This is a genomic window from Actinomadura sediminis (assembly GCF_042675525.1).
Taxonomy (GTDB): Bacteria; Actinomycetota; Actinomycetes; order Streptosporangiales; family Streptosporangiaceae; genus Spirillospora; species Spirillospora sediminis.
In genome coordinates this window covers 52,825-168,167 of sequence record NZ_JBHTJA010000003.1, presented here as the reverse complement: position 1 = coordinate 168,167, position 115,343 = coordinate 52,825, and the positions used below count along the sequence as shown (strand labels likewise).

General features: G+C 72.3%; 100 protein-coding genes and 2 tRNA genes (1 of these 102 running past the window's edge). 53 read left to right on the top strand and 49 right to left on the bottom strand.

The features are described from left to right. Positions 1 to 302, bottom strand: the start of a protein-coding gene (locus ACFQ11_RS03750; protein ID WP_378296342.1) for a hypothetical protein. Its footprint begins 688 nt before the window's first position; 302 of the gene's 990 nt are visible here — the first part of the coding sequence; it begins with the start codon at positions 300 to 302; the stop codon falls past the left edge of the window. Between the two features lie 228 nt (positions 303 to 530). After that, a complete protein-coding gene (locus ACFQ11_RS03745) occupies positions 531 to 929 on the bottom strand; it encodes an SgcJ/EcaC family oxidoreductase (RefSeq protein ID WP_378296341.1) in 399 nt (132 codons plus the stop codon). A 214-nt stretch (positions 930 to 1,143) separates the two neighbouring features. Between ACFQ11_RS03745 and ACFQ11_RS03740 the strand changes: the two genes are divergently transcribed. The 4 genes from ACFQ11_RS03740 to cydC all read left to right on the top strand — a co-directional run bounded on the left by ACFQ11_RS03740 (position 1,144) and on the right by cydC (position 7,232). Continuing rightward, positions 1,144 to 2,559 carry a cytochrome ubiquinol oxidase subunit I gene (locus tag ACFQ11_RS03740; RefSeq protein WP_378296340.1) on the top strand — a complete coding sequence of 472 codons (1,416 nt, stop codon included), beginning with the start codon at positions 1,144 to 1,146 and terminating at the stop codon, positions 2,557 to 2,559. 14 nt (positions 2,560 to 2,573) lie between these two features. Further along, positions 2,574 to 3,599, top strand: a complete 1,026-nt coding sequence (cydB, locus tag ACFQ11_RS03735) for a cytochrome d ubiquinol oxidase subunit II (protein ID WP_378296339.1) — start codon at positions 2,574 to 2,576, stop codon at positions 3,597 to 3,599. Further along, on the top strand, positions 3,596 to 5,251 hold the full coding sequence (gene cydD, locus ACFQ11_RS03730; RefSeq protein WP_378296337.1) for a thiol reductant ABC exporter subunit CydD: 1,656 nt from the start codon (positions 3,596 to 3,598) through the stop codon (positions 5,249 to 5,251). The genes cydB and cydD overlap by 4 nt, the downstream gene beginning before the upstream one ends. Before the next feature lie 115 nt (positions 5,252 to 5,366). Continuing rightward, entirely contained in the window at positions 5,367 to 7,232 is a 1,866-nt protein-coding gene (cydC, locus tag ACFQ11_RS03725) for a thiol reductant ABC exporter subunit CydC (protein WP_378296336.1), read from the top strand. Here cydC and ACFQ11_RS03720 read toward each other — a convergent pair. Both ACFQ11_RS03720 and ACFQ11_RS03715 read right to left on the bottom strand, forming a co-directional pair. Further along, a complete protein-coding gene (locus tag ACFQ11_RS03720; RefSeq protein ID WP_378296334.1) occupies positions 7,219 to 7,488 on the bottom strand; it encodes a hypothetical protein in 270 nt (89 codons plus the stop codon). The genes cydC and ACFQ11_RS03720 overlap by 14 nt on opposite strands. Before the next feature lie 44 nt (positions 7,489 to 7,532). Further along, on the bottom strand, positions 7,533 to 8,549 hold the full coding sequence (locus ACFQ11_RS03715; protein WP_378296333.1) for an Lrp/AsnC family transcriptional regulator: 1,017 nt from the start codon (positions 8,547 to 8,549) through the stop codon (positions 7,533 to 7,535). Between the two features lie 134 nt (positions 8,550 to 8,683). On the opposite strand from ACFQ11_RS03715, the gene ACFQ11_RS03710 reads away from it, so the two are divergent. From ACFQ11_RS03710 to ACFQ11_RS03625, 18 genes are all read left to right on the top strand, one after another. After that, positions 8,684 to 10,243, top strand: a complete 1,560-nt coding sequence (locus ACFQ11_RS03710) for an ABC transporter substrate-binding protein (RefSeq protein ID WP_378296332.1) — start codon at positions 8,684 to 8,686, stop codon at positions 10,241 to 10,243. Beyond that, a complete protein-coding gene (locus ACFQ11_RS03705; RefSeq protein ID WP_378296330.1) occupies positions 10,243 to 11,274 on the top strand; it encodes an ABC transporter permease in 1,032 nt (343 codons plus the stop codon). The genes ACFQ11_RS03710 and ACFQ11_RS03705 overlap by 1 nt, the downstream gene beginning before the upstream one ends. Beyond that, positions 11,271 to 13,112, top strand: a complete 1,842-nt coding sequence (locus ACFQ11_RS03700; RefSeq protein ID WP_378296329.1) for a dipeptide/oligopeptide/nickel ABC transporter permease/ATP-binding protein — start codon at positions 11,271 to 11,273, stop codon at positions 13,110 to 13,112. The genes ACFQ11_RS03705 and ACFQ11_RS03700 overlap by 4 nt, the downstream gene beginning before the upstream one ends. Beyond that, a complete protein-coding gene (locus tag ACFQ11_RS03695) occupies positions 13,109 to 13,918 on the top strand; it encodes an ATP-binding cassette domain-containing protein (protein ID WP_378296328.1) in 810 nt (269 codons plus the stop codon). Before ACFQ11_RS03700 ends, ACFQ11_RS03695 begins: the two co-directional genes overlap by 4 nt. Next, the gene (locus ACFQ11_RS03690) at positions 13,915 to 15,177 is read left to right on the top strand and encodes an amidohydrolase (RefSeq protein WP_378296327.1); all 1,263 of its coding nucleotides are present in this window, start codon (positions 13,915 to 13,917) and stop codon (positions 15,175 to 15,177) included. Before ACFQ11_RS03695 ends, ACFQ11_RS03690 begins: the two co-directional genes overlap by 4 nt. Further along, positions 15,174 to 16,736 carry an amidohydrolase gene (locus ACFQ11_RS03685; RefSeq protein WP_378296326.1) on the top strand — a complete coding sequence of 521 codons (1,563 nt, stop codon included), beginning with the start codon at positions 15,174 to 15,176 and terminating at the stop codon, positions 16,734 to 16,736. The genes ACFQ11_RS03690 and ACFQ11_RS03685 overlap by 4 nt, the downstream gene beginning before the upstream one ends. A 574-nt stretch (positions 16,737 to 17,310) precedes the next feature. Continuing rightward, the gene (locus tag ACFQ11_RS03680) at positions 17,311 to 18,756 is read left to right on the top strand and encodes an iron-containing redox enzyme family protein (protein ID WP_378296325.1); all 1,446 of its coding nucleotides are present in this window, start codon (positions 17,311 to 17,313) and stop codon (positions 18,754 to 18,756) included. A 141-nt stretch (positions 18,757 to 18,897) separates the two neighbouring features. Continuing rightward, positions 18,898 to 19,281 carry a Rieske (2Fe-2S) protein gene (locus tag ACFQ11_RS03675; protein ID WP_378296324.1) on the top strand — a complete coding sequence of 128 codons (384 nt, stop codon included), beginning with the start codon at positions 18,898 to 18,900 and terminating at the stop codon, positions 19,279 to 19,281. Between the two features lie 32 nt (positions 19,282 to 19,313). Next, positions 19,314 to 20,393, top strand: a complete 1,080-nt coding sequence (locus ACFQ11_RS03670) for a 50S ribosomal protein L11 methyltransferase (protein WP_378296323.1) — start codon at positions 19,314 to 19,316, stop codon at positions 20,391 to 20,393. Then, entirely contained in the window at positions 20,390 to 21,793 is a 1,404-nt protein-coding gene (locus ACFQ11_RS03665; protein ID WP_378296322.1) for an iron-containing redox enzyme family protein, read from the top strand. The genes ACFQ11_RS03670 and ACFQ11_RS03665 overlap by 4 nt, the downstream gene beginning before the upstream one ends. Continuing rightward, entirely contained in the window at positions 21,786 to 22,880 is a 1,095-nt protein-coding gene (locus ACFQ11_RS03660; protein ID WP_378296321.1) for a serine/threonine protein kinase, read from the top strand. The genes ACFQ11_RS03665 and ACFQ11_RS03660 overlap by 8 nt, the downstream gene beginning before the upstream one ends. A gap of 27 nt (positions 22,881 to 22,907) precedes the next feature. Beyond that, positions 22,908 to 24,161 carry an ATP-grasp domain-containing protein gene (locus tag ACFQ11_RS03655; RefSeq protein WP_378296320.1) on the top strand — a complete coding sequence of 418 codons (1,254 nt, stop codon included), beginning with the start codon at positions 22,908 to 22,910 and terminating at the stop codon, positions 24,159 to 24,161. Beyond that, on the top strand, positions 24,158 to 25,402 hold the full coding sequence (locus ACFQ11_RS03650; RefSeq protein WP_378296319.1) for an MFS transporter: 1,245 nt from the start codon (positions 24,158 to 24,160) through the stop codon (positions 25,400 to 25,402). The genes ACFQ11_RS03655 and ACFQ11_RS03650 overlap by 4 nt, the downstream gene beginning before the upstream one ends. A gap of 32 nt (positions 25,403 to 25,434) precedes the next feature. After that, positions 25,435 to 26,694 (top strand): ATP-grasp domain-containing protein, encoded by a 1,260-nt coding sequence (locus ACFQ11_RS03645; RefSeq protein ID WP_378296318.1) that lies wholly within the window; start codon positions 25,435 to 25,437, stop codon positions 26,692 to 26,694. Then, entirely contained in the window at positions 26,694 to 27,968 is a 1,275-nt protein-coding gene (locus ACFQ11_RS03640; RefSeq protein WP_378296317.1) for a hypothetical protein, read from the top strand. Before ACFQ11_RS03645 ends, ACFQ11_RS03640 begins: the two co-directional genes overlap by 1 nt. 442 nt (positions 27,969 to 28,410) lie before the next feature. Continuing rightward, positions 28,411 to 28,677 carry a hypothetical protein gene (locus ACFQ11_RS03635; RefSeq protein WP_378296315.1) on the top strand — a complete coding sequence of 89 codons (267 nt, stop codon included), beginning with the start codon at positions 28,411 to 28,413 and terminating at the stop codon, positions 28,675 to 28,677. 161 nt (positions 28,678 to 28,838) lie between these two features. Beyond that, the gene (locus tag ACFQ11_RS03630) at positions 28,839 to 29,249 is read left to right on the top strand and encodes a hypothetical protein (protein ID WP_378296314.1); all 411 of its coding nucleotides are present in this window, start codon (positions 28,839 to 28,841) and stop codon (positions 29,247 to 29,249) included. A 211-nt stretch (positions 29,250 to 29,460) separates the two neighbouring features. Further along, positions 29,461 to 29,889 carry a hypothetical protein gene (locus ACFQ11_RS03625; protein ID WP_378296313.1) on the top strand — a complete coding sequence of 143 codons (429 nt, stop codon included), beginning with the start codon at positions 29,461 to 29,463 and terminating at the stop codon, positions 29,887 to 29,889. A 378-nt stretch (positions 29,890 to 30,267) separates the two neighbouring features. Here ACFQ11_RS03625 and ACFQ11_RS03620 read toward each other — a convergent pair. Together ACFQ11_RS03620 and ACFQ11_RS03615 are read right to left on the bottom strand one after the other, a co-directional pair. Beyond that, positions 30,268 to 30,340: transfer RNA gene (locus ACFQ11_RS03620), tRNA-Ala, on the bottom strand. A gap of 245 nt (positions 30,341 to 30,585) precedes the next feature. Further along, positions 30,586 to 30,705, bottom strand: a complete 120-nt coding sequence (locus ACFQ11_RS03615; protein WP_211238580.1) for a DLW-39 family protein — start codon at positions 30,703 to 30,705, stop codon at positions 30,586 to 30,588. 246 nt (positions 30,706 to 30,951) lie between these two features. Between ACFQ11_RS03615 and ACFQ11_RS03610 the strand changes: the two genes are divergently transcribed. Then, entirely contained in the window at positions 30,952 to 32,724 is a 1,773-nt protein-coding gene (locus tag ACFQ11_RS03610; RefSeq protein WP_378296371.1) for a M64 family metallopeptidase, read from the top strand. A 46-nt stretch (positions 32,725 to 32,770) separates the two neighbouring features. On the opposite strand, the gene ACFQ11_RS03605 is transcribed toward ACFQ11_RS03610, so the two are convergent. The 4 genes from ACFQ11_RS03605 to ACFQ11_RS03590 all read right to left on the bottom strand — a co-directional run bounded on the left by ACFQ11_RS03605 (position 32,771) and on the right by ACFQ11_RS03590 (position 36,609). Continuing rightward, on the bottom strand, positions 32,771 to 33,694 hold the full coding sequence (locus ACFQ11_RS03605) for a DMT family transporter (protein WP_378296312.1): 924 nt from the start codon (positions 33,692 to 33,694) through the stop codon (positions 32,771 to 32,773). A 47-nt stretch (positions 33,695 to 33,741) separates the two neighbouring features. Beyond that, entirely contained in the window at positions 33,742 to 34,665 is a 924-nt protein-coding gene (locus ACFQ11_RS03600; protein WP_378296311.1) for a helix-turn-helix transcriptional regulator, read from the bottom strand. Positions 34,666 to 34,765: 100 nt separating this feature from the next. Continuing rightward, entirely contained in the window at positions 34,766 to 34,999 is a 234-nt protein-coding gene (locus ACFQ11_RS03595) for a hypothetical protein (RefSeq protein WP_378296310.1), read from the bottom strand. A gap of 890 nt (positions 35,000 to 35,889) precedes the next feature. Continuing rightward, positions 35,890 to 36,609, bottom strand: a complete 720-nt coding sequence (locus ACFQ11_RS03590; protein WP_378296309.1) for a bleomycin resistance protein — start codon at positions 36,607 to 36,609, stop codon at positions 35,890 to 35,892. 91 nt (positions 36,610 to 36,700) lie between these two features. Here ACFQ11_RS03590 and ACFQ11_RS03585 point away from each other — a divergent pair, with 91 nt between their 5' ends. After that, positions 36,701 to 37,063 carry an ADP-ribosylation/crystallin J1 gene (locus ACFQ11_RS03585; RefSeq protein ID WP_378296308.1) on the top strand — a complete coding sequence of 121 codons (363 nt, stop codon included), beginning with the start codon at positions 36,701 to 36,703 and terminating at the stop codon, positions 37,061 to 37,063. Then, positions 37,056 to 38,462: a HEAT repeat domain-containing protein gene (locus ACFQ11_RS03580; RefSeq protein ID WP_378296307.1), complete on the top strand. Its 1,407-nt coding sequence runs from the start codon at positions 37,056 to 37,058 to the stop codon at positions 38,460 to 38,462. Before ACFQ11_RS03585 ends, ACFQ11_RS03580 begins: the two co-directional genes overlap by 8 nt. Before the next feature lie 275 nt (positions 38,463 to 38,737). Here ACFQ11_RS03580 and ACFQ11_RS03575 read toward each other — a convergent pair whose 3' ends face one another. From ACFQ11_RS03575 to dnaA, 12 genes are all read right to left on the bottom strand, one after another. After that, positions 38,738 to 39,400, bottom strand: a complete 663-nt coding sequence (locus tag ACFQ11_RS03575; RefSeq protein ID WP_378296306.1) for a potassium channel family protein — start codon at positions 39,398 to 39,400, stop codon at positions 38,738 to 38,740. Further along, positions 39,393 to 40,778: a TrkH family potassium uptake protein gene (locus ACFQ11_RS03570; protein WP_378296305.1), complete on the bottom strand. Its 1,386-nt coding sequence runs from the start codon at positions 40,776 to 40,778 to the stop codon at positions 39,393 to 39,395. Before ACFQ11_RS03570 ends, ACFQ11_RS03575 begins: the two co-directional genes overlap by 8 nt. Before the next feature lie 116 nt (positions 40,779 to 40,894). Then, the gene (locus ACFQ11_RS03565) at positions 40,895 to 42,247 is read right to left on the bottom strand and encodes a TrkH family potassium uptake protein (protein WP_378296304.1); all 1,353 of its coding nucleotides are present in this window, start codon (positions 42,245 to 42,247) and stop codon (positions 40,895 to 40,897) included. A 210-nt stretch (positions 42,248 to 42,457) separates the two neighbouring features. Then, positions 42,458 to 42,534 (bottom strand) — tRNA-Ile (locus tag ACFQ11_RS03560). 101 nt (positions 42,535 to 42,635) lie between these two features. Further along, positions 42,636 to 43,715, bottom strand: a complete 1,080-nt coding sequence (locus ACFQ11_RS03555) for a DUF3566 domain-containing protein (protein ID WP_378296303.1) — start codon at positions 43,713 to 43,715, stop codon at positions 42,636 to 42,638. A 42-nt stretch (positions 43,716 to 43,757) separates the two neighbouring features. After that, entirely contained in the window at positions 43,758 to 46,253 is a 2,496-nt protein-coding gene (gyrA, locus tag ACFQ11_RS03550; protein ID WP_378296370.1) for a DNA gyrase subunit A, read from the bottom strand. A 94-nt stretch (positions 46,254 to 46,347) separates the two neighbouring features. After that, positions 46,348 to 48,297: a DNA topoisomerase (ATP-hydrolyzing) subunit B gene (gene gyrB, locus ACFQ11_RS03545; RefSeq protein ID WP_378296302.1), complete on the bottom strand. Its 1,950-nt coding sequence runs from the start codon at positions 48,295 to 48,297 to the stop codon at positions 46,348 to 46,350. Between the two features lie 352 nt (positions 48,298 to 48,649). After that, complete coding sequence (locus ACFQ11_RS03540; protein WP_378296301.1) at positions 48,650 to 49,216, bottom strand: DciA family protein; 567 nt, start codon at positions 49,214 to 49,216, stop codon at positions 48,650 to 48,652. Between the two features lie 175 nt (positions 49,217 to 49,391). Then, a complete protein-coding gene (gene recF / locus ACFQ11_RS03535; RefSeq protein WP_378296300.1) occupies positions 49,392 to 50,516 on the bottom strand; it encodes a DNA replication/repair protein RecF in 1,125 nt (374 codons plus the stop codon). Positions 50,517 to 51,034: 518 nt separating this feature from the next. After that, positions 51,035 to 51,955 carry a phosphogluconate dehydrogenase (NAD(+)-dependent, decarboxylating) gene (gene gnd / locus ACFQ11_RS03530; protein WP_378296299.1) on the bottom strand — a complete coding sequence of 307 codons (921 nt, stop codon included), beginning with the start codon at positions 51,953 to 51,955 and terminating at the stop codon, positions 51,035 to 51,037. 112 nt (positions 51,956 to 52,067) lie between these two features. Beyond that, complete coding sequence (gene dnaN / locus ACFQ11_RS03525; protein ID WP_378296298.1) at positions 52,068 to 53,210, bottom strand: DNA polymerase III subunit beta; 1,143 nt, start codon at positions 53,208 to 53,210, stop codon at positions 52,068 to 52,070. 661 nt (positions 53,211 to 53,871) lie between these two features. Then, entirely contained in the window at positions 53,872 to 56,073 is a 2,202-nt protein-coding gene (dnaA, locus tag ACFQ11_RS03520) for a chromosomal replication initiator protein DnaA (RefSeq protein ID WP_378296297.1), read from the bottom strand. Between the two features lie 730 nt (positions 56,074 to 56,803). Here dnaA and rpmH point away from each other — a divergent pair. From rpmH to ACFQ11_RS03495, 5 genes are read left to right on the top strand one after another with little or no spacing between them, the layout of a single operon-like run. Next, positions 56,804 to 56,941: a 50S ribosomal protein L34 gene (rpmH, locus tag ACFQ11_RS03515; RefSeq protein ID WP_075899517.1), complete on the top strand. Its 138-nt coding sequence runs from the start codon at positions 56,804 to 56,806 to the stop codon at positions 56,939 to 56,941. 12 nt (positions 56,942 to 56,953) lie between these two features. Beyond that, the gene (gene rnpA / locus ACFQ11_RS03510) at positions 56,954 to 57,310 is read left to right on the top strand and encodes a ribonuclease P protein component (RefSeq protein WP_378296296.1); all 357 of its coding nucleotides are present in this window, start codon (positions 56,954 to 56,956) and stop codon (positions 57,308 to 57,310) included. Continuing rightward, positions 57,307 to 57,666, top strand: a complete 360-nt coding sequence (gene yidD, locus ACFQ11_RS03505) for a membrane protein insertion efficiency factor YidD (RefSeq protein WP_378296295.1) — start codon at positions 57,307 to 57,309, stop codon at positions 57,664 to 57,666. Before rnpA ends, yidD begins: the two co-directional genes overlap by 4 nt. Continuing rightward, positions 57,659 to 58,657, top strand: coding sequence for a membrane protein insertase YidC (yidC, locus tag ACFQ11_RS03500; RefSeq protein ID WP_378296294.1), 999 nt, complete (start codon positions 57,659 to 57,661; stop codon positions 58,655 to 58,657). The genes yidD and yidC overlap by 8 nt, the downstream gene beginning before the upstream one ends. 36 nt (positions 58,658 to 58,693) lie before the next feature. Then, positions 58,694 to 59,179, top strand: coding sequence for a Jag family protein (locus ACFQ11_RS03495; RefSeq protein WP_378296293.1), 486 nt, complete (start codon positions 58,694 to 58,696; stop codon positions 59,177 to 59,179). 166 nt (positions 59,180 to 59,345) lie between these two features. Here the strand turns inward: ACFQ11_RS03495 and ACFQ11_RS03490 are convergent, their stop codons facing one another. Next, on the bottom strand, positions 59,346 to 59,840 hold the full coding sequence (locus tag ACFQ11_RS03490) for a DUF6458 family protein (protein ID WP_378296292.1): 495 nt from the start codon (positions 59,838 to 59,840) through the stop codon (positions 59,346 to 59,348). 170 nt (positions 59,841 to 60,010) lie between these two features. Between ACFQ11_RS03490 and rsmG the strand changes: the two genes are divergently transcribed. The 3 genes from rsmG to ACFQ11_RS03475 all read left to right on the top strand — a co-directional run bounded on the left by rsmG (position 60,011) and on the right by ACFQ11_RS03475 (position 62,753). Beyond that, positions 60,011 to 60,679, top strand: coding sequence for a 16S rRNA (guanine(527)-N(7))-methyltransferase RsmG (gene rsmG / locus ACFQ11_RS03485; RefSeq protein ID WP_378296291.1), 669 nt, complete (start codon positions 60,011 to 60,013; stop codon positions 60,677 to 60,679). Between the two features lie 206 nt (positions 60,680 to 60,885). Further along, positions 60,886 to 61,764: a ParA family protein gene (locus ACFQ11_RS03480; RefSeq protein WP_378296290.1), complete on the top strand. Its 879-nt coding sequence runs from the start codon at positions 60,886 to 60,888 to the stop codon at positions 61,762 to 61,764. Continuing rightward, entirely contained in the window at positions 61,761 to 62,753 is a 993-nt protein-coding gene (locus ACFQ11_RS03475) for a ParB/RepB/Spo0J family partition protein (protein WP_378296289.1), read from the top strand. The genes ACFQ11_RS03480 and ACFQ11_RS03475 overlap by 4 nt, the downstream gene beginning before the upstream one ends. 1,694 nt (positions 62,754 to 64,447) lie before the next feature. Here the strand turns inward: ACFQ11_RS03475 and ACFQ11_RS03470 are convergent. Continuing rightward, entirely contained in the window at positions 64,448 to 65,389 is a 942-nt protein-coding gene (locus ACFQ11_RS03470) for a D-alanine--D-alanine ligase family protein (protein WP_378296288.1), read from the bottom strand. Between the two features lie 10 nt (positions 65,390 to 65,399). Continuing rightward, positions 65,400 to 66,686 carry an aminotransferase-like domain-containing protein gene (locus ACFQ11_RS03465; RefSeq protein WP_449193541.1) on the bottom strand — a complete coding sequence of 429 codons (1,287 nt, stop codon included), beginning with the start codon at positions 66,684 to 66,686 and terminating at the stop codon, positions 65,400 to 65,402. A 183-nt stretch (positions 66,687 to 66,869) separates the two neighbouring features. Here ACFQ11_RS03465 and ACFQ11_RS03460 point away from each other — a divergent pair, with 183 nt between their 5' ends. Next, positions 66,870 to 67,487 carry a GNAT family N-acetyltransferase gene (locus ACFQ11_RS03460; RefSeq protein WP_378296287.1) on the top strand — a complete coding sequence of 206 codons (618 nt, stop codon included), beginning with the start codon at positions 66,870 to 66,872 and terminating at the stop codon, positions 67,485 to 67,487. Here ACFQ11_RS03460 and ACFQ11_RS03455 read toward each other — a convergent pair. From ACFQ11_RS03455 to trxB, 3 genes are all read right to left on the bottom strand, one after another. Beyond that, on the bottom strand, positions 67,484 to 68,089 hold the full coding sequence (locus ACFQ11_RS03455; RefSeq protein ID WP_378296286.1) for a hypothetical protein: 606 nt from the start codon (positions 68,087 to 68,089) through the stop codon (positions 67,484 to 67,486). The genes ACFQ11_RS03460 and ACFQ11_RS03455 overlap by 4 nt on opposite strands. A gap of 96 nt (positions 68,090 to 68,185) precedes the next feature. After that, positions 68,186 to 68,512, bottom strand: coding sequence for a thioredoxin (gene trxA, locus ACFQ11_RS03450; protein WP_378296285.1), 327 nt, complete (start codon positions 68,510 to 68,512; stop codon positions 68,186 to 68,188). Positions 68,513 to 68,578: 66 nt separating this feature from the next. Continuing rightward, positions 68,579 to 69,532 carry a thioredoxin-disulfide reductase gene (gene trxB / locus ACFQ11_RS03445; protein WP_378296284.1) on the bottom strand — a complete coding sequence of 318 codons (954 nt, stop codon included), beginning with the start codon at positions 69,530 to 69,532 and terminating at the stop codon, positions 68,579 to 68,581. 125 nt (positions 69,533 to 69,657) lie between these two features. On the opposite strand from trxB, the gene ACFQ11_RS03440 reads away from it, so the two are divergent. Next, a complete protein-coding gene (locus ACFQ11_RS03440) occupies positions 69,658 to 70,230 on the top strand; it encodes a dienelactone hydrolase family protein (protein ID WP_378296283.1) in 573 nt (190 codons plus the stop codon). A gap of 119 nt (positions 70,231 to 70,349) precedes the next feature. On the opposite strand, the gene ACFQ11_RS03435 is transcribed toward ACFQ11_RS03440, so the two are convergent. The 6 genes from ACFQ11_RS03435 to ACFQ11_RS03410 form a co-directional block, all read right to left on the bottom strand. Beyond that, entirely contained in the window at positions 70,350 to 71,132 is a 783-nt protein-coding gene (locus ACFQ11_RS03435) for an anti-sigma factor family protein (protein WP_378296282.1), read from the bottom strand. Next, entirely contained in the window at positions 71,129 to 71,752 is a 624-nt protein-coding gene (gene sigM, locus ACFQ11_RS03430) for an RNA polymerase sigma factor SigM (RefSeq protein WP_378296281.1), read from the bottom strand. The genes ACFQ11_RS03435 and sigM overlap by 4 nt, the downstream gene beginning before the upstream one ends. Before the next feature lie 177 nt (positions 71,753 to 71,929). Continuing rightward, the gene (locus ACFQ11_RS03425) at positions 71,930 to 73,591 is read right to left on the bottom strand and encodes a protein kinase family protein (protein WP_378296280.1); all 1,662 of its coding nucleotides are present in this window, start codon (positions 73,589 to 73,591) and stop codon (positions 71,930 to 71,932) included. A 206-nt stretch (positions 73,592 to 73,797) separates the two neighbouring features. Beyond that, positions 73,798 to 75,534, bottom strand: a complete 1,737-nt coding sequence (gene murJ, locus ACFQ11_RS03420) for a murein biosynthesis integral membrane protein MurJ (RefSeq protein ID WP_378296279.1) — start codon at positions 75,532 to 75,534, stop codon at positions 73,798 to 73,800. Between the two features lie 805 nt (positions 75,535 to 76,339). After that, positions 76,340 to 78,745 carry a DUF6049 family protein gene (locus tag ACFQ11_RS03415; protein ID WP_378296278.1) on the bottom strand — a complete coding sequence of 802 codons (2,406 nt, stop codon included), beginning with the start codon at positions 78,743 to 78,745 and terminating at the stop codon, positions 76,340 to 76,342. Positions 78,746 to 78,930: 185 nt separating this feature from the next. Continuing rightward, the gene (locus ACFQ11_RS03410) at positions 78,931 to 79,533 is read right to left on the bottom strand and encodes an aminoacyl-tRNA deacylase (protein WP_378296277.1); all 603 of its coding nucleotides are present in this window, start codon (positions 79,531 to 79,533) and stop codon (positions 78,931 to 78,933) included. Between the two features lie 420 nt (positions 79,534 to 79,953). Between ACFQ11_RS03410 and ACFQ11_RS03405 the strand changes: the two genes are divergently transcribed. Further along, entirely contained in the window at positions 79,954 to 81,480 is a 1,527-nt protein-coding gene (locus ACFQ11_RS03405) for a CCA tRNA nucleotidyltransferase (RefSeq protein ID WP_378296368.1), read from the top strand. Continuing rightward, a complete protein-coding gene (locus ACFQ11_RS03400) occupies positions 81,477 to 82,805 on the top strand; it encodes an adenosylmethionine--8-amino-7-oxononanoate transaminase (protein WP_378296276.1) in 1,329 nt (442 codons plus the stop codon). Before ACFQ11_RS03405 ends, ACFQ11_RS03400 begins: the two co-directional genes overlap by 4 nt. A gap of 25 nt (positions 82,806 to 82,830) precedes the next feature. Here ACFQ11_RS03400 and ACFQ11_RS03395 read toward each other — a convergent pair whose 3' ends face one another. From ACFQ11_RS03395 to ACFQ11_RS03380, 4 genes are all read right to left on the bottom strand, one after another. After that, positions 82,831 to 84,120, bottom strand: coding sequence for an MFS transporter (locus ACFQ11_RS03395; RefSeq protein ID WP_378296275.1), 1,290 nt, complete (start codon positions 84,118 to 84,120; stop codon positions 82,831 to 82,833). A gap of 56 nt (positions 84,121 to 84,176) precedes the next feature. After that, entirely contained in the window at positions 84,177 to 85,958 is a 1,782-nt protein-coding gene (locus ACFQ11_RS03390; RefSeq protein ID WP_378296274.1) for an ABC transporter substrate-binding protein, read from the bottom strand. Between the two features lie 185 nt (positions 85,959 to 86,143). Next, positions 86,144 to 87,223, bottom strand: coding sequence for an inositol-3-phosphate synthase (locus ACFQ11_RS03385; protein WP_378296273.1), 1,080 nt, complete (start codon positions 87,221 to 87,223; stop codon positions 86,144 to 86,146). 72 nt (positions 87,224 to 87,295) lie between these two features. Beyond that, the gene (locus tag ACFQ11_RS03380) at positions 87,296 to 87,916 is read right to left on the bottom strand and encodes a PadR family transcriptional regulator (RefSeq protein WP_378296272.1); all 621 of its coding nucleotides are present in this window, start codon (positions 87,914 to 87,916) and stop codon (positions 87,296 to 87,298) included. Positions 87,917 to 89,488: 1,572 nt separating this feature from the next. On the opposite strand from ACFQ11_RS03380, the gene ACFQ11_RS03375 reads away from it, so the two are divergent. The 4 genes from ACFQ11_RS03375 to ACFQ11_RS03360 all read left to right on the top strand — a co-directional run bounded on the left by ACFQ11_RS03375 (position 89,489) and on the right by ACFQ11_RS03360 (position 97,414). Continuing rightward, positions 89,489 to 92,059: a transglycosylase domain-containing protein gene (locus tag ACFQ11_RS03375; protein ID WP_378296271.1), complete on the top strand. Its 2,571-nt coding sequence runs from the start codon at positions 89,489 to 89,491 to the stop codon at positions 92,057 to 92,059. A gap of 873 nt (positions 92,060 to 92,932) precedes the next feature. Next, positions 92,933 to 95,155, top strand: coding sequence for a transglycosylase domain-containing protein (locus tag ACFQ11_RS03370; protein WP_378296270.1), 2,223 nt, complete (start codon positions 92,933 to 92,935; stop codon positions 95,153 to 95,155). 173 nt (positions 95,156 to 95,328) lie between these two features. Then, positions 95,329 to 96,771 carry a glycosyltransferase family 87 protein gene (locus ACFQ11_RS03365; protein WP_378296269.1) on the top strand — a complete coding sequence of 481 codons (1,443 nt, stop codon included), beginning with the start codon at positions 95,329 to 95,331 and terminating at the stop codon, positions 96,769 to 96,771. A gap of 175 nt (positions 96,772 to 96,946) precedes the next feature. After that, a complete protein-coding gene (locus ACFQ11_RS03360; protein WP_378296268.1) occupies positions 96,947 to 97,414 on the top strand; it encodes a barstar family protein in 468 nt (155 codons plus the stop codon). A gap of 9 nt (positions 97,415 to 97,423) precedes the next feature. On the opposite strand, the gene ACFQ11_RS03355 is transcribed toward ACFQ11_RS03360, so the two are convergent. From ACFQ11_RS03355 to ACFQ11_RS03345, 3 genes are all read right to left on the bottom strand, one after another. Beyond that, a complete protein-coding gene (locus tag ACFQ11_RS03355; protein ID WP_378296267.1) occupies positions 97,424 to 97,798 on the bottom strand; it encodes a DUF4190 domain-containing protein in 375 nt (124 codons plus the stop codon). A 190-nt stretch (positions 97,799 to 97,988) separates the two neighbouring features. Continuing rightward, positions 97,989 to 98,759: a deoxyribonuclease IV gene (locus ACFQ11_RS03350; protein ID WP_378296266.1), complete on the bottom strand. Its 771-nt coding sequence runs from the start codon at positions 98,757 to 98,759 to the stop codon at positions 97,989 to 97,991. A 256-nt stretch (positions 98,760 to 99,015) separates the two neighbouring features. Then, positions 99,016 to 99,342, bottom strand: coding sequence for a hypothetical protein (locus ACFQ11_RS03345; RefSeq protein ID WP_378296265.1), 327 nt, complete (start codon positions 99,340 to 99,342; stop codon positions 99,016 to 99,018). Positions 99,343 to 99,547: 205 nt separating this feature from the next. Between ACFQ11_RS03345 and ACFQ11_RS03340 the strand changes: the two genes are divergently transcribed. The 6 genes from ACFQ11_RS03340 to ACFQ11_RS03315 all read left to right on the top strand — a co-directional run bounded on the left by ACFQ11_RS03340 (position 99,548) and on the right by ACFQ11_RS03315 (position 102,687). After that, on the top strand, positions 99,548 to 99,748 hold the full coding sequence (locus ACFQ11_RS03340) for a hypothetical protein (RefSeq protein WP_378296264.1): 201 nt from the start codon (positions 99,548 to 99,550) through the stop codon (positions 99,746 to 99,748). A gap of 240 nt (positions 99,749 to 99,988) precedes the next feature. Further along, positions 99,989 to 100,279, top strand: coding sequence for a 30S ribosomal protein S6 (rpsF, locus tag ACFQ11_RS03335; RefSeq protein WP_378296263.1), 291 nt, complete (start codon positions 99,989 to 99,991; stop codon positions 100,277 to 100,279). Positions 100,280 to 100,319: 40 nt separating this feature from the next. After that, positions 100,320 to 100,880, top strand: a complete 561-nt coding sequence (locus ACFQ11_RS03330) for a single-stranded DNA-binding protein (protein WP_378296262.1) — start codon at positions 100,320 to 100,322, stop codon at positions 100,878 to 100,880. A 140-nt stretch (positions 100,881 to 101,020) separates the two neighbouring features. Continuing rightward, positions 101,021 to 101,257 (top strand): 30S ribosomal protein S18, encoded by a 237-nt coding sequence (gene rpsR / locus ACFQ11_RS03325; RefSeq protein ID WP_026403973.1) that lies wholly within the window; start codon positions 101,021 to 101,023, stop codon positions 101,255 to 101,257. Between the two features lie 19 nt (positions 101,258 to 101,276). Then, entirely contained in the window at positions 101,277 to 101,723 is a 447-nt protein-coding gene (gene rplI, locus ACFQ11_RS03320; protein ID WP_378296261.1) for a 50S ribosomal protein L9, read from the top strand. A gap of 274 nt (positions 101,724 to 101,997) precedes the next feature. Further along, positions 101,998 to 102,687, top strand: coding sequence for a peptidoglycan recognition protein family protein (locus ACFQ11_RS03315; RefSeq protein ID WP_378296259.1), 690 nt, complete (start codon positions 101,998 to 102,000; stop codon positions 102,685 to 102,687). 9 nt (positions 102,688 to 102,696) lie between these two features. On the opposite strand, the gene ACFQ11_RS03310 is transcribed toward ACFQ11_RS03315, so the two are convergent. Together ACFQ11_RS03310 and ACFQ11_RS03305 are read right to left on the bottom strand one after the other, a co-directional pair. After that, positions 102,697 to 102,897 carry a hypothetical protein gene (locus ACFQ11_RS03310; protein WP_378296258.1) on the bottom strand — a complete coding sequence of 67 codons (201 nt, stop codon included), beginning with the start codon at positions 102,895 to 102,897 and terminating at the stop codon, positions 102,697 to 102,699. A 92-nt stretch (positions 102,898 to 102,989) separates the two neighbouring features. Beyond that, positions 102,990 to 104,312 carry an MATE family efflux transporter gene (locus tag ACFQ11_RS03305; protein WP_378296257.1) on the bottom strand — a complete coding sequence of 441 codons (1,323 nt, stop codon included), beginning with the start codon at positions 104,310 to 104,312 and terminating at the stop codon, positions 102,990 to 102,992. 337 nt (positions 104,313 to 104,649) lie between these two features. Between ACFQ11_RS03305 and dnaB the strand changes: the two genes are divergently transcribed. Next, entirely contained in the window at positions 104,650 to 106,866 is a 2,217-nt protein-coding gene (dnaB, locus tag ACFQ11_RS03300; RefSeq protein WP_378296256.1) for a replicative DNA helicase, read from the top strand. A 16-nt stretch (positions 106,867 to 106,882) separates the two neighbouring features. Here dnaB and ACFQ11_RS03295 read toward each other — a convergent pair whose 3' ends face one another. Next, complete coding sequence (locus ACFQ11_RS03295; protein WP_378296255.1) at positions 106,883 to 107,440, bottom strand: TetR/AcrR family transcriptional regulator; 558 nt, start codon at positions 107,438 to 107,440, stop codon at positions 106,883 to 106,885. Positions 107,441 to 107,504: 64 nt separating this feature from the next. Here ACFQ11_RS03295 and ACFQ11_RS03290 point away from each other — a divergent pair, with 64 nt between their 5' ends. From ACFQ11_RS03290 to ACFQ11_RS03280, 3 genes are all read left to right on the top strand, one after another. Next, positions 107,505 to 108,467, top strand: a complete 963-nt coding sequence (locus ACFQ11_RS03290) for a DsbA family protein (RefSeq protein WP_378296254.1) — start codon at positions 107,505 to 107,507, stop codon at positions 108,465 to 108,467. 56 nt (positions 108,468 to 108,523) lie between these two features. Next, positions 108,524 to 109,102, top strand: coding sequence for a TetR/AcrR family transcriptional regulator (locus ACFQ11_RS03285; protein WP_378296253.1), 579 nt, complete (start codon positions 108,524 to 108,526; stop codon positions 109,100 to 109,102). 71 nt (positions 109,103 to 109,173) lie between these two features. Beyond that, positions 109,174 to 109,956 (top strand): oxidoreductase, encoded by a 783-nt coding sequence (locus ACFQ11_RS03280; protein ID WP_378296251.1) that lies wholly within the window; start codon positions 109,174 to 109,176, stop codon positions 109,954 to 109,956. 53 nt (positions 109,957 to 110,009) lie between these two features. Here the strand turns inward: ACFQ11_RS03280 and ACFQ11_RS03275 are convergent, their stop codons facing one another. Next, complete coding sequence (locus ACFQ11_RS03275) at positions 110,010 to 111,356, bottom strand: FtsX-like permease family protein (RefSeq protein WP_378296250.1); 1,347 nt, start codon at positions 111,354 to 111,356, stop codon at positions 110,010 to 110,012. Continuing rightward, positions 111,356 to 112,153: an ABC transporter ATP-binding protein gene (locus ACFQ11_RS03270; RefSeq protein WP_378296248.1), complete on the bottom strand. Its 798-nt coding sequence runs from the start codon at positions 112,151 to 112,153 to the stop codon at positions 111,356 to 111,358. Before ACFQ11_RS03270 ends, ACFQ11_RS03275 begins: the two co-directional genes overlap by 1 nt. Before the next feature lie 357 nt (positions 112,154 to 112,510). Here ACFQ11_RS03270 and ACFQ11_RS03265 point away from each other — a divergent pair, with 357 nt between their 5' ends. Together ACFQ11_RS03265 and ACFQ11_RS03260 are read left to right on the top strand one after the other, a co-directional pair. Beyond that, a complete protein-coding gene (locus ACFQ11_RS03265) occupies positions 112,511 to 113,119 on the top strand; it encodes a DUF2975 domain-containing protein (protein WP_378296247.1) in 609 nt (202 codons plus the stop codon). Continuing rightward, positions 113,119 to 113,340, top strand: coding sequence for a helix-turn-helix domain-containing protein (locus ACFQ11_RS03260; protein ID WP_378296245.1), 222 nt, complete (start codon positions 113,119 to 113,121; stop codon positions 113,338 to 113,340). The genes ACFQ11_RS03265 and ACFQ11_RS03260 overlap by 1 nt, the downstream gene beginning before the upstream one ends. Before the next feature lie 2 nt (positions 113,341 to 113,342). Here ACFQ11_RS03260 and ACFQ11_RS03255 read toward each other — a convergent pair whose 3' ends face one another. The 3 genes from ACFQ11_RS03255 to ACFQ11_RS03245 are packed head-to-tail and all read right to left on the bottom strand — an operon-like array spanning position 113,343 to position 115,281. Further along, complete coding sequence (locus ACFQ11_RS03255; RefSeq protein ID WP_378296244.1) at positions 113,343 to 114,233, bottom strand: LLM class flavin-dependent oxidoreductase; 891 nt, start codon at positions 114,231 to 114,233, stop codon at positions 113,343 to 113,345. 33 nt (positions 114,234 to 114,266) lie between these two features. Further along, entirely contained in the window at positions 114,267 to 114,770 is a 504-nt protein-coding gene (locus ACFQ11_RS03250) for a GNAT family N-acetyltransferase (protein ID WP_378296243.1), read from the bottom strand. Between the two features lie 55 nt (positions 114,771 to 114,825). Further along, positions 114,826 to 115,281 (bottom strand): MarR family winged helix-turn-helix transcriptional regulator, encoded by a 456-nt coding sequence (locus ACFQ11_RS03245; RefSeq protein WP_378296242.1) that lies wholly within the window; start codon positions 115,279 to 115,281, stop codon positions 114,826 to 114,828. Between the last annotated feature and the right edge of the window lie 62 nt (positions 115,282 to 115,343).

Here is a 115,343-nt window from a genome sequence, read left to right as displayed (position 1 = left end):
ATCTGGGGCACCTGGACCGGCGTGCCCGCGGGCACGCCCGGGATGAAGCTCTCGCAGTCGGGTTCCGCGGGGAGGCAGCGGATCTCCGCGATGTTGCGCATGGTGCCGCGGTCCGGCTGGTCGTAGTTCCACACCCCCAGGTACCGGTCCGCGCCCGATGCCGGCGCGGCGGCGGCCGGAACCGCCGCGCCCCAGGTCACCGCCGCTCCGAGGGCGAGCGCCGCCACGACCGGCAGCGGCCCGCGTCCGGGCTCCCGCGCTCCGCGCGTCGCGTCCGCATGATCGGTCCCTGCTGGGTCCATGCCGTTGGTCATGCACCTGAGAGACGGCGCGTGACCGCGACTGTGACACCCATCCTCGCGGTGTGATCCACTGCACACCGTCCGGCCTGGACTCGGTGTCAGGGCGGCAGGCCGAGGAAGGCGTGGAGGACGAGGTCGCCGTTCGCGGCCGGGCGAAGCTCCACGGGATCGGGGAGGCGCGCGCCGAAGCCCCCGCACCTCTCCGGGCGGGGACTCGGCTTCGGGGTTTCAGTCGGTCTTGACCTGCGTGTTCTGGCACGCGTGGAGGAGCCAGCGCCCGTCCTCGCCCTTCGTCATGACGTAGAGGGGCGCGCCCTCCGTGTCACCGTCCGGCGAGTGGTAGACCTGCCGGACCTTCACGGCGGCCACGTCGGGGCGGAGGAACTGGACGTGGACGGCCTCATAGGTGACGGGGCCCTCGAAAACGGCGTTCGGCAGGACGGCGCGGGTGAACTCGGCGATCGCGTCGAAGCCGATCAGGACCTTGCCGTGCGCGGTCGTCCACAGGGCGTCGGGGTGGAACAGCTTCAGGAAACCCTCGGCGTCCTTGGCCTGCTGGGCGCGCTCGACGGTGGCCACGATCTCGTGGATGGCGTTGATGTCCGCGGTCGCGGTCTCGGTGCTCATGGGGTCCACTCTGCGACCTGGACCTTAGTTGAGGTCAACCCGCGCCGTCCGTACGTGATCAAGGTCATGCGCCGTCCGGGCGAAGGTGATCCGGATAACGACGACAGGTAGTACTACGGCCCGTAGTATGTCGTACGGGACGTAGTACTACAGCTTGTAGTAGATAGCCGGGGAGGCCCGCGCATGAGGACGTTCGGCCGGGAGCAGGGTGGCCATGGACACGGTTGACATCGCACGGTGGCAGTTCGGGATCACGACCGTCTACCACTTCCTGTTCGTCCCGCTGTCCATCGGGCTCGTCGCGCTCGTCGCGGGGATGCAGACGGCGTGGGTGCGGACGGGCAAGACCGAGTACCTGCGGGCGACGAAGTTCTGGGGCAAGCTCTTCCTGATCAACTTCGCGATGGGGATCGTGACGGGGATCGTGCAGGAGTTCCAGTTCGGCATGAACTGGTCCGCCTACTCCCGGTTCGTCGGGGACGTCTTCGGCGCGCCGCTCGCGATCGAGGGGCTGCTCGCCTTCTTCTTCGAGTCGACGTTCCTCGGCCTGTGGATCTTCGGCTGGGACCGGCTGCCGAAGAAGATCCACCTGGCCTGCATCTGGATGGTGTCGTTCGGGACGATCCTGTCCGCGTTCTTCATCCTCGCCGCGAACTCCTGGATGCAGAACCCCGTCGGCTACCGCATCGACGAGGCGTCCGGACGCGCCGAGCTCACCGACTTCTGGGCCGTCCTCACGAACCCGATGCACCTGACCGCGTTCCCGCACACGATCGCGGCGTCGTTCGTCACCGCCGGGATGTTCGTCGCCGGGGTCAGCGCCTGGCACCTGATGCGCCGCAAGAACGTCGAGGTGTTCCGGCCGTCGCTGCGGATGGCGCTCGTCGTCACCGCGGTCGCGTCGATCGCCGTCGCGATCAGCGGCGACATGCTGGGCAAGGTCGTCACCGAGCACCAGCCGATGAAGATGGCCGCCGCCGAAGGGCTGTACGAGACCCAGACCGGGGCGCCGTTCTCGCCGTTCAGCGTCCGGACGCCCGACGGGACCGAGGAGATCGTCGGATTCGAAGTGCCCGGGGTGCTGTCGTTCCTCGCCACCGGCAGCATCGACGGCGAGGTCCGGGGCATCGACGACCTCCAGGCCGCCGCCGAGGCCGAACACGGCGCGGGCGACTACACCCCGAACGTCCCGGTCACGTACTGGACGTTCCGGATGATGGTCTACATCGGGATGGCCACCGCCGGCCTGTCGCTGCTCGGCCTGTGGCTGACCCGCCGGGGCCGCCTCCCCGCCGGCCCGTGGACGTGGCGGATCGCGATGCTGTCGCTCACGCTGCCGTTCGTCGCCAGCTCCGCCGGGTGGGTGTTCACCGAGATGGGACGCCAGCCCTGGTCGGTGTACGGGCTGATGCAGACCTCGCAGAGCGTCTCGCCGGGCGTGTCCGCCGGGTCGATGCTGATCTCCGTCGGCGCGCTGACCGCGCTGTACGCCGTCCTGTTCGTCATCGAGGTGAAGCTGCTCGCCAAGTACGCGAAGGCGGGGCCGCCCACCGAGGACGAGGTGGCGCCGCCGTCCGAGGACGGCGACGGCGACCACGACGAAGAACGCGCGCTCGCGTTCGCCTACTGAAAGGGCCCGCCGTCATGGACCTGACGACCGCCTGGTTCCTGATCATCGCGTTCCTGTGGATCGGCTACTTCTTCCTGGAGGGCTTCGACTTCGGCGTCGGCATGCTGCTGCCGGTGCTGGGCCGCGACGACGTCCGCCGCCGCGTCGTGATCAACACGATCGGCCCGGTGTGGGACGGCAACGAGGTGTGGTTCATCGTCGCGGGCGCGTCGATGTTCGCCGCGTTCCCCGAGTGGTACGCCACCCTGTTCAGCGGCTTCTACCTGCCGCTCCTGCTCATCCTGCTCGCGCTGATCGTGCGCGGCGTCGCGTTCGAGTACCGCGGCAAGCGGGAGGACGCCCGGTGGCGCGCCCGCTGGGACCGCGCGATCTTCTGGGGCAGCGTCATCCCCGCGTTCCTGTGGGGCGTCGCGTTCGCGAACATCGTCCGGGGCGTCCCGCTGGACGCCGACCACGAGTACGCCGGGACGCTCCTCGACCTCCTCAACCCGTACGCGCTGCTCGGCGGGCTGACGACGCTCACCCTGTTCGTGCTGCACGGGGCGGTGTTCGTCGCGCTGAAGACGACCGGGACCGTCCGGACGCACGCCCGGCGCGTCGCGCGCGTCGCCGCCGTCGCCGCGCTCGTCGCCGCCGCCGCGTTCCTGCTGGTCACGCAGACGCAGTACGGCAAGTCGTGGACGTGGCTCGCGGTCGCGGGCGCGCTCGCCGGACTCGCCGGGGCCGCCGCCGCGAACGCGCGGGGCCGCGAGGGCTGGGCGTTCATCGGGACCGGGACGGCCGTCGTGCTCACCTTCGTGACCCTGTTCGGCTCGGTGTTCCCCGACGTCATGCCGTCCACGATCGCCGCCGCGAACAGCCTCACCACGCAGAACGCGGCGTCCAGCGGCTACACCCTCGAGATCATGACGTGGGTCGCGCTGGTGTTCACCCCGATCGTGATGATCTACCAGGGCTGGACGTACTGGGTGTTCCGCAAGCGGATCGGCACCGCGCAGATCCCGGCGAAGCCCGCGAAGCGGAAGAGCCCGGTCGGATGAAGCCGCTCGACCCGCGCCTGCTGCGCCACGCCCGCACCACCCGCGTGTTCCTCGTCGCGTCGGCCGTCCTCGGCACCGCGACCGCCGGGCTGGTCATCGCGCAGGCGACGCTGCTCGCCGACATGATCGCCCGCACGTTCCTCGGGTCCGCGGACCTGCGCGACCTGCGCACCCCGATGCTGCTGCTCCTCGCGGTCGTCGCGGGCCGCGCCGCCGTCGCGTGGCTCCAGGAGGTCGCGGCGCACCGGTCGTCCGCCGCCGTGAAGTCGCAGCTCCGGAGCCGTCTGCTGGAGCACGCGACCCGGCTCGGGCCCCGCTGGCTGTCGGGCGAGCGCAGCGGCGAGCTGGCGACGCTCGCGACGCGCGGCGTCGACGCCCTCGACGGGTACTTCGCCCGCTACCTGCCGCAGCTGATCCTCGCCGTGACGGTGCCGCTGGCCGTGGGCGCGCGCATCCTGCTCGGCGACTGGGTCTCCGCGGTGATCATCGCGTTGACCGTCCCGCTGATCCCGGTCTTCGCGATCCTGGTGGGCCTCGCGACGCAGTGGAAGATGAACCGGCAGTGGCGCACCCTCTCGCTGCTGTCCGCGCACTTCCTGGACGTCGTCGCGGGGCTGCCGACGCTGAAGGTGTTCGGCCGTGCGAAGGCGCAGGCCGAGGGCATCCGCGAGGTCACCGGCCGGTACCGCAGGGCCACGATGTCGACGCTGCGGATCGCGTTCGTGTCGGCGATGGTCCTCGAACTCCTCTCGACGCTGTCCGTCGCGCTCGTGGCCGTGTCGATCGGCCTGCGGCTCGTCGAGGGCGGAATGGCGTTCGAGACCGCGCTGCTGATCCTGATCCTCGCGCCCGAGGCGTACTTCCCGCTCCGCCAGGTCGGCGCCCAGTACCACGCGAGCGTCGAGGGCCTCACCGCCGCCGGACGCATCTTCGAGGTCCTCGAGACCCCGCTCCCGGAGACCGGCGCGGACACCCGCGTCCCGGACGTCCGCCGCGCCACCATCCGGCTCGACGGCGTCACCGTCGCCTACCCGGGACGCGAGGCGCCCGCCCTCGACGCCTTCACGCTCACGGTCCACCCGGGGGAGACGGTCGCGCTCGCGGGCCCGAGCGGTTCCGGGAAGTCGACGCTGCTGAACGTCCTCCTCGGCTTCGCGCGGCCCGACGCGGGACGCGTCCTCGTCGACTGGGCCGACCTCGCCGACCTCGACCCGGACGCGTGGCGGCGGCACCTCGCGTGGGTGCCGCAGCGCCCGCACCTGTTCGCCGGGACGATCGCCGCGAACATCCGGCTCGGCGACCCGGACGCCTCCGACGCGGCCGTGCGGGACGCCGCCCGCGCCGCGAACGTCCTCGAGTTCGCCGACGACCTCCCCCGCGGCCTCGACACCCCGATCGGCGAACGCGGCGCGGGCCTGTCGGCGGGACAGCGGCAGCGCGTCGCGCTCGCCCGCGCCTTCCTGCGCGACGCCCCCCTGCTCCTCCTGGACGAACCGACCTCGGGCCTCGACGCGGAGAGCGAGGCCGCCGTCATCGAGGCCGTCCGCCGCCTCACCGCCGACCGCACGGTCGTCCTCGTCGCCCACCGCCCGGCCCTCGCGGCCCTCGCCGACCGGGTCGTGCACGTTGAACCGGCGGAGGTGGCGGCGTGAACGCCCGAGAACGCAAGCCCCCGACCCCGGCGAGCCGCCGCCCCGCCCGGGGCCATCGCATCACCGCCCTGGCCGGTGCTCGGCCAGGTCTCCTCGAAGACGTGCAGGGGGCGGCATGAGGACGGAAGCGACCGCTCGGCAGACGAGCACTCCCCACCCACCTTGGGGGGCCGGCCCCGAACCGATCGCCGAGCCCGCGGACGAAGCGGAAGCCGGACCTGTGGAAAAGTCGTCGGGTCGGCCGATCCTCCGGCTCATCAGGCTCACGCGGCCCGTCCGGGGGCGGTTGCTGGTCTCCCTGGTGTTCGGGGTGCTCGCCCTCGGCAGCGGGGTCGCGCTGATGGGGACGTCGGCGTGGCTGATCTCGCGGGCGGCGCAGCACCCGCCCGTCCTGATGCTGATGGTCGCGATCGTGGCGGTGCGGGCGTTCGGGATCGGGCGCGGCGTGTTCCGGTACGTGGAGCGGCTCGCCGGGCACGACGCCACGTTCCGGATCCTCGCGGACCTGCGGGCCCGCGTGTACGAGCGGCTGGAGCGGCTCGCGCCGGCGGGGCTGCCCGCGTTCCGGGGCGGCGACCTGCTCGCGCGGCTCGTCGACGACGTCGACGCCGTCCAGGACCTCTACCTGCGGACGCTGCTGCCGTGCGCGGTCGCGGCGGTCGTCGGCGGCGCCTCGGTCGGGGTGGCGTGGGCGATCCTGCCCGCCGCCGGGGCGGTGCTGCTGGCGGCGCTGCTGGCGGCCGGGGTCGCGGCGCCGTGGGTGTCGGCGGCGGTCGCGCGGCGGGCCGAGCGGCGGACGGCCGACCTGCGGGGCGAGCTGGCCACGCACGTCGTCGACACGCTGCACGGGGCGCCCGAGCTGATCGCGTACGGCGCGGCGCCCGCGCGGCTCGCGGAGGCCGCGCGGATCGACCGGGAGTTCACCCGCGCGACGGCCCGGTCCGCGGGCACGGCCGGGCTGGGCGCGGCGCTGTCGGCGCTCGGGGGCGGGCTCGCCGTGTGGGGCGGGCTCGCGACCGGGGTCCCGGCGGTGCGGGACGGGTCACTCGACGGGGTGCTGCTCGCGGTGGTGGTGCTGCTGCCGCTCGCGGCGTTCGAGGTCGTCAACGGGCTGCCGCTCGCGGCGCAGTACCTGGAGCGGGTGCGGGCGTCGGCGGCGCGGGTGTTCGCCGTCCTGGACGGGCCCGAGCCCGTGCGGGACCCGGACGACCCGGCCCGGCTCCCGGAGGCGCCCCACACGGTCCAGATCACGGACCTGCGCGCGCGCTGGACGCCCGACGGGCCGTGGGCGCTCGACGGGGTGTCGCTCGACCTCCCGCCCGGCCGCCGCGTCGCGGTGGTGGGCCCCAGCGGTTCGGGCAAGACGACGCTGGCGTCCGTGCTCCTGCGCTTCCTCGAACCGGCGGACGGACGCGTGACGCTGAACGGCACGGACGTCCGCGACCTCGCCGGGGACGACCTGCGCACCGTCGTCGGGCTGTGCGCGCAGGACGCGCACCTGTTCGACTCGACGATCGGGGAGAACGTGCGGCTGGCGCGGCGCTCGGCGACCAACGCGGAGATCCGGGACGCGCTCCGCCGCGCGCGCCTCCTCGACTGGGTGGACGCGCTGCCGTCCGGTCTCGACACGCGGGTCGGGGAGCACGGCGCGCAGGTGTCGGGCGGCCAGCGGCAGCGGATCGCGCTCGCCCGCGCGCTGCTGGCCGACTTCCCGATCCTGCTCCTGGACGAGCCCGCGGAGCACCTCGACACCGGGACGGCCGACGCCCTCACCGCCGACCTCCTGGAGGCCACGGCCGGACGGACGACGCTGCTCGTCACGCACCGGCTCGCGGGTCTGGACGCCGTGGACGAGATCGTCGTGCTCGACCGGGGCCGGATCGCCGACCGCGGCACGCACGCCGAGCTGGCGGCCCGCCCGGGGCTCTACCGGACGATGTGGGACCGCGAAAGCACCGCCCCGGCGATCAGCGTGCCCTGACGGGGGCCGGCGCGAGGCGGTCGATCTCCCGGGCGGGCGCCTCGACCATGGCGTCGAACGCGGGCACGCCGTAGCGGCGGCGCAGCGGGCCGTAGACGTCCTTGCGCGCCGCCTCCCGCAGCATCTCGCTCAGCGTCTCGTGCGGGACGGCCCGGCCGTGCGACAGTTCCTCGTGCGAGTGGCGGGCGAGGCGCAGCAGCTCCGGGTGCGGGGCCGATTCCGACAGGATCATGCGGGTGGCGTCAGCGGGCTCCATGCGGCCGAGTGCAATCCCGCCGCCGGTGACCGTCCCCCGCGCCGTCAGGCATGGTTTCCGCGGATGTCCATGGTCACCTGGCCGATGCTGCGGCCCTGTTCGTCGACCAGGCGGCCCATCCGCTTCACCCATTTCAGCGTCACCGACTGCTCGACGATGCCGATCTCCGGGAAGCGCGCGGCGATCCGCGTCTGGAACGCGGCGAGGTCCTCCAGGCCGTGGCCCCAGATGTTCGCCATCAGGTTCGCGCGGCCGAAGACCGAGCAGACGAGCCGCACCTCGCGCATCCCGGAGAGCACGGTGGCGACGTCGTCGCGCCGCGCCGGGGGGACGTCCAGCCACAGCATCCCGGTCACGTTCCAGCCGGTCAGCCGGTGGGCGACCTCGCAGCGGAGCACGGCCCGCGCGCTGGAGATCATCCCGGTGAGGGCGCGGCGCACCCGGGCCTCGGACATGCCGAGCCCGGCGGCCAGGGACGCGACGGAGCGGCGGCCGTCCGCGCCGAGCGCGACCATGACGTTCACCTCGTCGTCGCGGAGCTTGCCCGGCTCGTGGTCGGGGCCGTCGCCGCGGCCGCCGCGGTGCCCCATCAGGTCGCGGCGCTGGTCCTGGCTGAGGGAGTCCAGCCGCCACCGGCTGCCCTCGGTGTACAGGCGGTGGCACAGGTGGGTGCGGGTGAACGTCACCCCGTCGATCTTGCCGATCCGCTCGAGGACGTACGTGCCGATGTGCGCGACGCTCAGCCCGCTGACGGTGAGCAGCAGGTCGCGGTTGCCGGTGGTCTGCTCGACGCTGATCGACAGCGGGTCCCGCGCGATCCGGGCGGCGATGCGCTCGTGCTCCCCGGGCACGCAGCCGACCTCGACCAGCGCGAACGCCGCGTACGGGACCTGGGACGGGCCCGCGTAGCAGGTCACCCACGCCTCCCCGGCGGCGCTGAGCCGGGCCCAGCGGCGGGAGAGGGTGGCGGCGTCGACGCCGAGGGGACGGGCGAGGCGCGACCACGGCGCGCGGGGATCGTGCTGGAGCGCGTTCACCAGCGCCAGGTCGAGCTCATCCATCCCGCGGATCCGTGCACGTCAGGGGGGTTTCACGCGACATTCCTGCAATCTAGCCGATTGTTCGCGGCAGGTTTGATCCTTGGACACCAGCGCTCCCAGCCGGCCCCCGGCTCCGTTCGTCCAGGGAGAAGTCCATGTCTCGTTCCCGCCCCGCACTCGCGTCCGCCGCCCTCGCGGTGTCGGCCGTCCTCGCCGCCGGCTGCACGACCTCCGGGGGCACGTCCGAGGGCGCCGCCGACGACGCGTTCCGCTTCGCGGTGACGTCGGACGCCCACACGTTCGACCCCGCGAAGGGCAACGCGGCCACCGACTACACGTTCGCGCGGATGCGGTTCGCGAACCTCGTCTACCGCGATTCCGACAACTCGGTCGTCCCGGGCCTCGCGGAGAAGTGGGAGGCCACCCCGGAGTCGGCGACGTTCACGCTGCGCGACGGGCTGACCTGCTCGGACGGCGCCCCGCTGACGGCCTCGACGGTCGCGGCGTCGCTGCGCCGGTTCGCCGACCCGAAGACGGGCGCGTCGCAGGCGCCGCTGGTGTTCGGGCCCGGCGCGAAGGTCGACGTGACGGCCGACGACGCCGCCCGAACCGTCACGATCAAGCTGGACGGGCCGTGGTCGGACCTCGTGCCCGCGCTGTCGCTGACCGGCGCCGGGATCGTGTGCGAGCCCGGCCTGAAGGACCCGAAGGGCCTCGACCAGGGCACCGTGAAGGGCGCGGGCTCCGGCCCGTACGAGCTGACCGACCTGCAGCGCGGCCGCTCCTACACGTTCGAGCTGCGCGACGACTTCGAGGCGTTCGCCGAGTACAAGGTCGCGGAGAAGCCCGAGGGCGAGCGGGCCGAGACGGTGAAGCTGACGATCGTCTCCAACGAGAGCACCGCCGCGAACCAGCTCAGCACCGGCGCGCTCGACTACGCGGCGTTCACCGGCCCGGACGTCGCCCGCTTCGCGGGCGGCGGCTACGAGGTGCACCCGGCGCCGCTGCTCCGGATGTTCCTGGTGTTCAACCAGCGCGAGGGCCGCCCCGGGACGGACGAGAAGTTCCGCAGGGCCGTCGCGCAGGCCGTCGACCCCGCCGCGTTCAACAAGGTGTTCGGCGGCCGGGGCGAGGTCATGAAGAGCTGGAGCGACAGCACCAGCCCCTTCGCCAACACCGACGCTGCGCTGATCACGAAGACGGACCCGGCGGCCGCGAAGAAGGTGCTGGACGGCGTCAAGATCAAGCTCAACGGGACGAACGGGGTCGCGGGCGGCTCCGGCAACACCTACGTCCAGGAGGCGCTGCGCGCGGCCGGCGCGGACGTCGAGCTGCGCAACGTCGACAACGCGACGTGGGCGACGGAGGTCCTCGGCGGCAAGGGCGACTGGGACGTCACCGTGATGGCCCACCTGAACTTCTCCGGGACGCTCACGTCCGGCGCGCTCCTGCTGACCGGCCCGCCGCCGCCCGAGGGCCGCAACTTCGGCGCGATCGAGAACGAAGGGCTCGTCGACGGGCTGGTCGCGGCCATGTCCACCACCGACGAGAACGCCAAGAAGAAGTCGTGGGCCGAGGCGCAGAAGGCCGCTCTGGAGCGCGTGGACGTCGTGCCGCTGTCGACCGTGCCGGTGTCGTTCGTCTACGGCGAGCGGGGCGACGCCTACCTCGTGAACGGCACCAACGACCCGGCGACCTTCCGGATCAAGGGCTGATGACGGACGCGACCCTCGTCGGCGAGGAACAGGACCCGGCGGGCCCGGCCCCCGAGGCGGGCCGCCGGGGGCCGGCCGTCAACCCGTGGCTCGGGTTCGCCGCGCGGCGGCTCGTCGGGATCGCGGGGGTGCTCGCCACCCTCGTCGGCGCGACGTTCCTGATGGTGCAGCTCATCCCGGGCGACCCGGCGCGCGCGCTGGCCGGGACGGGCGCGACCGGCGCGGAGGTCGAGCGGATCCGGCACGAGCTGGGCCTCGACCGGTCGATCCCCGAGCAGTTCGTCTCGTACGTGAACGGCCTCCTGCGCTTCGACCTCGGGACGTCCTTCCAGACCGGCGAATCGGTCGCGGACGTCATCGCGGGGCGGATGCCGTTCACCGCGCAGCTCGCGTTCCTCGCCATCGCGATCGTGATCGTGCTGTCGGTCCCGCTCGGGATGGCCGTCGCGATCGCGACCCGGGGCGGACGGCGGGCGCGGCTCGACACCGCGTTCACGTTCGGCACCGGGACGCTGGGCGCGACGCCCGAGTACGTCATCGGCACCCTGCTCGTGCTGGTCTTCGCGATCACGCTGGGGCTGCTCCCGGCGGCGGGCGCCGCGTCGCCGTCGTCCCTGATCCTGCCGGTCCTCGCGATCGCGATCGGGCCGACGTGCGTCCTCGCCCGGATCGTCCGCCGGGAGACCGCGGTCGTCCTCGACCAGGACTACATGCGGACGGCGCGGGGCCGCCGCCTGCCGCCGCTGTCGCTGTACGCGCGGCACGCGCTGCCGAACCTGCTGACCAGCACCCTCACGATGGGCGGGCTGACGCTGACGTCGCTGCTCGGCGGCACGGTGATCGTGGAGAGCGTGTTCGCGTGGCCGGGCATGGGCAGCCGCGTCGTCGAGGCGATCATCAACCGCGACTACCCGGTCATCCAGGGGACGGTGCTCGTCCTCGGCATCATCGCCGCGCTGGTCAACCTGCTCATCGACACGCTGCTCGGGCTGCTGGACCCGCGCACGCTCACCGCGAGGAGCACCTCATGATCCGCCGCTCGAAGGGGCTGACGGCCGGGCTCACCGGGCTCGGGCTGATCGCCGTCCTCGCCGTCGTCGCGCCGCCGGTCTGGGGCGACGACGCGACCGCGCTGTCCGGCGCGGCCCGGCAGGGCGCGTCCGGGGAGCACTGGCTCGGGACGGACGCGCTCGGCCGGGACGTCTTCGCCCGCACGCTCGTCGCGACCCGGCTCACGCTCGTCATGACCGTGCTCGCCACCGCGATCGCCGGGACCCTCGGCGTCCTCATCGGCACCGCCGTGTGGGTCGCGGGCCGGCGCGTCCGGGAGATCGGGCTGCGGCTGATCGACGTCATGGTGTCGTACCCGGCCGTGATCCTCGCGCTCGCCGTCGCGACGATCCTCGGCGCGGGCACCGTCGCGTCCGTCATCGCCATCGGGGTCGCGTGGTCGCCCGCCTTCGCGCGGCTGACCGCGAACCTCGCCGCGTCCGTCGCCGGGCGCGACTTCGTCGCGTCCGCGCGGCTGCTCGGCGTCCCGCCGCACCGGGTGCTGACCCGGCACCTGCTGCCGAACATCGCCGAGCCGCTGCTGGTGCTGCTGTCGGTCGCGTTCGCCGGGACGCTCACCGCGCTGTCGGGCCTGTCGTTCATCGGGCTCGGCGTGCAGTCCCCGTCGTACGACTGGGGCCTGCTGCTGAACACCGGCCTGGAAGCGCTCTACACGAACCCGGCCGAGGCGCTCGGCCCCGCGGTCGCGATCACGCTGACGGGCGTGTTCGCCGGGTTCGTCGGGGACGGGCTGGCCGCGGGCGCCGACCCGCGCCGCGGCCGCAACGCCGCCGTCCGCGGGCGGGGCGCGGCCCCCGCGCGGGGGCCGGAACCGGCGCCGGTCCCGGACGACGCCCTCCTCGTCGTCGACGACCTGCGCGTGTCCGCCGGGGACGTCGACCTCGTCGCGGGCGTGTCGTTCCACGTGCGGCCCGGCGAGATCGTCGGCGTCGTCGGGGAGTCGGGCTCCGGCAAGAGCCTCACCGCGATGGCCGCCGCCCGGCTGCTGCCCGACACCGTGCACGCCGACGCCCGCACCCTGCGGCTGGACGACCTCGACCTGCTGGGCCGCACGTCCCCCGACCGGCTCGCCACCGAGATCGGCGTCGTCTACCAGGACCCGACGGCGTCGTTCAACCCGGCGCTGCGCGTCGGCGGGCAGCTCACCGAGGTGCTCCGCCGCCACCGCGGGCTCGGCCGGGCGGAGGCCCGCGCGCGCGCCGAACAGGCCCTGAAGGACGTCCACATCACCCGTCCGGCGGCACGCCTCAAGCAGCACCCGCACGAACTGTCCGGCGGGATGCGGCAGCGCGCGATGATCGCGTCCGCGCTGCTCACCGGGCCGCGGCTGCTGATCGCCGACGAACCCACCACCGCCCTCGACGTCACCGTGCAGGCCGAGATCCTCGACCTGCTCCGCGACGTGAACAGGCGCGACGGCACCGCGATGCTGTTCATCTCGCACGACATCGGCGTCATCGCGTCCCTGTGCCACCGCGTGCTGGTGATGTACGCGGGGCGGATCGTCGAGGAGATCCCCGTCGCCGAGCTCCGCGCCGGACGCGCCCGCCACCCCTACACGCGCGCGCTGCTCGCCGCGACGCCCCGCCTCGACACCGAGCCGGGGGAGCCGCTCGCGACGATCCCCGGACGACCGCCCGCGCCCGCCGACCGTCCCGCCGGGTGCGCGTTCGCGTCCCGCTGCGGGCACGTCCGGCCGGAGTGCGCGGACGTCCCGCCCGCGTTCGTCCCCCTCGGCGACCTGCACGGCGCCGCCTGCCACGCAGTCGAGGACGTCCCCACGGAGCGTGCCCGATGACCGTACCGCCGCCGACCGGCCCCCCGCCGACCGAGACCGCCCCCGCCCCCGTCCTGGCCGCCGACGAGGTCACGGTCGTGTTCGGGCACGGGCGCCGCGCCCAGACCGTCCTCGATAACGTGAGCGTCGCCGTGCCGAAGGGCACCACGCTCGGGCTCGTCGGCGAGTCCGGCTCCGGCAAGTCGACGCTGGCGAAGGCCATGGTCGGCCTCGTCCGCCCGCGCTCCGGGCGGATCCTCCTGGACGGGCGGGACGTGTCCGGCCTGCGCGGCTCGAAGCTCACCGAGGTGCGCCGCCGCGTCCAGCTGATCTCCCAGGACCCGAACTCCTCCCTCAACCCCCGGATGCGGATCGGCCGGGCCCTCGCCGAGGCGATCGACCCGCGCCGCGCCCGCGCCGACCGGGCCGCGATCGCCCGCGGCCTGGAGATGGTCGCGCTGGACGCCGACGCCGCCGACCGGTACCCGCACGAGTTCTCCGGCGGGCAGCGGCAGCGCATCGCGATCGCCCGCGCGCTCGTCGCCGAACCCGACATCGTCGTCGCCGACGAGATCACCTCCGCGCTGGACTGCTCCGTCCAGGCCGAGGTGCTCAACCTGCTCGCCGGCCTGCGCGCCCGGCTCGGGCTGACGATGCTGTTCATCTCCCACGACCTCGCCGTCGTCCGGCACGTCAGCGACGCCGTCGCCGTCATGCGGCACGGCGTCATCGTCGAGCAGGGCCGGATCTACGACGCGCCCGCCCACCCCTACACGCGGCGGCTGCTCGCCAGCGCGCCGTCCCTCCCCGCGAAGGAGCCCAGTTGACCAGCCGAGCGACGGAGCAGACCCGCGAGATCCTCAGCGACTTCGCCGAGCACGCGCCCGCGCTCGGCGAGCTGTACCGCGACCTGCACGCCCACCCCGAGCCCGGGTGGCAGGAGCAGCGGACCGCCGGCGTCGTCGCCGCCCGCCTGCACGCCGCCGGGTACAAGGTCGTCGAGGGGGTCGGCGGCACCGGCGTCGTCGGCGAGCTGCGCAACGGCGACGGACCCGTCGTGCTCGTCCGCGCCGACATGGACGCCCTGCCCGTCACCGAGCGGACCGGCCTCCCCTACGCCAGCACCATCGACGGCGTCATGCACGCGTGCGGCCACGACATGCACGTCGCGTGCCTCACCGGGACCGCCGAGGCGCTCGCCCGCGCCCGGTCGCGCTGGTCGGGCACGCTGCTGGTCGTCGGGCAGCCCGCCGAGGAGCTGGGGGAGGGCGCCGCGGCGATGGTCCGCGACCCCGCGTGGGCGGGCTTCGCCCGCCCGGACGTCGTCCTCGGCCAGCACGTCGGCCCGTTCCCGGCCGGCGCGATCGTCCACCGGCCGGGGCTGATCATGTCGGCCGCGACGACCGTGGACGTCCGGCTGTTCGGCCGCGGCGGGCACGGTTCGGCCCCCGAGCGGTGCGTCGACCCGATCGTCATCGCCGCGCACCTGATCACCCGCCTGCAGACGATCGTGTCCCGCGAGGTGTCGCCGCGCGAGTCGGTCGTCGTGACCGCCGGGCAGGTCCACGCGGGCACCGCCGCCAACGTCATCCCCGACGAGGCCCGCGTCTCGCTGAACTTCCGCGTCCAGTCGGAACGGGCCCGCGAGCAGGTCCTGTCCGCGATCCGCCGCATCGCCGAGGCCGAGTGCGCCGCCGCGGGCGCCCCGCGGCCGCCCGAGTTCACCGTGTCGAGCGAGTTCCCGCTGACCCTGAACGACGCCGACGCGGACGCGCGCGTCTCGTCCGTCCACACCGAGCTGTTCGGCGCGGAGGCGGTGCTGGAGCACGGCCCGATGATGGGCAGCGAGGACTTCTCCGTGTTCGGCGACGCCGAGCACAACGGCGGCACGGCCGTCCCCACGAACTTCTGGTTCTTCGGCGGCACCTCCTGGGACGACTGGAACCGCGCGGCCGGCGAGACGCCGGAGGAGAAGCTCGCGGACCTCCCCGGCAACCACAGCGCCCTGTTCGCGCCCGACCCCGACCCGACCATCCAGGTCGGCACGACCGCCCTGACCGCCGCCGCCCTGGCCTACCTCGCATGACCGCCGACACGATTCTCCGCGGCCGCGTCGTCACGCTGGACGACCGCGTGCCGTTCGCCGAGGCGGTCGCCGTCCGCGCCGGGCGGGTCCTCGCCGTCGGCACCGCGTCCGACCTGGACGGCCTGCGCGGCCCCGGCACCCGGACGGTCGACGTCGACGGGTGCGTCCTGCCCGGGTTCGTCGAGGCCCACGGCCACTTCCTCGGCGACGCGACCGTGCAGAGCGGGCACCTCGTGGACATCCGGCCGGTCACCCTCCCGGACGCCGGCGCCGTGGTCGCCGCGATCCGGGAGGCCGTCGCGGCGCGCCCGGTCGCCGTCTGCAACGGATGGGAGCCCCTCCTCCACCGCGGCCTGCCGGAACCGACGCTGGAGTGGCTCGACGGCGTCGCCCCGCACGTCCCGCTGATCATCATGCACAACTCGGGACACTCCGCGTACTTCAATACGAGGGCGATGGACCTCGCCGGGCTGAGCGGCCGCACCCCGGACCCGTCCGGCGGGTACTTCGGCCGCACCCCCGCCGGCGACCTGGACGGTTCCGCGTTCGAGCCCGCCGCGATCGGCCTCGTCACCGCGCCGCTCCGCGCGGCCGTCGCCGACCCAGCGCCCGCGCTGCTCGCGCAGAGCGCCCGCGTCAACGCGCGCGGCGTCACGATGATGAGCGAGATGGCGTTCGACCCGGCGTCGCGGCCGCACCTGCGGGACGTCCCGCTGACCACCCGGCTGCGGCTCTACGAGGTGTCGACCCCGGCGCTGCGCAGCGACGTCGAACCCGGCGCGGGCGACGACATGGTCCGCCAGGTCGGCATCAAGACGTGGGCGGACGGCTCGCCCTGGACCGGCAACCTCGCCGCGTCCTTCCCCTACCGTTCGGGACCGTTCCAACCGCACCACGACCCCAACTACGGCGCCGCCGACCTGCTGGAGATCTCCCGCGCGTACCACTCCGCCGGGTGGCAGCTCGCCTGCCACGCCAACGGCGACGCGGCCGTGCAGCAGGTCCTCGACGTGTGGGAGGAGATGCTGGGCGGCACGCCCGCAGAGGCGCCGCGCCTGCGCATCGAGCACGCCAGCGCGATGCGGCCCGACCAGTTCGAACGCGCCCACGCGATGGGCGTCACGTGCAGCCTCTTCCCCGACCACATCTACTACTGGGGCGAGGTCCTGGACGACCTGTTCGGCGCGGACGTCGCGCACCGCTGGGCGCCCATCGGCACCGCGCTGCGCACCGGCATGCGCGTCTCCCTGCACAACGACTCGCCCGTCACCCCGGTGAGCCCGCTGCACAACATCGGCGTCGCCGCCACCCGGCTGTCCCGGCGCGGCCGGGCGTTCGGGGTCGACGAGCGCGTCTCCGTCGCGCAGGCGCTCCGCGCCCAGACGATCGACGCCGCGTGGCAGCTCCGCGCCGACGACGTCACGGGGTCCCTGACGCCCGGCAAGTACGCGGACCTCGTCGTCGTCTCCGCCGACCCGCTGCGGACGCCCCCGGAGGAGATCGAGGGCATCACCGTGCGGGAGACGTACCTCGCGGGGGAGCGGGTCTTCACCGCCTGACCTGGAAAAGGGTCCTCATTATGGTCGGACCGTAATGAGGCCGCATAGCGGGCCCGACCGCCGATCCCGGGCGGACTCGCGCGTCCCTTGTCCGCATCCGGACAGCGATCCGGACGACCGACACCCGGACCGGACGGCCGAACGCGCGCCCGCGCGCCCCCGTGCGCCGCACGCGGCGGCCGTCCGTCCGGACCGCTCCGCCGGGCCCTCCGCCATCGGCCTCCGAGGTCAGGCCGACGATCCGGCGCCGCGCCCCGCGCGCGGCGCCGCACCGCCCCGCCGCCCCTTGCCGAACGGGGCGGAACCGTCAAGAGGCACGCGGGCGATGCGGACGTCGTGCGGTCCGTCACACTCCGTTCATTGATCACCCGGAAGACCGCTGTTAACGTTCCGGCCGACCGGTGAATTGGTCTTTCACGACGAGGTGAGGGGGCCACTGCGGTGATCAATGTCTTATAGGTTCGCCGACCACGCAAATCGAGAACCGTTTGATGCACCCCGGGCCGACACAATCGCCCTCCGCACACCTTTCACTACACCCACCCACGCGTAGTCAGGTGAACGGTACAAATAAATGACTATCCAATCTCAGGTCACCCCTGCCGGAGAACGGGCCGGCGGAACCCTGGGAGAGCGGCTCCTCGCGTTCGCGCGCGACCCGCTGTTCCGCGGTGACGCCCGGGTCCTGCACGCCCCCAACCCGTACCGCCGGGCGCTCGCCCCCGGCACCCTCGCCGCCGGCGACTTCGCCCGGCCGCTCACCGCCGCGGCGCCGTCCGCGCACCGCTCCCTCGCCGCGCACCGGCTGCTCGGCACCTTCTACGAGGCCGAGACCGTCCTGCTCCCCGAACAGGGGCTCGCCGCGCTGCACGACGACTTCGACCGCTTCTACGGCGAGGACCTGCGCGAACTCCGCGAAAGCTCGCTGTCCGAACTGGAACGCCTCGCGTTCGGGGGCCTCGCCGGCGCCGTCGACGTCAGCGGCGCCGACACCGTCGAGGTCCTGGACTCCTACTTCCGGCACGTCGTCGCCGAGGCCGCGACCGGCCCGTCCCCCGCGCTCGCCGCCGTCGCCGCCGCCCACGACCGCCGGACCGCCGCCGACCTGTACGTGGTGCAGCTCGCCCTGGACGGCCTCACCGAGGCGTCCGCGATGTCGCGCAACCTCGCCGGCGCGTACGGCCCCGAGCAGTCCGCCCTGTTCAAGATCTTCATCGACGAATTCGGGTACGGCGTCCACGACGCGAAGCACACCACGATCTTCGCCAAGCTGCTGCGCAGCCGCGCCATGGCGACCCATGTGCACGCGTACTGGAACTTCTATCTCGCCGGGCCGCTCGCCACGAACAACTATTACTACTACCTCTCCCGCGACCACGCTAAATTCTTCCGGTACGCCGGCGCGGTAACGTACGCGGAAGCCGTTTTCGCCCCCGGATTCGTCGAAATGGTCAAGGTCTTCCGCGATATCTTCGGCGACGCGGTCGACCTGCACTACTGCGACGAGCACGCGCACATCGACGAGCACCACGGCCGCATCACCCGCGACCAGGTCCTGCTCGCCCTCGCCGAGCGGCACGGCCCCCGCGTCGTCCCCGAACTGCTCCGCGGCGTCGCCGAGGCCCGGCTCGTCGGCGGCTGGTTCGAGGAGGACACCGCCGCGCAGATCCGCTGGTCCGACGACCTCACCCGGCACCGCGACCTCGCGGCGGACGCCCGCACCGCGCGCGGCGCCGAACCGGACCGGATCGTCCTGACCCCGGACGCCCCCTTCGGCACCCGCACCCGCGACGCCGACGTCGTCCTGGAGATGACCGCCGGGGAAGCCGACCTCGTCGCCACCCCGACCGGGCCGCCCGAACGGCTCGCGCGCGGCGACGTGCTCCTCGTCCCCGCCGGGCGCCTCCACGGCCTGCGCGCCGCGACCCCCGAGGCCGTCTGCCTCGCCCACCCCGTCGAACCCCCCGCCGACCCCACCGCCGCACCACCCGCCGCACCGCCCGCCGACCAGGACGGATGACCCGCCACGCTCCCCCGCGCGCCTGAGAGCGCGCCGACTCCCGTTCCCACCCGCGCCCGGACGGGCGGCGGATCGCGCGCGCCCGCGCCCCGCCCGCGACCCGCCCGCCTCCGCGCGCGCCGACCTTCCGAAGAGGAGCCGATGGCCCGCGTCATCGTCATCGACCTGAGCCGGCACAACACCCTCTACGTCGGCCACGACCGGTACTTCGTCCTGCGCGCGGGCGGCCCGCCGCTGCTCGTCCGCGACCACTGCCCCCACCGCGGCGGCCCGCTGTCCCTCGCCCGCCCGACCCCGGACGGGCGGCGGCTCGCCTGCCCGTGGCACGGCACCCGGGTCGGCGTCGCCGCGCTCCGCCGCGGCTGCCTCCCGATGGTCCGCACCGGCGACGAGGCCGTCGTCGTCCTCCCCGACGGCACGGCGGACGACACGCCCGTGTCCGTCCTGCACAAGGAGGTCCTCGCGAACCTCCCGCCCGGCACCGGCGACCCCGAGACGACCGGCCGGGAGCCCGCATGCCGCTGACACCGTCCACCCCCAGCCCGGGAGGCCAGGCCGTGACCCTCACCCGTGACACCGCGCCCGCCCAGGACGCCGTCCCCGCGTTCGACGTCGCCGAGTTCCTCGCCTGGGGAAGCGACCTCCACGACCAGGGCCGCTACGAGGACGCCGCGCGCGCCTACCGGCTGATCCTCGGCGTCGACCGGCACAACCAGGAGGCGCTGCTCGGCCACAACCGGGCCGTCCGGCACGCCGTGCCGCGCTGGCACTGGGAGATGCTGCACGACGAGGAGCGCGCCGAACGCTACGACCACGCGATCCGGCGTGCCGTCACCGCGAACCCGGACGCGCTCGTCCTCGACATCGGCGCCGGGTCCGGGCTGCTCGCGATGATGGCCGCGCGCGCCGGAGCCCGCGGCGTCGTCGCGTGCGAGGGCCAGCCGTCCGTCGCCGAGACCGCCGTCGAGGTCGTCCGCACCGCCGGATACGACGACACGGTCCGCGTCGTCCCGAAGATGTCGACCCGGATGACCGTCCCCGGCGACCTGCCGCGCCGCGCCGACCTGCTCGTCACCGAGATCGTCGACTGCGGGCTGCTCGGCGAGGGCATCCTCGGCACCATCGCGCACGCCCGCGAGCACCTGCTCGCCCCGGACGCCACGATCATGCCGTACCGGGCCCGCGTGTACGCGCAGCTCGTCGAGAGCGTCCCCCTGCACCGCAAGAACCACGTCGGCAAGCTCCACGGATTCGACCTCGCGCCGTTCAACCGGCTGTCGACCCTCGAGTACTTCGACTCCCGGCTGCACCGCCACGAGCACCGCACCCTGTCCGAGCCGCTGCGGGTCTTCGACTTCGACTTCCGCACCGCCGACGCGTCCCCGCAGCGCACCGAACTGCGCGTCCGCCCCACCTCCGCCGGGCGGCTGCACGCGATCGCGTTCTGGTTCGAGATGGACCTCGTGCCCGGCGTCACGCTCACGAACGCGCCCGGCGTCGAGTCGCACTGGAAGCAGGCGATCCAGTGCCTCCCCGTCCCGCCGCTCGTCCAGCCCGGCGACCCCGTCGCGGTCACCGCGCTGCACGACGGACGGCACGTCCGCTTCGAGGTCGCGCCCGCCGAGGAGACCGCATGACGATCACCGACACCGCGCAGTCGTCCGCGCTCGCCGCCTACTGCGCGCAGCCGATCTTCCAGCCCGGACCGGACGTCTACATCACCGGCAACCCGTACCGGCGGCCGATCGGCCCGATCGACGCCCTCGCCGGCCGCACCGCCCCCGCCGCCCTCGCGGAGTTCCTCGGACCCGGCCAGCTCGCCGCCGGGCGGATCCTGTGCAACGCCTACGAGAGCGACATGATCCTCCTCCCGGCGGCCGGGCTCGCCACCGCCAAGGACGACTTCGACCTCTTCTACGGCGACGAGGTGCGCCGGCTCCGCGACGCCGTCCGTCCCGGACTGGAACGCTACGCGTTCTCGTTCCTCGACGACGCCGTCCCCGCCCCGCCCGTCCGGACCCTCGACGACCTGCAGGAGTACTTCCTCGCCGAGGTCGGCGGCGCGGGCGCCCCGGCGGACGCGTCCGGCGTGAACCCCGCCGTGGACGCGTCCGCGCCGGTCGGCGGCACGATGCGCGCGATCGTCGAGTGCCGGCACCCCGAGGAGGCCGCGGGCCTGCACCTCATCCAGCTCGCGCTGGACGCGCTGACCGAGGCGTCCGCGATGGCCCGCAACCTCGGCGGGTCCTACGGCACCGAGCAGTCCGAACTCTTCAAGATCTTCAACGACGAGTTCGGGTACGGCGTCTACGGCGCCAAGCACAGCACGATCTTCAAGGAGATGCTCGCCAGCGTCGGCCTCCGCACCGACCTGCACGCCTACTGGAACTTCTACCTCACCAGCTCCCTCATCGGCGTCAACTACTTCAACTGGCTCACCGAGGACCATCGCGGGATGTTCCGCTACATGGCGGCGGTGACCTACCTGGAGTGGCTGTTCGCCCAGGGCTTCGCCGACACCGGCGCCATGCTCCGCGCCGTCTACGGCGACCGCGTGGACGCCAAGTACTGCGACGAGCACGCCCACATCGACGTCCACCACGGGCGCATGACCTACGAGAACCTCCTCCTCGGGCTGGCGCGCGCGCACGGCGAACTCGTCATCCCCGAACTCGTGCGCGGCATCGAGGACACGAAACTCCTCCTCCGCCTCGGCGACGACGACTTCCGCGCCCAGATCGCGTGGGCCGACACCCTCGACGCCCACACCGACCCCCCGATCGCCGCACGCGACGACGCGTCCGTCACCACCCTGCGCCCGGACGACCCGTTCACCACCGGCGTCCACGACACCGACCGGCTCATCGAGGTCGAAGACGGCGCCGTCCACGTGTACGCGTGGGCCACCGACCACCCCCACCTGCTGGAGAAGGGCGACGTCCTGCACGTCCCCGCGCACCGCCTGCACGGCCTCAAGGCCGTCTCACCCCGCGCCCGCGTGGCCGCCCGGACCGCCGAAAGGAGCCACGATGCCTGAATCGTCGCCCGTCTCGTCCTACAACGAGTGGGACCCGCTCGAGGAGGTCATCGTCGGCGTCGTCGACGGCGCCGCCGTCCCGCCCTGGCACCCCGCGATCGAGGCGACCGTCCCGCCCGAGGCGTGGGACTTCTACCGGCGCAACGGCGGCGGCCCCTTCCCGCCCGACCAGGTCGACGCCGCCCGCGACGAACTCGACGGGTTCGCCGCGATCCTCGAGGCCGAGGGCGTCACCGTCCGGCGGCCCGACCCCGTCGACCAGTCCGCCGCGTTCGGCACCGCCGACTGGTCGTCCACCGGCGGCTCCTCCCACACCTTCCCCCGCGACATCGCCCTCGTCGCCGGCGACCAGATCGTCGAGGCCACCATGGGCTGGCGGTCCTACTACTTCGCCACCCACCCCTTCCGGACGATCTTCAAGGACTACTTCCGGCGCGGCGCCCGCTGGGTCGCCGCCCCGAAACCCCAGCTCACGGACGCGTCCTACAACCCCGGCTACGCCGCCGCGAAACCCGCCGCGCCCGACCCCGCGAACCCGTTCCCGCCCGAGACGTCCGTCATCACCGAGTTCGAGCCGATCGTGGACGCCGGCGACTTCATGCGCTTCGGCCGCGACATCCTCGTCCAGCGCAGCCACGTCACGAACCACTTCGGCATCGACTGGGTGCGCCGCCTCCTCGGCGACGAGTTCCGCGTCCACGAGGTCGCGTTCCTCGACGACCACCCGATGCACCTCAACGCCACGTTCGTCCCGCTGCGGCCCGGGCGCGTCCTCATCAACCCCGAGCGGGTGCCCGAACTGCCGGAGATGTTCGCCGACTGGGACGTCCTCGTCTGCCCCGAACCCGCCATCCCCGCCGACCAGACGATGTACTTCTGCAGCCGCTGGATCGCGATGAACACCCTGATGCTCGACCAGGACCGCATCTTCGTCGAGGCCCAGGAGACCGAACTCATCCGGCTCCTCGAGAAAGAGGGGTTCACCCCCATCCCCGTGCCCTTCCGCACGGTCAACACCTTCGGCGGCGGCTTCCACTGCGCGACCTTGGACGTCCGCCGCCGCGGCTCCCTCGAGGACTACTTCTAGCCCACGTGATCCGACAATGAGGTTCGTATGACACAGGACAGCGGGGAGCGTCCGCTCCTGCTTCTGATAGCGAGCAGTTACTCGGTGTACCGCGCCTACATCCTGGAGTCGGTGTCGGCCCGGTACCGGCTGTGGCTGCTGAACCCGGCGCCGCCCACCTGGGAGGACCCCTACATCGCCGGGCACACCGTCGTCGACTGCCTCGACCTCGACAAGCTCACCGCGGCGGCGAGGGACGTGGCGCGCGACCACGAGGTCGCGGGCGTGTTCTGCTACGACGAGGTCTACATCGAGACGTCCGCGCACCTGTCGGCCGCGCTCGGCTTCCCCGTCCTGGACCCGGACGCCGTCGCGCGGTGCCGCGACAAGAGCGCGACCCGCACGGCGCTGCGGGCGGCGGGACTGCCGCAGCCCGCGTCCCTCGCCGTCTCCACCCTGGACGACGCGCGCGCGTTCGCCGACCGCGTCGGCTACCCCGTCATCCTCAAACCCCGCAACCTCGGCGGCAGCATGGGCGTCCGCAAGGTGCACGGGCCGGACGAACTGGACGCGGCGTTCGCGCTGACCGACGGCGTCCGGATGGGCGGCATCCGGCAGTTCGACGACTACGTGCTCGTCGAGGAGTTCCTCGAGGGACCCGAGATCGCGGTCGAATGCGTCCTCCACCGCGGCACCTGCACGCCGCTGATCATCGCCCGGAAGGTCCTCGGGGACGGCCGGATGGCGTTCGAGGAGATCGGCCACGACGTCGACGCGGCCGACCCGCTGCTGCACGACCCGGACCTGCGGGACGCGCTGCGGCGGGCGCACGACGCCGTCGGGTTCACCGACGGGTACACGCACATCGAGTTCAAGCTCACCCCCGACGGGCCGCAGGTCATCGAGATCAACGTGCGGCTCGGCGGCGGGATGATCCCCTACCTCGGGCGGCTCACCTCCGGGGTGGACGCGCCGCTCGCGGCCGCCGACGTCGTCGCGGGCCGCGCGCCGACCGTCGTGTTCCGCGGGCCGCCGCGCGCCGCGTCCATCCGGTTCGGGTACCCGGCGCACGACATGGAGATCACGTCGGCGGCGGCCCGCGAGGAGCTCGTCCGCCCGCCGATCACGGAGATCCGGGTGGCCGTCGAACCCGGCATGCGGATACGGCTCCCACCGTACGGCCTGGCCCGCAGCGGCTACGTCATCGCCGTCGGCGACACGCTCGACGAGACCGCCGCCGCCGTGACCGACGCCGACCGGTTCTTCGCCTTCACCGGAACCCCGCTGGAGCCGGCGCAGTGAGCACGCCCGGGAACGCCGCGCCGCCGACGATCATCGCCACGCTGCGGCAGATGAACGGCACGGTCCGGGTCCTCGTCCTCGGCAACCTGATCAGCAACCTCGCCGCGTTCCTCAACGCGTTCCTGGTGCTGTACCTGACGGACCGCGGATTCTCCGCCTGGCAGGCCGGGGTCGTGCTGACCGCGCTGATGATCGGCCGGATCTCCGGGTCCGCGGTCGGCGGCGCCGCCGCCGACCGGTTCGGCTACCGGCGCGTCATCATCGGGTCGATGGCCGGCACCGCCGTGCTGACCGCCGGGCTCGTGCACATCCCCAACATGTGGGTGGGCGCCGCCGTCGCCGCCGGGGCCGGGATGACCGCGCAGGCGTACCGTCCGGCGGCGATGGCGTGGGTCGTCGAGCTGACACCGAAGGACCGGCACGTCATGGTCTTCGCGGTGCTGCGGCTGACGTTCAACGTGGGCGCGACGCTCGGGCCGCTCGGCGCCGCGCTGCTCCTCGCGTACGCGTCCTACGACGCCCTGTTCTACGTCGACGCTGCGACGTCCCTGGCGTTCGGGATCGTCGCCTACCTGGTGCTGAAGGGCGACCCCGAACCCGGCGGCGGCGACGACGCGGCGGGCGGGCGCACCGGATACCGGCAGGTCGCCGCCGACCGGCGGTTCATGCTGGTCGTCCTCGGCCTCTTCCTCACCGCCGTCGCCTACATCCAGGGGTCGGCCGCCCTCCCCCTGTACGTGACGGGCAACGGGCACGGCGAGCAGGTGTACGCGATCCTGCTCACCGTCAACGGCGCCATCGTGATCGTGTTCGAGGTGCTGCTGTCGAAATGGACGCAGCGGCTCCCGATCGGGCTGCCGATGACGATCGGGATGGCCGTCCTCGGCATCGGCCACCTGATCTACGCCGGGCCGACACCCGTCGCCGTCCTCGTGCTCGCGACCGTCGTGTGGACGTTCGGGGAGGTCATCGCCGCACCGTCGATGATGGCCTACCCCGGACTGATCGCCCCGCCCGCCCTGCGGGCCCGCTACATCGCCGCCGCGGCCGTCCCCCAGCAGGCCGGCTACGCCCTCGGCCCGATCATCGGCGTCGCCGCGTGGCAGGCCTGGGGCGCCGGGGTCTGGGTGCTGACCGGAGCGTGCGGCCTGGCCGCCGCGGCGTGCGTCGCCGCGGGCGCCGGCACCGGGCGCCGCCGTCCCGCCGCCGAGGAACCCGCGCTCGCCCCGGCCGCCGAATGACCGACACATCAACCGAACGAAGGTGGAACTCCATGGACAAGCCGGTCGTCGCGATCGTCCGCCCCTTCACCTCGGCGGCGATGGTCGCCCCCGCGCTGCGCCGGGCGGGCTTCAGCCCGGTCGCCGTCATGGACTACGCGGGCCCGTCCCTCGGGCCGCTGCACTCCTCGCACGACCCCGCCGAGTACGACGCCGTCATCAACCACCACGGCGACATCGACGCGACCATCGCCCGGCTCGGCGCGCTGAAGCCCATCGCGGTGATCCCCGGCGTCGAGGCGGCGCTGCAGGAGGCGCAGCGCCTGTCCGACGCGCTCGCCCCCGAATACTCCAACGACCCCGCGCTCGTGGACGCCCGCCGCCACAAGTACCTGATGCACCGGGCCCTCGCCGACGCCGGCCTGCCCGTCCCCAAGCAGATCTGCACCACCGACCCGGCCGAGGTCGCCGCCTGGATCGACCGCGAGGGACTCGCCGGCCGCGACCTGGTGATCAAGCCGCCGACCAGCGCGGGCACCGTCGGGGTGAGCCGCGCGCCCGGCGGCGAGGGCTGGCGCGAACGGTTCGACGCGATGCTCGGCACCCGCGACAAGCTCGACGTCGTCGCCGAGGAGGTGCTCGTCCAGGAGCAGCTCACCGGCGTCGAGTACGCCATCGACACCGTCAGCCACGACGGGCGGCACTCCATCACCGACATCATCAAGTACCGGCGGGTGCCGTACGGCGAGGGCATCGCGGTGTACGACTCCGTCGAATGGCTCCCCTACGACACCGACGCGTACGGCGAGCTGATCGAATACGGGCTCGGCGCGCTCGACGCCGTCGGGCTGCGGAACTGGGCCGCCCACACCGAGATCATGATGACCCCGGACGGGCCGCGGCTGCTGGAGGTCAACGCGCGCCTCGCCGGCGCCGGCAACCCCGCCGTCACCGAGATCGCCACCGGCGAGAGCCAGGTCACCCGCATCGTCGACGTGTGCCGCGGCCTCGGCCCCAAACTGCCGCCCGGCTACACGCTGCACCGCAACGTCATGGCCGTGTTCCTGATGTCGCACTCCACCGGGATCGTCCGCAACGCCGAGATCTACGACGCGGCCCGCGACCTGCCCAGCTACCACTCGCCCGTCCACCTCGTGAAGACCGGCGACCACGTCGACGCCAGCACCGACCTGTTCGCCAGCATGACGATGGGCTACATCATCCTCGCCCACGAGGACTCCGCGCAGGTCCACGCCGACCGGGAGGCCATCCGCGCCATCGAGCGGGACCTCGACGTCGAGGCCGACGCCTGATGGTCACCCGGAAGTACCTCGACGCCTGCGCCGCCGACCCCGCCCTCCGCACCGTCATGGCGTCCGCGGAACTCCCCGAACCGCTCGCCGCGGCCTGGGGGAAGCACCTGCTGCCCCGCCCGATGTTCTGCGACGAGGCGGAGATCCGCGGCGCCGCCGACGACCTGTCCGCGCTCTTCCGCCTGCTCACGTCCCTGCCCGACCGCCTGTTCGGCGGGGACGTCCGCGCGTTCTGCGCCGCGCTCGGCATGGACGAACGACGCATCGACATCATGACCCGCTTCTCCGGCGAACCCATCCTCTACGGACGCGCCGACCTCTACCACGACGGATCGGGCTACCGGCTGATGGAGTTCAACGTCGGCAGCGAACTCGGCGGCGTCGACATCAGCGAGGTCAACCGCCCCCTCCTCGCCACCCCGCCGTTCCGCGCGTTCGCCGAGGACCACGGCCTCACGCACGTCGGCACCCCCGCGGCGATCGCACGCCAGTTCGTCCGGGCCACCGGCAAGGACGCCCCGGTCGTCGCGACGCTCGAAGGCGTCGGCGGGATCGCGGCGTACGAGACGCTGCACCGCTCGTTCCAGGACGCGATGCGCCGCCACGGCATCGACCTCGTCTACGGCGAGGTCGACCAGGTGCAGACCCGCAACGGCCGCCTGTACCTGCACGGCAAGCCCATCGACCTCGTCCTGCGCTACTACAGCTCGAACCAGATCGCGCGCGACGACCGCAACGAGCGTCCCGCCGAAACGGTGCAGCGCGCCCACGAGGACGGCCGGGTCGTCCTGTGGACCCCCGTCAGCAACGGCATGTTCGGCTACAAGAGCTGCCTCGCCATGCTCTCCGAATGCGACCTGCCCCCCGGCGACCGGGCCCTCGTCGACCGCGTCCTGCCCTGGACCCGCCGCCTCACCCCCGAGCTCGCCGACCGTGTCCGCGCCGAACGGGAGACCACCATCCTGAAGCCGATCGCGGGCCTGTCCGGCCACGGCGTCCGCGCGGGCTGGGACCAGGACGACCGCGAATGGGCCGACACCGTCACCGAATGCCTCCGCGAGCCGTACATCGCGCAGCGCCGCATCGTCCCGAACCGCGAACCCGTCCTGGACCCCGCCACCGGCGAGAGCACCGACTGGTCCGCGGTCTGGGGCGTCTTCGCGTTCCCGGACGGCTACGGCGGCGCGTTCTGCCGAGCCGTCCCCGACGGCGGCGACTCCGTCGTCAACTTCGGCGCCACCGGCGCCCGCGTCACGCCCGTCTTGCACCACTGACCCCTCGCCCGGGGTCGCCCGCACCGACCCCGGGCACCACGGAACCGCACCCCGCGCCCCCGATCGGCGTCCGCACGTCCCGTCGGCGCCGGAAGGACGACTTTTCCGGAAGGATCGCGTCACGACATCGGCGGGCGGGAGATGGTCTAGGTGACGGTGGGCTGGCGTTGGCTGATCGGGACGCTCTCTCTCGCAGCGGCAGGAGCCACGTGGGGTTTCTTGGGAAACAGCTACGAACCTGGTGACAGCGCGATCGGCACCGGCATCATGGGCGCCGTCCTGGGACTCGTGCTGGGGGCCGGAAGTGATGCGGTCGGTTACGTGAGAAGCCGAACTGAAGCCGACCGAGACGGCGACACGTAGAGAATTTGCCTCTTGGCAGAAACTCGACCGCTCGCCATAATTCCGGTAAACGGCGGGAGGAGCCGCCATGTGGGCCGGCATGCAAATCGCGCTCATCGGCGTGATCGGGGTCGGGGCGCTCGGCATGGCCGCCCTGGACCTGTACAGAGCATCCCCCAGACGCCGCGGCTGGAAGCCCGCGGGCGCCCTGGCCCTCATCGCCGGCGGCCTGTGGTACCTGCTCTGCTTCACCTCGATCGTCTTCTTCGACGCGTCTTTCATAGCGGCACCACCAGAACAACTGGCGCTCGGGATACTGCTCTCCCTGACGTTCTACGGGTGGAAAACGTGGTCGCGCAGGAAATAGCAGCGACCCCGTTTTACCTGAAGTCTTCATAGCGACGCGAAGGAAGATCCCCCTTGCCGCAGTATGGGAGATCTATGGGGCGCACGGCCACGTCAAGGGCATTGACCTGCCCATGGGCCGATGTTGGACTGAAGACGGACCCATTCGACGGGGGGATGACGATGGCATTGGGAGAGCAACTGGGACAGGACTCAGGGCAGGTCACGGGGACACGGGTCCTACCGCCGACCGAGCAGGGCGAAGCGCGGGTCGAGGTCTCCTTCGAGGCCCGGGGCCGACTCCTCGACGGTGACGCCGTCGACATCGGGACGTACGTGTCGGTCCTGGGACCGGACGGCGTCCTGCGCGGCAAGGGCCAGGGCTGCACGACGACCACGGACGGCGCGACCGCCACCTGGGAAGGCCAGGGTGTCGGCAGGCTCATGAGCGACGGAGCGACCTCCTTCCGAGGCTCGATCTTCTATCGGACGACGTCGCGGGAACTGTCCCGCCTGAACGGAGTCGCCGCCGTGTTCGAGCACGAAACGGACGCGAGCGGCAAGACCGAGTCCAAGGTCTTCGAGTGGAAGTGACCGAACCGGCGACGCGCGGCGCCCGCCCGGCGGACGCTGCGCGCCCGATGGCCGGACGTTGAGCTACCGGAACGTCCCTGGGAAGCTACGCGCCCCGGCTTCGCCCCTTCAACACCCCGATCAGTCGCCGGGCCGGCGGCACCGTCCAGTGGCCTGGGGTCGGCCCGCATTAGGTGGATATGCTCCTCTAGAGCGAGTTGAATGAGGACGGATGCCCACGCACGAATGGACCCTCGCCCAAGACCCCCACGGTCGAGGCGGGCGGCGCAGAAGCACAAGGGCGCTCATCATCGCCACGATCATCTTGAGCGTCACCGGATTGATCGTCGTGCTCGGTCTGCTCGGCCCGGCACGCTCCGGCGAGGAAACGCCCCGGCTCGGCGCCAAGTCCTACGATGTCCAGGTCGACTGCCAGGTGAACACCGCCGGGGGAACCGGGACGGTCACGATCAGCGGCACCATCAAGGGCGATTCCTCCCGCTTCAAGGTGACCGTTGAGGTACTCGATGCCGCGACCAAGGAGCGCATCGGGCAGCGAACGTTCGATGTCCGCGACACCACGACGTTCAGTGGCACAACGGCGGCCCAAGCACCGGTAGGACCGGCGGGCATCGAGTGCCGAATCACAAAGGTGGTCTAAGAGAGGTCCTTGTGGCTTTGGCCTTGACCTGCCGCGAACAGGCCAGGCTGCATCCCGGTGAGAATGCCCCGCATCGAGAGCGGTGACGAGCTGCCGCGCCGCCTCGGCGACTTCGGTGTCGCGGTCTTGCATCAACCGACGTGCCACTACAGCCTCGGCGCGAACGGCCCGATGGGCCGAACGTTCCCACTCCACTTTCGGCGCGTAACCGGCCGAGTCCGGGAAGGCGGCTGCGGCCCGGCTCCAAGCTCGACACCGAACGGGATCAAGGCGGCCAGTGCCTCGGACGGCGACGGGGCGCGGCCGGTGCCGATGGCCTCATCGCGTTGATTGCACGAACGCCCTCGTCCTGACTCGGGACGGGGGCGCCTTCGCAGGTGGAGCCTAGGGGATTCGAACCCCTGACACCCGGCTTGCAAAGCCGGTGCTCTACCAACTGAGCTAAGGCCCCTCGGGCACCGGGCGTCGGCGTGCGCCGACGGTGGTCCGGGCACCGGACGGGAACGATCGTACACCGTGGTTCGGGGCGGCCCGACGGGACGATCGGGGGCGTGCGCCATCGCCGACGCGGGGGAGCGCCGGGTCAGGGCAGCGTGATGTGCGGCGCGCTCGGCGCCGGCCGCGACGGTGGTCCCGGCGAGACCGAGACGGACGCGTCCGCATCGTTCACGCCGGGGCCGGGTGTCGCCGGCGGTGTCAGCTGTCGGACGACGTGGCCTCGGTCCACAGGTCCAGCTCGGCGCGGTCCTGCTGCAGCCGGCGCCAGACAGCGAAGCCGCCGAGAGCAACAACAGCGAGAATGAGCAGCTTCTTCACGGTGGGGACCCCTTCACCTCGACTATGAGCCCTTCCCGGAGAACGAGCGGACGCTGTCGGCCGTCCCCCAGGCTCTCCGCAGCCTAGCAACCGATCCCCGGCGTTCCGCACCCACTCGCCGTTATCGGACCGAACGTCCAACCGAGGGAGCGGTCGGTACGGGACAAAAGTGGATCTTGGGGCGATAATCGCGGGGCATGCAGCTTGATCATCCGGGGGCCGAACCGAGGAGGTCCGAACGTGTCGATGAGGGTGAGGGGCGCGCTGGGCGCGGCCGTGCTCGCCGGCGTGACGCTGGTTCCGGCGCCCGCGCACGCCGCGGTGGAGCCGAAGGTGGTGCCGGTGCAGGTGACGGGTGATCCGTCCGCCCGGTTCAACCTGGTGATCCTCGGCGACGGCTACACGGAGGCCGACATGCCCGAGTTCCGGGCGCACATCGCCGAGCACCTGAACGACCTGTGGACGATCGAGCCGTTCAAGTCGTACCGCAGCTACTTCAACGTGTACGCGGTCGAGACGCCGTCGCGGGACTCGGGTGTGAGCTGCGACCCCGACGTGTCGTCCGCGCGGAAGGACACGCCGCTGAGCATGGCGTTCTGGAGCGGCTGCAAGGAGGACGGCATCCAGCGGCTGCTCGTGATGGACCAGGGCGCGGCCGAACGGTACGCGGACATGGTGCCGGGGACGTCCGAGGGCAACCGGCAGATCCTCGCGCTGGCCAACAGCGACACCTACGGCGGGGCGGGCGGCAGGTACGCGACGGCGTCGGGCGGGAACGCCATGTCGGCGCTCATCGCACCGCACGAGCTCGGGCATTCGCTGGGCGGGCTGCAGGACGAGTACGACTACTACTACCGGGGCGTTCCGGGCGGGACGTACGAGGGGACGGAGCCCGCGTCGGTGCATCACACGCTGCTCACCGAGCAGGAGATGCGGGCGCAGAAGAAGAAGTGGTGGCGCTGGCTGGGGGAGCCGAGCGAGTCCGGGGGCGTCATCGGGCGTTACGAGGGCGGGCTGTACTCGGGCAAGGGCGTGTGGAGGCCCAGCGAGCACTCGCTGATGAAGACGCTCGGGTACTACTTCGACCAGGTGGCGCGGGAGCGGATGACGCAGCGGATCTCCGCGAAGGTCGACCTGATCCAGGGGCACGCGCCGACGAACGCGCCGGTGGGCGGGGACCGCGTCCTGTGGGTCGAGACCCTGCACCCGGTGGACCACCGGCTGTCGATCACGTGGACGGTCGACGGGCGGGTCGTGGGGCGCGGGCCCGACCTCGATCTCGCGAAGCTGAAGCGGAAGGGGACGTACACGGTCGAGGTGACCGTGACGGACCCGACCGAGTTCGTCCGCGACCCGGCCGTACGCGGGTCCGAGGCGCTCACCCAGACGCGCACCTGGACGGTGGACGGGCGGGCGAAGACGCCCCACGACGGGGTGCGGCCGCGGTTCACGGGCTCGACGCCGACCGACCGTCCGGTGGGCGCGGAGTCGATCGTGTACGTGGAGACGACCCATCCGGCGCGGAAGTCGCCCAAGGTGCGCTGGGAGCTGGACGGACGCGCGGTGCGCGGGGGCGCGCGGGACATCGACCTCGCCCGGTTCCGGCTGCGTGAAGGAGCGCACCGGCTGGTGGCGCGGGTCGGCTCCGACCGGCTCGCGTGGACGATCGACGCGGAGCGGCCGACGGCGTCGGTCGAACTGTCGGAGGCGGCGGCTCATCGGGGCGGGCGGACACCGGAGTACGTGTTCGACGGCCCGTTCAGGATGCGGCTGACCGGCGCGGACGACCGACCGGGCGCGGTCGTGACGGAGTTCCGGGTGGACGGCGACGGCTGGTTCAACTACTTCGGCTGGCCGACGGACTCCGACGCCCCGTGGCTCTTCACCGAGAACGGCACCGTGATCGACGGGCTGACGTACGGGAAGCTCGGGAAGGGACGGCACACCATCGAGTACCGCGCCATCGACCCGGCGGGCAACATCGGCGAGCCGCGCGAGTTCGTCGTCACGCTGCGGTGACGAGCGTCGCGCCGGGTCGTCACCGGCCCGGCGCGACGATCGAGGGTCAGGCCGGGTCGGCGGTCTCCGTCCGGGCGGGCAGGGGCGCCCCGGGGGCGGGCGCGTCCGGGGGGCCGGCCGGCCGGCGGGCGGTCGCGAGGACGGAGCCGGCGAGGATGAGGACGAACGACGCCAGGATCGTCCCGGTGAGGGGCTCGCCGAGGAACAGGACGCCCGCGGCGACGGCGACCGCCGGGTTCACGTACGTGAACACCATGCCGCGGGACGTGCCGACCTCGCGGATCAGCTCGAAGAACACCGTGAACGCGAGGGCGGTGCAGACCAGGCCGAGCGCGACCAGGGCGGCGAGGACGCGCCCGCTCGGGAGCCGCGCGGGCAGCGTGGCGGCCGCCGGGCCGGCGTAGATCAGCGCCGCGATGCCGAGCGAGGACGCCGAGAGTTGCAGGCTCGGGACGTCCTGCAGGTAGCGCAGCGCGACCATCGGGGCGATCGCGTAGCCGAGCGCGACCAGCATGACCTCGCCGATCGCCCAGGCGCTGCCGCCCTCCAGGTGCGGGGCGGCGAGCACCGCGACACCCGCGAGCCCGACCAGCAGCCCCGCCCACCGGGCGGGCCCGAGGCGTTCGGCGTCCCCGGTGCAGCGGGCGAGCACCACCCCGACGATCGGGACCGCGGCGATGAGCAGTCCCGTCATCGAGCTGGTCAGGTGCCGCTCGGCGTCCGACAGCAGCGCCCACGGCCCGAGGATCTCCAGTGCCGTGAACGCCAGCAGCGGACGCCAGTGCCGCCGCGCCGCGCCGAAACCGCCCGACCGGTACGCGAGCGGCAGCAGCACGGCGGCGCCCAGCGCCGTCCGCGCGAACACCACCACGGCCACCGAGACCTCGTCGACCGCCACCTTGATGAACAGGTACGGAATGCCCCACAGCACGCACATCAGGGCGAACAGCACCCAACCGCGGCGACTCACCACGACCCTCCACATCCGTCGTTCGCCCGGAAGGCCCGGGCACAGGTTCAGGATGCGGCGCGGCGGACGGTCGCGTCTTGAACGCTGTTGCGGTAGGCGCCGGGCGTGACCCCGAGGACGCGGCGGAACCAGCGGGTGAGGTGCGCCTGGTCGGCGAACCCGACGAGCGCGGCGGCGTCCGCCGGACGGTGCCCCGCGTCCAGCAGGGCGCGGGCCCGCGACACCCGGTGCTGCGCCAGCCACGCGTACGGCGGCATGCCCATGACGTCGCGGAACGCGCGCAGCGCCTGGTAGCGCGACAGGCCGAGGTCGGCGGCGACCTCCGCCAGGGACGGCGGACGGGCCAGCTCGTCGGCGAGCCGCTCGGCGAGGCTCCGCGCGATCCGCGCGGCCCCGGGCCCCGGGCGTCCGGGACCGCCACCGCCGCCCGGCGGGACCGCGTGGCGCCGGACGAGCGCGCCGAACACCTCCAGGATCCGGGACTCGGCCTCCAGCGGGTCCTCGCCCGCGCGCAGGGCCCGATGGGCCAGCCGCAGCGCGTCACCGAGCACCGGGTCGTCGATGATCGGGCCGCGGAAGTGCGGCTCCGCGGTCCCCGGTACGACCGCCCGGAGCAGCTCGGCGGCCGGGTACAGGGCGAGGTACGCGAACCCTTCCGGCTGCGCCGGACCGCCGGTGTGCGCCTCTCCCGGTTCGATCACGACGACACTGCCCGCCGCGGAGTAGACCCGCTCGCCCCGGTACCGCATCGTCTCGACGCCGTCGACCGTCACGCCGATGGCGTACTCGTCGTGGACGTGCGGCGCGTAATGCCGCCTTCCGATTCGCGCGGTCAGCAGGTCGAGCGGCCCGCCCTGCACGCCGTGGACCCGCGTCCAGCTCACCCGGTCGGGCCGCTTCCCCGCGGCGGCGCCGTCGTCCGGCCCTCCGGGGTCCGCCCTGCGGCCGTCGCGCCGTCCGTCCTCGTGCACGGTCGCCGGTGACCGATCGGGCCGATCCCCTGTTCGTGCGGCCCCGCCGGCCCGCCGAGCCCGCTCCGCCGTTCCGTGGCCGGGGGCCGCCGGTGACGCGTCAGGCGGAGAAGACGGTCCGGAGCCGCCAGCGGTCCTGGTCACGGCCCAGCTCCGCGACGGCCACCCCCTCGGCGCCGCTGACGCGGACCCGGTAGACCCGTCCGTCGCCCGGCGCCCCGTACGTCTTCAGCACCTCCTCCACCGCATAGCGCGCTCCCCGCCACTCGTACCCGGTGAGCCGTCCGGCCGGGTCGTGCTCGGCTCGGACCGGCTCGTTCAGCAAGTGCCCCATGGGTCCGGGACCCTATCACGCGCTCGAACACATGTTCGCAGGTCAGTGCCGTGATGTCGCGCGTCCCCGCGCGCCGTCCGGCGTCACCTTCAGGCCGCATCGGCATCCCCCTTCCCCTTCCGTCCCAGCGTTCGCCGGGCGCGTCCGGGCCGGGGCCGCGCCCGTCCGCCCGGCCCCGACCGGTGCGGCGGTCGGCCCGACGTCCCGGCGCGGCGGCGTCCCCCCGGCATGTCGGCCATCTCCGTGCGCCTGTCATGGGCGAGCCCGGTCCCCTTCTGCGTGCCGCGCCATCGAGCCATGCCCCCAGCGAACCATCGACGGGTCACATAGGCCCCTCATCCACAAACTGTGGATAACTTCCCGCTCGGCCGACCCCGCCCGCGACCAGGGGATGTGGACATCTTCTCCACAGGAAATCCCCAGGCAGGAGGCGGTTTCCCGAGCCCGCCGGGGACTTGGCGGCTCATCTTCACAGCCGTCCAGATGACCGCATTCCCACACTCGCTGTCCACAGCCTGTGGATAACTCTCGTGCACACCCTGGGGATTTCCCGGCGTCTCGCCGTCCACCATTCTTCCCCAGCACTGTCCCCAACCCAAGGGTCGGCCGTCCACAGCGTGGATAACGCTCTCACCTCGATGAACGACACTTGATGACTCGTTGTGACCGGCCAGTTGCACAGGCTGTGGACAAACTCGTTCCACAGGTGCTCCGGTTCGGTGGACAACGTCGTCCACCGATAATCCCCAGGTCTGTCCCCAACTCGCGGCCGCCACGCGGGGCCTGCCGATCTCTTCCGGCATCCGGCAGGCGCACCGCCCGAGGCAACGCGACGAGCGGGGACGGCGGATTCCGCGGCCGCATGTCGGCGCCGCCCGCGCGGTCCGGGGTCAGAGGTCGGACGCGTCCAGGGACGACCCCAGGTCTTCCAGCCGGACCAGTTCGTCTTTCAGGGTGGCGCGTTGCGCGTCGGTGAGCGGTACCGCGCGCGCTTGGGCCAGGAGTGTGCGAGTGCGTTCGCGGTCGTCGAGGTGTAGCGCCATGTCGGCGCGCAGGGTGAGGGCCTTGACGCGTTCGGGCGCCGACAACGGTTCGTCGCCGGCGAGCAGCTTGTCGAGGACTCTGGCGGCTCCTTTGTGGTCCTCCTTGGAGTCGCCCAGGAGAACGGCCATGTGGAGGGCCTTCGCGACGGGCTCGGTGGGGACGGGCGAGTGCTCCAGGTCGTCCGAGATCTGCCGGCCGATGCGGAGTTGCACGCCGTCGGGGTCGGCGAGAAGGAACTGCCGCATGCCGTACGACATGTCCTTCAGGACGCTGATCCGGGGCAGGCCACGCGTCGGGATGCGACCCAAAGCCTCTTTAAGGCCGCTGCGGAACGACTCGTAGAGGACGTCCACGTCGTCGGTGACGACGTAGCACATGTGCATGGACGCGGACGGGTCGTGCTTCTTCCAGCCGTAGAACTGGAGGTCGATGTCCCCGTGGCGTACGGAGAGGTACGGGTTCGGGCGGGTCTGCCAGGAGACCTGCTCGAAACCCAGCGCCCGGTAGAACTCCCATGTGGCGCCGATCGAGCGGCACGGAAAGATCGGGATCGTTTTCTGGCCCATGCGGGCGAGCGTAAGCCGGTCACAGACGACTCGTCAAACTTGATTAGCTAATTCGGTTGGCCGCGGCCCGCCCCGCGGACAGACTCGGGGAATGAGCACGTTGACGCTGTGGCGGCCGGTCGGCCCCGCCGAGCTCGAACTGGTACGCGCCTCGGGCCGGCGTGCGTGGCCGCCGCGTCTGCCGGATCAGCCCATCTTCTATCCCGTCCTCAACGAGGAGTACGCCGTCAAGATCGCGCGGGACTGGAACGTCCCGGCGCACGGATCCGGATACGTGACGCGGTTCGCGGTGGACGCCGCGTTCGCCGAGCGTTACCCCGTCCGGCAGGTCGGTGGACGGACGATCCTGGAACTGTGGGTGCCCGCGGAGGAGCTCGCCGAGTTCAACGCCCACATCGTCGGCCGGATCGAGGTCGTCCACGAGTTCCGGGCGGGTGGGGGCGACGGTGCGTGAGCTGGTCCGGGCGGTCGACGAGCGGCGCCGGGGCGCCGGGCAGGAACTGGCGGGGTACGTCCTGGACGCCGCGGCCGGGCCGCCCGAGGCGGCCGAGCGGGTGCTGGACGGCCTTGCCGAGGCCACGCCGAGAACGTGGCTGCGGCTGGACGCGGCGCTGCGGTCCTGGTGGGCGTACGGACGTTCCGGCCGGTACGACACGGGCGCCCTGGGCACGCTGGTCGCGGCGTGTTCCGGGGACGGACGGCGGCGGGAGGAGGCCCTGGCGCGGGCGTGCATGAAGACCGATCGGCGGCTGCTGCCGATCCTCGTGATCCGGACGGCCGACTGGGTGCGTCCGGTCAGGGAGCGGGCGCAGGACGTTCTGGCGCGCGCGCTGGCCGAACCGCCGACGCTCACAGCCGTCGGTGTCGCGCTGGAGATGCGCGACTGGAGCCGTGGGGGACACGCCGTCGAGGTGATGAGCGAGGCCCTGCGAAACGTGCCCGGCGCGCGTGCGGCTACGCACCGCCCTACGCGCCGTCTTGCGTACGACCTATGGCACGAAAACGAGGCCCTGCATGAGGACGTCGTCAGAGGGGCCTTGACCGAGACAGACCCGGTGTCACGGCTCCGCTGTGCGGAGCACGTCGCCCAGTCGCAGGACGTCGCCGCACTGCAACGGCTCTTGGAATCGAAGTCCGTTCCCGTTCAGGTCGTCGCGCTCACCGAGTTGGTAAAGCTCGGACGCCCGGAGCACGGGCTGCCGTTCCTGACGGCGGGTTCGTCACCGCTGCGCGCGACCGCGCAGTGGGCCGCGCGGCGCGCCGGCGTGGACCCGGCCGTCCGCTACCGGGAGATGGACGACGCCGGGGCGCGCGGCCGGGTCGCGGGCCTCGGCGAATGCGGGGCCGCCGAGGATCTCGAGCTGATCGAGCCGTATCTCGGGCACGAGCGTCCGCGCGTGCGCGCCGAGGCCGTCCGCGCGTTCCACCGGCTCGGCGGGTCGGCGTCGCGGCTCGCGCCCATGTTCACCGATCCCGCACCGGTCGTCGTCCGTGCCGTGACGCGGGTCCTGCGCGGGGAGCGCGTCATGCCCGACAGGCGGTTGCGCCTCCTCCTGGCCGACCCCGGACGTCCCCGCCATGTGCGGCGTGCGGCGCTCGCGCTGTCGGCGGCGCGGGGTTCCTGGCCGCGGGTGGAGGCCGATCTCCTGCTGCTGCTCTCCGACGATCCGGAGCTCGCCGCGCCGGCGCGGAGCGACCTCGGCGCGTGGCTGCGCACGGAGGCCGCGCGGACCTACGGCGTCCCGTCGCCCGAGCGTCGCCGACGCGTCCGGGAGCTGATCGAGGCGGCGGCCCCGATCCTGGGGGACGATCGCGCCCGGACGGTGCGCTGGTACCTCGGCCTCGGCAGGTGAACGCGAATGTCCACAGGTTGTGGATAACCGTCGTCCCCAGGGGTGGACGACCGGTGACCCAGCGTCGTCCACCGATCTCCACAGGCCCTCCGTGCTGGGGAAACGCTTGTTCTCGCTGGTCGGAGGACTGCGCACACTTCTCGTCCACAAGTTGTGGATAACATGCTCCACACCCCTGGGGACGGCGCCGTCCCCAGGGCCGTCCCCAGGAAATCCCCAGGATCACGGTTCTCCCCACCCGCCGCCACCGGCCACACCGGCGGACGGACGGGACGTCAGGTCCGTTCGGCGAAACTCTCGACCTTCGCGATCGGGCCGGCCACCAGGATCACGTCGCTGTACTGCAGGACGGTGTCCGCCGTCGCGTACGTGAACTGTTCGCCCGGCGACTTCACGCACACGACGGTGACGCCGTGCCGGGACCGCAGGCGCGTCTCCCCCAGGGGCACGCCCTCGATGTCCTGGGGCGGGTGCGTCTTCACCAGCGCGAAGTCGTCGTCGATCTCGACGTAGTCGAGCATGCGGCCGCTGACGAGGTGCGCGACGCGCTCCCCCATGTCGTGCTCGGGCAGCACGATGTGGTGGGCGCCGATCCGTTCGAGGATGCGCTTGTGCTGATGCGTGACGGCCTTCGCCCAGATGTTGTCCACACCCAGCTCGACCAGGTGCGACGTCGACAGGATGCTGGCCTCGAGGTCGCCGCCGATCGCGACGACGCCGCGGTAGAACTCACCGACGCCGAGTTCGCGCAGGGCGTCGATGTCGGTGGAGTCGGCGGCGGCGATGTGCGTCAGCCGTCCCGACAGCGCCTGGACGACTTTGGGCCGGTGATCGATCGCGAGCACCTCGGTGCCGCGCTCGGCCAGTTCGAGCGAGAGCGCGGTGCCGAAACGGCCGAGGCCGATCACGACGACGGGGTCTCTTCTGCTGTCAGCCAACGATGGGTCGCTCCTCCGGTAGTTCGTAACGCCGGACGCGCCTGCGCAGCGCGAGCGCGGTGCCCAGGGTGAGCGGGCCGATGCGCCCGACGAACATCAGGACGATCAAGAGCACGTGTCCGGCCGCCGGGAGGTCGGCGGTGATCCCGGCGGACAGTCCCACGGTGCCGAACGCCGACACCACCTCGAACAGGACCCGGTCGAGGGAGTGGTCGGTGAGGATCATCAGGGTGACGGTGGCGGCCGCGACGAACCCCACGGCCAGCAGCACGATGCTCATCGCCTGCCGCTGCGTCCCGACGGGCAGCCGCCGGTTCCCCACGTTGACGTGCACGTCCCCGCGCATCTCCGCCCACAGGACGAACGCCAGCAGCCCGAACGTCGTCACCTTGATCCCGCCCGCGGTGCCCGCGCTCCCGCCGCCGATGAACATCAGCACGTCCGTCACCAGCCAGCTCTCCGGCCGCATCGCGGACGTGTCGATGTTGTTGAAACCGGCGGTGCGCGGCATCACCGCCATGACGAACCCGGCGAGCCATCGGGAGGGCCGCGGGAGCGAGCCCAGAGTGTCCTCGTTGTTCCATTCGAGTGCCGTGAGCACCAGCGTCCCGCCGACGAGCAGGACGGCGGACGTCGTGACGGTGACGCGGGTCAGGATCGACCACGAGCGGGGGCGCCGCCACCGGCGCGCCAGCTCGAACCATACCGGGAAGCCCAGCCCGCCGACGATGATCGCCGCACAGATCGGGAGGCAGATCCAGGGGTCGGTCACGAACCGCATGAGGCTGTCGGACCACAGCGCGAAGCCGGCGTTGTTGAACGCGGACACCGAGTGGAAGACGCCCAGGTAGGCGGCGCGTCCCAGCGGTTCGCCGTATCCGAACGCGAACCGGGCGGTCAGCAGTACCGCGATGACCGATTCGCAGCTCAGGCTGAACACGACGATGTTCCGCACAACGCGGCGTACGTCCGTCATCTGCAACGTCTTCGTCTCCGCCTGGGCCGCCATGCGCGCGCGCAGCCCAACCCGTCCGGACAGGAGGATCGCGAAGAGGGTCGCGAGGGTCATCAGGCCGAATCCGCCGACCTGGATCAGGCACAGGATGACGATCTCGCCGAACGTCGACCAGTGGGCCGGGGTGTCCACGGTGATCAGGCCGGTCACGCACACCGCGGACGTCGCGGTGAACACGGCGTCCAGGAGGTCGGCCCGCCCGGGGCCCTGGCGGGCGGCCGGGAGCGCCAGCAGCAGCGTCCCCACAAGGATCGTCGCCCCGAACCCGGTGACGACGACCTGGGCCGGATGCTGGAACCGCTCCAGCAGCACCGTCCCCCAGGGCGTGAGCCCACGCCGCCGCAACCGAACCCGCCCGACCACGTCCTTCTCTCCTCGCCGACCATGTCAAGGGCCGACAAATCGGGATACGGCCCGGCATGTGAAGGTACCGGCAAAACCCCCGTGTCAGAGCCACCCCGCCCCGGCGTCCGGAGGCGTCAACCCACGATGGGCCGCTCCTCGGGGAGTTCGTACCGCCTCGTGCGCTTGCGAAGCGCCAGCGCCGTCGCCAATGTCAGCGGGCCGATACGGCCGACGAACATCAGCACGACCAGCATCACCTCGCCCGACAGCGGCAGATCCCCCGTGATGCCCGTGGACAGTCCCACCGTCGCGCACGCCGACACCACCTCGAACAGCACCCGGTCGAGGGAGTAGTCCGTCAGCGCCATGAGCACGATCGTCGCGACCGTCATGAGCCCGGCGCTCAGCAGGACGATCGCCATCGCCTGCCGCGGCGTCCCGACCGGCAGCCGCCGGTTCCCCACGTTGACGTGCGCGTCTCCCCGCATCTCCGCCCACAGGACGAACGCCAGCAGCCCGAACGTCGTCACCTTGATCCCGCCCGCGGTGCCCGCGCTTCCGCCGCCGATGAACATCAGCACGTCCGTCATCAGCCAGCTCTCCGGCCGCATCGCGGACGTGTCCACGCTGTTGAACCCGCCGCTGCGGGGCATCACCGACAACACGATCCCCGCCAGCCACCGCGTCGGCCGCGGACGCGTCCCCAGCGTGTCCGGGTTGTTCCACTCGAGCGCGGTGAGGACGAACGCCCCGAGGACGAACAGGACGGTCGTCGTCCCGACGGTGACGCGCGTCAGGATCGACCACGAGCGGGGACGCCGCCACCGGCGCGCCAGCTCGAACACCACCGGGAAGCCGAGCCCGCCGATCACGACGGCCGCGCAGATCGGGATGCAGATCCACGGGTCGCCGACGAACCCGGAGATGCTGTCCGGCCACAGCGTCAGTCCCGCGTTGTTGAACGCCGACACCGCGTGGAACGCGCCGAGATAGGCGGCGCGCCCCCACGACTCCCCGTAGCCCAGCGCGAGACGGCACGCCAGCACGACCGCGACCACGGCCTCGCACGTCAGGCTGAACAGCACGACGTTCCGCACGACGCGGCGCACGTCCGTCATCTGCAGCGTCTTCGTCTCGACCTGGGCCGCCATGCGCGCGCGCAGCCCCACCCGTCCGGACAGCAGGATCCCGAACAGCGTCGCCACCGTCATCAGCCCGAGGCCGCCGACCTGCATCAGCCCCATGATCACGAGTTCGCCGAACAGGGACCAGTGCGTGCCGGTGTCCTGGGTGATCAGCCCGGTGAGGCACACCGCGGTCGTCGCGGTGAACAGCGCGTCGATCGGGTCGGCCGCGGGCTCGTCGGCGGTGGCGTGCGGCACCGACAGCAGCGCCGCCCCGATCAGGATGGTGACCCCGAACCCGGTGACGACGACCTGCGCCGGATGCTGGAACCGCTCCAGCAGGGCGGCACCGCGCGGCTTCAACCGTCCGCCCCCGCCGAGCCCGCGCCGGGACGACCGCCGGCCCGCTGCCGGGCGCGGACCGCCTGATCAGTCCGGCATGCCACCACAGAACGCACGCGCCGACCGTACCGGCAATCCGCACGTGCCCGGTTCGATTTCGCCCCGGACGCCCCGCTCGGCCGTCCGGAACGCGAAAACCCCCCACCGGACCCGGCGGGGGGTTCTTCGTGCTGGTGGGCCTAGGTGGACTTGAACCACCGGCCTCATCCTTATCAGGGATGCGCTCTAACCGACTGAGCTATAGGCCCGCACTGCGGCCGTCCTTGGCGGCGCAACGAGAGATTACCCCATATGGAGCGGCAACCGGAAATCGATAACGGACGGCCGCGGCGGAGCGGGCGCGCTGGGGCTACTCGGCCTCCTTGAGGGTCACCTCGACGCCGCCCACGAGATCCGCGGTGAGGTTATAGATCACCGACCCGACCGTGGACAGGGCCGTGATGAGCAGGACGTTCAGGGCGCCCACCAGCACCGTGTAGCCGAAGATGCGGAAGAACGAGAACCAGCTCGCGGAGTCGACGCCGGTGGTCGAGCCGTCGTCGCCCTCGGTGAGGCTGTTGATCGTGTCGCTGAGCGCGTCGAACACGCCGAGGCCGGACAGGATCACGTACAGGACCACGACGGCGACCAGCAGGACCACGAAGCAGACCAGCGACAGGACGAAGCTGAACTTCATCACCGACCACGGCTCGAGCCGGGCGAGCTGAAGCTGCGCCTTGCGGGCCGGCTTCCCGTCGCCCTTCCCGTCGCCCTTGCCGCCGGGCTTGCCGGACGCGCCGCGCTGCGTCGCCGCCGTGGCCGGACGGTCGCGCAGGACGGTGCCCGCGAACCCGCCGCCCGCCGCCCCGGAGCCGGACGGCGGCGCCTGCGAGCCCGCAGGGACGGACGCGGCAGACGCGGCCGTCGGCGCCGGCCGGGGCGAGGGGGCGGGCTGCTCGGTGCGGCCCGCGGAGACGGACGAGGCGGGCTCGGCGGGCTTGGCCCAGTCCGAGCCCCCGGACGAACCCGACGACGAACCCGACGAGGCGGACGAGGCGCTCGACGGGGTCTTCGAGGTCTTCGCCCCGGACGTCCCCTTGGAGTTCGACGCGCCGGGAGCGTCCTTCGCGGCGCCCTTGGCCGCCGCCGACCCCTTCGAGGCGGACGAACCCGTCGAGGAGTTCGCGCCCTTGGAGTTCGCCGACCCGTCCCCGGAGGCGTCGACGACCGTGTCGTCGGCCGACGCCGCCGGACCGGACCCGGCTTCGGGCTCGTCCTCGACCTTGGCCAGGTCGGTCCGGGTCTCCTCGACCGACCCGCCGGCGTCGGCCTTCGTCTCGTCGCGGCCCGGCTTCGCGGAGGCGGCCGCGGCGACCGTCCTGCCGCCGCCGGGCTTCTTCGCGCTCCCCTTGCCGGAGCCGCCCTTGTTCTCGCCGGGCTCGGTGCTCACGTGTCGTCCTCCTGGCCTAGCGGCGGGACGAGACCGGCTCCGTTACTCGTCCTCGCCACTCTCGGCTTCCTCTGCGTCATCCATGGACTCTACGTTCCTCGCGATGGCCACGACGCTGTCCCCGTCGGCGAGGTTCATCAACCGCACGCCCATGGTCTGCCTGCCGGACTGCTTGATCTCGGCGGCGGTGGTGCGGATGACGCCGCCGTTGGACGTCATCGCGAACACCTCGTCGTCCGGGCCGACCATGAGGGCCCCTACCAACGTGCCGCGCGCCTCAACGATCTTAGCGGTGAGGACTCCCTTACCCCCACGTCCTTGCAGCGGATACTGGTCGACCGGCGTCCGCTTCGCGTAGCCGCCCTCCGTGGCGACCAGGACGTCCTGCGCGCTGCCCTGCGTGACCAGCATGTTGAGGACCTCCTGGTCCTCCTCGAACCGCATGCCGATCACGCCGGACGTCGCGCGGCCCATCGGGCGCAGCGAGTCGTCGTCGGCGCGGAACCGGATCGCCTGCGCGCCGGTCGACACCATGAGCAGGTGGTCGTCGGACGACACGAGCCGCGCCGCGATCACCTCGTCGTCGTCCACCAGGTTGATCGCGATGATGCCGCCGGTGCGGGGCGAGTCGAAGTCGCGCAGCGCGGTCTTCTTGACGCGGCCCTTCTTGGTGGCGAGCACGAGGTAGGGCGCCACGTCGTAGTCGCGCAGGTCCATGACCTGGGCGATGTGCTCGTCCGGCTGGAACGCCAGCAGGTTCGCGACGTGCTGCCCGCGCGAGTCGCGGCCGGCGTCCGGCAGTTCGTACGCCTTCGCCCGGTACACGCGGCCCTTGTTGGTGAAGAACAGGATCCAGTGGTGCGTCGTGGTGACGAAGAACTGGTCGACGATGTCGTCCTGCTTCAGCTGCGCGCCGCGCACGCCCTTCCCGCCGCGCTTCTGCGCCCGGTACAGGTCGGTGCGGGTGCGCTTCGCGTAACCGCCGCGGGTGATGGTGACGACGACGCCCTCTTCGGCGATCAGGTCCTCGTAGGAGACGTCGCCGTCGAACGGGATGATCTGGGTGCGGCGCTCGTCGCCGAACTTCTCGACGATCGGATCGAGCTCCTCGCCGACGATCCGGCGCTGCCGCTCGGGGGAGCCGAGGATGTCGTTGTAGTCGGCGATCTCCGCCATGAGCTTGTCGTACTCGTCGGTGATCTGCTGGCGTTCCAGGGCGGCGAGCTTGCGGAGCTGCATGTCCAGGATCGCCTGCGCCTGGATCTCGTCGATCTCCAGCAGGTTCATCAGGCCGCGCTGCGCCTCCGACGCGGACGGCGACCGGCGGATCAGCGCGATGACCTCGTCGATGCGGTCGAGGGCCTTCAGCAGGGCGCGCAGGATGTGGGCGCGCTCCTCCGCCTTGCGCAGCAGGAACCGGGTGCGGCGGACGATGACGTCGATCTGGTGCGCGACCCAGTGCCGGACGAACTGGTCGAGACGGAGCGTGCGGGGAACCCCGTCGACGAGCGCGAGCATGTTCGCGCCGAACGTCTCCTGCAGTTGCGTGTGCTTGTACAGGTTGTTGAGGACGACCTTCGCTACCGCGTCCCGCTTGAGGACGATCACGAGCCGCTGGCCCGTCCGCCCGGACGTCTCGTCGCGGACGTCCGCGATGCCGTCCAGCTTCCCGTCCTTGACCCCGTCGGCGATCTTGAGGGCGAGGTTGTCGGGGTTGACCTGGTAGGGGAGTTCGGTGACGACGAGGCAGGTGCGGCCCTGGATCTCCTCGACCTCGACGACCGCGCGCATCGTGATCGAGCCGCGGCCGGTGCGGTACGCCTCCTCGATGCCCTTGCGGCCGACGATCAGCGCGGCGGTGGGGAAGTCGGGGCCCTTGATCCGCTCGATCAGCGCCTCGAGCAGCTCCTCGTCGGACGCGCCGTAGTTGTCCAGGTACCACCGGACGCCGGCGGCGACCTCCCGCAGGTTGTGCGGCGGGATGTTCGTCGCCATCCCCACCGCGATTCCCGCGGACCCGTTCACCAGCAGGTTCGGGTACCGCGACGGCAGGACGTCCGGTTCCTGCGAGCGGCCGTCGTAGTTCGGGGTGAAGTCGACGGTCTCCTTGTCGATGTCGCGCAGCAGCTCCATCGCCAGGGGCGCCATCCGGCACTCGGTGTACCGCATGGCCGCGGCCGGGTCGTTGCCGCGCGAGCCGAAGTTCCCGTTGCCGTCCACCAGCGGGTACCGCATCGACCACGGCTGCGCCAGCCGCACCAGCGCGTCGTAGATGGCCGAGTCGCCGTGCGGGTGGTAGTTCCCCATGACGTCCCCGACGACGCGCGCGCACTTGAAGTACCCGCGGTCGGGGCGGTACCCGCCGTCGTACATCGCGTACAGGACGCGGCGGTGCACCGGCTTGAGCCCGTCGCGGACCTCGGGAAGCGCGCGCGCGACGATGACCGACATCGCGTAGTCGAGATAGCTCTTCTGCATCTCGACCTGAATGTCGACAGGTTCGATCCGTTCGCCCGGGTGGCCGCCCGCCGTGGTCATGTCCGTCACTTAGCTGACCTCTTCTGCTTGAAGGGAAGGAAGTACGTTCGCCGCTACGGTTCGGGCCGCTGGGAGCCCGGCCCGTCCCCGGACCTCAGATGTCGAGGAAGCGCACGTCCTTGGCGTTGCGCTGGATGAACTCGCGGCGCGGTTCGACTTCCTCGCCCATGAGCACGCTGAACAGCTCGTCCGCCTGGGCCGCGTCGTCGAGCTGCACCTGCAGGAGCACCCGGTTCTCGGGGTTCATCGTGGTGTCCCACAGTTCGTTGGCGTTCATCTCGCCGAGACCCTTGAACCGCTGCACCAGGTCGCGGGGGCGCGGGTCGCGCTTGCCGGCGGCGATGCCCGCCTCGATGACGGCGTCGCGCTCGGCGTCGGAGAACGCGTAGTCGACCTCGTTCCCCCGGGAATCCCACTTGATCTTGTAGAGCGGCGGCTGCGACAGGTACACGTGGCCGGCCTCGATCAGCGGCTTCATGAACCGGAACAGCAGCGTCATCAGCAGCGTGTTGATGTGGTGGCCGTCGACGTCCGCGTCCGACATCAGGATGATCTTGTGGTAGCGGAGCCGGGAGATGTCGAACTCGTCGTGCACGCCGGTGCCCAGCGCCGTGATGATCGCCTGGACCTCGTTGTTCTTGAGGATCTTGTCGATCCGCGCCTTCTCGACGTTCAGGATCTTTCCGCGGATCGGGAGGATCGCCTGGAACTGGACGGCGCGGCCGCCCTTCGCCGAGCCGCCCGCCGAGTCGCCCTCGACGATGTACAGCTCCGACTGGGCCGGGTCCGTGGACTGGCAGTCCGACAGCTTGCCGGGCAGCGACGTCGTCTCCAGCAGGCTCTTGCGGCGCGTCAGATCCCGCGCCTGCCTCGCCGCGACCCGCGCGCGCGCCGCCTGCGACGCCTTGTTGATGATCTCCTTGGCCTCGCCCGGGTTCTCCTCGAACCAGTCGCGGAGATACACGTTGCAGGCCCGCTGGACGAACGACTTCGCCTCGGTGTTCCCGAGCTTCGTCTTCGTCTGCCCCTCGAACTGCGGGTCGGCGAGCTTGATCGAGATGATCGCGGTGAGACCCTCGCGGACGTCCTCACCGGTCAGGTTGTCGTCCTTGTCGCGCAGCAGCCCCTTGTCGCGGGCGTACCGGTTGACGATCGTGGTGAGCGACGCGCGGAACCCCTCCTCGTGGGTGCCGCCCTCCGCCGTGTTGATCGTGTTCGCGAAGGTGTGGACCGACTCGGCGTACGACGAGTTCCACTGCATGGCGATCTCGACCGACATGCCCTCGGTGTGGTCCTCGAAGTAGACGACCGACTCGTGGACCGCCTCCTTGCGGGCGTTGATGTAGCGGACGAAGTCCTCGATGCCGCCGTCGTAGTGGTACCGGACGACGCGCGGTTCGCCGTCCCCGTCCCCGTTCGCGTGGTCGGCGCGCTCGTCCCGCAGGGTGATCGACAGCCCGCGGTTCAGGAACGCCATCTCCTGCATGCGCCGCGACAGCGTCTCGAAGTTCCACTCGGTGGTCTCGAAGATGTCCGGGTCGGGCCAGAAGGTGATGCGGGTGCCCGTCTCCGACGTCTCCTCGCCCCTGCGCAGCTCCGTCTCCGGGCCCTGCCACGTGTACGACTGCCGCCAGACATACCCGTCGGTGCGCACCTCCGCCTCGAGCCTGGTGGACAGCGCGTTCACCACCGCGGAGCCGACGCCGTGCAGGCCGCCGGACACCGCGTAGGACTTGCCGTCGAACTTGCCGCCCGCGTGCAGCGTGGTCAGCACCAGCTCGATGGCCGGCCGCTTCTCCACCGGGTGCTCGCCGACCGGGATGCCGCGCCCGTTGTCGAGCACGCTCACGCCGCCGTCGTCCAGCAGCGTCACCACGATCTCGTCGGCGTAGCCCGCGAGGGCCTCGTCGACCGAGTTGTCCACGATCTCGTAGACCAGGTGGTGGAGGCCGCGCTCACCCGTGGAGCCGATGTACATGCCCGGGCGTTTGCGCACCGCCTCGAGACCTTCAAGGACAGTGATCGAACTAGCGTCGTACGCCAAAGGAGATCCTCCTGCCGGGGATGTCTGCCGCCCCGCGTCCGGAGGGAGCGCGGTGTGCCCCGTAACACACATGAGGGCGCCCCTGTGCTCTGCTCACACCTGGTCAGAGCCCCGGGCACCCCACGGCGGCGCAGCATCCTGTACCCGATGTCATTCTACCGGGTCGCACGGCGAAAAGTGGCACTCACGCGGCGCTGTGTGCGCGTGTGGCGGCCGAGTGGAACCGGAGGCACATCCCCCCATGGATCTGGGGTAGTTCTTTGGCCTACGGCGCGCTCGTCGCCGAACTCGTCGCCCTGCATCCCGAACAGATGTTCTCACCCGGCACTGACAAGGTCGGCGGTTCCGGGCCTCAGCGGGCGCGCCACGCCCCGCCGCGCCGCGGACCCGACGACGGGCCGACCACCTTCACCCGCCGGACCGTCCCGTGGCCCAGCTCCTGGTTGAGCCGCCGCACGAGGTTCGACGACAGCAGCCGTAGCTGCGTCGCCCACGTCGCCGAGTCCGCGGCGATCGTCAGCTCGCCGTCCTCGAAGTGCTCCGGCCGGGTGTGCTCGGCCAGCTCGGGCCCCACGATCCCCGCCCAGTTGCCGAACACGCCCCCCACCGCCGCGCGCTGCTCCCAGCCGCGGGTCGCCAGCAGGTCGCGGATCGCGGCCCCGAACTGCTTCGGGTCCCCGCCGCGCCCCGGGTCCCGGCTCCGCACCGGCAGGCCGCCGCCCTTGCGCCGGTTCTTGTGCCCGGGGAGGGTGCCCCGCTTCAGCGCGTCCGCCTTCGCCTGCGCCAGCGCCTCCCGCGCCAGCTCGATCCCCGACTTCCCGGACGCGGCCGGCGGATCGGCGGGACGCGCCGAATCGTCCCCGCCGCCGGGCGTGTCGGCGGCGTCGGCGCCGTCCACATCCTGTGGATCCTCGCTCATGTCACCCTCCTCCCCACAGCCTGTGGACGACCATTCTGACCCCACCCCACGACACCTCCGCGGCCCGAGCCCCAGGACACCCACGGCGCAGCGCCACCACGAGGCAGCGGCGGGCACCCGTTGCGCGGGCCGTCGCCGAACGAACGGCCACCGTGCGGGACGGCGTTCGTGGACGTCACTCGCGGACGACTTGGCCGTCCGTCACGGCGAACGTCGCGCCCGTCAGTTCCTCCGGCACGTCGGCGGGCACGGCCGCGGTGATCAGGACCTGTTCGGCCTGCGCGACCATCTCGGCGAGGCGGCTGCGGCGCCCCGCGTCCAGTTCGGCGAAGACGTCGTCGAGGATCAGCACCGGGTCGTCGCCGTCCGCCCGCAACAGGTCGAACGCGGCGAGCCGCAGCCCCAGCGCGAACGACCAGGACTCGCCGTGGCTCGCGTAGCCCCGGGCGGGCAGGTCCCCCAGCCGCAGGACGAGCTCGTCCCGATGAGGCCCCACGAGACTGACGCCCCGTTCGAGTTCCTGCTTCCGCGTGTCCGCCGCGGCCGCGAGAAGCTGCTCGGCGAGTTTTCCACGATCTGTGGACAACTCGGCGTCGCCCAGCGAGCTCCGGTACCGCAGATCCGCGGCGCCGCCGCCCGGGGCGAGGGCCTCGTACGCGCGCGCGACGAGCGGCCGGAGCGCACCCACGAGGTCGAGCCGCGCGGCCAGCAGCTCGGCGCCGGTCCGGGCGAGGTGCGAGTCCCACACGTCCAGGGTCGCGAGGACCTCCGGGCCCGGCGCACGCCGGTGCGCCGCCGCCGACTTGAGCAGGGCGTTGCGCTGCTTGAGCACCCGGTCGTAGTCGGACCGGACCCCCGCGAAGCGCGGCGCGCGCGCGGTCAGCAGCTCGTCCATGAACCGGCGGCGCTCCCCCGGGTCCCCCTTGACGAGCGTGAGGTCCTCGGGGGCGAACAGCACGGTCCGGACCATCCCCAGGATCTCGCGCGGCCGGGGGACGGGCGACCGGTTCAACCGCGCCCGGTTCGCCTTCCCGGGGTTGATCTCCAGCTCGATGAGGGCCTTGCGGTCGTCCTTCACCGCGCCGACGCGGACGATCGCGCGCGGCGCGCCGTGCCGGACGAGCGGCGCGTCCGTCGAGGCCCGGTGGCTCCCGTGCGACGCGACGTACCCGACGGCCTCGACCAGGTTCGTCTTGCCCTGGCCGTTCGGCCCCACGAACGCGGTGACCCCCGGCTCGAGCGCGACCTCGGCGGTCGCGTACGAGCGGAAGTCCTGCAGCGAAAGGTGGGCGACGTGCACGGAACATGAGCGTAGAGCCTCCCGCCCCCTGCCCTGCCCACGCCGCCGGACGGTACATGCCCTGGACGCCCGCTCCACCGCGCACGAAAACCACAAGCTGTGGACAACTCGCACCTGCTGTGGCCCCACTGGTCCCCGGCCCACGCGCCCGCCCACGTCCCGAGGATCACCATGCAGCGCGCGTACCGGGCCGTGGGCTTGTCGGGCCATCTGCGCGCGGGGGCGTCCGCGCCGTCCACACGCCGCGCCGTCCGCGCCGTGGGGAGCCCCGGGCCGTCCGCGCCGCGCCGTGGGCGTACCGGGCAGTCCATGCGGGGCCATCTGCGCGCTGGGCCGTCCGCACGCCGTTGGGCGTTCGGGTGGGGGCGGGCGCCGCCCGCTCCGGGGGGCCGACCCCGCTTCGAGTGTCGAGGGTCGTCCCCCGGGGGTGCTGGAAATCCACGGGGTGTGGATAACCGCCGCCGAGGCGGTCGGGGCGCGGCCTCGGGGGCGGGGGCGGGGGTGCTGCCCGCGGCGCGTCAGACGGCGGGCGGGGGCACGTCGGCGCCGGGGGAGTCGGCGCCCTTGGCCGACTCGACGGCGTGGCCGCCGAACTGGTTGCGCAGGGCGGCGACGACGCGCATGGCGGGGGAGTCGTCCTGGCGGGAGGCGAAGCGGGCGAAGAGGGACGCGCTGATCGCGGGCAGCGGGACGGCGTGGTCGACGGCGGCCTGGACGGTCCAGCGGCCCTCGCCGGAGTCGTTCGCGTAGCCGCGGATGTCGTCGAGCTCGGGGTCCTCGGCGAGCGCGCGGTTCATCAGGTCGAGCAGCCACGACCGGATGACCGTGCCCTCCTGCCAGCTCCGGAACGTCTCGGGCACGTTCGTCACGACGTCGCTGGCCTCGATCAGCTCGTAGCCCTCGCCGAAGGCCTGCATCATCGCGTACTCGATGCCGTTGTGGACCATCTTCACGAAGTGGCCCGCGCCGACCTTGCCGGAGTGGACGAACCCGAACTCGCCCTCGGGCTTGAGCGTCTCGAAGATCGGCATGAGGCGGCGGACGTGCTCCTCTTCGCCGCCGACCATGAGCGCGTAGCCGTTCTCGAGGCCCCACACGCCGCCGCTGACGCCGCAGTCGATGAACCCGATGCCCTTGGCCGCGAGCTCCTCGCCGTGCTTCTGGTCGTCCACATAGTGTGAATTGCCGCCGTCGACGACGATGTCGCCCTCGTCGAGGATCTCGCCGAGGCCGTTGATCGTGTCCTGGGTGGGGCGGCCGGCGGGCACCATCACCCACACGGCGCGCGGCGGGGACAGCCGCTCGGCGAGCTCCCGCAGCGAGCCGACGTCGCTCAGCGCGGGATCGCGGTCGTAGCCGACGACCGTGTGACCGCCGCGGCGCAGCCGCTCGGCCATGTTGCCGCCCATCTTGCCCAGGCCGATGATGCCCAGCTCCATGTTCACTCCCCTGTGCTCGTCTGCGCGCGCGCCGGTCGGGACGCGCGCCGATCCGCGAGGGCGGCTCCCCCGCGGATCGTCCGTCCCCCCTGTGATGCCCGTGAACCGATCCTTACCCGGACAGACGCACCGGCATGATCAGGTAACGGTAGTTCGGGTTCGCGCCCTCCTCCGGCGGCTTGCCGGTGAGCACGGCGGGCTTGGTCGGGGTCGTGAACGACAGCCGGGCGACGTCCGAGCCGATCGCCGACAGGCCCTCCTGCAGGAACCCGGGGTTGAAGGCGATGTCGATGTCCTCGCCGTCCAGGTTGGCCTCCAGCGCCTCGACGGCCTGCGCCTCGTCGCCCGTCCCGGCCTCGAGAACGACCTCGCCCTGGCGGAACGACAGCCGGACGGGCGTGTTCCGCTCGGCGACGAGCGAGACGCGCTTCACGGCCTCGATGAACGGCGCCGTGTGGATCTCGGCGTGCCCCGCGTACTCGCTCGGCAGCAGCGACCGGTACTTGACGAAGTCGCCGTCGAGCAGCCGGGACGTGGTGCGGCGGCCGCCGCCCGCGAACCCGATCATGCCGTCGCCGGCGCCGGACGTGCCGCCGAGCGCGATCGACACCTCGGCGCCGGACGTCAGCGACTTGGCGGTGTCGGCGAGCGTCTTGGCCGGGACGAGCGCGACGGCGGAGAAGTCGGGGCGCTCGGGCTTCCAGTGCAGCTCGCGAACGGCGAGGCGGTACCGGTCGGTGGACGCGAGCGTGACGGTCTCGCCCTCGATCTCGACGCGGACGCCGGTGAGCATCGGGATCGTGTCGTCCTTGCCCGCGGCGATCGCGACCTGGGCGACGGCGGCGGCGAACTCGTCGCTGCCGACGGAGCCCGCGGCGGGGGGCATCTCCGGCAGGGTCGGGTAGTCCTCCACGGGCATGGTGAGGAGTGTGAACTTCGCGCTGCCGCAGCGCACCATCACCTTCGCCCCGTCGGTGGTGATCTCCACAGGGTGGGGAGGAAGGTTGCGGCTGATCTCGGCGAGCAGCCGGCCCGACACGAGGACGGTCCCGGCCTCCTCGACGTCGATGTCGGTGGAGACCTGTGCGGAGACCTCGTAGTCGAACGCCGAGAGCCGCAGCCGGTCCTCGTTGCCCTCACCCCCGGCCTCGATGTGCATGCCCGCCAGGACCGGGACCGGTGGACGGGGCGGCAGCGTGCGTGCCGTCCAGGCCACGGCGTCGGCGAGGGCGTCTCTGTCGATGCGGAACTTCAAGGGGACCCGCCTCCTGCAGGTGTCGGACAACGGTTCGGTGCGAGCACCTCGGTCCGGGCTCTCGGGGCGCGTTTTCCCCAGGCCCGAAGTTGAGGTGAATCTTTTCTTGGGTAGAGAACAGGTGTGGTCTTAGTAGTAGGGGCTGTGGACAGTGTGGACAGAGGCCATCGTCCCAGGTGAGGCCCCGTATTTTTGTCCACGGGCGGGCTGTGTACGAGCTGTGGAGGACGAGGGCCCCCTGTGGAGGGCGATTCTGTGCCCACAGGCCGTCCCCAGGTCATCCACCGGTTATCCACGAGTTTTCCACGGGTTCTCCACCCTGGTCGGGTGGATCCGGCGGGACGGGTGAGGCGGCGGCTCGTTCGTCCACCGTTCGTCCCCAGGTCGTCCCCAGCTTTTCCACTGGTTTTCCCCAAGAGGCGGGCGCCGGTGCACGGCCCGTCCACAGTCGTCCACACTTCGTCCTCAGGTTTTCCACGGGTTGTCCACGGGGTTATCCACCAAAATCCCCAGGGTTTTCCACAACCTGTGAGTAGCTGCTTCCGTTTTGCCGAGAGGGCGGAAAATGTCGTTTCTGTTCCGCCCGTCGGCTGTGGACGACGGGAACGGCGGTCGTCCACAGTCCCGGAGAGGGAGTTTTCCACAGGTCGCGCCCCTGTGGTCAGTGCTTGCTCGCCTGATGCTTGATCCGCCCGGTCAGCTCCGTGACCTGGTTGTAGATCGCGCGCCGCTCCGCCATCAGCGACCGGATCTTCCGATCGGCGTGGATCACCGTGGTGTGGTCGCGGCCGCCGAACTGCTGCCCGATCTTGGGCAGCGACAGGTCGGTCAGCTCCCGGCACAGGTACATCGCGATCTGCCGGGCGGTCACCAGCATCCGGGACCGCGACGGCCCGCACAGGTCGTCGATCGTCGTCCCGAAGTACTCGACGGTCTGCGCCATGATCATCGCCGCGGTGATCTCCGGCCCGGTGTCGTTCGGGATGAGGTCCTTCAGCACGATCTCGGCGAGCCGCATGTCCACCGACTGCCGGTTCAGGCTCGCGAACGCCGTCACCCGGATCAGCGCGCCCTCCAGCTCCCGGATGTTCGTCGCGATCTGCGAGGCGATGAACTCCAGGACGTCCGGCGGCGCGGCCAGCCCCTCCTGCCGGGCCTTCTTCTGCAGGATCGCGATCCGCGTCTCCAGCTCGGGCGGCTGGACGTCGGTCGTCAGCCCCCACTCGAACCGGTTGCGCAGCCGGTCCTCCAGCGTCACCAGCTCCTTGGGCGGACGGTCGCTGGAGATCACGATCTGCTTGCTGGCGTTGTGGAGGGTGTTGAAGGTGTGGAAGAACTCCTCCTGCGTCTGCTCCTTGCCTTCAAGGAACTGGATGTCGTCGACGAGGAGGATGTCCACGTCCCGGTAGCGGCGGCGGAACCCGTCCGCCTTGCCGTCCCGGATCGAGTTGATGAAGTCGTTCGTGAACTCCTCCGAGCTCACGTACCGGACGCGCGCCCCGTTGAAGAGGCTCTGCGCGTAATGGCCGATCGCGTGGAGAAGGTGCGTCTTGCCGAGACCCGAGTCGCCGTAGACGAACAGCGGGTTGTACGCCTTCGCCGGCTGCTCCGCCACCGCGACCGCCGCCGCGTGCGCGAAACGGTTCGAGGACCCGATGACGAACGTCTCGAACGTGTACTTCGGGTTCAGCCGCGCGTGCTCGGACGTCCCGGCGCCCGACCCGCCGCCGGACCCGTGCGTCCCGCCGCCGGGCGCTCCGGCCGGAGCACCGCCGGGGCCGCGCCCGTCGGCGGCGTCCTCGTCGCGGTACGCCTCATCCCCGCGGTACTGCTCGGGATACGACTGCTCGGCGCCCGGGAACGGGCCTTCGCCGTGCCCCGTGTCGCCTCCGGGCTCGCGCTCCTTGCCCTCCGCGTGTCCGCCGGGACGCAGCGGGCCGAGCGTCCGGTCGTTCAGATGCGAGGGCGCGTGCGGCGGACGTCCGGGAGCGTCGCCCCCGAACCCCTCGGAGCCGCCGTACTCGGGCCCGTACCCCTCAGATCCCCCGAAGCCGGAGTTCTCGGGGCCGCCGTACGCGTCTTTGCCGTATCCCTCGTTCCCGTACCCCTCGTTCCCGTACTCGCCCGTTCCGGGAGGGCGCGCGCGATAGCCCTGGCGGCCGTCGAACGGGCCGGGACGGGACGAACCGAACGGGGGCTGCCGGGGCGTGGAGGGGTAGCCGCTCCCATGCTCGCCCTCCCGGGGCGGCCATCCACGATCGTCCTCCCCCTGTGGATAACCGCCGGGGCCGTGGGGAACGCCGGGCTGCTGCCGGTACCCCTGCTCGCCGTACCCCTGCTCGCCGTACCCGGAGTCCCCGTACGACTGCTCCTGGTACTGGCGGTCGGAGAACTGCGCGTCCCCGCGCTGGTCGCCGTACGGACGTTCCCCTTCGTGGGGACGCTCGTGCGCGCGCTCGTGGGAACGGTCATGGGGGCGATCGTGCGGACGGTCGCCATAGGAAGAAGGTGCCGGTTCCTGCGGGCCGCCGAGGCCCGGGATCGGCGCGGACAGCGGCTCGCCGCCCGCGCGGGGGCCGCCGGGGCCGGGCACCGAGGACGCCGGCGGTTCCGGCTGGACCGTCACCGCGACGCGGATCTCGCGGCCCAGCTCACGGGAGAGGGCCTGCGTGATCAGGCTGCGCAGGCGCGTCTCCAGGGCGTCCTTGGCGAACTCGTTCGGCGCCGCGAGGAGGGCCGTGCCCTCGACGAGCGCCAGCGGGCGGACCATCGGCAGCCATGCGCGGTAGCTCGGAGACAGATCGCTCTCGGACAGTGCGGTGAGGGTGCGGGCCCAGACCGATCCGAGATCCTGACCGTCCATGCGCAAGGTCCCCTCCCCACATCTCCGTCGAACGGAGTACCTGACCGCCCTGCTTTTCCGCGGGTCGCGTCCCGCCTCGTGGGGCACGTCCGCGATGCGGAAGCCCTACTCTCTCACGAGTTGTCCACAGAGTTTTCCACATGCTGTGCATAGTGGAGCGGCGCCTGTGTATAACTCTCAGGCGCGTTCTGGACGAACGGTCGCGAGGTGCCCGGCCACAGAAAAGCCGGTGCGAAAAGGAGTACAGGTTCGGGGGGATTCAGCGTGTGATGCCGACAACAGATGGCCGAAGAGGCGTCGGCTCGCCCGGAAGACCATAGCCGCTGTCCGGCGCACCCGCAACAGGAGTCGCCCCGTCCACCGCCCGCCCCGCCCGGACGCCCGTCCCGCGCGACTCTCGTGCCCGCGGGCGCCCGGCCGTCCGGCCGTCCACCGTCGAGGGCGCCCCTGTGGATAACTCTGGGGAAGCGCCGTCGTACGCCGCCGTCCGCGGCCGGACGGGCGGCCCGGACGCGCCCCGCCGGCCGCGTGCCGGGAGGAGCGTTCCGTTTGACCGGGTACTCGCCGAGCCCGTAATGTGCTGAGGTCGAGACGCATCGACGGAGATGCCGCGTGCCCGCCGACCGACCCACTGGGAAGAACGGGTGGGCCCCCGCTGCGGGGGACCAGACGCGGTCCTAGATGCGAGCCATCGAGTCTTAATGATCCGACCGCAGCACTGGAGCCTCAAGTGAGCAAGCGTACTTTCCAGCCGAACAACCGTCGTCGCCACAAGAAGCACGGCTTCCGGCTGCGGATGCGCACGCGTGCCGGGCGCGCCATCCTCGCCGAGCGCCGCCGCAAGGGCCGCGCCCGGGTCGCGGTCTGAGCCCTCCCCACCGTGCTGCCGTCCGGACACCGGATGCGGCGGCGGGACGACTTCACACTGGCCGTCCGGCGCGGTCGCCGCGCCGGACGGCCGACTGTCGTTGCACACCTGCTCCGCCGGGACGAAACGACCCCGCCGCTCGTCGGCTTCATCGTGTCGCGGGCCGTCGGCAACGCCGTCGTCCGCAACTCCGTGCGGCGCCGGCTGCGCCATCTGGTGCGGGCCGACCTGGACCGGCTGCCAGCGGGTAGCCTGCTCGTAGTACGCGCCAACCCCCCGTCGGGGACGGCGCGTCCTGACGAACTGGCCGCGGATCTGGAGTCGGCGCTCGACCGGCTGCTGCGGCCCGCGTCCAAGGGGCGGAGATGAGGAGTCGGCGGCGGGAGCCGAACCCCGCGCAGCACCCGGACGGGCCTCCCGGCCCGGTCGCCGCGGTGCTGATCCTTCTCGTCCGCGCCTACCGCCGCTTCTTGAGTCCCCTGCTCGGGCAGCAGTGCCGCTTCCGGCCCAGCTGCAGCGCGTACGGCCTGGAGGCGCTCCAGGTGCACGGGGCGCTGCGCGGCACGTGGCTGACGGCCCGCCGGATCGGTCGGTGCCACCCCTTCAACCCCGGGGGGTACGACCCGGTGCCCCCGAAGAAGGCGCCGGCGGCGGCTTCTTCGAACTCCGGCCGCGAGGACAGCGGCCCCGCCCTAGCAGAGCCCAAGGAGCTGCCCGGTGCTTGATTGGCTGTACGAGATCGTCTCTCAGCTCATCGTGTGGATTCACACGGGGCTGAGCACCTTCCTGCCGAAGGACAGTGGATGGGCCTGGGGCGGGTCCATCATCCTTCTGACCGTCCTGCTGCGGCTCGTCATGGTCCCGCTCTTCGTGAAGCAGATCCACGCTTCACGGAAGATGCAGGAGCTGGCGCCCAAGGTGCAGGCGCTGCGCAAGAAGTACAAGAACGACAAGCAGCGCCTCAACCAGGAGGTCATGAAGCTCTACCAGGAGAACGGCGCCAACCCGCTGTCGGGCTGCCTCCCGCTCCTGGTGCAGATGCCGGTCTTCATCGGCCTCTTCCAGACCCTCCAGCGCATCTCGGACGCGAAGGAGGGCGAGGGCGTCTTCGCGATGTCCGCCGACCTGGTCCAGAGCGCCCAGCACGCCAGCATCTTCGGCGCCCACATCCCGGACACGTTCCTCAACGCCTGGGGCGACGACCCCAAGAGCTGGACCGCGATCATCATCACGGCCATCGCCGTGGTGATCAGCTCCTGCACGACGTTCTTCACGATGCGCGCCAGCATGAAGCGGCAGCCCATCACCGACGACGCCAACCCGATGATGCAGGCGCAGAAGATGATGGTCTTCCTCGCCCCGCTGTTCGGTCTGATCGGTCTCGGGTTCCCGCTGGGCGTCCTGATGTACTGGGTGACGTCCAACACCTGGACGCTCGCGCAGCAGCACTACATCTACAAGAAGTACCCGCCGCTGAACGCGACCGGCGACGACACCAAGCCGGGGACGAAGGCGGGCGCCAAGTCCGGCACGGCCAAGGCCGGTGCGAAGGGCGCCGCGGGCGCGAAGAACGGCAAGGCGACGTCCGGCACGAAGCCCCGGCTGAAGAAGGGCGCGGAGGAGGAGACTCCCGAACCGGAGGTCAAGCCGAAGGTCGTGCGGAACCAGCCGACCCGCAAGCCGCGGAGCAAGCGCAGCGGCAGCCAGAAACGCTAGTTTGAACCCGAGCCCGTGCCGCAGAAGGAGACCCCGTTGAGCCAGACCGACACCACCGAGGTAGACGTCCAGGCGCTCGAGCAGGAAGGCGAGATCGCCGCCGACTACATCGAGGGCCTGCTGGACATCGGTGACTACGACGGCGACATCGACATGGACGTCGAGGGCGAGCGCGCGATCGTCGCGGTCGTCGGCGCCTCCCTGGACGAGCTGGTCGGCAAGCGCGGCGAGGTCCTCGAAGCCCTGCAGGAACTGACCCGGCTGGCCGTGCACCGGCAGACCGGCAACCGCACCCGCCTGATGCTCGACATCGGCGGTTACCGGGAGCGGCGCCGCGCCGAGCTGACGAAGCTGGGCACCGACGTCGCGAACGACGTGAAGCAGAGCGGGGAGGCCAAGCCGCTCGCGCCGATGACGCCGTTCGAGCGCAAGATCGTGCACGACGCGGTCGCGGCGGCGGGCCTGCGGAGCGAGTCCGAGGGCGAGGAGCCCGGCCGCTACGTGGTCGTCCACCCCTCCTGAACGCAGCAGGAACGGCCCCGGTGACCAGGTCACCGGGGCCGTTCCGCTTTTCCGGGCGCCGGTCCGGCGGGCGCCCGGACGAAGGAAGGGGCCCCGCGCCCCGACCAAGCACGCGGGGCCCCCTCGGAACTCGGTGTGCACCGCCGCCCGCAGCACACCGAGTGGTCTACGGGCGGCGCGTCCGGGTGAAGCGCCGCGTCACGGGCCGCCGGGCCGTGGCGGGACCCTCCACCTGCTCCTCCACGGGGTCCTGGACGCGCGTGGGGTGCTGCGCGCGCCGCGGGTCCTGGGCGATCGCGGGGTCCTGCTCGACGGCAGGGTCCTGCGCCGCCGGAGACTGGGCGACGCCCTGGTCGGCGGGATGCTCGACGACGCGCTCCACCCGCTCGGCGGGCCGGCCGGCGTGCGGCGGGTCCTCGATCACGTGCTCTTCCCGGACGACCGTGCCCGGTTCGTCCCCGTAGGCGGGGTCCGCGCCGGCGACCCGCCCGGCGGCGCGCCGCGGCCGCGTGTACTTGAGGGTGAACAGCATGCTGATCAACCCGACGAGGATGAGGATCCATCCGACCATCTGGATGTTCACGCCGCTGAGGTCGACGCGCAGCGCGAACGCCAGGATGGCGCCGATGGCTATGAAAGCGAGACTGACTCCGATTCCCATACCGGAGCTCCTTCCAGGGGGCTGGCGGGCGACATGACTCCCTCTACCCGTGCCGTCCGGGATATGCCGGGGGGTGATGTGGTTCTTGCCATACGGTCAGGGTCAAGAGCGCGCGCACCAGGACGTTTCGTGTGTACGCAGCCACAGGGTTTTGTGGAACGATTCGGATGGTGGGGATTGCACGTGAGGTTTTCGGTGATGCGCTGCCCGTCGCGGAGCGCTATGCGGCGTTCCTCGCGGACGCCGGAGTCGAGCGCGGCCTGATCGGGCCGCGGGAGGTCGACCGCCTCTGGGAACGCCACCTGATCAACTGCGCGGTGGTGTCCGAGGCGGTTCCCGAGGGCGCTCACGTCGTCGACATCGGGTCGGGCGCCGGACTGCCGGGCGTCGTCCTGGCGATCGTCCGGCCCGACCTGCGGATCACCCTCCTCGAACCGCTGCTGCGCCGCACGACGTTCCTGGACGAGTGCGTCGACATGCTGGGCCTGCGCAACGTCGAGGTCCGCCGCGCGCGAGCCGAGGACGTCGCGGACGACTACGCCGTGGACGTCGCCACCGCGCGGGCCGTCGCGCCGCTGGAACGTCTCGCCGCGTGGGCGCTGCCGCTGCTGCGGCCCGGCGGTGAGCTCCTCGCCCTCAAGGGCGAGCGCGCGGCGGTCGAACTCGACGAGGCGCGACCGGTATTGAAGCGATTCGGTGTGCCTACGGCCGAACTGCTCCAAGTCGGGCACGGTATGGTCGAGCCGCCGACAACGCTCGTCCGCGTCGTCGCCGGGGTTGTCGGGCGACAACAACGCGCGCCCCGGCGTGCCAGAAGGTCGAGGAAGAGGTCGTCATGAGCATGGGACCGGGACCGGGCCGGCCTGACCGCGCCGACGAATCCGGCGACGAATCCCCCACCGACCAGCCGTCCACGCCGTCCGGGCACGCGCTGTGGGGCAACACGACATCCGGTACCGCGGAGAACGTCGGATATGTGCCGACGAACTCCGGCGCTCAGCCGCCGGCACCGCGCAACGGACCATCTCAGGGGGAGTCAGAACTCGTGCGCGAGGCGCTCAAGGACGCCAATGTTTCACGTGAAACGACCGGGACCGCACTGAAGACGCGTTCCGTCCGCAGTGAGAAGGAATGGCCGCGGCCGGACCGCTGCCGGGTCATCACGATCGCGAACCAGAAAGGGGGCGTCGGCAAGACCACCAGCTCGGTGAACCTCGCCGCGTCCCTCGCCATCCACGGCGCCCAGGTGCTCGTGGTCGACCTCGACCCGCAGGGCAACGCCTCGACGGCCCTCGGCATCGACCACCACGCCGACATCCCGTCGATCTACGACGTGCTGATCGAGGACACGGCGCTCGATGACATCGTCGTCAAGGCGCCGGAGATCCCGAACCTGTACTGCGCCCCGGCGACCCTCAACCTCGCCGGCGCCGAGATCGAGCTCGTCTCCAAGGTCGCCCGCGAGTCGCGGCTGCGCCGAGCGCTGGAGTCCTACGACACCGACAAGTTCGACTACGTCCTGATCGACTGCCCGCCGTCGCTCGGTCTCCTCACCGTCAACGCCCTCGTCGGCGGCGACGAACTGCTCATCCCGATCCAGTGCGAGTACTACGCGCTGGAGGGCCTCGGCCAGCTGATCCGCACCGTCGACCTCGTCAAGGCGCACCTCAACCAGAAGCTGAAGGTGTCGACGATCCTGCTCACCATGTACGACGCCCGCACCCGGCTCGCCGCCCAGGTGGCCGAGGACGTCCGCAACCACTTCGGCGACGTCGTCCTCAACACGGTGATCCCCCGCAGCGTCCGCGTCTCCGAGGCGCCCAGCTACGGGCAGTCCGTCATGACCTACGACCCCGGCTCCAGCGGCGCGCTCGCCTACAGCGAGGCCGCCTCGGAGATGGCGCACGCGGGAGCGGCGAAGTGAGCCGTCCGCGCCCCGGTCTCGGCAAGGGCCTCGGCGCCCTGATCCCGACCGCCCCGCCGCCGCCCGCGGAACCGGCCGTGGAGCCGGGCGCCCCCGACGGCGCGGCCCCCACCGGCAACGGTGCCCCCGCCCCGGTCGCCGGTGCCCATTTCGCCGAGATCCGGGTCGACCAGATCGCGGTCAACCCGCGGCAGCCGCGCACCCACTTCGACGAGGAGGCCCTGCAGGAGCTCGCCGACTCGATCGGCATCGTCGGTCTCCTGCAGCCGATCGTCGTCCGCCGGAAAGCGACGGAGAAGTACCACAAGGCCACGGGCGTCACCGAGAAGTTCGATTACGAGCTCATCATGGGCGAGCGCCGCCTGCGCGCCACCCGCAAGGCCGGGCTGGACGTCATCCCGGCGATCGTCCGCGACACCGGCGACGACGACCTCCTGCGCGACGCCCTCATGGAGAACCTCCACCGGCAGCAGCTCAACCCGCTGGAGGAGGCGGCCGCCTACAAGCAGCTCCTGGACGACTTCGGCGCCACCCACGAGGAACTCGCCGAGCGCATCGGCCGCTCCCGTCCGCACATCACCAACACGCTGCGGATCCTGAACCTCCCCGCGAAGGTCCAGAACCGCGTGGCCGCGGGCCTGCTGTCCGCCGGCCACGCCCGCCTCCTCCTCCGGCTCGACACGCCCGAGAAGCAGGAGCGCATGGCGGCCCGCGTCATCGCGGAGGGCATCTCCGTCCACAGCCTCGACGAGATGATCAAACTCCAGGAGATCGACGACGAGCCGGCCCGGCAGCCCCGCCGCAAGCAGCCCGTCGCCCCCGGCCTCCAGGAGCTCGCCGACCGCCTCTCCGACCGCTACGACACGCGCGTCCGCGTCGACATGGGCAAGAGCAAGGGAAAGATCGTCGTCGAGTTCGCCACCCTCGAGGACCTCGACCGCATCATCAAGTCGATGGCCCCCGACGAGGACGACCCCCAGTTCCCCTGACTCGGTTTCACGTGAAACACCGCCGTCACCCAGGGGCCGCCGAAAGGCGGCCCCTCCTTCATGTCGCCCTCGATGTTTCACGTGAAACCAGCCCCGCCTTCCGTTGCCCCGACTCCTCCCGCCGGAACCCCCGCCCCGGCAGGCCGTCCCAGCGCGTGAACGCGACCCGCCGCCGCCTCCCCCGCCCGGGCCTCGGCTCCCCCAGAGCGAGGCTCGTCCACCGGCAGGCGGAGCCCGACCCCCGCACTGCCGCGACGCCTGTCCGGCCGCGACCGAGGCGATGCGCGCTTCGCGATGCAGCCGCCCAGGTCCGCGGTCCCCGGAAGGCGAACTCCTGCCCGGGAGCCGACCGGCCCTGCGGTCATCGCCCAACGCGGATGCCGCCGACGCCCTACCTCCCGCCTCGACCACCGCAATGCGCGTTCGTAGGCCGCCCGAAGGGACACGGCGTGCGCCGCTGAACTCCGGGCGACTCGCCGGGCCGCCGCTTCATGGCCCCGGACCAACCCACCGGGTGGCGCTGCGCGTGGCCGCGCTCCCCGAGACGGCGACGGGCCGGGACGGCCTGGCTCGGGGCGACGCGTCCACGGTTGGTTCCCCTTCGTGCGAAGGACGGCCCACGCACCGATGCCGGAACCGGTTCCGCATGGGAGGGCGTTCGACGACACGGTGCCGCCTCGGGTAGACCCTGTGGCGGCCGGTCGGTCCGCGCCGTCCTGGTCCGGGCGACTCGCCGGGCAGCCGCCCGTGGGCCCGGATCAGCCCACCGGGCGGCGCTGCGAGGGCCGCGCTCCGTGAGGGGGCTCGGGTGGATCCGGGAAGCGCGCCGGTCTTGCTGGCGGGTGCTGGACGGCATACCGCTGCCGAGGTCTGGTCGACGCCGCGGCCGCTCCGCGTCGCTGTTGGGCACCACGGACGCCCGGGCGGCGGCAACGGTCATCGTTGCGAGCGGGCGAGTTCAGTGCGAGGCGCGACATGTGCATGCCGGGTGGCCCAGTCGTGCCGCCAGAGCGACCTCGGGACGCTGCCACGCATTCGCCGCCGCGCCTCACCGAGCGTCCGTGCGGGGCGATGGTCGCGGCTGGCGCTTCCTCGATGTTTCACGTGAAACGCCTCCGAACCCCCGCCCCATCGAACCCGGCCGGACCGCACCGGCGTTGCCGACCAGAGCGCTGAAGACGACCTCGCAGCAACGTCCGACCAGGCGACCGGAACCCGATCCGGGCCGTGATCACCGCGAGTGTGAAGCCGGACGACGGGAGCTCGTAGTCCGCGAACTGTCGCATCGGACGTCCGAGGAGTTCCGCGTAGTGGGGCAACGGTGTCGGCGCACGAGGGGCAGGCGGGGGAAGCCCGTGCCGCATCAGTGGTGCCGGTCGATGAACCTGAACCAGGGGAGATCCTCCCCGGGGGGGCGTCGAGGACGGCGTTGTCCCGGCGCGCGGGTCGCTGCAGTGGCGTGAGTATCTGTTCTCGCACGGCGCGGCAGCCGTCCAGCGGCACCCCGCCCACCGCGCGGGTCGCGGCAAGACGGCGAGTGCTCGCCCGGACGCGCTGACGTGAGGTTCGGTGCAGACGGCCGGTGCGTGCGCCGGGCGCGGACGTCCGCTAGCGCGGGCGGTGAGCGTGGGGGTGTTTCACGTGAAACCGGAAGGGGCCGGCTCGATGTTTCACGTGAAACCGGTGGGCGCCGATCAGGACAGGCGGGCCAGGAGGAGGTCCTGGCAGAGGGTGCCCAGGTCCAGGGCGGCGGCCGAGACGGCACGGGGGAGGAGGCTGGTCTCGGTCATGCCGGGGGCGACGTTGACCTCCAGGAAGTGGACGTCGCCGTGCTCGTCGACGATGAGGTCGGTGCGGGAGAGGTCGCGGAGGCCGAGGGCGCGGTGGGCGGTGACGGCGGCGGCGGACGCGCGTTCGGCGGCCTCGGGGGTGAGGCGGGCGGGGGTGACGAACTCGGTCTCGCCGGCGTCGTAGCGGGCGGTGTAGTCGTAGCGGCCGTTCGGGGCGACGATCTCGACGGGCGGGAGGGCCTCGGGGGCGCCGTCCCGTTCGATGACGCTGACGGCGATCTCGGTGCCGGAGACGTGGCGTTCGACGAGTGCGGCGTCGCCGTAGCCGAAGCAGCCGACCATCGCGGCCGAGAGGCCGGACGCCTCGTGGACGACGGACGCGCCGAGGGCGGAGCCCCCGCGGGTGGGTTTGACGAACAGGGGCAGTCCGAGGCGGTGCACGATCCGGTCGAGGACGGCGGTCGCGCCGAGGTCGTGGAAGACCTCCTTCGGCAGGGCGACCGAGTCGGGGGTGTGCAGCCCGGCGCGGCGGACGACGGCCTTCGCGGTGGGCTTGTCCCAGGCGACGCGGCACGCGTCGGGACGGGCGCCGACGTAAGGGACGTCGAGGAGTTCGAGGATGTCGCGGATCGAGCCGTCCTCGCCGGCGGCGCCGTGCAGGACGGGGAAGACGGCGTCGGGCGGGTCGTCGGTCAACGAGTCGAGGAGGGTGGCGTCCGCGTCGCGCAGTTCGACGGGGACGCCCCGGGACCGGAGGGCCTCCGCGACGCGGCGGCCGGAGCGGAGGGAGACCTCGCGCTCGTAGGAGAGCCCTCCGGCGAGGACGACGACGTGACCGAGTTCCACGGGTGCCCTTCTAGACGATGCCCGGCCCCGGGGTGTGGACGCCGGTGCCGGTGGCGGCGGTTTCCCCGAAAGTGTCCCGCATCCGGAGCTCCTGTTCGATCACCCCGGCGAGGCGGCGGACGCCTTCGCGGATGCGGTCGGGTTCCGGGAAGCAGTACGAGAGGCGCATGTGGCGCTGGCCGGTGCCGTCGGCGTAGAAGCCGGTGCCGGGGACGTACGCGACGCGTTCGGCGATCGCGCGGGGCGACATCGCCTTCGAGTCGAGTCCCTCGGGGAGGGTGAGCCAGACGAAGAAGCCGCCTTCGGGACGGGTCCAGGTGCAGCCGTCGGGCATCTGCTGGGCGAGCGCGTCGAGCATCGCGTCGCGGCGTTCGCGGTAGAGCTCGCGGAAGTCCTTGATCTGCTCGCGCCAGGGCTGGGTCGCGAGGTATTCGCGGACGGCGAGCTGGGAGAAGTTCGAGGGGCAGAGGATCGCGGACTCGGCGGCAAGGACGAGTTTGGCGCGGACGGCGTGGGGTGCGAGGACCCAGCCGACGCGGAGGCCGGACGCGATCGTCTTGGAGAACGAGCCGAGGTAGATCACGCGGTCGTCGTCGGCGCGGAGGGCGCGGACGGGGTCGCCGTCGAAGCGGAGGAGACCGTAGGGGTTGTCCTCGACGACGAGGACGTCGTGTTCGGTGCAGATCTCCAGGATCTGGGCGCGGCGGGCGGTGGTGAGGGTGACGCCCGCGGGGTTCTGGAACGTGGGGACGGTGTAGAGGAACTTGACGCGGCGGTTCTCGCGCTTCAGCCGGGCGAGGGTCTCGCGGAGCGCGGCCGGGTCGAGGCCGCCGTCGTCCATCGGGACGTGCACGACGTCGGCCTGGTAGGAGGCGAAGGTGCCGAGGGCGCCGACGTAGGAGGGGGCTTCGGCGAGGACGACGTCGCCCGGGTCGACGAAGATCTTCGTGATGAGGTCGAGGGCCTGCTGGGCGCCGACGGTGACGACGACGTCGTCGGCGGAGCCGTGCACGCCTTCGAGGGCCATGACTTCGCAGATGTGCTCGCGGAGCCGTTCGTCGCCCTGCGCGGACCCGTACTGGAGGGCTTCGGCGCCCTTGCCGGCGACGAGCTCGCCGATCATGCCGCCGACGGCGTCGAGGGGGAGCGCGGACACGTAGGGGGCGCCTCCGGCGAGGGAGACGATCTCGGGGCGGGCGACCATGGCGAACAGCGCGCGGATCTCGGAGGGCACCATGCCGGCGGCACGGGCGGCGTAGCGGTCGGTGTAGGCGTCCGTGCGCGTGTGCTGTTCCACGTGGTCCTCCCGTGGTGTGGCTGGCTTGCAGGCGAACTTACGGCATCGGCCGCGGGGCGCGGGCGCCGAACCCCTCGGAAGGTGGCGCGGCGCATGATCGTGGGTAGTTCCCTCTTCGATACGATGCCCGAGGACCCCTGAAGGTTGTCCGGGGTTCTCCGCGGAACGCAGGTGGGGGGTGCCGTGTCGCGCCGTCTCGTCAACATCACGCTGGACAATCTGGACGATCTGCCGCTGCGCTGCCGGGGGTGCGTCTTCTGGGAGCTGGATCCGGTGGCCCGGGAACGGGCGCTGGAGAGCGGCGACGCCGGGTTGGAGAAGGAGGCGTGGGTCTCCTCGACGCTGCTGGAGTGGGGTAGCTGCGGCAAGATCGCGTACGTGGACGACGTTCCGGCCGGGTTCGTCCTGTACGCGCCGCCTTTGTACGTGCCGCGTTCGGTGGCGTTCCCGACGAGCCCGGTGAGCGCCGACGCCGTCCTGCTGATGACGGCGCACATCCTGCCGGAGTTCGCGGGCGGCGGCCTCGGCCGGATGCTGGTGCAGGGCGTCGCGAAGGACCTGACGCGCCGGGCGGTGAAGGCGATCGAGGCGTTCGGCGACCTGAAGGGCGAGGACGGCGGGTGCATGGTCCCGGCCGACTACCTGCTGTCGGTGGGGTTCAAGACGGTCCGGCCCCATCACCGGTATCCGAGGCTGCGGCTGGAGCTGAAGTCGGCCCTGTCGTGGCGTGAGGACGTCGAGGTGGCGCTGGAACGGCTCCTCGGCTCCATGGGGCCGGAAGGCGTGCTTCGTCCCGTTTAAAGGCTTCTGGGGGCCGCGCCGATGAGCGGGGGCCTCGTCCCGGCGAGGATCCCGGTCCGGACGGCCGTGTCGAGCGCCGCCCGCGTCCGTGCGGCGTCGGCGCCGACGTCCGGGTCGAGGACGCCGAGCATCGCGGTGACGTCCGCGGGCCGGAGGGTGTTCGCGCGGGCCTTGGCGAGGACGTCCGCGACGGCGCGGCGCCCGTTCTCGTCGTCGGTCAGTTCGGCGATCGTCGCGTCGTCGTCCGTGAGGAGGCCCGCGGACGCGTCGAGGCCGCCGGGCCCGTGCCAGGCGCCGTCCGTGTACCAGCAGACGTAGCCGAGGCCGTCGCGGAGGCCGTCCCAGTCGAGCCGTTCGGGGAGCCCGTCGAGGGCGGGCGCGCTCGCGTCGCCGCCTCCGCCGCTGAGGACGGCTTCGCCGTCAGGAGCGAGCGTGACCCTGCACCAGCCGTCCGGTCCGGCGGCGCGGACGCCGTCGCCGTCGACGGTCGCCCCGGCGGAGACGACCTCGGCGGCGGTCCCGACCGCCAGGACCGATGCGCGGTTCCACAGGACGTCCGGGTCGTCCAGGTTCTCGGGGAGCAGGACTTCGGGCAGGGGCAATGTGAGATACCTCCACAGGGCCGCATAAACGAATCGGTCGCCGACCCTACCGTTGTGACGGTGGGATCGGCGACCGGAGCGTCGCCCTGTGGACGTTCAGGACTTGGCGGTGAGGAACTCCGACAGGTCGCGCAGCAGCGCGGCCTTCGGCTTGGCGCCCATGATCTGCTTGACGACCTCGCCGCCCTGGTAGACGTTCATCGTCGGGATCTGCATGACGCCGTACTTCGCCGGAACCTGCGGGTTCTCGTCGATGTTCAGCTTGACGATCTCGATGCTGTCGCCGTGCTCGGCGGCGATCTCCTCGAGGATCGGCGCGACCATCCGGCACGGGCCGCACCACTCGGCCCAGAAGTCGACGAGGACGGGCTTGTCGCTCTGCAGGACCTCGGTCGCGAAGTCGGCGTCGGTCACGGCTTTCATGGTGTCTCCTTCAAGGGTCGCGGAACGGACCGGACGGCCGTCCGGCCGCGGCTCGTGCGGGCGGGGTCAGGCCTGCGGGACGGTCTCGGCGGCGTCGCGGTCCTGCAGCCAGCGTTCGGCGTCGATGGCGGCGGCGCAGCCGCTGCCGGCGGCGGTGACGGCCTGGCGGTAGATGTGGTCGACCACGTCGCCGCAGGCGAACACGCCGGGGACCTTCGTCTTCGTGGTGGGGGCGTCGACGAGCAGGTAGCCGTCGGCGTCGGTCTCGAGCTGGCCGGTGAACAGCTCGCTGCGCGGGTCGTGCCCGATCGCGATGAACAGGCCGGTGACGTCGAGGCGGCTGTCCTCGCCGGTCTTGACGTTGCGGACGGTCACGCCCTGCACGCGGTCGTCGCCGTGGATCGCGGTGACCTCGCTGTCCCACTGGAACTTGATCTTGTCGTTGGCGAACGCCCGGTCCTGCATGATCTTGGACGCGCGCAGCTCGCCGCGGCGGTGGACGACGGTGACCGTGCGGGCGAACTTGGTGAGGAAGATCGCCTCCTCCATCGCGGTGTCGCCGCCGCCGACGACGGCGATGTCCTGCTCGCGGAAGAAGAAGCCGTCGCAGGTCGCGCACCAGGAGACGCCGCGGCCGGAGAGCCGCTGCTCGTCGGGGAGGCCCAGCTCGCGGTACCCGGAGCCGGTCGCGACGATGACGGCGCGGGCGCGGAAGACGTCGTCGCCCACCTTGACGATCTTCGGGTCGGCGTTCAGGTCGACCTCGGTGACGTCGTCGGCGATGAGCTCGGCACCGAACCGCTCGGCCTGCTTGCGCAGGTTGTCCATCAGGTCGGGACCCATGATCCCGTCCGGGAACCCGGGGAAGTTCTCCACGTCGGTGGTGTTCATCAGGGCGCCGCCGGCGGTGACCGACCCCTCGAACACGAGCGGCTTCAGGTCGCCGCGGGCCGCGTAGACGGCGGCCGTGTAGCCCGCGGGGCCGGAGCCGATGATGATGACGTTACGGACGTCGCTCACTGTTCTTTGCCTCTCCTCGTTCACCGTCGGTGCCGCGATGACCCGGCCCGCCAGTCGCGTCAACCGATCCTAGGCCGTCATGATTCCCGCAGGTGGCGTTCGCCGTCGGCCGTAGGCTGTGGCTCATGGCACGCATTCTCCTCTTCCACTCCATCTACGGTCTCCGACCGGCGGTGCACGGCGCGGCCGACCGGCTGCGCGCCGCCGGACACGAGGTGCACGTCCCCGACCTGTACGACGGGCGTGTCGCGGCGACGGTGGACGAGGGGCGGGAGATCAACGAGGAGATCGGGCGGGACGAGCTGCTGCGGCGGGCGGTCGCGGCGGCGGCGCCGCTGACGGAACCGGGCGGGCTCGTCTACGCGGGGTTCTCGCTGGGCGCGGCCATCGCGCAGAACCTCGCGCTCGCCGACGCGAACGCGGGCGGGCTGCTGCTGATGCACGGGACGTCCGACCTGCCGGACGACGCGTCGACCGACATCCCGGTGCAGCTGCACGTCGCCGACCCGGACACGTTCGAGCCCGTCGACTGGCTGAACGCCTGGTACCTGCAGATGCGCAAGGCGGGCGCCGACGTGGAGATCTTCCGCTACCGGGGCGCGGGGCACCTGTTCACCGACCCGGACCTGCCCGACCATGACGCGGAGGCCGCCGAACGGGCGTGGGCGATCGCGCTCGACTTCGTCGCGTCCCTCTGACCGGACGGGCGGACGAGCGCCGCCGCGGCACACGCGCCCCTGCGGCGCACGCGCACGTCCCTACGTGAAAGGACGGCCCCGGGGTGCCTGCACCCGGGGGCCGTCCGTGAAGAGGCGGGTCAGCCGCCGATCCGCTTGATGAGGTGCTGGTTCCCCGCAGAGCATTCCGGGCCGACGACCCAGATGTTCCACCCCCCGGAACCCGCACCGCGCAGCGCGATCACCGTGGCCTGGCGGCCTTCGAACTTCGCCTGGTCGACCAGGTCGGGCGCACGTCCCCCGGTGACGCCCTCGACACAGCCGGCCAGCCGGCCGCCCGGCGGCGCGGACGGGAGGTCCCCGGCGCGGCCGACGAGCCCGTCGACCTGCTCGGCCAGCGTGCCCGCGCGGTAGGCGGTGCCGCTGTGCACGACGGAGAACGCGGATCCCCCCATGATCTGCGGATCCGGCGACGAGCCTCGCGCGGGCGGGGCGGCGCCCGACTCGCCCGACGCGTCGGCCGGGTCGTGGGCGGGCGCGGACGCCGTGCCGTGGTCGCCGTTCATCTCGTCCAGGGTGATGCCGCCGATCAACCCGGCGCCGCCGAGCACGACGACCGTCGCGGCCGCCGCCGACAGGATCCGCCAATGCCGCCTACCACGCCGCTGTTCCAGGCTCACCACGGTGGCGTTGTTGAGCGATTCCTCCGCCAGGGCGGTATCGATGCGCTCAGCCAGCTCGGCGGGCATGGACGGGACGGGTGCCTCCGCCAGGATCCGGGAGACGTCCGCAAGATCGGCGGATCGGTCCCGGCATTCGGCGCAGGTTTCCAGGTGCGCGTTGACGGAGGCGGCTTGATCGTCTTCGAGCAGTCCCTCGGCCAGGTCGGCGAGGACCTCGTAGTCCACATGTGCGGGGTTCACTTGGGCATGCCACCTCCTTCCACACCTCCGACGTTTTTCGAGTCGCGTCGGTTCCGGTGGTGCCGGAGGAGCGGCGCGAGCCGGGCCCGGCCACGGGCGCAGCGGCTCTTGATCGTCCCGGGCGGGACGTCGAGGACGCGTGCCGCGTCGTCGACCGAATACCCCATCATGTCGACGAGGACGAGTGCCGCCCGCTGCTCGAACGGCAGTTCGAGGAGCGCGGTGCGGACGTCCAGGGACACGCCGTGCGCGTCGGTCGGGTCGGGCATCTTCGGCGCGACGGCGTCGAACGTCGCGTCGTCCCCCATGGGGGTGGCGGGCCGGACGGACTTGCGGCGGATCCGGTCGAGGCACGCGTTGACGACGATGCGGTGCAGCCAGGTGGTGACGGCGGCGTCGCCGCGGAACCGTCCGGCGGCGCGGAACGCCGACAGGCAGGCGTCCTGCAGGGCGTCGGCCGCCTCCTCCGGGTCGCCGACGGTGCGCAGCGCGACCGCCCACATCCGGTCCCGGTGCCGCTGCACGAGGACGGAGAAGGCGTGCGGGTCCCCCTGCGCGTGCCGGGCCAGCAGCTCCTTGTCGGGAACTTCGTCGACGGGACGCATGCTCACCGACGCCATGTGCGACCGCCTTCTCGTCCGCGACCGGCCGCGCCTGCTGGGGAAGACACCACGGAATCCTGGGGGGAGAGGGACATTCTGCTCAGAGGCACGATACAGACAACGGAGACTTCCCGTCACAGGTCAGGGACTTCGCCCACCGGGAGATCATCTACGGTCGGGGGCGGTCGTGCGGGATCAGTTTCCGTAGACGGTGATCTCGCCGAGGCGGCCCTTCCACATGCCGTTGTACATGGGCAGCTCGGTGAACCAGGCGAGGACGTACTGGCCGCTGGCGGCCGGGTCGGCGGTGAAGGTCAGCTCGCCGTTGCCGCAGGGCTGCTTCCCGATGGGCTTCATGGCCTCCGGGGACGTGCTGTCGCCGACCTTCACCTGGAGGATTCCGCCGCTCACCGGGCAGGCGATCTTGACGCTCGAGACGTTGACGGGCTTGCCCATGTCGAGCGTCACGCCGAGGCCCTCGCTGTACCTGCCGAAGTTGGCGTCGGCGTACCGCTGCGTCTCCCACTCGCTGGACGGCTTGCCGTCCGTCAACGACGCGAGGTCATTCCCGATGGAGTCGTCGAAATGGTTGTCGACCGGCTTCTCGGCCTTCTCGATATTCTGCGCTGTCAGCGCGCTGGGGGACGCTGCGGGGCTGTTGGTTCCCTGCGTCGGATCGGCGACGCCGCCGCCCCCGCCCCCGCCGCCCGTCTCGCCGCCGCCGCTGGTCAGCGCCCAGGCGCCGACGCCGACGATCACGGTGAGCGCGGCGGCGGCGATGCCCATCAGCGCGCGGTTGCCGGGCTTGCGGGCGCCGGGGCCCGCGTTCGTCCGGTGGCCGGACGGCGCGTGCCGTGCGGGCCGCGTCGGCTGCGGGACGTCGTGCCGTGCGGTGCGCGGCGGCAACTGGGCGGTCGAGTCCGCGGGCCGGGGCCGCGGCGTCGCCGCCGCGCGGTGCCCGTGACCGGCCCGGTTCGGCTGGTGGGTGTGGTGCGGCTGGTGCGGCGGCGCGGCCGGTTTCGGGGCGGACCGCCGGGGCGGGGGCTGGGCGGACCCGAGCCCGGCGAACAGCGGCAGCGGGGTGCGCGGGACACCGCGCAGCGCCTTCGTCAGCTCCGCGGGGGTGCCGATCGGCTCGCCGCCGGGTCCGCCCGCGCCGGGCCCGATGCCGAGGCAGCGGCACACGATCGCGTCGACCGCGTGCGAGATCCCCGCCTGCACCTGCCGGGGCGGCTGCGGGACGCCGTCGGTCGCGGGGGCGGCGGGCAGCACGGACGACACGCCGGGCGCGCCGGGCCAGTGCGCGGTGAGCGCCGCGTACAGCACCCGGCCGAGGCCGCGGACGTCCTCGGCGGCCGGGTCGTCGCTCGTCCGGTCGCGCAGGACGGCGTCGGTGGCGATGCCGAGCAGCTTGACGGTGCCGCCGGTCGTCCAGACGAGGTCGCCGGGCGCGAGGCACAGGTGCGACAGCCCGGCGGCGTGCGCGGCGGCCATCGCCTCGGACGCCTCGTACAGCAGGGTCGCGGCGCGGCCGGGCTCCAGCGGCGCCTTGGCGAGCATGCCCTCCAGGGTCTCCCCGACGACCCACTCGCTGACCACGTAGGCGCTCTCGCCGCTGTCGTCGGCGTCGAACACCTGGGTGAGGCGGGGGTCGGTGAGCCTGCTGGCGGACCGGGCGGACGTGACGACCTCGGCGATCCGGGGGAACTCGGGGTCGAAGGTGCGGACCGCGACGGCCCGCGCGAGGATCTCGTCGACGGCCTTCCACAGGGTGGAGCCGCCAGAGTCCTTGATGCGCTTCTCAAGCCGGTAGCGACCGGCGAGACGATTACCGGGCTCGATCATCGACGTGCTCAAGGCAACGTCCTGCGCAGGTGGTCAGATCCCATGTCCGTGGCGTGGCAGCTTACGCCTCCGACCCTCCTCTTTGCGTTCCCCAGGGTGTCGCCCCGCGAGCCGTAGTCCCCCACATGGTAGTGGCTAACCGCCCGGGCGGCCGCCTTATCGGCGCGCGTCCCGTGTACTTTGCCGCGCTTTACCGCCGTCCGGTAGTTACCAGTTGGTCAGCGTCCCGGGAGCCGCCGGGCGAACGTGGAGATCATCGTCTGGACCTCCTCGACCCGCAGCAGCTTGGCGGTCACCAGGTACAGCGCCCCGCCGCCCGCGGTTCCGACGACCAGCGTGAGCAGCGCCGCGGGCATCGAGTCGCCCATCACGGCGCCGACGGCGAGGTGCGTCGCGTACGCGAACCCGCCGAGCGGCAGCACCGCCGCGAGCAGCTTCAGGTGCCCGCCGACGATGCGCCGGCCGTCCATCCCGTCGAGCATGCGGCGCAGCACCAGCCAGGACGTCACCGCGCCGGCGGCGTTCGCGATGCCGAGCCCGGCCGCGATGCCGACCACGACCCACTTGACGTCCAGGACGCTGTAGGCGGTGAACGCGAGCGCGATGTTGCAGCCGACGGTGACGAAACCGATCAGCGCGGGCGTCCGCGTGTCGCCGTGCGCGTAGAACACCCGCAGCATCAGCTGGTAGGTCGAGAACGGCACCAGCGCGATCGCGAACATCTGCATGATCCGCGCGATGACGGCGGCGTCCTCGGTCGACGCGTTGCCGTGCGCGAACAGCACCGTGGTGATCTCCGGGCCGAGCACCAGCATCAGCGCCGCCGCCGGCATGATGATCACCGACGAGAGCCGCAGCCCGCTCGAGAACGCGGCGCGCACGTCCGCCGTCTTGCCCTCCGCCGCGAACCGGCTCATCCGCGGCAGCAGCGCCGTGATCACCGAAACGCCGACGATCGCGTACGGGAGCTGGAAGAGCTGGTAGGCGTTGAAGTACGGCGTGTACCCGTAGCCCTGCCCGAGGCCCGCCTCCTCGGCCGTGTTCCCGGCCGCGTTCGTCAGCGCGGTGATCACGACGAGCGCGCTCTGCGTCAGCGCGACGTACAGCAGCGTCCAGCCCGCCAGCCGCGCGACCTCGCCGAGCTCCCCCTTCTTGAAGTCCAGGCGGGGCCGCCAGCGGAAGCCCATCTTGCGCAGGGACGGCCACAGCGCGACCGTCTGCAGGACGATGCCGCCGGTGGTGCCGATCGACAGCAGGAGCAGCATGTCGTCGGAGATCGTGGACGGGTCGACCGGGCCCGCCGTGATCGCCAGGAACGCGCCGCCGACCGCGATGACCACCAGGTTGTTCAGCACCGGCGCCCACATCGGCGCGCCGAAGCTGCCGCGCGAGTTCAGGATCGCGCCCGCGAACGCCCCGACCCCGTAGAAGAAGATCTGCGGGAGGAAGAACCGCGCGAACAGGATCGCGACGTCGCGCTGGTCGTCGGTGAAGCTCTTGCCGAGCACGTCGATGAACACCGGCGCGAGCAGGATCGACACGAGCGTCAGCGCGCCCAGCCCGATCACCGCGAGCGTGAACACCCGCTGCTCGTACTGCTCCCCGTACCGCCGGTCGCGCTCCTTCGCGCGCACCAGCAGCGGCACGATGATGCTCGTCAGGATGCCGCCGAGCAGCAGGTCGTAGATCTGGTTCGGGATCGTGTTGGCGGTGTTGTAGGCGTTCGCCAGCAGTCCGGTGCCGAGCGCCGCGACGATGACGGCCGTCCGCAGGAAGCCGGTGACGCGGGACGCCAGCGTGCCCAGCGCCATGATCGCGCCGGACTTCAGGATGCCGCCGGACGAGCCGCCCGAGGGGCCGCCGCCTTCGGGCGGGACCGGCGGGCCGTCCACCATCGTCTCCGACGGCGCCGTTCCCCCGGGCGCCGGCATGTCGAGGGCCGTCTCGTCCGCCACGGCGGGCGACGGGACGCCGGGTGCGTGCGGCCCGCCCTGCGGGACCGGCCGTCCGAACGCGTCGCGGCCGGGATGCCCGCCCTGGGGATGCCCGCCGTGCTCGGCGTAGCTCTGGCCCGGGGCGCCGTAGTCCGGACGTCCGGGACCGCCCTGCCCGCTGGGACCGCCCTGCCCGCCGGAACCGCCCTGCCCGTGGCCGCGCCCGGGTTGCGGCGCGCCGAACTGCGCCGTGTGCGAGCGTCCCTGCCCGGGCGGGCCCTGTGCGCCCTGCCCCGGACGGCCGGGGGCGGGTGGACCGCCCGCCGGTCCGGGGCCGAACCGCGCGATGTCCGAGCGCCCCTGGCCTGGGGGGCCGCCGGGGCCCTGCGGCGGGCCCCACTGGCCACCGCCCTGGCCGGGCTGCGCGCCCTGGCCGGGAGGTCCGCCCGCGGGGCCGGGCTGGGCGCGGCGCGGGTCGGCCGGGTTCGGACGTCCGTCGGCGGGGCCGCCGCCGTGCCGCGGCGCCCGTCCGGGCGGCGGGACCGCGGGTCCCGGCCGGTTCCACTGCCCCTGGCCGGGCGCTCCCTCTCCGGGACGCGCCTGGGGGCCGCCCTGCCCCGGGTACTGCGGTGCCTGCGGGCCGCCCGGCGGCGGACGCCGCCGCGGCGGCCCGGCGGGGCCGGACCGGTCCCACCGGTCCTGGCCGGGGGCTCCTCCGCCGGGGCGGGCCGACGGCGACGGGGGCCGGTTCCAGGGGTCCTGCCCGGGCGGCCCGGCCGGCCCCGGCGGGCCCGCGGGCGGGCGGCCGTGGCGCGGCGTGTACGGGTCAGCGGGCGGGGTCGCCCGCCCCGGGGTCGGCGCGGGTGGCGCCTGACCGGGATATCCCGGGTTCGGGTTCCGGGGGTCCTGCGGACGGCCCTGCGCCGGGTACGGCGGCGCCGGGCTCGGCCCCTGCCCCGCCCCAGGGGGCGGTCCCTGAGAGTTCGGGGTCGGGTAGGCCGGGCCCTGCGAATCCGGGGCCGGGGAATCCGTCCCCCGGTCCTCCGGTCGCTCCTGGTCCCATTCCCGTCGACCCGTCACCGGCTGCCTCCGCTTTCCGGCGGCGCCTTGCTCTGATGGCCCGCACTCCGACGCCCACGAAGAGTACGGCAAGTCCGCCGCCGGTGATGAGCAGCGCTATCTGCCCGTATCCGGTGGCGTGGACGGTCACCGTCTCGCCGTCACCGAACGGGCGGCCGGTGCTCGGGTTCACCAGCTGCAGGTCCATCCGGAAGATCCCGTTGCCGCGCGCCTCCGCCGGGACCCACCGCGTGACCCGTTCCCCCGGCTGCAGCTCGATGATCTGCGCCTCCGGTTCCAGCGCGCCGAGCTGGAGCTTGGCGGTGTTCTGCGACGCGACGACGAGCCGGACCCGGACGGCCTGGTCGTCCAGCTCGTTCTCGATCGACACCGGCAGCGTCCCGGTGCTGCCCGTCATGTTGATCCGCTTGCTCTCGGGGGTGAGGAAGCGCACCTGGCCCATGTCGCGGGCGAGCTGGTCCGACAGGGCGACGCGGGCCGCCTTGGCGTCCTTGGAATCGGCCCGCCACGCCGACGACACGATCCTCAGCAGGGCCTTCTCGTACGAGAGGTTGTACGGCTCGACCATCACCGAGTGGAACGACTCGGCGCGGCGGCTGATCGTCCACACCCGCTTGAGGTAGCTCTCCCCGAGTTCGTACCGCTCGTAGTGGTCCGGGTAGTTGTTCCAGACGCGGGGCTGCGGGGCCGCGTCCTCGATGTCGCCGAGCGGGACTTCCTTCAGCCAGTCGGCGTTCTGCGTGTACTCGAGGAGCCGCTGGGCGAGGCCGGGGACCGGGTCCCAGCGGTGGTCGGGCGCGACGACGACGGTCCGCTGCAGGGCGGGCGCCTCCGCGGCGATCATCGCGGTCTCGGCGAGGAACCGCTGCTCGGTGAGCAGCGACGACCCGATCGTGTCGCCGCTGTCGCTGACGATGTCGTTGAGGGTCTCGTCGTAGAGCAGCGTCGGCTGGGCCCCGTGGCTCGTCTCGAACGTGGTGGTCGCGTTCGGGGAGCCCTGCGCGGGCCGCTGGAAGTGCTTGCTGCTGAGCAGGAACGCGCCGCCGTCGCCGAGGACGTTCTTCGCCAGCCAGTCGGCGGTGTCGTGCCCGACCGAGCCGCCCGTCGGCCACGCGACGCGCGCGTCCGGGGCGCGGCCGAGGACCTCGGACGCCACCTTGAGGTTGTCCGGCGCGAATGCGGCCCGGACCTGCTGCGGCATCTTGTGGCGGACGAGCGCGACCAGGTCGGGGTCGGCGTAGGGCAGCGTGAAGTACGGGTCGTCCTTGGCGCTCTCGGCGAGCGCCTCCAGCCACGCGGCGGCCGCCCGGCTCTGCGGCTTGCGCTCCGACTCGTCCGACCCGGGCGCCCGCACCGTGTACGCGCCGGACGCCATGGTCCGGACGTCGTCGAGGAGCGCGGGGTCGACGGCCCACGTGATCGGCGTGTCGGTCGCCTCGGCGGCGTTGACGAGCCGCGACAGCCGGCCCTCGGGCGCGAGGGCCTCGCTGAGCTCGTCGTCGATGAACGTCGCGTCGGTCGTCCGGTGCTGCTCGTCGGCCAGCGGCCACACCCAGCCGATCGCGACGGGCTTGAAGTTCGTGTCGTCCGGCATGTAGGTGAGGAACGTGGTCAGGCCCCCGACGGGCGCCCCGGCCGCGTTCAGCACCTCGACGCCCACCGGGTACACGCCGGGGGTGCCGGTGGGCGGGAGCCCCAGCGCCTTGGCGGTGGTCTGGAGTTCCCAGGCGTACTTGACGCCGGGTTCGGCGGCCGACCGCAGCCGCTGGACCGGTCCGTGGTAGGGGAGCCGGTACGCGGGGGTCTTGCTGTACTCCTGCAGGGCGCTGCGGCTGATCACCGGCCGGTTGCTGAACCGGAACCGCACGCTCACGCCGTCGAGGGCGGCGTCCGTCCGGTTCCGGACGAGACCCGTGAGCTTGATCTTGGAGTCGTGCCGGACGGTCTTGGGGCCGATCTCCTTGAGGGCGATGCCGACCTGCGCGCGCGCGGACATCGGCGTCTCCGGCTGGAGCGGCTGCGTCGCCGTGTTCGTGCGGGCGGTCGCCGCGCCGGGGGCCGCCGCGGGCGTCCCGGCCAGGGCGGGGTTCGCCGCCCACAGGAGGCAGGGCAGCAGCGCGGCCAGCGCGGCCGCGCGTCTGATCGTTCGCACGCCGTATCCGCTCAAGGGTCGTCCGCTCAAGGGCCGTCCGCCATCGGGGACGCCGCGGGGCGGCGGGCTTCGTTTTCCCGCACCACGGCCCCGATGTTAGTCCGCGCGCCGGGGGCGTCAGACCTCCTTCCCGCCCGAGTGCCGAATTCCCGTCGATACCGGGCCGGAAGCCGCACGGGCGTCCGTCAGCCGACGGGGTGGCGCGGTCCGGGCGTGTTGGGCTCGCCCGGCTGCCCGATATGCCGGACGGATCCGGCGGGGACCTCCTGCCGGACGTGCTCCGCGCGCAGCCCGGCGCCGAACAGGTCGGCCGGTTCGGCGCCGCACAGCTCGTACAGGGAGCGGGCCCGGATGCCGAGCGCCGTGGACGCCTCCCCGGTCGGCGTGTAGACGACGTCGTCGGGCGGCAGCGCGTCGACGAGCCGGCGGTCGATCAGCAGCCGCATGGTGTCGGGCAGCAGCAGCGGGCAGACGAGGTCGGCGGCGTACTCGGTGGCCGCGTTGATGACGTCCGGACGGGCGGGACGCGCGTGCCGTGCGCCCACGGCGCGCCGCACGGCCTCGGCGGGCGGCCGGTCCCCGGCGGGGACGATCGCCCCGGCCAGGAAGCGGCCGGTGCCGCGGTGCCCGTCGCAGCTGAGGACGCGTGTCGCCAGGCAGCGGCCCGCGGGCAGGCCGAGGGCGCGCGGCAGTTCGTCGGCGCCGCCGATCGCGATGGGCAGCCGTACGATCTCGTGCACGGTCTCCCATGCGAGCAGCGCGCGGTGGATGGCGAGAGCGTCCATCATGTTCGGCTCCATCCCGCGGGGCGGACCCCGCCTCACCCGAGACCGGTCTCCCGGTGTCCCCATGCTTCGCACTGTGTGTCGAAAATCGGGGCATACCCGACGCATCGGGCTTCATCCGCGATGCGCGGCATGCCGGACCCGTTCGATGCGCCACCTCATGCGCTCTGCCGCACCTGCGGCGGACCGGGGGCCTGCGGTGTCCCGCTACCGTTGTGGTGCGGGAGGCTCACCGGCGGTCGTGTCGGCGTCATCGGGGCATGTCCAGAACGTAACCCGGGGATCGCGCCATGTGAAGGGCCCGCGTCCTTCTTCCTCCGGCCGCGTCCCGCAAGGGCTCCCGTGCGCGTCCCCGTGGACCGCCGAAAGTCCTTTGTCAGCCCGTCAATCAAGGAAATACGCTCGATGGCCGTGCCCAATCAGGTGCCCAACCCAGACGCGAGCCCGGAGTCCCCGTTGCCGAACGACGACGCGAACGACGAACCCGCGGCGTCCGGCCGGAACGGGACGCCGGAGGTCTCGCGGACGCAGCGCACCGCGATCGCCGAGCTGCTGCGCCGGATCGCCCCCGTCGCCGACGAGCTCGGCGAGCGCTTCGCGGCCGCCGGACACGAGCTGGCCCTCGTCGGCGGGCCCGTCCGGGACGCGCTGCTGCGCCGCCCCACCAAGGACGTCGACCTCACCACCGACGCGCCGCCGCCGCGCATCCTGGAGATCATCGACGGCTGGGCGGACGCCGTCTGGACGATCGGCATCGAGTTCGGCACCGTCGGCCTCCGCAAGAACGGCGTCGAGCTCGAGATCACGACGTACCGCAGCGAGTCCTACGACCCGAAGTCGCGCAAGCCCGAGGTGTCCTACGGCACGTCCCTGCACGAGGACCTGCGGCGCCGCGACTTCGCGGTGAACGCGATGGCGGCGCGGCTGCCCGGGCACGAGTTCGTCGACCCGTTCGGCGGCCTCACCGACCTGCGGCGCGAGGTGCTGCGCACCCCCGGCCGGCCCGAGGACTCCTTCAACGACGACCCGCTGCGGATGCTGCGCGCCGCCCGGTTCGCCGCGCAGCTCGGCTTCACCGTCGCGCCCGACGTCGTCGCCGCGATGACCGGCATGGCCGCGCGCATCGAGATCGTCTCCGCCGAGCGGGTCCGCGACGAGCTGTCGAAGCTGGTCTGCGGCCGGTACCCGCGGGAGGGCCTGGCGCTGCTCGTCGACACCGGCCTCGCCGCGCACGTCCTCCCCGAACTGCCGAAGCTGCGGCTGGAGATCGACGAGCACCACCGGCACAAGGACGTCTACGAGCACTCGCTGATCGTCCTCGAGCAGGCCATCGCGCAGGAGGAGGACGGGCCCGACCTGGTGCTGCGGCTCGCCGCGCTGCTGCACGACATCGGCAAGCCGAGGACCCGCCGGTTCGAGTCCGGCGGGCGGGTGTCGTTCCACCACCACGAGGTCGTCGGCGCGAAGATGACCCGCAAGCGGCTGTCCGCGCTGCGCTACCCGAAGGACGTCGTCGCCGACGTGTCCCGCCTGGTAGAGCTGCACCTGCGGTTCCACGGCTACGGCACCGGCGAGTGGACCGACTCGGCCGTCCGCCGGTACGTCCGCGACGCCGGCCCGCTGCTGTCCCGGCTGCACAAGCTCACCCGCGCCGACTGCACCACCCGCAACCGGCGCAAGGCCGACCGGCTCCGCCGCACCTACGACGACCTCGAGGCGCGCATCGCGCGGCTCGAGCAGGAGGAGGAGCTCGCCGCGATCCGCCCGGAGATCGACGGCAACGAGATCCAGGAGATCCTCGGGATCAGGCCGGGCCCGCTCGTCGGCCGCGCCTACAAGTTCCTGCTGGAACTGCGGCTCGACCGCGGCGTCATCGGCAAGGACGCCGCGAAGGAAGAACTGCTCGCCTGGGCGCGCGCCGAGGGCGTCGCCGGGGAGGACCGGTCGTGATCTCCCTGCGGCTCGGGCGGATGAGCCCGCACGAGACCGAGCGGATGCTCGACTTCGACCGCGAGCACATCTGGCACCCGTACGCGCCGATGCCCGCGCCCGTCCCCGCCCTGCCGGTCGTGTCGGCGTCCGGGGTGCGGCTGACGCTCGCCGACGGCACAGAGCTGATCGACGGCATGTCGTCCTGGTGGGCGGCCGTGCACGGGTACCGGCATCCCGACCTGGACGCCGCCGTCACCCGGCAGCTCGGGAAGATGTCGCACGTCATGTTCGGCGGGCTCACGCACCCGCCCGCGGTGCGGCTCGCCGAACGGCTCGTCGAGCTGACCCCCGAACCGCTGACCAAGGTGTTCTTCGCCGACTCCGGGTCCGTCGGCGTCGAGGTCGCGATCAAGATGGCGCTGCAGTACTGGCGGTCGCAGGGCAGGCCCGAACGGCACCGGCTGCTGACCGTCCGCGGCGGCTACCACGGCGACACGTTCGGCGACATGGCCGTCTGCGACCCGGTGAACGGCATGCACCACCTGTTCAGCGACGTCCTCGCCCGGCACGTGTTCGCGCCGCCGCCCCCGCTCGGCTACACCGCCGACCCCGACCAGGGCTACCTGGACGAACTCGCCCGGCTCGCCGACGCGCACGCCGGCGAACTCGCGGCGATCATCGTCGAACCCGTCGTGCAGGGCGCGGGCGGCATGCGGTTCTACGCCCCCGAGTACCTGCGGGCCCTCCGCGACATCGCCGACGAGCACGGCATCCTGCTCGTCCTGGACGAGATCGCCACCGGGTTCGGCCGCACCGGCGAACTGTGGGGCTGCGACCACGCCGAGGTCTCCCCCGACATCATGTGCCTCGGCAAGGCCCTCACCGGCGGCTACATGACGATGGCCGCGACCCTCTGCACCGACCGGGTCGCGCACGGCATCACGTCCGGTGAAGCGGGCGCGCTCATGCACGGGCCCACGTTCATGGCGAACCCGCTCGCCGCCGCCGTCGCCTCCGCGTCCATCGACCTGCTCCAGACCCGCGACTGGCGCGACGAGGTCGACACCATCGAGGCGATCCTCACCAGCGAACTCGACGGCGCCGCCGGGCTCCCGGGCGTCGCGGACGTCCGCGTCCTCGGCGCGATCGGCGTCGTCGAGGCGGACGAGCCCGTCGACGTCGCGTCCGTCCAGGAGATCGCGATGTCGTACGGGGTGTGGCTCCGGCCGTTCGGCCGGCTCGTCTACACGATGCCCCCGTACGTGTGCACACCGGACGAGACGACGCACATCGCCGCCGCCCTCCGGGCGATCGCCGAGTCGTTCGGGGAGACCGGGGACTAACCGACCGGGGACTAACCGACCGGGACTAACCGACCGCGGCCCGTTCGGGCGCGCGCGCCGCCATCGCCCGGTACACGATCGTCCCCACCCCGTACGCGACGATCACCAGCGCGAGCGCGAGCGGCGCCCGCCCGTCCGCGGGCAGCAGCGTCGCCGCGACCGCCGCCGCCAGCGCGAACACGGCGTTGAACAGCATGTCGTAGACGGCGAACACCCGGCCGCGGAACCCGTCGTCGATCGTCTCCTGCAACGTCGCGTCCACGCACAGCTTCACGCCCTGCGACACCACCCCGAGCACGAACGCGCCCGCCGTCCACGCCGTCTCGTCGAACGGCAGGCACAGCACGAACAGCCCCACCGCGCCCGCGGCCAGCAGCCCGGACGTCCACGCGTCCTTGCCGATCCGCCGCACCACCGGCGGGGTGAGCACCGCGCCGGCGAAGAACCCCGCGCCGGACGCGCCCAGCATCACCGTGAACAGGGCCATGCCCGCGTCCGCGTCGTCGGAGAAGCGGTACCGGCACAGCAGCAGCGTCATGATCAGCACGACGCCGTACAGGAACCGGTGGAACGAGATCGCGCCGAGCGCGAGCGCCGCCTGCGGGCGCCGCGCGAGGTGCCGCGCCCCGTCGCCGAGGCCGTCCAGCACGCCGCCGATCGCCTGCCGCGCCGACCCCGCCGCCCGCTCGGCCGCCGGCGGGCCCAGCCTCCCGCGCGGGAACGCCGTCGCGACCGTCCCGGCCAGCAGGTACAGCCCCGCGGACGCCGCCAGGATCGCGGCCGTCCCGGTGTGCCCCGCCCCGAACGCCCAGCGCAGCAGGGCGCCCACGCCGCCGCCGACGAACGCGATGATCGTCCCGGACGTCACCGAGAACGCGTTCGCGAGCACCAGCTCCCGGCGCCGCACCACGTGCGGCAGCCCCGCCGACAGCGCCGCGAGGAAGAACCGGTTCACGCCGAGCACCAGCAGCGCCCCGAGGAAGAACCCGGCGCCGTCCCGTCCGGTCGCGACCAGGGCCGCCACCAGCAGGACGAGCGCGGCGCGCAGCACGGGCGCCCACACGAGGATCTGCCGCCGCCGCCACCGGTCGATGAACACGCCCGCGAACGGCCCCAGCACCGAGTACGGCAGCAGCGTCACCGCGAACGCCGCCGCGGCCTCCCCGGCCGTCGCGCGCTGCTCGGGGGAGAAGAACACGTAACCGGCGAGCGCCACCTGGAACACGCCGTCGGTGAACTGCGAGGCCAGCCGCGTCGCGTAGAGCCGCCGAAAGTCCCGCCCCCGGAGGATTCCCCGCAACTCACCAGCCTTCACCCGCTCACCCTACGCTCCCCCTCCACCGGGGCAGCCGGGGCGGCCGGGGCGCGGTGTCAGTCGTCCTCGGCCAGCCAGATCCGGGTGTAGTCGTAGCCCGCGGTGGTGGGCAGGAAGCGGGCGTTGCGGACGCGGGACGAGCGGAAGATCGAGTGGTCGCGGTTCAGCAGGGGGACGATCGCGGCGTCCTGCATGATCAGGGCGTCCGCCTGCCGCCAGCACTCGGCGGCCTCCTCGGGACCGGACGCCGTCAGCGCGGCGTCGATCAGCTCGTTCACGCGCGGGTTGTTGTAGCCGCCGTAGTTCGTCGATCCGTTCCCGTAGGTGCGGCCGTCGAAGAGGGGCTGGATGATCGAGCGGCCGTTGTTGCCGTACCAGTCGGGCGTCCAGCCGGGCGCGGCGATGTCCCACTGGCCCTCGCGGGCGCGGGCCGGCGTGGTGATCGTCCCGCCGTAGAAGGAGCCGCCCGCGTCGGGCACCAGCTCGGCCGTGACGCCGCAGGACGCGAGGTTCTCGGCGATCGACTCCGCGAACAGCTTGTGCAGGCTGTTCGTCCGGTAGGGGAACTTCAGCGTGAGGGACGGGTGTCCCGCCCGGGCGAGCAGGGCGCGGCACTTGGCGGGGTCGCCCGAGTCGCCCGGCGTCGGGTAGTGGTTGGCGGCGGCGTGGCCCGAGTTGCCGGGCGGGATGACCGTGTGCAGCGGTTCCGCCACCGCCGGGCCGCCGACGATCTTGACGAGCGCGCTGCGGTCGATCGCGTACTGCAGCGCCCGGCGCACGTCCCGCTTCCCGAGCGCGCCGCCGTTGTTCGGGCTCAGCAGGTTGAACACCAGGTAGGGGCTGCTGCTCGGCGTCTTCATGATCGCGAAGCGGGGGTCGTCGCGCAGCCGGGGGATCGCGGACGTCGGCACCGGCTGGTCCCACGCGAGGTCGGCGGTGCCCTGCTCGATCTGCTGCTGCACGGCCTCCGGCGAGTCCTGGCCGAGCGTGATCCTGATCCGGGCGACGTGCCGCTCGCGCAGCGGGTCGCTCTGCGGCCGCCACGCCGGGTTCCGGGCGAGCACGTACGAGATCCCCGGCCGGTACTCGACGATGCGGTACGGCCCGTTCGAGATCGTGTGCCGCCGGAAGTCCGGGCCGTCCGGGACGAACCGGTCGTACTCCTGCGGCGCGGCGGCGGTGAACGGGAGCGCGAGGAGGTGCAGGAAGTCGCTCGCCGGGTCCTTCAGTTCGAAGACGATCGTGCGGTCGTCCTTCGCGCGGACGCCCTCGATCCCGTGGTCGCGCTGGTAGGCGGCCATCGCGGCGGGATCGCGCGGATCGACCTTCAAGAAACCGTCACAGAACGCCTGCATCCCCACGAGCGTGGACACGTAGTAGCCGCGGCCGATCGACGGCGCCGCCGGATTGCACAGCCGCTCGAACCCGCGGACGAAGTCGTGCGCCGTCACCGGGCGCGGCGGCTCGGTGTCCCACAGGACGTCCTCGCGGAGCCGCACCGTGTACGTCTCGCGGTCCTCGCTGACGCCCCCGTTGTCGCGCGTCGGGACCCGCACCGCGACGTCCGGACGCACCGGCGTCGCCTCCGCGAACTCGTTCGACGCCCGCGTGCCGAACAGCGTCCGCGCGAACGTCCGGACGAGCCCGTACGCGCCGACGCTCGCGACGGACGCGGGGTCGAGGTGCTCGACGTCCGACGACCCCACGATCCGGAGCGTGCCGCCGTCCCGGACCGGTTCGTCCGCCGACGCGCCCTCGCCGCTCCCGCCGACGCAGCCGGTCAGCCCGGCCGCGAGCACGGCGACCCCCGCCGCCGTCTTGACCACCGCACCTGCCATCACGCCTCACCTCGAACCCGTAACCGGAGCGTGCAATCACCGGCGGTGTCACAGTAGAGGCAGAGCGTGACGCAAGGGCGTCACATCACGGTTTTCTCTATAGAAGCAAAGGACGCCCCGGCGGTGACGAGTGCACCGCCGGGGCGTCCTCAGGCCTGGCGTGGACGGGCGTGCGCCCGCCTGTGTCAGCGGTCGAGCTCGCCCGCGATGAACTGCTCGACGGCGTCCCGGGCCTCGTCGTCGGTGTACTGCACCGGCGGCGACTTCATGAAGTAGGAGCTCGCCGACAGGATCGGGCCGCCGATCCCGCGGTCCTTGGCGATCTTGGCGGCGCGCACCGCGTCGATGATGACGCCGGCGGAGTTGGGGGAGTCCCACACCTCGAGCTTGTACTCGAGGTTCAGCGGGGTGTCGCCGAACGACTTGCCCTCGAGCCGCACGTACGCCCACTTGCGGTCGTCCAGCCACGGCACGTGGTCGGACGGGCCGATGTGCACGTCGGCCTTCGCCATCTCGTGCGGGATCTGCGACGTCACCGACTGCGTCTTGGAGATCTTCTTCGACTGGAGGCGCTTGCGCTCCAGCATGTTCATGAAGTCCATGTTGCCGCCGAAGTTCAGCTGGTAGGTGCGCAGCAGCTCGACCCCGCGGTCCTCGAACAGCTTGGCCATCACGCGGTGCGTGATGGTCGCGCCCACCTGCGACTTGATGTCGTCGCCCACGATCGGCACGCCGGCCTTGGTGAACTTCTCGGCCCACTCGGGGTCGCTCGCGATGAACACCGGCAGCGCGTTGACGAACGCGACCTTCGCGTCGAGCGCGCACTGGGCGTAGAACCGGTCGGCCTCCTCGGAGCCCACCGGCAGGTACGACACCAGCACGTCCACCTCGGCGTCCTTCAGCGCCTGCACGACGTCGACCGGCTCGGCGTCCGACTCCTCGACCATGTCGAGGTAGTACTCGCCCAGGCCGTCCAGGGTCGGGCCGCGCTGCACGGTCACGCCGCTCGGCGGGACGTCCGCGAACTTGTACGTGTTGTTCTCGCTCGCGTGGATGGCCTCGGACAGGTCCATCCCGACCTTCTTGGCGTCGACGTCGAACGCCGCGACGAACTCGACGTCGCCGACGTGGTAGTCGCCGAACTGGACGTGCATCAGGCCGGGAACCCGCGTCTCGGGGGCCGCGTCCTTGTAGAACTCGACACCCTGGACGAGCGAAGAGGCGCAGTTGCCCACACCCACGATGGCTACGCGCACCGAACCCATCCGGTTGCTCCTTCTCCTGTTGCGGAACATGTGGTGTTCTTCACCCGACCTCGAGGGCGCCGGACCACTGGGTCAGCGGCCCTTCTCCCGAGGCATGTCCTGATCAAATTCCGAAGATTTGGCTAGTTTTTCCTGCTCGGCCCGCTCGCGGCCGATGAGCTCGTTGAGCCACCGGACCTCGCGCTCGACGGACTCCAACCCGTGGTTCTGCAACTCAAGGGTGTAGGAGTCGACCCGTTCCCGGGTCCGTGCCAGCGCGGCGCGGAACGCCTCCAGCCGCTCCTCGAGCCGGCTGCGCCGGCCTTCGAGGATCCGCAGCCGGACGTCGGCGCGGGTGTGCGAGAAGAAGGCGAAGTGCACGCCGAACCCCTCGTCCTCCCAGGACGCCGGGCCGGCCTCGGTCAGGAGCTGCTGGAGGCGCTCCTTGCCGTCGGCGGTGAGCTTGTAAACGATCTTCGACCGGCGGCTCTGCAGCGCGAGCGGCACGTTCGGCTCCTCCGGCCGGTCCTCCATGATCAGTCCCTTGGCGAGGAGCTGCTTGAGGCACGGATAGAGGGACCCGTACGAGAACGCCCGGAACATGCCCAGCAGGGCGTTGAGCCGCTTGCGCAGCTCGTACCCGTGCATCGGGGACTCGTGCAGCAGTCCGAGCACGGCGAGCTCCAGCACGCCCGCGCCCTTCCTGGCCGCCATCCCGGTTCCCTTCGCAGAGCCCGATGTCTCAGTTCGATGTATCGAGTGAATGTATCGACTCGATACATCGCAAAGATACGTACCGGGGCGCGTCATCGCAAGCCGACCCCGAACGCGGGCCCCGGGAAGTGACTCTCCGCACGTGTTTCCGTGCGCTCCGAGTGCCTCGCCGGACGCGTCGCCGCACGCGGGCGGACCGTCCGGCTACGAAGAGTGCGGAGGGCCCGGGAATACGGTGAATTTCGGGTCTATGTGGCCGAAGTGTGTCAAAGTGGCGCTTGCAGCCATCCGGCGATGTCGCACGCCCCCCGGTCGCGGGCACACGGGCCCGAACCACGGACGATCAGGGAGGGAAGGCGCCGACCGAAGTGTCGGTGAGGGGACGTCGACCAGCCGGAACGGAGTACCGCCTTGCACAGCGCTCCCCCCGCTCACCAGCCCGCACAGTACTCTTCGGACGGCGCACGAGTCGGTGTCCCCTGTTGATGAGGTCGTGTGAGTAATCCAAGCCAGCCCCGACCGGAGTCCGGGTCGCAGTGGCCGGGCGGGCAGCACCTTTCCCGCCCCGGCGACCCGGAGGCTCCCGCCTCCGCCGAACCCGCGGGGGAAGTCGACGCAACAGCGATCTTCGGTCCCCCGCCGGGCACGCCCCCGAGCACGCCGCCGCCAGCCGGGCCGTCCGACGCCCTCGGCGGCTTCGACCTCCCGGGCGCCCCGGGCCCGGGGTCCGCCGGCGGCCCCGGCCTCGGCGAGGCGACCATGCGCGTCCCGCCGGGCCCGAACCCGCCGGGCGCATCCGTGCCCGGACCGTCCGGCGCCGGTGCGGGCGCGCCGGATGCGGGCGCACTAGATGCGGGCCTGGGCGACGCGACCGTGCACGTGCCGTCCGGATCGGACCCGTTGGGCGGCCCGAGTGCCGGTTTCCCGGGCGTCCCGCCGGCCGGCGGTCCCGGTTCGTCCCTTCCGGAGCCGCCCGCGAGCGCCCCGGGAGCGGGCTTCGGCGACGCCACCGTGAACCTTTCCGGCGCGGACCCGCTGAGCGGCTTCGGCGGCGCGTCCCCGGGAGGCGGCCTCGGCGACGCGACGATGCGCGTCTCCCCCGGCGGCGATCCGCTGGGCGGCGATCCGCTGGGCGGCGATCCGCTCGGCGGCGGTCCGGCGGGCGGTGACCCGCTGGGCGGCGGTCCGCTCGGCGGTGACCCGCTCGGCGGTGGCCCGCTCGGCGGCGGTCCGGTGATGAACGGCCCAGGCGGTTTCGGGAGTGCGCCGGGGGCCGATCTGGGCGACGCGACCATGCACGTGCCGTCCGGCGGGGACCCCCTCGGCGGGCCGCCGGCCGGTGGCCCGCCGGCCGGTGGCCCGCCGGCCGGTGGCCCGGCGGGCGGACCCGCGCCGTTCAACGGCGATCCGGGCGGCGGCACCGGCGACGCGACCGTGCACGTCCCCCGTGGCGGGGACCCGTTGGGAGCACCTCCGGCGGGCGGCCTCGGTTCCTCTCCTCCCGCGAACGTTCCGGGGGCGAGTCCCTCGGCGGGCGGCGGTCATCCCGTGACCGGGCCTTCGGGTCCGGACGTGCCGGGCGCCGGACGGGGCACGCCGTCTCCGGAGACGAGCCTGGACGTCTTCCGCGGTGGGGCGCCCGCGTCCGGGCCGCCCGGCACGGGAGCTCCGGGCGGCTTCGGCGGCGCCGCGATGGGCGCGCCGGGGGCGTCTCCGGGCGGAGGGGCCCAGACGACGGCGACGGATCCGCCCGCGAAGGCGGTCGCCTTCGGGTCCGGAGGCGTGCCGGGCGGCCCCGGCGGCCCCGGTGGTCCGGGCGGCCCCGGCGGGGCCGGTGGGCCGGGCGGTCCGGGCGGGCCCGGGAAGGGGAAGCGCGGCGTCCTCGACCACCTGCGCTCGCGCCGCACCGGGTGGCGGCGGTTCCTGCCCTCGTGGAAGGTGGTCAGCGGCGCCTTCGTGCTCGGGATCGCGAGCATCGTCACGCTGGTGTGGGTCGCGTACTCGAACACGCCGACGCCCGCGGAACCGACGGTCGAGGGCGTCCAGGACCAGGCGTCGATCTTCTACTACACCGACGGCACCGAGATCGGGCGGATCGGCAAGAAGCGGCAGAGCGTCGACCTGGAGAAGGTGCCGGAGGTCGTGCAGAACGCGGTGCTGGCCGCGGAGAACCGCAGCTTCCGCACCGACCCCGGGTTCTCGATCAAGGGCACCGCGCGGGCCGCGTGGGACAACCTGACCGGCGGCTCCGGCGGCGGCTCCACGATCACGCAGCAGCTCGCCAAGAACTACTACTCCGACCCCAACAACCGGACGATGAGCCGGAAGTTCAAAGAGCTGTTCATCTCGGTGAAGCTCGAGGAGAAGTACACCAAGGACGAGATCCTCGAGCTGTACCTGAACACCATCTACTTCGGCCGCAACACGTACGGGATCCAGGCGGCGTCCCGGGAGTACTTCGGCAAGGACGTCTGGGACCTCAAGCCCGACCAGGCCGCCCTGCTCGGCGGGCTCATCCAGCACCCGAACCGCGACCCCGCCGAGAAGCAGTGGCGCGAGTGGGCGCAGGGCCGCTACGAGTACACCCTGGACGGGCTCGTCGGGATGGGCGAGATGAACGCGGCGGACGCCGAGAAGTACAAGAAGAGCTTCCCGAAGCTCCTCCCGCGCAACGCCGGCGACCAGCTGTACGAGGGCCAGCGGGGCTACATGCTGATGCGGGCCAAGGAGGAGCTGCGGCGGCTCGGCATCGACGAGCAGGAGCTGACCACCAAGGGCCTGCGGGTCTACACGACGTTCAACCGCAAGCGGATGGCGGACGCCAAGAAGGCCGCCGAGGAGAGCATCGCGCAGGTCGACCCCAAGAAGCTCGCGAAGAAGGACATCCAGGTCGGGCTGGTGTCGGTCAACACCGAGAACGGCGAGGTGATCGCGTTCTACGGCGGGCCGGGCTACCTGGAGCAGTCGTTCAACACCGTCTGGCAGGGCTCCGCGCAGGCCGGGTCGGCGATGAAGCCGTACGTGCTGGCGACGGCGCTGAAGCAGGGGTACAGCCTCAAGAGCCTCGTCGAGGGACGGTCGAAGACCCCGATCGACGCGAACGGCAACGTCGTGCCGAAGGGGACGGCGGGCGCGACGGTCGTCCCGAACACGCACGACGTCGGCCCGGCGATCACGCTGACGAAGGCGCTGCAGGAGTCGGTCAACACCGCGTTCCTGCAGCTCGCCGGGAAGGTCGGCCTCGACGAGGTGAAGGAGACCGAGACCGATGCGGGCATCTCCCCCGACCTGCTGAAGCAGCACGTGGGGATCAACCTCGCGCTGGGCGTCAACGACATCCGGGCGATCGAGCAGGCGGCGGGGTACCAGGCGTTCGCCAACGGCGGCGTCTACCACGAGCCGCACGTGATCCGCGTCGTGAAGCAGAGCGACAACGAGACGGTGCGGCTGAAGCCGAAGTACGAGTCGCGGCGGATCTTCAGCAAGGGCGTCGCGGCGGACGCGACGTACGCGATGCAGCAGGTCGTCCAGGGCGGCACGGCGACGGCGGCGCGGCTGCCGGACGGACGGGACGTCGCGGGTAAGACGGGCACCACGGACCGGAACGTGTCGTCGTGGTTCGTCGGCTACGTGCCGCAGGTGTCGACCGCGGTGACGATGTTCAGCGACGCGAACGGGCCGGACGGGAAGAAGAAGTCGGTCGTCCTGCCCGGCATCGGCGAGGTCGAGGGCGGGACGATCCCCGCGCGGCTCTGGCGCGCGTACATGACGCGGGCCACCAAGGGCCTGGAGGCCAAGTCGTTCCCCGAGCCGACGTTCAGCGGGATCACGCAGAAGTGGGCGAAGCCGCCGAAGCCGAAGAAGCCCGAGAAGCCGGAGTGGTGCGACGAGCCGTGGGGCAACCTCGACCCGCGGTGCCGCGGCGAGGGCGGCGGCAGGGGCGGCGACAAGCCGCCGTGCCAGTCGCCGATCCCGAACGGCGAATGCGACATCCGCAAGCCGCCGAGCGACCCGCCGCCGCAGTGGTGGTGCCAGATCAACCGGGGCGCCGAGCAGTGCCGGCAGCGCGACGGCGGCCGGGGCCGCGACACCGAACTCGAGGACGTCCGTCCCCTGCTGCCGCTCGGCAGGCCGCCGGAGTGAGGCGGCGATGACCGATGAACCGGCCCGCGGCGCCCGGGGCGCCGCCGGGCGTCCCGCCGCCGCGGTCCCCGTCCGATCGGGGTGTGACATGAATTATGATCGCGTGCCGCGGCGGGCGGCGCCGTCCGCCGGCGTCGCGCGTTCGGCCGCCGCCGCTCGGCCGGGCAGGTCGGGCCGGGAATCGGGCATCGCACCGGAACGGTCCGGACGAACCGGCACCGGATGGCATGATCGAGGTCGATCGACCCCCACGGGGGCCGGGAGCGTCACCGCTCCCGCCCCCACGTCCGCACGTGCGCAGTACCCTCTGACGACGCACAGCCGTACCCCAGTTGATGAGGCCGCGTGAGTAACCCAAGCCGATACGGACCGGAATACGGAGACAGCCCGGGCCGCAGGCGCGCCCCCCGCCCCGGCCCTTCCGGCGGTCAGCGCGGGAACGCCGGGGGCTCCCCCATGCCCGGCAGGCAGCCGCGGCCGGGGCCTCGCCAGGGCGGGCGCGGCGGCCCGTCGCGCGCCGGAGGCCCCCCCGGGGGCCGGCGCCGCGCGCAGCCCGCCGCGATGCCGGCGGGCCCCCCGCCGGGGCGCGGTCCAGGAGGGGCCGGAGGCCCTGGACGTCCCGGAGGTCCGGGCGGCCCGGGCGGCCCCGGCAGGCCGGGTGGACCCGGCGGCCCTGGTGGTCCCGGTGGTCTGGGCGGGCCGGGGCGTCCCGGTGGTCCGGGCGGGCCCGGTCCTCGGCGGCAGGGCGGTCCAGGTGGTCCCGGTGGCCCCGGGGGGCCGGGCGGTCCCGGGGGGCGGCGCGGCAAGCCGTCCGACAAGCCGGAGAAGACCGGCTGGCGGAAGTACGTCCCGTCCTGGAAGGTCACCCTCTCGGTGATCACCGTCGGGATCGTCGCCATCGCCACCCTCCTGGTCGTGGTGTACGTGAAGACGCCGATCCCGGACGAGCAGCAGGCGGAAGCCGTCCGGGAGTCCTCGGTGATCCACTACAAGGACGGGGAGGTGCTGGCGCGGGTCGGGATGAACCGGACCAGCGTCTCGCTGTCCGAGGTGCCGAAGCACGTGCAGAACGCGGTGCTGGCGGCCGAGGACCGCAAGTTCTGGACGGAGCCGGGCATCTCGCCGACCGGCATCGCCCGGGCGGCCGTGACGGCCGCGACCGGCGGCGAGGTCACCGGCGCGTCGACGATCACGCAGCAGCTCGCCCGCAACTACTTCGCCGGGCTCAGCCAGGAGCGGACCGTCAGCCGGAAGCTGAAGGAGATCATGATCTCCATCCGGCTGGGCAACGAGGTGAAGAAGGGGACCATCCTCGAGCTCTACCTCAACACGGTCTACTTCGGGCGGCAGGCGTACGGCATCCAGGCGGCGTCCCGCGCGTACTTCCGCACGACCGTCGACAAGCTGACCGTGGAGCAGGCCGCGCTGCTCGCCGGGATGATCCAGCAGCCGAACTACTTCGTCACCTACGGCAACCCCACCGACCCGGAGAAGAAGAAGGCCAAGGAAGCGGCGATCGCCCGCTGGAACTACGTCCTCGACGGCATGGTCGAGGAGGGGTGGCTCGAGCAGAGCAAGCGCCAGGGGATGCAGTTCCCGCAGACCTACGAGGAGTGGAGCGACGTCCAGGGCGGTGAGCAGGCCGGTTACCTGCGTCAGCGCGTCATCCGCGAGCTGGACGCGCTGGGCATCCCCGAGGACGCCCTGACGACCGAGGGCCTGAAGATCACGACGACGTTCGACCACGGCCTGCAGGAGTACACCGCCAAGGCCGTCGAGAAGATCAAGAAGGACAACAACCTCGGCAAGGAGATCCACTTCGGGCTCAGCGCGGTCGACCCCAAGACGGGCGGCGTCCTCGCGGCCTACGGCGGCCCCGGTTACGAGAAGCAGCAGTTCGACGACTCGTTCCAGGGCAAGGTGCAGCCCGGTTCGTCCTTCAAGCCGATCGTGCTCGCCACCGCGCTGAGCCAGGGCATCAGCCTGAAGACGACGATGGACGGCAGCTACCGGCGGGTCATTAACGGCACCGCGTTCACGAACGACAACCGGCAGGAGGACGGCGTCTACGACATCCAGGAGATGACGGCGATGTCGATCAACACGTCGTACGTGGAGCTCGGTCAGAAGGTCGGCCTCGAGAACGTCATCGAGATGGCCAAGAAGATGGGCATGAAGGACGCCCCGCTCGAGCCCGTCACCTCCCTGCCGCTGGGCGTCATCGACGCCAGCTCGGTCACGATGGCCTCGGTGTACTCGACGTTCGCCGCGGGCGGCGTCCACCGGCCCGCGCACGTGATCAAGTCGATCGAGAAGATCAACGGCGAACCGGTGAAGAACAAGGACGGCGAGGTCGTCAAGAAGAACCCGTGGGGCGACGGAGAGCGGGTCTTCGAGGAGGGCGTCGCGCGGGACGCGACCGCCGCCATGCGGGACGTCGTCACGCACGGCACCGGTGAGCGCGCGGCCCTTCCCGACCGCCCGGTCGCCGGTAAGACCGGTACCACGGACAAGCACCGGTCGGCGTGGTTCGTCGGTTACACCCCCCAGCTCTCCACGGCCGTGGCCATGTGGCGCCAGGACAAGAACGGCGACCGGCTGTCCCTGGAGGGCGTCGGCGACTACAACCAGGTCTACGGTGGTACCGTCCCCGCCGACCTGTTCAAGATGTTCATGACGCACGCGCACAAGGGCCAGCCGGTCATGCAGTTCCAGCCGGCCGTGTACGGCGGAGAGGTCGCCGCCTGGGCCAAGCCCGAGGTGACGCAGAGTCCGACGACCTCGCCGTCCACGTCGACGACGCCGACCTGCCAGCCGGGCCAGAACGGCCAGAACGGGCAGAACAACCGGAACTGCAAGACCAAGTCGCCGCAGGTGACGGACACCCCGACCGTTCCGCCGAGCAGTGGGGCGGGGCAGCCTTGCACGTCCCCGTGGAACACGCCGATCGGCTGCGACCCGAATCTTCCCCCGCCGGGCTACCCGGACTGGTGGTGCGACCGGGAGAACAGGCGGCAGACCGTTCCCCAGTGCCGTCCGGACGACGGCCCCGACAACCCCGACAACCCCGACCGTCCCGCGACACAGCAGAACTGACGGCACGTCGGTCACGTTCCGGACGGAAGGCCCGGAGCCGCGTCGCGCGGCCCCGGGCCTTCCGCATGCCCGCCCCCCTTCGCCTCGCCGCGGGAACACCGCACGGCGGGGCCGAACGGACCCGGTCCGTCCGCGGGCGCGTGCGGGCGCGATCACCCATAGGCTTGCTGTCCATGTCGTCGTCTTCTGAGAGGCTCGCGAAGCCCGAAGCCGAGACCGGGGACGTCCGTGGACGCATGGCGCGGCTCGTCCCGGTCCTGACGGGCGTCACGGCCCTGGTGTGCCTGCTGGGGTGGCTGCAGAAGCGGCCGTGCGCGTCCGCGGGCTTCGACTTCATCGAGACGACGACGAACGCCTGCTACACCGACGTCTACCCGCTCTACTACGTGCGCGGGCTGAACGACGGGCTGATCGCGTACTTCGACTCGTTCCCCGGCACCGACATCCGGTTCGTCGAGTACCCGGTGCTGAGCGGGGGGCTCATGCAGCTCGTCGCGTGGATCGTCGCCCCGTTCGACGACGACGGGCGGGGGATGGCGTTCTACAACGTGACCGTCCTGCTCCTCGCCGTCCTCGCGATCGTGACGGTCCTCGCGACGGCGTACGCGGCGGGGCGGCGCTCGCTGCGCGCCGGGCTGATGGTCGCCCTGTCCCCCGCGCTGCTCCTCAGCGCGTACATCAACTGGGACCTGCTCGCCGTCGGGCTGTCCGCGCTCGCGGTGGCGGCGTGGTCGAAGCGGCGGCCCGCCCTCGCGGGCGTCCTGCTGGGGCTGGCCGTCGCGGCGAAGTTCTATCCCCTGCTGTTCCTGGGGCCGCTCGTCCTGCTCTGCGTGCGCGCGGGCCAGTGGCGGGCGATGGGACGGATGCTCGCGGGCACCGCCGTCTCCTGGCTCGCGGTGAACCTGCCCGTGATGCTGTTCGCCTGGGACGGGTGGCTGCAGTTCTACACGTTCTCCCAGGACCGCGGCATCGACTGGGGCTCCATCTGGTTCTTCCTCCGCGACCAGGGCATGCCCGGACTGGACGACACGAGCCGCCTCAACCTCCTCGGCACCGGCACGTGCCTCGTGCTCTGCGCCGGCATCGCGGTGCTCGCGCTGGCCGCGCCGCGCCGCCCCCGGCTGCCGCAACTGATGTTCCTCGTCCTGGTGGCGTTCATGCTGCCGAACAAGGTCTGGTCGCCGCAGTACGTGCTGTGGCTGCTGCCCCTCGCGGTGCTGGCCCGGCCGAAACTCCCCGCGTTCGTCGCCTGGCAGATCGGCGAGATCGCCTACTTCTTCGGCATCTGGTGGTTCCTGCTGTCGGTGTCCGCGCAGACCCCCGGCCAGGACCTGTCCGGCACCCTGTCGGCGGTGGCGAGCCTGGACGCCCCCGAGGGCGGCATCGGCCAGGACGTCTACAACATCGCGCTCCTGGCGCGGTTCGTCACCGTGCTCGCGCTCGCCGCGCTCATCGTGTGGGAGGTGCTGCGCCCGTCCTCCGACGCGGTCAGATCGGACGGCGCGGACGATCCCGCGGGCGGCCTCCTCGACGGTGCGGACGACGTGGTGTCGCTCGGCCGGTGGCGCGCCGCGCGCCGCACGGCCCGCGGGGCCGGTGCGGCGGCCGTCCCGTAGGTCCGGAGAACTTCGGGGAATCGAGGTGGGCCGCAGGCCCCTGGAGCGCGGGGGTGCCGGGCCGGCCGTCCGGAATGTGCGTGGAACGTATGGTTTTGCGGGGGTTTCTGGGGCATGATCGCCGTTGCCCGGGACCCCGCGGACCGCGGGGCGCGCGAACCACCGGGGAGATGACGTGGACGCGAATCGAGCACTGGACGAACTGATCGCCGGACGGCTGGCAGCGGGCGTCTACCAGTGGCGGACACCCCCGACGCCGGGGTCGGTCGGCGACACGACCTGGACCGGACGGGCCGACGAGGCCGGCTGGCGCGGCTTCCACCTGGACGGGCGCCGCGCCTCCGACAGCGGCGAGTTCCTGCGGCTGTGCGGCGAGACCTTCGGGTTCCCCGAAGGGGTGGGCACCACCTGGGAGGCCCTGGAGGACGCCCTCACCGACCTGTCGTGGGCGCCCGCGCGGCACGGATACGTGGTGCTGTACGAGTCGTGGTCCGAGCTCGCCGAGGACGATCAGCAGGCGTTCCGCGCGGTGCTGGACCTCTTCGCGGGGGCGGTCAAGCGCTGGCGCGACACCGCCACCCCCATGACCGTGCTCCTGTCGAGCGTCGGCGTGGAGGTGGCGGGCGTGCCCCGGCTGGCGTGACGGGCCCGGTCAGTAGGTGCTGACGCTGCTGGCACCGGCGGCTGCGGCGATGACGAAGATGTAGATCACCCAGACGACGGCCCAGATCGCCGTGACGATGTACCCCATGACGAGCCCCGCCGTGGCCATGCCGGCGCCGCCCTCGCGCGTCCGCCGGATCTGGGACTGCGCGACGTGCCCGAAGATGATCGCCAGGATGGACGTGAAGCCGCAGAACACGATGCCGATCAGCCCGCACACCATGGAGGCGGTCGCCATGCCGTTGGTCGGGGGCGCCGACGGCGGCCCGTAGTGGTGGTGCTGCACCGCGGGCGGCTGCGAGTACGGCTGGGCGTACGGGTCCTGGGACCCGTAACCGTAGGGGTCGTAAGGGGGCTGTGCCATGGGTTCCCCGTTCGGTTCGCGCGCCACCGGCGAGATCACGCGTGCGCGGAGGACTGGTTCCGGATGATGCCAGTGTGACCCACGAACGGATCACGGCGCCATCTTGTGTGCTGTCGTCCGGGTTGGACGCCGCGCGAGCCGCTCCGGTTCCCCGCTGCCCGGGAAAACGTCCCGTCCGGTTCCGGACGGGTCAGCCGAGGTTCCGGCGGAGCCAGGCGATGTCGTCGGCCTGCCCGGCGGCCGGGGTCTCCACCACGACCGGCGCGCCCGCCGCCCGCACCACCGTGAGGATGAGGTCGGTGTCGATGCTGCCCGCGCCGAGGTTGGCGTGCCGGTCGGCGCCGGACCCGAACGCGTCGCGGCTGTCGTTGCAGTGCACGAGGTCGATGCGCCCGGTGATGGCCTTGATCCGGTCGACGGCGTCGATGAGCGCCTCGCCCGCCGCGTGCGCGTGGCAGGTGTCGAGGCAGAACCCGAGCTTGGACTCCAGCCCCGGGACGCCCGACAGCACCTCCCAGAGCCGGGCGATCCGGTCGAACTTGCGGGCCATCGCGTTACCGCCGCCCGCGGTGTTCTCGATGTAGACCGGGATCGGGCACTCGACCCGCTCGAACACCTTGCGCCAGTTCTCGAAGCCCGTCTCCGGGTCGTCGTCCTTCAGGACGTGCCCGCCGTGCACGATCAGCGCCTTCGCGCCGATGGACGCCGCCGCCTCCAGCTGCTGCGTGAGGTTCTTGCGGCTCGGGATCCGGATGCGGTTGTTGGACGTCGCCACGTTGATCGTGTACGGGGCGTGCACGAACACGTCCACGCCGGACCCGGCCAGCGCCTCGACGCCCTCCGGCAGGACGGGCTTCTTCCACCCCTGCGGGTCGCCCAGGAAGAACTGCACGACGTCGGCGCCGACGGCGCGGGCGTTGTCCAGCGGGTTGGTCTGGTCGACGTGGGCTCCGATGCGCATGCCCCCGAGGTTAGCCGCGGGGGACGACAACACGGTGCGCCTTCGACTCGGTGCGCCTGTGACATGGTGCGACATGCTGCGACATGGAGCGACTTCGCCCACGGTCGGGCCCGCGCACGTCCGGCGCCGAGGGCGGCGCCCGGGACGTCTCCACGGGTTCGGTGCGCGGAATGCGGGACGGGGGAGGGCCTACGGGACCGCCTCCCGTCGCGCGGCGCGGGGGCGGGCGCGGGGGAGGCGGCCCGGCGGCACCGGGTCAGACGGAGAAGCCGCCGTGGCTCAGCGCGAACGCGCCGCCGAGGAAAGCGGCGATCATGCCGATGACGTTGAGCCACCGCTGGTTGATCGTCCCGGAGATCATCTGGGAGTAGAGCGCGAGCGGCAGGCCGATGACGGCCGCGATCGAGCCGGGGAGGTGGGTCGACGGGATCCAGCCCAGCACCAGGGCGGCGATCCCGATGGTGATGGACGCGGCGGCGAGCGCGTTCCCCATGGTGTGCGAATCGGTCTGTGCGTCGGGGCGGGCGGTCACGCCCCGGCCGCTCCCGGCGGCCTGCCTGCTCCCGGCTGCCTCCTGTGGCATCGGACCTCCTCGTGGTGTGTCACCGCTCGGCCGGCGGGCCGGTCGACCGGTCGGACGGTGCTCTAAGGGTTCCCGGGACGGCTGGGGATCAACCTGCGAGCCCGGGCGGAAAATGTCGGCGGCACCCGGTACGGTCGAACACGGATTCGAGAACGAGTCGAGGCCGTCCCCGGGGGGAAGCGGGGAGAAGGCGGAGGCGAGGGGCATGGACCACAGCGAGCTGGCGCTGATCGGGGACGCGGAGCTGGTGGAGGAGCTGACGCTCCTCACGACGCAGACCGCCCGGATGCGCGCCCGCATGACCGACATCATGACCGAGCTGGAACGGCGGCGCTGCGCGAAGGCGTCCCGTCCCGGACCGCGTTCCGGCGGCCGCCAGGGCGCCCGTCCCGGCGCGCGCCACTGACCCGCGCCGCCGGGGCGCCGCCGCGGTGAGCGGCGGCGCGCGGCGTCGTCGTGAGGGAACGTCGCGGGGGAACGTCGTGGGGGAACACGGTCACGGGCCACCTGCCGAGTTGGTAGCCTGTATCGGTCCCGCGGCAGGTCCGCCCGGCGATCCGGGCAGCCGACCGCCACGGGAGACGCGACAGCCCTCCTGTCACGGAGAGACCGTGACCGCACCAGTCCAGAGGAGGTAGGGACCAGCATGCGTCGTTACGAAGTCATGACGATCCTCGACCCCGGCATCGACGAGCGCACCGCTCCGGCGGCCCTCGAGCCGTTCCTGAAGGTCGTCAAGGACGGCGGTGGCAGCGTCGAGAAGGTCGACGTCTGGGGCCGCCGTCGCCTGGCGTACGACATCCAGAAGAAGTCCGAAGGCATCTACGCGGTGGTCGACCTGTCGGCTGAGCCCGCCACGGTCAAGGAGCTCGACCGGCAGCTCAACCTCAGCGAGTCGATCCTCCGCACGAAGGTCATCCGTCCCGAGGTCCACTGAGCCCGGCTCAGCAGCCCTCTGAACAGCCGGAGCGAGCCCCATGGCAGGCGACACCGTAATCACCCTCGTCGGGAACCTCGTCGAGGACCCGACCCTGCGTTTCACCAGCAGCGGCGTACCGGTCGCCTCCTTCCGGGTCGCCTCGACGCCGCGGTCGTTCGACCGCCAGTCGGGCGAGTGGAAGGACGGCGAGACGCTGTTCATGTCCTGCAGCGTCTGGCGGCAGGCCGCCGAGAACGTGGCCGAGAGCCTGCAGCGCGGCATGCGGGTGATCGTGCAGGGCCGGCTCAAGGCGCGGACCTACGAGACCCAGGGTGACAAGCGCACCGTCTTCGAGATCGACGTCGAAGAGGTCGGCCCGTCACTGCGCAGCGCCACCGCCAAGGTCAACAAGACCCAGCGGCAGGGCGGTGCCGGAGGCGGCGGCGGCTTCGGCGGCGGCGGCGGTTTCGGCGGCGGCCAGCAGGGCGGCGGCGACGGCTTCGGGGGCGGCCAGCCCCAGGGCGGGTTCGGCGGCGGCCAGCAGGGCGCCCCGGCCGACCCCTGGGCCACCGGCGGCGGCGGCGGTGGCGGCGGCTACAACGACGACCCGCCGTTCTAGCGGCCTTCCCGGGCGCTCGCCGGCACCTCGCGGCGGTCCCGCCCCGCCGCGACTCCAGACGTCCGCCGCACGTCGGCGGAGAACCGAACCAGCACACGTCCATTCCCGCGTGAGCGGGGCTCTCCCAAAGGAGCACCACGATGGCGAAGCCACCTCCGCGCAAGCCGAAGAAGAAGGTTTGCGTGTTCTGCCAGGAGAAGATCTCCTACGTCGACTACAAGGACACGGTCCTGCTGCGGAAGTTCATCTCCGACCGCGGCAAGATCCGTGCCCGGCGTGTCACGGGCAACTGCACCCAGCATCAGCGCGACGTCGCCACGGCGATCAAGAACGCCCGTGAGATGGCGCTGCTGCCCTACACCAGCACCGCGCGCTGAGGCCGGGGGGAAGCAGATCATGAAGCTCATCCTGACCCAGCAGGTCTCCGGGCTCGGCGAGCCCGGTGACGTCATCGAGGTCCGTGACGGCTACGGCCGCAACTACCTGATCCCGCGCGGGTTCGCCATCCGGTGGACGCGCGGCGGCGAGAAGGAGATCGAGTCGATCAAGAAGGCGCGTTCGGCCCGCGAGATCGCGACCGTCGAGCACGCCAAGGAGGTCGCCGACCGGCTCGGCGGGCTGCGCGTCACGCTGCGCACCCGCACCGGCAGCAACGGCCGCCTGTTCGGCGCGGTGACCGCCGCCGACATCGCCGAGGCGGTCAAGGCCGCCGACGGTCCCGACCTGGACCGCCGCCGCATCGAGATCGGCAACCCGATCAAGACCGTCGGCACGCACCGGGTCAGCGTCCGGCTGCACTCGGACGTCAACGCCACGATCGACGTCGACGTCGTCGAGGGCTGACGCCCGCGCCCGCACGACCCCGAACCGGCCCCCACGCGTCCACCGCGTGGGGGCCGGTTCGCGTGAAACGCCCGTGAACCCCCGGTGCTTGGGTGATCGACAAGCGCCGGATACGTTCCGTTACTAGATCACCACGGGACGAAGGGGGACGGTGTTGATCGTGCGATCGGGGGAAGACGCGGGATCCGAGCCGCCGGTGTCGCGCCGGACGGTCATCCGCGGGGCGGTGGGGGCCGGACTGCTCGTGGCGGGGCTCGCACCGCACAATGGGGCCATGGCGGACGAACTGCCCGTCGGGATGCGCCCGGACGAGCAACCGATCCTCGGCGAACGGGCGGTGTTCCGGGCGGACGAGCCCCGCGTCTACACGCGCGAGGACTGGAACGCCCGTCCGCCCAAGCGTCCCGCCGAGGTGCTGAACCGGGCGCCGGACCGCATCGTCGTCCACCACACCGCCACGGCGAACAGCAAGGACCGGTCCCTCGCGCACGCGTTCGCGCTGTCCCGCAAGATCCAGAAGTGGCACATGCAGGACAACGGCTGGGACGACGCCGGCCAGCAGCTCACGATCAGCCGCGGCGGCATCGTCATGGAGGGCCGCAACCGCAGCCTCGATTCGATCCGGGCGGGGAACCTCGCGGTCGGGGCGCAGGTGCTCCACCACAACGACCACACCATCGGCATCGAGAACGAGGGCACCTACACCAAGAGCGGCGTGCCCAAGCGGCTGTGGGAATCGCTGGTCGAGGTGTGCGCGTGGCTCTGCGAGCAGTACCGGCTCGAACCCGCCGAGGCGATCGTCGGGCACCGCGACTACAACGCGACCTCCTGCCCGGGCGACCGGCTCTACAAGCGGCTGCCCGAGTTGCGCCGCGACGTCGCGAAGCGCCTGAACGGGCCGCCGAAGGGCGGTGGCGGCTACCCGGAGACGTCGATCTTCCCGCCGTTCGACCCGTTCGGCTGAGCGCGCCCGTCACTCACCGCCCGCGGTGCCGCGGGCGGTGTACCCGGTGCGGCGCCGGGCGATCTCGGGGTCGAGTTCCTCGACCAGCGACCAGATGCCGGCGACCCGCTCCAGCAGCGTCTCCGGAGGCAGGTCGGCCAGGCCCTCCGCCGCGAGGTCGTCGATCGCCTGCGCGAGCCGGGCCAACCGCTCGCCGTCCGTAGAACACATGTTCGAATAGTAGTGAGCGTGCAGCATGTGGCGTGTGTGCTTTGCCGATTCGATACGCACACTGCCGAACACGCAACGTGCATATGCGCGCTTCAGCGGACGGCGCCGGTCACCATCCACCGGTCGCCGCGCGCACGCAGGCCCAGCGTGAGCATCCGCGTGCCCATCCACAGGCCGATCGCGATCCACAGCCCGACGAGCCCCGCGCCCGTCCAGTACGCGGCGAGCGCGGCGGGCAGGAACACCAGTGTCGCGACGAGCGTCGTCGCCGCGAGGTACGCGCCGTCGCCCGCGCCGATCAGGATGCCGTCCAGGACGAACACCACGCCCGCGACCGGCTGCAGCAGCGCGACGAGCAGCAGCGACGCGAGCAGCAGGTCCCGCACGTCGCCGTCGCCGGTGAACAGCGCGGGCAGCCACGGCCGCGCCACGAGGATCAGCAGCCCGAACAGCACCCCGCAGACGATCCCCCACCACACCATCCGGCGGGTGACCGCCCGCGTCCCCGCGACGTCCGACGCCCCCAGGTACCGGCCGGTGATCGCCTGCCCCGCGATCGCGATCGCGTCGAGCGCGAACGCCAGCAGCGTCCACACCTGGAAACCCACCTGGTACGCGGCGATCTCCGCGTCGCCCATCCGCGCCGCGATCGACGTCCCCGCGATCAGCACCACCCGCAGCGCCGCCGTCCGCAGCAGCAGCCCGACCCCCGCGGTCGCGGCCGTCCGCACCCCCGCCGCGTCCGGGCGCACCGGCGCCCCGTGCCGCCGCGCGCCCCGCAGCACCACCGCGACGTAGACGGCCGCGCTCGCCGTCTGCGCGATCACCGTGCCCCACGCCGAACCCGCGATGCCCCAGTCCAGGACGATCACGAACAGCACGTTGAGGACGAGGTTCGAGCCGAAGCCCCCGACGGACACGAGCAGCGGCGTCCGCGTGTCCTGCAGCCCCCGCAGGACGCCCGTCCCCGCGAGGACCACGAGCATCGACGGAATGCCGAACAGGCTCACCCGCAGGTACGTCTCGGCGTACGGCGCCACGTCCGCCGACGCCCCGAACGCGTCGACGATCCCCGGGACCGCCCACCACGCCGCGGCGACGATCACCGCGCCGATGGCGAGGGCGAGCCACATGCCGTCGATGCCCTGCCGGATCGCCGCCCGCATGTCCCCGGCCCCGACCTGCCGCGCCACGCCCGCGGTCGTCCCGTAGGCGAGGAAGACGCACAGGTACACCAGCGTGCTCAGCGCCTGCCCGGCCACGCCGAGCCCGCCGAGCTGGTGCGTGCCGAGATGCCCGATGATGGCGCTGTCCGACAGCAGGAACAGCGGCTCGGCGACGAGCGCGCCGAACGCCGGCACGGCGAGCCGCAGGATCTCCCGGTCGTGCGCGGTCACGAGACGGCGGGGGTTCATCACCGCTGAAACCTACCAGGATGTAACTGACGAAACGGAGTTCACCCCTTACAGGGAAGTTCCCGGCAGACTTTCTTTCCCCCACACCCGGTGGACGGCGTCGTCGCTGGTCAGCGCCCCACCGGGCGATCTTGTGGAGAACTTTCCCCAGGGTTTTCCACAGGTCGTGCACAAGCTCCACGGCGTGTTTGCACAGGTTGTCCACAGAGTTGTCCACAGGTCGCTTTGCTCCCCGCCCGCCTCGGTCGCGAGAATGTCCGACGCCTCGGATAGACCTGAGACGCACGGGCGCCGCGCGGACGGGGCCGCCGCCGTCCGAGATGAAGGGGGTGCAGCCGTGAGCGTGTCCGACCTCGGGCCTCATGAGCAGGAGTTCGAACGCACTCCCCCGCACGACATCGCCGCCGAGCAGGGCGTCCTCGGCGGCATGCTGCTCTCCCAGGACGCCATCGCCGAGGTCATCGAGGTCCTGCGCACCTCCGACTTCTACCGCCCCGCGCACCAGATCATCTACGACGTCGTCCTCGACCTCTACGGCCGCGGCGACCCCGCCGACGCCGTCACCGTGTCGGGCGAGCTGACCAAGAACGGCGAGATCAACCGCATCGGCGGCGCCCCCTACCTGCACACGCTGATCTCCTCGGTGCCCACCGCCGCCAACGCGGGCTACTACGCCAAGATCGTCCACGAGCGCGCCGTGCTGCGCCGCCTCGTCGAGACCGGCACCCGCATCGTCCAGATGGGCTACGCCGCCGACGGCGCCGACGCCGACGAGGTCCTCGACCGCGCCCAGGCCGAGGTCTTCGCCATCGCCGAGAAGCGCGCCGGCGAGGACTACGTGCCGCTCAGCGAGATCATGCCCGGCGCCCTGGACGAGATCGAGGCGATCGGCAGCCGCGGCGGCCAGATGGTCGGCTGCCCCACCGGCTTCGCCGACCTCGACGCCCTCACCAACGGCCTCCACCCGGGCCAGATGATCGTCGTGGCCGCAAGGCCTGCCATGGGGAAGGCCCTGGAACTGGGCACACCGCTTCCGACCCCCACCGGCTGGACGACGATGGGCGAAGTGCGCGTCGGCGACCGCCTCATCGGCGCCGACGGCAGACCCACCCGGGTCGTCGCCGCCACCGACGTCATGCACGACCGCCCCTGCTACGAGATCGAGTTCTCCGACGGCGAGGTCATCGTCGCCGACGCCGGACACCAGTGGCGCACCACCGCCCGCGCCGTCTGCCGCCCGTCCCCCGCCGAGCACCTGCGGCCCCGCCCCGGCCCCGGCGCCGAGCCGGCCCCGGCGGCGGCCCGCACGATCGGCAGCCGCTACGGGACCTGCCGGACGAACACCCGCGCCACCGGCCGCACCGGCGACGGGACGGCGATCCGCACGACCACCGAGATCCTCGCCACCCTGCACCGCGACGGGCTCACCCACGCGGTCGAGGTCGCCGAACCCTTCGACCTCCCCGAAGCCGACCTCCCCGCCGACCCCTACGTCCTCGGCCTCCGCCTCGGCACCGGGCAGGCGACGCACCTGCCCGAAGCCTGCCTGCGCGCGTCCGCCGAACAGCGCCGCGCCCTGCTGGACGGCCTCCTCGACACGGCCGCGAGCACCGGCGAGGACGGCCGCGTCCGGCTGACGGTCGCGGGCGAGCCCCTCGCGCACGCCGTCCACGAACTGCTGATGACCCTCGGCCGTTGCGCCGCCATCGAGCCCGCCGCCGGGACGTCCGCCCACCGGATCGTCCTGGGCGACACCCTGCCCCGCCACATCGTGGACGTGCGGCCGGTGGCGAGCGTGCCGGTGCGGTGCGTCCAGGTCGACAACGCCGACCACATGTACCTGGCCGGACGGTCGTGCATCCCGACGCACAACTCGACGCTCGCGCTCGACTTCGCCCGCGCGGCGTCGATCAAGCACGGGCTGACCTCGGCGTTCTTCAGCCTGGAGATGGGCCGCAACGAGATCACGATGCGTCTTCTCTCGGCGGAGGCGCGGGTGGCGCTGCACGCGATGCGGTCCGGCACGATGCAGGACGAGGACTGGACGCGCCTCGCCCGCCGGATGAGCGAGGTCGCCGAGGCGCCGCTGTTCATCGACGACTCCCCCAACATGTCGATGATGGAGATCCGCGCGAAGTGCCGTCGGCTGAAGCAGCAGCACGACCTGCGCCTGGTGATCATCGACTACCTGCAGCTGATGACGTCCGGCAAACGAGTGGAGAGCCGCCAGGTGGAGGTGTCGGAGTTCTCCCGCTCGCTGAAGCTGCTCGCCAAGGAACTGGGCGTCCCCGTCATCGCCCTCTCCCAGCTCAACCGAGGCCCCGAACAACGAACCGACAAGAAGCCCATGGTCTCCGATCTACGTGAATCGGGCAGCATCGAGCAGGATGCGGACATGGTGATCCTGTTGCATCGGGAGGATGCGTACGAGAAGGAGTCGCCGCGGGCGGGTGAGGCCGACCTGATCGTCGCCAAGCACCGTAACGGCCCGACCGCCACCGTGACCGTCGCGTTCCAGGGGCACTACAGCCGGTTCGTCGACATGGCCCAGTAGGGACGGGCTGCCGGGGTCAGGTTCGGAACAGGCGCCAGAAGGCCCGGGCGGTCTCCTCGGCCGACGCGGGGGCGTCGTCCTCGATCCAGGTGGCGAGCACGCCGATCAGGGCGCCCGCCAAGTATGCGGCGTGCACCCCGGACGGGACGTCGTCGAACCCGGCGGGGCGGCGTCCCGCGCGGAACGAGGCCGCGAGTTCGGTGGTCAGCCGTGTCCGCATGCGCGCGGCGAACAGCGCGCTTCCCTGGCTGCCCAGCATGCGCCGATACAGGGGTGCGTTGTCGGCGATGTGCTGGAACAGCGCGTGCAGCGGTGGGGGGACGTCGTCCGGGGGTGCGTCGAGGGGGCACAGCGCCGCTGCGCGGGCCACGTGTGCCACCGCGTCTTCCATGGCGTCGGTCACCAGCGCGTCCACGTCGGGGAAGTGCTGGTAAACGGTGGCGCGGTTCACGCCGGCGTGCCGGGCGACCTCCGACATGGTGATCGCGGTGGGCTCCTTGGCCGCGGCCAGTTCCAGGATCGCCGCCCGCAGCCGGGCCCGGCTGCGGACGGCGCGCGGGTCGTCCGGATTCATGCCGTCCACACTAACCGACATCTGTCGGTTTACTAATCGACAAGTGTCGTTTAGTGTCCTGGGCATGCGAATCGAGATCTGGGCGGACGTGGTCTGCGCGTGGGCGTTCATCGGCAAGCGGCGGCTGGAGAAGGCGCTGGGCGACAGCGGGGCCGAGGTGGTCTGGCGGCCCTTCAGGATCGACCCGAGCGCGCCCGACCAGGCGGTTCCCGTCGAGGAGGCTTGGCGCGACCCGATGGTGGACGCCGCTCTCCGGGAGTGCGCGCCGGGGCTGACGCCGGCCGAGAACCGGGTTCGCATTTCCCGGATCGCGGCGGACGAAGGGCTGGGGTCGAGGTGGGGGGCGGCCTGGCGTGCCGGCAGTCACGACGCGCACCGGCTGCTGCACCTGGCGCGGGTGGACGGCGGTGCCGCGCTGCAGAACGAGGTGGCCGAGCGGGTGATGACGGCGCACTTCATCGACGGCGACGACATCAGCGATCGACGCTGCCTGCGGGACGTCGCCATCCGTTCGGGATTCGCCGAGGGGGCCGCGCTGCTGGACACCGACGCGGGCGACCGCGAGGTGCGGGAGCTGCTCCTGATCGGCAAGGCGAGGGGCATCGCGACGTCCCCGACGATCGTGGTCGGCGACCGGGCGCTGGCCGGCGCCCAGCCGCCCGAGGTGATCGCCGGCTTCCTCGCCGGAGGAGACCGCGGCCGCGAGATGCCGGAGGAGGTGCGGCGCCTGCGCTGGGCCGAGTCCCTGCTGGACCGGCGCGACCCGCTCGGCGCTCTCGTCCTGCTGAAGCCCCTGCTGGACGGGCATGCCGACGACCTGAACGTCCGCCGGGTCGCGGCCCGCGCCTACTTCCACTCGGCCCAGCTGGCGCGCGCCCGCGGCCTGCTGGAGCGGCTGGTCGCCGACGCGCCGGACGACGCCTACGCGCGGCTCATGCTCGGCCGCACCCTCCGGCGTCTGGGTGAGGGCGACCGGGCGGCTCCCCACCTGAAGATGGCCGCCGCCATGACGCCCGAGTTCGCCTGACCTGCCGATCCGGCTTTCTTGACCTACGGGTCCAGAATCGTGCTAGTGTTCCGGCCATGGGAAGGCCGAAGCAGTTCGATCCGGACGTCGCGGTCGAGCAGGCGATGCAGGTGTTCTGGCGGAAGGGCTACGCCGGGACGACCCCGCAGGACCTCGTCGACGCGATCGGCATCGGAAAGGGCAGCCTCTACAACGCCTTCGGCAGCAAGCACGCGCTGTTCGAGCGGGCGCTCCGGCGGTACCGGGACGACCAGGCGGCCGCGCTGGTCGACCTGCTCGGGCGGCCGGGGCCGGTGAAGGAGCGGCTGCGCGGGGCGCTGGAGATGCTCGCGGCGATGGACCTCGCGGACGAGGACCGGCGGGGGTGCATGGCCGTGAACACGGCGGCCGAGCTCGGCTCCGGCGATCCGGGGGCGAGCGAGCTGGTCCGGCGGATGCTCGACCGGACCGAGGCGGCGTTCCGCGCGGCGGTCGAGGAGGGGCAGCGGTCGGGAGAGATCGCTCCCGAGCGCGATGCGGCCGCGCTCGGGAGCCTGCTGCTGAACACGGTCGTGGGCCTGCGGCTGCTCGCCCGTGTCGCGGACGGACCCGAACGGCTGGAGCGGGTGATCGACGGGGTGGTCGACACCCTCTGATCTCGCACGCGGCGGTTCGGCCGCCCATTTTTTCGCCCAGATTTTGTACCTGTAGTTCAAGAAGGAGTCTCATGAAGCTCGGCCTCGACTCGAAGACCGCCGTCGTCACCGGCGCCAGCCGGGGCATCGGCCTCGCGACCGTCCGGACCCTGGTGGAGGAGGGCGTGCGCGTCGTCGGCGTCGCCCGGACGGTCACGCCCGAGCTGAAGGAGACCGGGGCGCACGCGGTGGCGGCCGACCTGAGCACGCCGGACGGCGTCGCGGCCCTCATGGACGAGGCGTTCGCCGAACTCGGCGGCCTCGACCTGCTGGTGAACAACGTCGGCGGCGGGGACGCCGTCGAGCCCGGCGGGTTCCTCGACGTCGACGACGCCGCGTGGGGTTCGGTCTTCGACGTGAACCTGATGAGCGCCGTCCGGGTGACGCGCGCGGCGCTGCCGAGCCTGATCGAGCGGCACGGGTCGATCGTCAACGTGTCGTCGATCAACTCGCGGATGCCCGCCGCCGGTCCGGTCGCCTACAGCGCGGCCAAGGCGGCGCTCACCGCGCTGGGCAAGTCCCTGGCCGAGGAGTTCGGGCCGCAGGGAGTGCGCGTGAACACGGTGTCGCCGGGCGTGGTCCGCACCGCGATCTGGGAGGCCCCGGACGGCTTCGGCGGCAAGATGGCCGCGGCGTTCGGGGTGGAGCACGCCGACCTGCTGGCGGGGATGCCGGCCGCGGCCGGGATCACCTCCGGCCGCATCACCGAACCCGGCGAGGTCGCCGCGCTGATCGCGTTCCTGCTGTCCGACGTCGCGGGGAACATCATGGGCGCCGAGTACCTGATCGACGGCGGCTCGGTGAAGACGTCCTGAACACGGATCCGTCCCCCGCGGAGAAGGCTCCGCGGGGGACGGACCGGGATCGGTCAGGCCGCGACGGCTTCGATCGCGGGGGTGCGCAGGACGCGCCGGGTCGCGGCGGCGACGGTCGTCCCGGTGAGGGCGGCGGCGAGCGCGACGACCGCGACGTACGTCCACGCGTCGCCCTCGGGCATCGGGGAGTCGACGCGGACCAGGCTGAACGGGACGATCGTGAAGAGCGACGCGACGGACCCGCAGGCGAGGCCGAGCACGGTCAGCACGGCCGTCTCCACGGCGACCGTGCCCATGACCTGGCGCGGTGTCGCGCCCGCGAGCCGGGTCTGCCCGAACTCGCGGCGCCGGTGCGCGGTCGCCGCGACCAGGGTGTTGACCAGCATGATCGCGGTGAACAGGACCACCATCCCGATCACGACGAAGTTGAGCGTCTCGATGTTCTTCTGCTCCGCCGTCTTGGCGACCCCGGTGGCGGCCGTGGCGGCGTTCTCGGTGGCCTGCAGGTAGAGGGTGCCGACCGCGATCCCGGTGAAGAGGATCACCGGGGTGACGACGGCGGCCATGGCGTTCGTCCGGCGCAGCATGCCGGTGACGGCCAGGTCGCCCGCGGCGCCGCCGAACCGGCGCAGCGGCCCCGCCAGGACGGACGCGGCGCGCCGCACGAGCGCGGGCGCGAGCAGCGCCAGGCCGAGCGCGGCGAAGATGTCGGCCTGCCCCGAGGTGGCCATGGCGTCGCCGCCCGCGTCCCGCATGACCGTCACCGTGACGACGGCCTCGCCCATCGCGACCGCGAAGAACAGCGCCGCGAACCCGATCCGCTTCCTCGTCAGCCGTCCGGCGTCGGTCCCGGCGAGCGTGTCGGCGATCCGGCCGCGCGCGAGCCGCCGCGAGGTGAGCAGCGCCGCGCCGGCGGCCGAGACGAACGTGATGCCGACACCCATCGAGACCGCGATCGGCCCGAACGCGTGCGCGACGTCCCCGGGGACCTGGCCGGTGTCGTGCAGCAGCGCGAGCAGGCCGCGCCCGACCAGGACGGCCGGGCCGATCGCGAGCAGCGCGGCGACCACGGCGAGCCCCGCCGCCTCCACGGTGATCATGCGGGTGAGCTGCGCGGGCGTCGCCCCGACGCTCTTCAGCAGCGCCATCTCCGCGGACCGCTGCCGCACCGACAGCGTCAGCGTCGACGTGACGGCGAAGACGACCAGCAGCAGCCCCCAGCCGCCGACGACGCTCGCCATCGTGACCAGCGTCTCGTGCGCCGTCCCGTCGGTGCCGGACGCCGTGTCCAGCATCGACGCGAACGCCATCAGGATCGTCGCGCCGAGGAACAGCGCGAGGAGGCTCGCGGTGAACGCCCCCGCCCGCCTGCGCAGGGACCGGAATGCCAGGGCGGTCATCACGCGACCCCCGCCCGGACGCGCTGGCCCTCGACCTCGTCGGCCAGGTGCGTCATCCGCTCGGCGACCGCCTCGGCCGTCGGCGCCGTCTGGTGCCCCACGATCCGCCCGTCCGCCAGGTACAGGACGGCGTCCGCGTGCGCCGCCGCGACCGGGTCGTGCGTGACCATGACGATCGTCTGCCCGTCCGCCCGGACGGTCTCCCGCAGCAGCGCGAGGACCTCGCGGGCGCTCCGGGTGTCGAGCGCGCCCGTCGGCTCGTCCGCGAACAGGACCCGGGGCCGGGCGACCAGCGCCCGCGCGATCGCGACCCGCTGCTGCTGCCCGCCGGACAGTTCCGCCGGCAGGTGCCCGAGCCGCTCGCCGAGCCCGACCCGCCGCAGGACGTCCTCGGCCCGCCGCCGGTCGACCGGCCGCCGCGCCAGCTTCGGCGGCAGCGTCACGTTCTGCATGACGGTCAGCGTCGGCAGCAGGTTGAAGTGCTGGAACACGAACCCGATCCGCGTCCTGCGGAACTTGGTGAGCGCCGCCTCGGTCTCGCCGGCCAGTTCGGCGCCGTCCACCAGGATCCGCCCCTCCGTGGGACGATCGAGCCCCGCGGCGCACTGCAGCAGCGTGCTCTTCCCGCTTCCGGACGGGCCCATCACCGCGGTGAACGATCCCGCGGGCAGCGACAGCGACACCCCGTCCAGCGCCGCCACCCGGCCGTCGCCGGTGCCGTAGACCTTCCGAACGCCCTCGAGGCGCAGGGCCTCGGCCGACCCTTCGGCCGGCGGCGCGGTCTTGCGTCCGAACATCGTTTCTGCCTTCCGCCCGTGCGCCCCCTCGCGGAGCGCCTCCGGGAACGAAGCTACGGACGCCGGACGTCCGTGCAGATGGGTGCAGCACGCCCATCGAGGTGGACAAAACCCCACCCGTCCAGTGCGGCGTCAGGCCCCGGGGGCCTCCCTTCGACGGGCCTTGCCGCGATTGGCGCATCGCTCCGACTCGCCCAGGGGCCCGCTGTGCGATCAAGTTCTCGCTTCGCCCGCAATCGCAGTGGTCACCGTCCGCTCTGGCCGGGGCGGGGTGGTTCTCTCGGGGGAGCTTGACTCTGGCATATCGTTTATCGTTATTATCGATTAACGATATGGACTCCTCGGAGGGAGGCCGGCATGGACGCTGGTGCGTGGTGGAGGCGGGTCGACGGGCGGGCGCTCGAGGGGGTGGTGGCCCTGGCGCTGCTGCTGGTGGGGCTGTTCGGGGTGCTGCTCCCGGTCCTGGGGGTGACCGGGCCGTTCCCGCCGGTCGACTCCCGGACGGTCGAGCTGGACGGCGCGGCGGCCGTCCCGGGGGCGGGCGCCGGGGACGGCGTCGAGCTGCGGGGCCTGCGCGAGGCCGAGCTGGTGTTCGCCGACCCCGGGCTGGGCGAGCGTGTCCTGCTCGCGCTCCCGGGGGTGACCGGTGCGATCCTGTTCGTCGTGATCCTCGAGCAGCTCGTGCGGATGGCGCGCACGTTCCAGGACGGCGACGTGTTCGTCCCGCGGAACTCGCGCCGGCTGAACGTGATCGCGCTGGCCGTCCTGCTCACCGGCACGCTCGTCCCGCTGGTGGCCTCCCTCACCGCGGACGCGCTGGTGGACGGGACGGCGGTCGAGGCGGCCGTGCGGATCGGGTACGAGCCGTCCGGGCTGTGGACGCTGGTGTCGATCCTGCTGTTCGCGGCGGCGGGCGCGTTCCGGCACGGCACCCGGCTGCGCGCCGACATCGAGGGCCTCGTCTGATGCCGTCCGAGGACGCGCACCAGATCAAGGTGCACCTCGACGCGCTTCTGAAGGACCGGGAGATGACCCTGGCGCAGCTCGCCGAACGGGTGGGCGTGACGGTGGTGAACCTGTCGGTGCTCAAGAACGACCGGGCCAAGGCGATCCGCTTCTCGACGCTCACCGCGATCTGCCGGGAGCTGGGCTGCCAGCCGGGGGACCTGCTCAGCTTCGACGACTGACGTCACAGGAGGGCGCGGGCCTCGGCGAGGAGGTCGACCTGGGTGCGCCAGTCGGGGCCCGCGACGCCGATGACGGCGTGGCGGGCACCGGCGTCGCGGTAGGCGGCGAGGCGTTCGGCGGCCTGGGCGGGCGTGCCGGTGAGCGGGACGTCGGCGACGTCGGCCTGCGGGCGGCCGTAGGCGCTCGCGATGCCGGCGGCGAGGTCGTCGCGGGACGGGACGCCGGGGCCGCCGCCGAGGGCGGACGTGCCGCCGATCGCGACGGTCGGGACGGGACGGTCGTGTGCGGCGGCCAGGTCGGCGAGGACGGTGCGGCCCTCGGCGACCTCGCGCGGCGTGATCAGGGACGGGAACCATCCGTCGCCGCGCCGGGCGGCCCGCCGGATCGCGGCGGGGGAGGCGTTGCCGACCCACACCGGCGGCATCGGCACGGCCGGGGACGGGGCGATGGGCGTGTCGTGCAGGGGCGTGGTCTCGCCGGCGAGGAGGCGGGGGAGCAGGTCGAGGGCGGTGTCGGTGCGGCGGCCGCGTTCGGTGTACGGCACCCCGGCGGCGGCCCACTGGTCGGGGCCGCCGCCCGAGCCGACGCCGAGGACGAGGCGTCCGGCGGAGAGGTACTGGAGCGTCGCGATCTGCTTGGCGGCCCAGGCCAGGGGGCGGAGGGCGGGGACGAACACGCCGGTGCCGATCGTGATCCGTTCGGTGGCGGTCGCGGCGGCGGTGAGGGCGAGGGCGGCGTCCAGTGTGGGCCGCCCGACGGCGAGGTGGTCGCCGTGCCACACGCCGTCGAGTCCGGCGGCTTCGGTATGCCGGGCCGCGTCCCGCAGGGTGATGCCGTCCCGGCGCTGCACGTCGATGCCGGGGAGGATGACGCCGATCTCGAGGTTGTCCATGCCCCGATGGTGGGACCTCGAGTCGACTTGAGGTCAAGCGGGGCGTTCGAAGAGCAGTTCGCGGCCGTCCTGCTCGTCCCACTGCTCGCCGACGTGGACGAACCCGTGCCCGGCGATCGTCGCGAGCGAGCCCGCGTTGTCCGGGCCGATCGACGCGCGGACCGTCCGGACGGACGGTTCGGCGGCGGCCCGGTCGAGGAGCGCGGCGAGCATCGCCCGTGCGTGGCCGCGGCGGCGGTGCGCGGGGTCGACGGAGTAGGCGATCTCGACGGTGCCGTTCTCGTCGGGCGCCCCGTGGTAGCCCGCGTGCCCGACGACGACGCCGTCCGGTTCGGCGACGGCGGCGCGGGCGATCCAGGGCGCGTGCGCCGGGTCGCGGGCGATCTGGTCGAGCCGGAACCGCCAGAGCGCCTTGGCGTCGCCGGTCACGAAGTACTCGGTGAGCGGCGCGCCCGCCGCGGCGGACGCGCGGTCGAGGTCGCCGTCGGCGAGCGCGCGCAACGCGGCCTCGGGCAGTTCGACGAGACGGATGGGCATGGGCGGCTCCTCGCGGTGGGGGGCGGTCGATTGTTCCGGTGTCGCCCGGCGGATGTCAGCCGGTTTTCGCGTGGTGCTCCACGACGCGGGCGAGCAGCCCGACGAGACGGTCGCGGTCGGCGGGGGAGAGCGGGGCGAGAAGCTCGTCCTGGACGCCGGACACGACGGTGTCGAGGTGCTCCAGGCGCCGGACGCCGTCCGGGGTGACGGTGACGATGTTGCGGCGCCGGTCGTCGGGGTCGGTGGCGCGCTCGACGAGGCGTTCGGCGGCGAGTTCGTTGAGTGCGGCGACGACGTCGCTGCGATCGATGCCGGTGCGGCGGCCGAGTTCGGCCTGGCTCGCCGGTCCGAGCTGCTCGAGGGCGGTGAGCAGCCGGTAGTGGTACCCGCGGGAGCCGGTGGCGGCGAAGGCGTCGGACAGCAGGCGGTGGCCGTGCGCGTAGGCCTGGCTTATCAGCCAGGTCGGGAGGCGGTGGAGGCGGTCGAGCGGCTCGGCGTCGGCGGTGTTCACGCGGACCAGTCTAGAGCTTGTTGGTGCGGCCAACAATTGCTACTGTTGGTGCAGTCAATGTT

Coding starts and splice junctions, on each gene's coding strand:
- ACFQ11_RS03745 (WP_378296341.1), bottom strand. CDS start 929: ATGAGCACCGAGACCGCGACCGCGGACATCAACGCCATCCACGAGATC.
- ACFQ11_RS03740 (WP_378296340.1), top strand. CDS start 1,144: ATGGACACGGTTGACATCGCACGGTGGCAGTTCGGGATCACGACCGTC.
- cydB (WP_378296339.1), top strand. CDS start 2,574: ATGGACCTGACGACCGCCTGGTTCCTGATCATCGCGTTCCTGTGGATC.
- cydD (WP_378296337.1), top strand. CDS start 3,596: ATGAAGCCGCTCGACCCGCGCCTGCTGCGCCACGCCCGCACCACCCGC.
- cydC (WP_378296336.1), top strand. CDS start 5,367: ATGAGGACGGAAGCGACCGCTCGGCAGACGAGCACTCCCCACCCACCT.
- ACFQ11_RS03720 (WP_378296334.1), bottom strand. CDS start 7,488: ATGGAGCCCGCTGACGCCACCCGCATGATCCTGTCGGAATCGGCCCCG.
- ACFQ11_RS03715 (WP_378296333.1), bottom strand. CDS start 8,549: ATGGATGAGCTCGACCTGGCGCTGGTGAACGCGCTCCAGCACGATCCC.
- ACFQ11_RS03710 (WP_378296332.1), top strand. CDS start 8,684: ATGTCTCGTTCCCGCCCCGCACTCGCGTCCGCCGCCCTCGCGGTGTCG.
- ACFQ11_RS03705 (WP_378296330.1), top strand. CDS start 10,243: ATGACGGACGCGACCCTCGTCGGCGAGGAACAGGACCCGGCGGGCCCG.
- ACFQ11_RS03700 (WP_378296329.1), top strand. CDS start 11,271: ATGATCCGCCGCTCGAAGGGGCTGACGGCCGGGCTCACCGGGCTCGGG.
- ACFQ11_RS03695 (WP_378296328.1), top strand. CDS start 13,109: ATGACCGTACCGCCGCCGACCGGCCCCCCGCCGACCGAGACCGCCCCC.
- ACFQ11_RS03685 (WP_378296326.1), top strand. CDS start 15,174: ATGACCGCCGACACGATTCTCCGCGGCCGCGTCGTCACGCTGGACGAC.
- ACFQ11_RS03680 (WP_378296325.1), top strand. CDS start 17,311: ATGACTATCCAATCTCAGGTCACCCCTGCCGGAGAACGGGCCGGCGGA.
- ACFQ11_RS03675 (WP_378296324.1), top strand. CDS start 18,898: ATGGCCCGCGTCATCGTCATCGACCTGAGCCGGCACAACACCCTCTAC.
- ACFQ11_RS03665 (WP_378296322.1), top strand. CDS start 20,390: ATGACGATCACCGACACCGCGCAGTCGTCCGCGCTCGCCGCCTACTGC.
- ACFQ11_RS03660 (WP_378296321.1), top strand. CDS start 21,786: ATGCCTGAATCGTCGCCCGTCTCGTCCTACAACGAGTGGGACCCGCTC.
- ACFQ11_RS03655 (WP_378296320.1), top strand. CDS start 22,908: ATGACACAGGACAGCGGGGAGCGTCCGCTCCTGCTTCTGATAGCGAGC.
- ACFQ11_RS03645 (WP_378296318.1), top strand. CDS start 25,435: ATGGACAAGCCGGTCGTCGCGATCGTCCGCCCCTTCACCTCGGCGGCG.
- ACFQ11_RS03640 (WP_378296317.1), top strand. CDS start 26,694: ATGGTCACCCGGAAGTACCTCGACGCCTGCGCCGCCGACCCCGCCCTC.
- ACFQ11_RS03635 (WP_378296315.1), top strand. CDS start 28,411: ATGCAAATCGCGCTCATCGGCGTGATCGGGGTCGGGGCGCTCGGCATG.
- ACFQ11_RS03630 (WP_378296314.1), top strand. CDS start 28,839: ATGGCATTGGGAGAGCAACTGGGACAGGACTCAGGGCAGGTCACGGGG.
- ACFQ11_RS03625 (WP_378296313.1), top strand. CDS start 29,461: ATGCCCACGCACGAATGGACCCTCGCCCAAGACCCCCACGGTCGAGGC.
- ACFQ11_RS03610 (WP_378296371.1), top strand. CDS start 30,952: ATGAGGGTGAGGGGCGCGCTGGGCGCGGCCGTGCTCGCCGGCGTGACG.
- ACFQ11_RS03595 (WP_378296310.1), bottom strand. CDS start 34,999: ATGGGGCACTTGCTGAACGAGCCGGTCCGAGCCGAGCACGACCCGGCC.
- ACFQ11_RS03590 (WP_378296309.1), bottom strand. CDS start 36,609: ATGGGCCAGAAAACGATCCCGATCTTTCCGTGCCGCTCGATCGGCGCC.
- ACFQ11_RS03585 (WP_378296308.1), top strand. CDS start 36,701: ATGAGCACGTTGACGCTGTGGCGGCCGGTCGGCCCCGCCGAGCTCGAA.
- gyrA (WP_378296370.1), bottom strand. CDS start 46,253: ATGACCACGGCGGGCGGCCACCCGGGCGAACGGATCGAACCTGTCGAC.
- ACFQ11_RS03540 (WP_378296301.1), bottom strand. CDS start 49,216: ATGAGCGAGGATCCACAGGATGTGGACGGCGCCGACGCCGCCGACACG.
- gnd (WP_378296299.1), bottom strand. CDS start 51,955: ATGGAGCTGGGCATCATCGGCCTGGGCAAGATGGGCGGCAACATGGCC.
- dnaA (WP_378296297.1), bottom strand. CDS start 56,073: ATGGACGGTCAGGATCTCGGATCGGTCTGGGCCCGCACCCTCACCGCA.
- yidD (WP_378296295.1), top strand. CDS start 57,307: ATGAGGAGTCGGCGGCGGGAGCCGAACCCCGCGCAGCACCCGGACGGG.
- ACFQ11_RS03490 (WP_378296292.1), bottom strand. CDS start 59,840: ATGGGAATCGGAGTCAGTCTCGCTTTCATAGCCATCGGCGCCATCCTG.
- trxA (WP_378296285.1), bottom strand. CDS start 68,512: ATGAAAGCCGTGACCGACGCCGACTTCGCGACCGAGGTCCTGCAGAGC.
- ACFQ11_RS03440 (WP_378296283.1), top strand. CDS start 69,658: ATGGCACGCATTCTCCTCTTCCACTCCATCTACGGTCTCCGACCGGCG.
- sigM (WP_378296281.1), bottom strand. CDS start 71,752: ATGGCGTCGGTGAGCATGCGTCCCGTCGACGAAGTTCCCGACAAGGAG.
- ACFQ11_RS03410 (WP_378296277.1), bottom strand. CDS start 79,533: ATGATGGACGCTCTCGCCATCCACCGCGCGCTGCTCGCATGGGAGACC.
- ACFQ11_RS03390 (WP_378296274.1), bottom strand. CDS start 85,958: ATGGCAGGTGCGGTGGTCAAGACGGCGGCGGGGGTCGCCGTGCTCGCG.
- ACFQ11_RS03385 (WP_378296273.1), bottom strand. CDS start 87,223: ATGGGTTCGGTGCGCGTAGCCATCGTGGGTGTGGGCAACTGCGCCTCT.
- ACFQ11_RS03380 (WP_378296272.1), bottom strand. CDS start 87,916: ATGGCGGCCAGGAAGGGCGCGGGCGTGCTGGAGCTCGCCGTGCTCGGA.
- ACFQ11_RS03365 (WP_378296269.1), top strand. CDS start 95,329: ATGTCGTCGTCTTCTGAGAGGCTCGCGAAGCCCGAAGCCGAGACCGGG.
- ACFQ11_RS03355 (WP_378296267.1), bottom strand. CDS start 97,798: ATGGCACAGCCCCCTTACGACCCCTACGGTTACGGGTCCCAGGACCCG.
- ACFQ11_RS03350 (WP_378296266.1), bottom strand. CDS start 98,759: ATGCGCATCGGAGCCCACGTCGACCAGACCAACCCGCTGGACAACGCC.
- ACFQ11_RS03345 (WP_378296265.1), bottom strand. CDS start 99,342: ATGCCACAGGAGGCAGCCGGGAGCAGGCAGGCCGCCGGGAGCGGCCGG.
- ACFQ11_RS03340 (WP_378296264.1), top strand. CDS start 99,548: ATGGACCACAGCGAGCTGGCGCTGATCGGGGACGCGGAGCTGGTGGAG.
- rpsF (WP_378296263.1), top strand. CDS start 99,989: ATGCGTCGTTACGAAGTCATGACGATCCTCGACCCCGGCATCGACGAG.
- ACFQ11_RS03330 (WP_378296262.1), top strand. CDS start 100,320: ATGGCAGGCGACACCGTAATCACCCTCGTCGGGAACCTCGTCGAGGAC.
- rpsR (WP_026403973.1), top strand. CDS start 101,021: ATGGCGAAGCCACCTCCGCGCAAGCCGAAGAAGAAGGTTTGCGTGTTC.
- rplI (WP_378296261.1), top strand. CDS start 101,277: ATGAAGCTCATCCTGACCCAGCAGGTCTCCGGGCTCGGCGAGCCCGGT.
- ACFQ11_RS03315 (WP_378296259.1), top strand. CDS start 101,998: ATGGCGGACGAACTGCCCGTCGGGATGCGCCCGGACGAGCAACCGATC.
- ACFQ11_RS03310 (WP_378296258.1), bottom strand. CDS start 102,897: ATGTGTTCTACGGACGGCGAGCGGTTGGCCCGGCTCGCGCAGGCGATC.
- ACFQ11_RS03305 (WP_378296257.1), bottom strand. CDS start 104,312: ATGAACCCCCGCCGTCTCGTGACCGCGCACGACCGGGAGATCCTGCGG.
- ACFQ11_RS03295 (WP_378296255.1), bottom strand. CDS start 107,440: ATGAATCCGGACGACCCGCGCGCCGTCCGCAGCCGGGCCCGGCTGCGG.
- ACFQ11_RS03290 (WP_378296254.1), top strand. CDS start 107,505: ATGCGAATCGAGATCTGGGCGGACGTGGTCTGCGCGTGGGCGTTCATC.
- ACFQ11_RS03285 (WP_378296253.1), top strand. CDS start 108,524: ATGGGAAGGCCGAAGCAGTTCGATCCGGACGTCGCGGTCGAGCAGGCG.
- ACFQ11_RS03280 (WP_378296251.1), top strand. CDS start 109,174: ATGAAGCTCGGCCTCGACTCGAAGACCGCCGTCGTCACCGGCGCCAGC.
- ACFQ11_RS03275 (WP_378296250.1), bottom strand. CDS start 111,356: ATGACCGCCCTGGCATTCCGGTCCCTGCGCAGGCGGGCGGGGGCGTTC.
- ACFQ11_RS03270 (WP_378296248.1), bottom strand. CDS start 112,153: ATGTTCGGACGCAAGACCGCGCCGCCGGCCGAAGGGTCGGCCGAGGCC.
- ACFQ11_RS03265 (WP_378296247.1), top strand. CDS start 112,511: ATGGACGCTGGTGCGTGGTGGAGGCGGGTCGACGGGCGGGCGCTCGAG.
- ACFQ11_RS03260 (WP_378296245.1), top strand. CDS start 113,119: ATGCCGTCCGAGGACGCGCACCAGATCAAGGTGCACCTCGACGCGCTT.
- ACFQ11_RS03255 (WP_378296244.1), bottom strand. CDS start 114,233: ATGGACAACCTCGAGATCGGCGTCATCCTCCCCGGCATCGACGTGCAG.
- ACFQ11_RS03250 (WP_378296243.1), bottom strand. CDS start 114,770: ATGCCCATCCGTCTCGTCGAACTGCCCGAGGCCGCGTTGCGCGCGCTC.